This window comes from Pseudomonas sp. SA233, from assembly GCF_054792385.1.
In genome coordinates this window covers 4058624-4172291 of the sequence record NZ_CP096449.1, presented here as the reverse complement: position 1 = coordinate 4172291, position 113668 = coordinate 4058624, and the positions used below count along the sequence as shown (strand labels likewise).

Below are 113668 nucleotides of genomic sequence, written 5' to 3'. Positions count from 1 at the left end.
TGCGTTTGCGCGTGGCGTTGAAGGAAACGGAACTGGCAGCGGTCAACCAAGGCGTTATCATGACCGCCTCGCTGTACGACACCCTGTTGCAGTGGGTCGACAAGCATTACCGCGATCGCCTTGGCGAGGCGGACCTGGCCGACCCGCAATTGCTGGTGGAATGCCGTACGGCACTGGACGAATTGACCCAGATCCTGAAGTTGGGCTCGGTGTATCCGTTCCAACGCCAACCTTGAAGAGAGACTTTGCAATGACCGACGCCCTGCGCCTTATCCTGGAAGATGAAGACGGCACCCAGCTGGAAACTTCCTGCACCCGCTTTGCCGTGGTCTGGCAAGGCAAGGAAGTGTGGATTCAGCAGGATGGTCGTGGCCAGCTGCTGATCGGCGTGGATGTCGAGGAAGACGACACCGAGTACGCCAACCTGCTGCTGCGCCCGATGGCCACCAACCTGGTCAGCCTGCAGCTGGAAATGGAACCGGCGGAGGTCGGCGAAGACGACGATCACGTCCATGGCCCCGATTGCGGCCACCACCACTAAGGAAGTACCTATGCTCGCCCTTGGCAAATTGCTTGAGCTGACCCTCACCGATCACGAACCGGCCGAGAAGACCCAAGTGACACCCAAGGGCGCGCGTTTGCGCTGGCTGGGGGAGGGCGCGCTCGAAGTGCGCCCGGCCGAAAACGAGGATTGCGGGCTGGACCTGCTGCTGTCCGCCGGCATCCACGGCAACGAAACGGCGCCGATCGAGTTGCTCGAGCGGCTGTTGCATGGCGTGGCCAACGGCAAGATCAAACCCAAGGCCCGGGTGCTTTTCCTGTTTGGCAACCCCGCAGCGATCCGCAAGGGCGAGCGCTTCATCGAGCAGGACATCAACCGCCTGTTCAACGGCCGCCACGAGCTGTCCAGTGGCTTCGAGGCATTGCGTGCCGCCGAGCTGGAACAGTTCGCCCGGGTGTTCTTCAGCAAGGCGGGGCGCAGCCGCCTGCACTACGACTTGCATACCGCCATCCGCGGCTCGAAGATCGAGCAGTTCGCCTTGTACCCTTATAAAGAGGGGCGCAAGCATTCCCGTCGCGAGCTGGCACGCCTGGCGGCGGCGGGCATGGAGGCGGTGTTGTTGCAGAGCAAGTCTTCCATCACTTTCAGCGCCTTCACCTACGAGCAGTTGGAGGCCGAAGCCTTCACCCTGGAGTTGGGCAAGGCCCGCCCGTTCGGCCAGAACGAGGAGGTCAACCTCGACAAGCTGGAGGAGCGGCTGATCCGCATCATCGAAAACACCGAGCCCGAAGGCGAAGGCTCGCTGGATGGCCTGCAGCTGTTCAGCGTTTCCCGCGAGATCATCAAGCACAGCGACAGCTTCCACCTGCACCTGCCTGCAAACATCGAGAACTTCTCCGAGCTGAGCAAGGGCTATTTGCTGGCCGAGGACCTGGCCGAGACGCGTTGGGTGGTCGAGGAGGAGGGCGCGCGCATCATCTTCCCCAACCCCAAGGTCAAGAATGGCCTCAGGGCGGGGATTCTGATCGTTCCCGACTCCGGCCAGCGATTAGGCTGAGCTGGCCCCGATAGCCTGGGTTCACGGCTGTGTGCGCAGCTCCAGTTGCAACGCCTGACGCAGCCCGTTTTCAGTGAAGGCGGGTGGGTTGGTGTTCAGGGCGGTGCTGCCGCCGAATGTGAACCTGCAATCGGTGGGTAAGCCGATGCTCTGTAGCAGCAGGTTGTCCACCGGATAAGCGCCGTTTTTGCCTTGAACCTCGGTCTGGCCCGGAAAGACGGTGCCTGACATCGAGTTCCAGCCTTGGCACAGGCAACGATACAGGTCGAGTAGTGGCAGTTGCGCTGCGGTCGACCAGCCTGGGTTGTATGCCAGGGTGCCGCCGCTGTAGCCCCAGCTACTCTGGTTTTCGTCGATGATGAAGTGGCCTTCGTCTTCATCTTCTTCGTGGTCGCTGGGTGTATAGGTCGTGAATTGGTGTCTGGCTGCTTCGATCACGCTGATCGGGGCTCCGGACTGCCCGGCCTTTTTATCCAGGGCCGCCAGTAGCGCCTGACCGCAGGGTAGTTTGCGCAGCAGTTCCAGCGCATCCTCTGCCGCTTGGCTGAACTGGTCGCTACCCGTCACTCGCACGCCGATATTGCCCAGGGCCTGATGTTCGGCCATCACGGGCCGGGCCAGTCGTGCATCGTTTTCGGCATTGCGGTAGAGCTCGACCCTGGAGGACTCGCGGCCAAGCAGGCGGTGCCCCGTGACGTTGACAACCGCGTCGCCCTTGTCGATGAGTACCGGGCCGCTACCGACCACAATCTGGTGCGTGCCGGTATGGGCGTCGATGTGGACGATACCTGCGCCGGTCTCGATCCTGCTGCCGGTCCCTATCATGTCGATCAGCACCGTCTTCTTCACCTCCGGGGCTATGACCACGTGGTGATTGCCATCGGTGAGGCGAATGGCAATGGCTTGGGCGGTATGCGCGGGGACCATGAATACCGCATCGTTGATGGTCACTTCCAGCAGGCATTCGCGAGGGGCGATACGTACGCGCTTTTGCTGTTCATTCGCGCGCAGCGCACGCGGGGCCACGTTGAAGACCAGCAGCTCGCTGTTCTGGGTGCTGCGGCGATAGCGCCGCCCCACTGGATAGGCGCGCTCGAGGGTGATTCGCACATTTTCGTCGGCCTGGATGTACTTGACCTCGGTCTGCTGCCGAGGGTTGTCTTCGTTATTGTCGAAGGCGGTTTGCGAGTGGCCGGGTTCCCGGGCGTCGATGTAGTAGATCGGTCTCGGGTTGGCCTGCATGGTGCCGTGGGGTAGCGGATGCGGGTCCGAATGGAGTTTGGATATGTTCAGCTCAGGCATGGAGTGCTCCGGCAGCGAGGGTGGGTCGGCAGGATCCCGTTCCACTGCGCGGGTCAGGTGTTGCTTATGTACCGCATGGGTGGGCCCGCAGGTGTGCTTTTCCGCCCTGGCCGTGCTAATGAACGGCTTTTCATCCGCCGATTGCTGTTCTGGTGTACAAACACACTGTATCTCCCGTTCAGGCTGGATATAATGGCGCCCTTTGCCGTCGTTTCGTCGATTCGACGTATTAGCCCAAACGGCCGCCGTTTCCGTGGAAGAACCTATGAAAAGCGCAGAAATCCGTGAAGCCTTCCTTCGCTTCTTCGAAGAGCAGGGACATACCCGAGTCGCCTCCAGTTCGCTGATCCCGAACAACGACCCGACCCTGCTGTTCACCAATGCCGGCATGAACCAGTTCAAGGACTGCTTCCTCGGTGCGGAGAAGCGTGCCTACACGCGTGCCGTCAGTAGCCAGAAGTGCGTGCGCGCAGGTGGCAAGCACAACGACCTGGAAAACGTCGGTTACACCGCGCGTCACCACACTTTCTTCGAAATGCTGGGCAACTTCAGCTTCGGTGACTACTTCAAGCGCGACGCGATCACTTTCGCCTGGACCTTCCTGACTTCGGAAAAATGGCTGAACCTGCCCAAGGAAAAGCTCTGGGTCACCGTCTACGCCACTGACGACGAAGCCTACGATATCTGGACCAAGGAAGTCGGCGTGCCGGCCGAGCGCATGGTGCGCATCGGCGACAACAAGGGCGCCCCGTATGCTTCCGACAACTTCTGGACCATGGGCGACACCGGCCCATGCGGCCCGTGCACCGAGATCTTCTACGACCACGGCCCGGACATCTGGGGCGGCCCACCCGGCTCGCCGGAAGAAGACGGCGATCGCTACATCGAGATCTGGAACAACGTCTTCATGCAGTTCAACCGTACTGCCGACGGCGTGCTGCACCCGCTGCCAGCGCCGTCGGTGGACACCGGCATGGGCCTGGAGCGCGTCAGCGCCGTGCTGCAGCACGTGCACTCGAACTACGAGATCGACCTGTTCCAGAACCTGCTGTCGGCCGCGGCCAAGGCCATCGGTTGCAGCAATGAGGGCCAGGCCTCGCTGAAAGTGGTCGCCGACCACATCCGTTCGTGCGGCTTCCTGATCGCCGACGGCGTGCTGCCGTCCAACGAAGGCCGTGGCTACGTGCTGCGCCGCATCATTCGCCGCGCCTGCCGCCACGGTAACAAGCTGGGCGCCAAAGGCAGCTTCTTCTACCAGATCGTTGCCGCGCTGGTCGCTGAAATGGGCGAGGCCTTCCCGGAACTGAACAGCCAGCAGGCGCACATCGAGCGCGTGCTCAAGGCTGAAGAAGAACAGTTCGCCAAGACCCTGGAACAGGGCCTGCGCATCCTCGAGCAGGACCTGGCCCAGCTCGAGGGCGACGTGGTGCCGGGCGACGTGGTGTTCAAGCTGTACGACACCTACGGCTTCCCGATGGACCTGACCGCCGACATTGCCCGTGAGCGCGAGCTGACCATCGACGAAGCCGGTTTCGAGCGCGAGATGGACGCCCAGCGTGAACGTGCCCGTTCCGCCAGCGCCTTCGGCATGGACTACAACAGCCTGGTCAAGGTCGACAGCGCCACCGAGTTCCTCGGCTACGAGGCCACCGAAGGCCAGGGCAAGATCATCGCCCTGTACAAGGACGGCCAGGCCGTCGACCAGCTGGGTGAAGGCGAGCAGGGCGTTGTCGTGCTCGACCGCACGCCGTTCTACGCCGAATCCGGTGGCCAGGTGGGCGACACCGGCTACCTGCAGGCTGGCGCTGCGCGCTTTGACGTGCGCGACACCACCAAGACCGGTGGTGCCTTCCTGCACCACGGCGTGGTTGCCAGCGGTGCGCTGGTGATCGGCTCCCCGGTGGAGGCCAAGGTCGATGCCGACGTGCAGCACGCCACCTCGCTGAACCACTCCGCCACCCACCTGCTGCACGAAGCGCTGCGCCAGGTACTGGGCGAACACGTACAGCAGAAAGGCTCGCTGGTCGACAGCCAGCGCCTGCGTTTCGACTTCAGCCACTTCGAGGCGGTGAAACCGGAGCAGATCAAGGCCCTGGAAGACATCGTCAACCGTGAAGTGCGCAAGAACACTGCGGTGGAAACCGAACTGACCGACATCGAAACCGCCAAGGCCAAGGGTGCCATGGCGCTGTTCGGCGAGAAGTACGGCGACACCGTGCGTGTGCTGAGCATGGGCGGCGATTTCTCGGTAGAGCTGTGCGGCGGTATCCACGCCAAGCGCACCGGTGACATCAGCCTGTTCAAGATCATCAGCGAAGGCGGCGTGGCCTCTGGCGTGCGCCGTATCGAAGCGGTCACCGGGGCTGCTGCGCTGGCCTACCTGAACGCTGCCGAAGAGCAGGTCAAGGAAGCCGCGCAGCTGGTGAAGGGTAACCGCGACAACCTGATCGACAAGCTGTCGGCTGTGCTCGAGCGCAACCGCCAGCTGGAGAAGCAGCTGGAACAGCTGCAGGCCAAGGCCGCCAGCGCCGCCGGGGATGATCTCTCCAACGCGGCCGTTGAGGTCAAGGGCGCCAAGGTGCTCGCCGCCCGCCTGGATGGACAGGACGGCAAGGCACTGCTGGCGCTGGTCGATCAGCTGAAGAACAAGCTCGGCCACGCAGTGATCCTGCTGGGCAGCGAGCATGAGGGCAAGGTTGTGCTGGTGGCCGGCGTGACCAAGGACCTCTCCAGCCAACTCAAGGCTGGCGATCTGATGAAACAAGCCGCTGCGGCGGTGGGTGGCAAGGGCGGTGGTCGTCCGGACATGGCTCAGGGTGGCGGCGTCGACGTCGCCGCACTGGACCAGGCCTTGGCGCTGGCCGTGCCATTCGCAGAGCAGGGACTTTGAGATGAGGGGGCCGGCGGTCTAGTGGCCTGTACGGCTAATTCTTGCGCTCAAATTCGAGTGCCAGGGTTTGCCGCGCAAGGCGCCGCGACGAGTCGTAGCCGGGCTACGGCGAGGAGTGGCAACGCAGCGAGGCGAATCCTGGCACTCGAATTTGGGTGCAAGAATTAGCCACACAGGCCACTCCCATCCGGCCTCTTCATGTTGGATTGTTTTTTGGGGCCCTGTATGGGCTGAGGCACCATTGAAATGGCGTTGATCGTACAGAAATTTGGCGGCACCTCTGTCGGTTCCATCGAGCGGATCGAGCAGGTAGCCGATAAGGTCAAGAAACACCGTGAAGCGGGCGACGACCTGGTGGTTGTGCTGTCGGCAATGAGCGGTGAAACCAATCGCCTGATCGACCTGGCCAAGCAGATCACCGATCAGCCGGTTCCGCGTGAACTGGACGTGATCGTGTCGACCGGTGAGCAGGTCACCATTGCCTTGCTGACCATGGCCTTGATCAAGCGCGGTGTGCCAGCGGTGTCCTACACCGGCAACCAGGTGCGCATTCTCACCGACAGCGCACACAACAAGGCGCGCATCCTGCAGATCGACGACCAGAAGATTCGTGCCGACCTCAAGGAAGGCCGCGTGGTCGTGGTAGCAGGCTTCCAGGGCGTAGACGAGCACGGCAGCATCACCACGCTTGGCCGTGGCGGCTCCGACACCACGGGTGTGGCCCTGGCGGCTGCGCTGAAGGCTGACGAGTGCCAGATCTACACCGACGTCGATGGCGTCTACACCACCGACCCGCGTGTTGTGCCGCAGGCCCAGCGCCTGGAGAAGATCACCTTCGAAGAGATGCTGGAAATGGCCAGCCTCGGTTCCAAGGTGCTGCAGATCCGTTCGGTGGAATTCGCCGGCAAGTACAACGTTCCGCTGCGCGTGCTGCACAGCTTCAAGGAGGGTCCGGGTACCCTCATTACCATTGATGAAGAGGAATCCATGGAACAGCCGATCATTTCCGGTATCGCCTTCAACCGTGATGAAGCCAAGCTGACCATTCGCGGCGTGCCGGACACCCCGGGCGTGGCCTTCAAGATCCTCGGCCCGATCAGTGCCTCGAACATCGAGGTCGACATGATCGTGCAGAACGTTGCCCACGATAACACCACCGACTTCACCTTCACTGTGCACCGCAACGAGTACGAGAAGGCGCAGAGCGTGCTGGAAAACACTGCCCGCGAAATCGGTGCCCGTGAAGTGATCGGCGACACCAAGATCGCCAAGGTCTCGATCGTCGGCGTCGGCATGCGTTCGCACGCCGGTGTTGCCAGCCGCATGTTCGAAGCCCTGGCCAAGGAGAGCATCAACATCCAGATGATCTCCACCTCCGAGATCAAGGTTTCGGTCGTGATCGAAGAGAAGTACCTGGAGCTGGCCGTACGCGCGCTGCACACCGCGTTCGAGCTCGACGCCCCGGCACGACAGAGCGAGTAATACGCTGCCTGGAAGGGCGCGGCTTGCCGCGCCCTTCGCGTTTCTGCTCGCCACGCAGGCCCGTCCTGCCCTGTGTGGCGATCAACCAGGCCCAGGTCGTCGTCCACGACCAGGCCGCGACACCCAAGACTGTTACCCCTGAATGTTTTGCGTAAGGAGAAAGCTATGTTGATTCTGACTCGTCGGTGCGCCGAGAGCCTGATCATTGGAGACGGCGAGATCACCGTGACGGTGCTCGGCGTAAAAGGCAACCAGGTGCGTATTGGCGTCAGCGCCCCGAAAGAAGTGGCTGTGCACCGCGAGGAAATCTACCTGCGGATCAAGAAAGAGAAGGACGAGGAGCCAAGCCTTTAATTTTTTTGAAGTTTTTTTCAAAAAAAGGGTTGCAAACGAGGAAGAGCCTGTTTAATATTCGCCTCGTGTTGCGGTGAGGTGGCCGAGTGGCCGAAGGCGCTCCCCTGCTAAGGGAGTATACCTCATAAGGGTATCGGGGGTTCGAATCCCCCCTTCACCGCCATTATTCGCTTAGGGCGCTGTAAACGGTAAGAACGCTAAGTAGTTGATTTTAAACGAAAAAGTTCTTGCAAAAATGTTTCAGCGACCTATAATGCGCGGCAAGACACGGACTCATAGCTCAGCTGGATAGAGTACTCGGCTACGAACCGAGCGGTCGGAGGTTCGAATCCTCCTGAGTCCGCCACTTTTGAAGTGGCTTTGCTTGCAAGGCTGCTTCAATCAACCAGTGGTAATCTGGTCTAAAACTACCATCGCGGACTCATAGCTCAGCTGGATAGAGTACTCGGCTACGAACCGAGCGGTCGCAGGTTCGAATCCTGCTGAGTCCGCCACTTTTTGAAGTGGCTCTGCTTGCAAAGGCACTTCAACCAACCAGTGGTAATCTGGTCTAAAAATACCACCACGGACTCATAGCTCAGCTGGATAGAGTACTCGGCTACGAACCGAGCGGTCGGAGGTTCGAATCCTCCTGAGTCCGCCACACCAAATCAAGAAGCCCGCTCAATTGAGCGGGCTTTTTGTTTTTCTGCGCCAATGAATTGTTGCTGATGTCGATCTAAGCTCTTCTGTAATGATTGTGGTGCAGGTGCCGCGCTCTTCTGTGGGAGCGGCCTTGTGTCGCGATGGGGCGCGCAGCGGCCCCAAAATCGACCAGGCGCCACACTTCTGAAATGAATGTGCTTTCCCACCCATGACAACCGTCGCACTGATAGCTTCGAGCGTTGTCCCAGCTTTATCACGCAAACGATTGTTCTGGCCAAAAATTTTAAGCGATCTGACAGCTTTAGCAGTGTATGATTGCGCCCGTCAGCCCCGCCGGGGCTTGTGGAAAACCACCATGGACTTACCCAGTAGTTACTCGCTAACAAGATTCATACAGAAAGATCTGACCGATTGATTCTCCCGGCGTGCTCCGCTGCTGGGAGTGGAGTTCGCCTATGACTGAAGTAGAAGTAAAAAAAGCGCAGGAAAGCCTGCAGGACCGCCTGGCCCAGGTGGTCGAACTGCTGCAGCGCCAGCGCGTGGTAGAAGACCTGACCCATCGTCAGGAAGGCGCCCACCACGACCTGGTGGAAAACCTGGTCCACCGCCAGAACCTCGTCGAGCTGCAGCGCAAACTCGACGACCTGCACCCCGCCGACATCGCCTACATCCTCGAAGCCTTGCCCCTGGAAGACCGCCTGACGGTCTGGCAGCTGGTGCGCTCGGATCGCGATGGCGACATCCTGCTGGAAGTGTCCGACGCCGTGCGGCAATCGCTGATCGCCGACATGGACGATCACGAGCTGCTCGCCGCCGCCAAGGAAATGGACGCCGACGAGCTGGCGGACCTGGCTCCAGAGCTGCCGCGTGACGTTGTTCACGAGCTGATGGAAACCCTCGATGCCCAGCAACGCGAGCGCGTGCGTTCGGCGCTTAGCTACGACGAGGAGCAGGTTGGTGCGCTGATGGACTTCGAGATGGTCACCATCCGCGAAGACGTCAGCCTGGAAGTGGTGTTGCGCTACCTTCGCCGCCTGAAAGAGCTGCCGAACCACACCGACAAACTCTTCGTGGTCGACTATGACGGCATTCTCAAGGGCGTATTGCCGATCAAGCGCCTGCTGGTCAACGACCCGGAGAAGAAGGTGGCGGAGGTCATGGCGACCGATCCGGTCTCCTTCCACCCCGAGGAGGATGCCTATGATGCGGCGCAGGCCTTCGAGCGTTATGACCTGGTATCTGCGCCAGTTGTGGACAAGAACGAACGCCTGATCGGCCGCTTGACCATCGACGAGATGGTCGACCTGATTCGTGAGGAAAGCGAAAGCGAAGTGCTGAACATGGCCGGTTTGCGCGAGGAAGAAGACATCTTCGCCTCGGTCTGGCGTTCGCTGCGCAACCGCTGGGCCTGGTTGGCCATCAACCTGATTACCGCTTTCGTTGCCTCGCGAGTGATCGGCCTGTTCGAAGGTTCGATCGAGAAACTGGTGGCCCTGGCTGCGCTGATGCCGATCGTGGCTGGTATTGGTGGCAACTCCGGTAACCAGACCATCACCATGATCGTGCGCGCCATGGCGCTGGACCAGGTGTCGCCGGGCAACACCAGCCGCCTGATGCGCAAGGAGCTGGCGGTATCGCTGCTCAACGGCCTGATCTGGGGCGGGGTGATCGGTGCGGTGGCGTTCTGGCTGTATGGCAGCTGGTCGTTGGGCCTGGTGATGACTGCGGCGATGACCTTGAACCTGCTGTTGGCGGCCTTGATGGGGGTGTTGATCCCGATGACCCTGACACGCCTGGGGCGCGACCCGGCGATGGGCTCCAGCGTGATGATTACCGCGGTGACCGACAGTGGTGGGTTCTTCATCTTCCTCGGGCTGGCCACGCTGTTCCTGCTGTAGCCCACGCTCCTACAAACAAACGGATCGCGTCTCTTGCAGGATCACCATTCACAAAAAAGCCAGCTTACGCTGGCTTTTTTGTGTTCGGTTGCAAACCTCAGGAGGCGTCGGCAGCCATTTCCACATCGTGAGCGATGAGGGCCACCAGCGCGTTCTGCTGGCGGTGCGACAGTTGGCGGAAGCGTTGCAGCAACTCGCGTTCATGCAGGGACAGTTCGGGGCTGTCCAGGCGCATGCTCAAATCGTCACCCAGCGCACCTTCCTGGATAAGGCTCTGTTCCAGGCGCGCGATGATTTCGGAGTTCATGCTGCGGTGATGGTTGCGCGCTACCTCGGCAATGCGCTCACGCATCCCGTCGGGCAGGCGGACGACGAACTTGTCAGCGGTGCGGCTCGAATAAATAGCCTGTTTCATTGGGCGCATATAAATTGACCGGATTTTGGTTCAGGGGAAGCGGTTCTCAAATTGGCCGCACGGGGTGGTAGTACGACCGTGGCGACGACGAAATGTTCAACCGTCTGTGAAAAATGGATGCTCATCTTGCCTCATGGTCGCCGTTTCCTTGGCGTCAATTCTGTGACAAATAGTGAGCCGGATAAAGGCTTTTTGCCAGTACCAATTATCAGAAATGAGTACTGGTTTGAAAAGTTTTACATGTACCGGCTTGCCCAATCGTCAGACTTTTGCCGTCAAAAACGGGTAAAACGCACCAAAAGCCCGGGAAAGTCCCTAGAATGTGCGGGTTTTCCTCCATAGAGCATAGTGGCTATGCAACATGACGCAAGCGACCGCCAATCAGGCACAGGCCGGTTGATATATCTGGTAGGACCGTCGGGTTCCGGGAAAGATTCCCTGATTGACGCTTCCCGTGAGCGGCTTTCAGCCGCCGGGGTGGAAATCGCTCGTCGCGTCATTACCCGTTCGGCTGAAGCCAAGGGCGAAGCCGCCCATGGCGTAACGGCCGAACAGTTCGAAGTAATGCGCGCACAGGGCGCGTTCGCCATGCATTGGCGCGCCAATGGCCTGGATTACGGCATTCCACTGCAGGTGGATCAGTGGCTGTCGGCGGGCAGGTCGGTGCTGGTGAATGGTTCGCGGGCTTATCTCGCCGAGGCGCGCCGGCGCTACCCGAACCTGTTGGCAGTGCTGGTGGAGGTCAGGCACGGAGTGCTGCGCGAGCGCCTGTTGGCCCGCGGCCGGGAAAGCGCAGAAGAAATCGAGCAGCGCCTGGCACGTAATGCACGCTTGCAAGCGTTGGCTGATCCGTCGCTGCATGTGCTGGACAACTCCACCACCCTGGAAACCGCAGTCGCGGCATTGTTCACGCTGCTGCATGATGAAGGTGTGCTGCCGCAGGTGTAGCATTGGCAGAAAAGGATTACGCGAAAAAGCCCGCTTGAGGAATGACAAACGCCAGCATGCTGGTTAACATGCTGGCCGTCCCGCTATGCAGCGTTCGCTGCCGGCACTTGCGTCTCAGTAGCTCAATTGGATAGAGCATCCCCCTCCTAAGGGGAAGGTTGGCAGTTCGAACCTGCCCTGGGACGCCATATTTCTCAAGGCTCGTGGCGATTTCAGGATTTTTTCATTATGCACCCTGGGTGCAGGATGGGTGTAATCAGTGTTTTTTCTACCGATGCTACCCCTATCGAATGCTTTACTAGGATCACCCTGATAGCCACTTCGGTGCGGGGGAACAATGGATCTGAAGGTGGAAAATGCAGGAATTCCTGAGCAATAACTGGCTATCGATATTCTCCATCGTTATCGGTTTTTTCGTTGCCTACATTTTCTATCGATTGCAAAAAAAGGATTCCGCGTCTGCATCTGCCGAGCGAAAAAAGCATGCAAATGCGGAGCTCATCGATGTAGTCGAAAGCTACATTATCAACAAGCAAGAAATTTCGCGGAGTGTTATTAACAATCTGATAGACGCATCTGAGCGCTTTCATTCGGTTGTGCTGCGCCCGAACTGCACAGCGATCACGTTGCTCCAGGATGTGGCCTTGAGATTGCAGAGAAGTAGGCATCTCGACATACCGCAGAAGTCCGAGTACTCGGTGAAAATTGACGCGCTAATCCGGCAAGTAAAAATGGAAATGACGCCTCTGACGTGGGAAACAATGACTTCAGATGCTAAGGCCATTATTGAAGAGGTAGTTTCTCTGGTTCCGGAGGAAAAACGTCCGGAGGTTGAGGAAAAACTGGGTGTTTTAGCGTCGCTTAGTGAGCTTGTGAGCAATCACGGCGAACTCATAAAGCTAGTTGGCGAAAACTCAAAATTGAGTTGGTTTACCGCTGCCTTGGCCGGCGTTACTGCTGCGCTGCTTGCGTCGGCTGTCGGCAGGAAGGTGTTTGCCACGTTAGAAGAACCTACTTTTTTCATTGTCGCCAAGTCAGGCACTCTTTTTGTCTGGATTTCGGCTCTACTAATTCTCGGGGGGGTGGCGGTATATTTTCTTCGTGACAAGAAAAAAGCCGAAGTACCGGCGGGTGAAAATTAGAGGTTACCCCGTATACGCAGACTGTGGTGGTTGAGCAGTCAGCGTGTCTGGCCGTTGCTCGGATGCCTAGGCCGGCGTTCAGCAACTCCCTCACCCGCTTGTGTACTTCCTCGTCCACTGGGCTGTTTCCCCTCGGCCAGTTCTGGGTCACATCAGCCGCCGCACTGATTGCCCTGCGCTCGTGGCCGGTTTGTTGCCGGCCTGTAGCCCGGGGTTCGGCTGGCCTGGCAACTTCCCTGTCGCGTATCGGTGCCGCCATCGGCACCTACCTGGTGCCCATGTCGCTGGAGTCGCTCGGCATTGCCAACACCATGATCGTGGCGTTTGGCATTTCGATGGTCGGGCTGCTCTGCACCTGGCTGATGGCGCCGGAGACACGCTCGCTGGACCTGGCCAAGGCCAGCGCAGTCTGATACTGCAAGCAGTCGCCGAGCTGACGCTGGCCGTGTAAGAGCGGCCTTGTGTCGCGAAAGGGCTGCGCAGCAGCCCCGGCCATATCAGCTGTGAAGCCAAAATCCTGGGGCCGCCTTGCGGCCCTTTCGCGACACAAGGCCGCTCCTACAGGGGCCGTGTAGAGCAGGAATATCAGTTTACCGGCCAAGCGCTGACGCACCACGAAGTACCCCGCCACGTTCCGCCTTGAAGCTGCGTATTCCTACATCCCCAGATGCTTCAAGGCCCACAGCACTCCCATGCCTACAATTAGCGTCAGCATCGTGCTGCGCGTACGCCACGCCACCAGCGCGGCAAGTATCGCCGCTGGTATCTGTGGGTTCATCCAGTCGAACCCCGCCTGCCGGTCCGGGAATACCACGGCCGGCAGTACCAATGCGGCCAACACGCTGGCTGGCACATACGCCAGGGCGCGGCGAAACAGTGGGGGGATGCGCAATGCCGTGTGCAACTCGATGAACGACAGGCGGATGGCGAAGGTGCCCAGGCTGATCAGAATGAAGGTCATCCACTGGGTCGTTTCGCTCATGATGCTTCCTGCTCGGTATTGGCTTCTGCCGCAGTTTGCTGTTTTTGCCAGTTCTCGATGGCTAGCCCAGCGACGATGCCGCCCAGCGCGCCAGCCAGCAGGCCGAGGTTGTAGGGCAGGTCGACGGCCAGTACGGCGAGCACACCGCCGGTCAGCGCTGCGCCAAGCGTGGCTGCATTGCGAATGCCGGGTATCAACAGGGCCAGGAACGACAAGGGAATGGCAAAGCCGAGCGACCAGTCTTCAGGAATGCTCGCTCCCAGATACATGCCCGCCAGCACCGAGAGGTTCCAGCCGAAGAACATGGTGATTGCCGTACCGGCATAGTAGGGGTAGGCATACTGTCCCAGCCCGCCCGTGCCCATCTTCAGCATGCACAGGGCGAAGGACTGGTCCGACAGCATGTACGCCATCGGCCACTTGCGGCGGCGGGGCAACTGGCCCAGGTGCGGGGCCAGGCTGGCGCTGTACATCAGGAAGCGCAGGTTGATCACCAGCGCGGTGACTACCATGGTCACCGGCAGGGCGGCGCTTTGCATCAACTGCATCACCACCATCTGCGCCGAACCGGAGTAGAACAGCAAGGTCATGCCGATGGCATCGGTTGGCGACAGGCCCATGCCGATCGCCGTGACCCCGGTGATCAGGCCGAAGGGCACGATGCCGGAGGTCAATGGCAGGGCGCTGCGGGCACCTTGCCTGAACGCTTGGGGCGCGCTTGGATACGGCATTTGAAATCCTTGAAAGTGTGCAGGCGGTACAGGGGCGGCACGTTAATGCGCGCGACAGTTGGCCACAACGCCAGATTTCTGGAATAGTAGGCCTAAAAAAAATAGGCCTGAAACCGTGTACCTCGATACTTCTACCCGGCACTCGCTGCAGCTCAATGCCTTGCGTGCCTTCGAAGCGTCAGCCCGCCTGGGCGGTTTCGCCCGTGCTGCACTCGAACTGAAGGTGACACCGGGGGCCATCGCCGCCCTGGTCAAGACCCTGGAGAACGAATACGGCGCGGCCTTGTTCGAGCGCCATGCCAAAGGCGTACGGCTGACGCCCTTGGGCCAAAGCGTGAAAGGCCAGTTCACCGAGGCATTCGACGCCGTGGAAGCCGCTGCGCGCGCACTGCGCCGCCTGGCGGCACCACAGCGGGTGCATATCGTCACATCGCCTGCTCTGGCGCAGTTGTGGATCGGGCCACGCTTGCCGGAACTGACGCGCTTGCTGGCACCCATCGAGATCTCGGTGACTGCGGTGGATGAGCCGCCCAACCTGAAGCGCAGCCCGTTCGATCTGTGCCTGTTCTACACCGAAAAGCCCGAGCGCTGGCAACGCAGGATAGCCACGGAAGAAATCCTGCCCGTGTGCGTGCCGGCCCTGGCCACCAGCATCACCAAGCCCGAGGATCTTGCCGACGCCCGTTGCATCGCCGACGTGGGCTGGAACGACTGGGCGGTGTGGACGGGGGCGGTGATGCCCGGGCACAAGTTCGTTGCCCGTGGGCCGGGTTTTTCCCTGTACTCGATCGCCCTGCAGCAAGCCTTGCTGGCTGCAGGGGTGCTGATAGGGCGCAGAAGCCTGGTGCAGCGCTACCTGGACAGCGGTGAACTGGTCGCCCCCATCGACCGCGCTGTGCCACTGGGTGTGACCATCGCCGCATGGCGGCTGCCGGGTGCCAAGGGCAACCAGGTGGTTGCCGCGGTGGAGGAGGCGCTGTTGCATCTGGCTTGAGCGTCCTCGATCCATGCCTGCTCTCACAGCGCCGCAAAAACAGGGCGTCGGGGCTATTCTGTTCGGGTGCGCCAGCCGTCAGGGAGAGCGTCAATGAGTCAGGAAACCCGGCCGGTACCTGCCGGCTTCAGTGCGCAGCAGTTGCGTACGTTGTTCGATCTTATCAGCGATGGTATCTGGGACTGGAATGCCAATACCGGCTACGTCTATCGCAACCCGGGCTGGTACGCCATGCTTGGCTACCCCAGCCACTCCATGGCCAACTCGGTGCTCACCTGGGAAAGCGTGATCCACCCGGAGGACTACCCACGGGTGATGGCGCATTTCGAGGCGTACATCAACCAGCGTAACGAGCACTATCTGGTCGAATACCGCTGCCGTTGCCAGGATGGCAGCTATCTGTGGATAGAAGACAGCGGTTACATCATCGCCCATAACGAGGACGGCTCGGTGGCGCGCATGCTTGGTGCCCACCGCAACATTGACGCCAACAAGCGCCTTGTGGCGCAACTGCAGCAGAGGAACCAGTCGCTGGAAAGCCAGGTGGCCGAACGCACTCGCGAGCTGTCCTGGGTGAACCAGCAGTTGCAGCGGCAGTTGGACGAAAACCGCGAGCTGGCCGAGCGTGATGCGTTGACCCGCATTGCCAATCGCTATCGGCTGGAGAAGGCGCTACAACTGGAGTGCGAGCGTGCCCAGCGTTTTCGCCAGCCGTTGTCGCTGATAGCCATGGACCTGGATGACTTCAAGCCGATCAATGACCGCTATGGCCATGCCCATGGCGATGCGGCGCTGTTGCGGGTGGTCGACGTCCTGCGTGCCTGCCTGCGGGAGCAGGACCTGCTGGCGCGCTGGGGTGGGGACGAGTTCGTCATCGTATTGCCGCAGGCCTCGCTGGGCGAGGCGCTGGAGGTGGCTGCACGCTTGCGCCAGGCGATGGCGCAGATAGAGCCGGTGGGCGATTGCCGGCTGACCATGAGCTACGGTGTGGTGCAATGGGAGGAAGGGGAGGACCAGCATACACTGCTGGCGCGTGCCGACAAGGCGCTGTACCGGGCCAAGGGGAACGGCAAGAACGCCATAGCCGAGTAGCCTGTGCCGGCCTCTTCGCGGGTAAACCCGCTCTCATCAAACAAAATGCAACCCGCTGTTTTTTAAGCACCTTAGGCTGCCACCAATTGATATCCCAGCTTTCGGGCTTTGCGAAGCAAAGCCCGAAGCTGTCGGTCTTGGCTTTTGGCTTCGAATGCTTCGAGCCCCTGTTCAACATAAGTCTGTTTTTTTGTCAGCAGTGTGTAGACCAGTCGAGCCAGTTGGTGTGCAGTGGCTTTGATGGCGCAACTGGTGTCCATGCGAGTCAATCTGGCTCGATGCGATGCCCCGATGAAACCCTTGTCGTTGCGTGCATTTGAAGCGGCCTGCTTGAGCGCCTGTGCCGCTCGGTTAATGACCTTAGGACCGCCCCCTGATAGCTGGCGGCCGCCTGAGATACGAGTCGGCGGGGCCAACCCTAGCCAGGAGCAAAAGTGCTGGGATGATGGAAATCGTGAGAGATCAGAGCCGATCTCTCCCGCCAGCACCAGGGCGGTGTCCACGCCAATTGTTGGAATAGCGGTCAAATCGACCCCTAGCACCTGCCAGAGGGCTTGGTGTAGCGCTGCCTGTTGAGCGCTCGTCCGGTGTGGGCTTCGCAGCGCTTTCCTGGGTGGTTGTGGTTCATGCTCCAGTACGGGTAGTTGTTCCAATGCCTTTCCGATGACGGCATCGCATTCAGCGATCTGTTGCTCAAGAAAGTCATAGGCTGCGAGCTCCTGCGCCAATGCATGCAGGTGCTCTCGTCGCCAATTGCCATGCAGGCTACGCGCAATGGTGTCTTTACCTGCCTTGATGCGGCCATCGGTCAGCTCAGCCAATCGAGCAGGATCTCGCTCACCCGCGATGATTGCTCGCAAAATTCTCATGCCCGTCACGCCTGAAATATCACTGATGACATTGGCCAACTGGATGTTCATTTGGCTCAGTGCCTTCTGTATCCGGTTCAAGGTTTGAGCCTGGTCTTTCACTTTGAAAGCCCGTTGCCTGACCAGTGAGCGAACGCAGCATGTTGGGTCGCTTGGGCGAAAAGCGCCTCGCAAGAGACCATGAGTCATCAGTTGCCAGATCCATTGGCAATCCAGCACGTCAGACTTGCGTCCAGTTATTTGCCGGGTAGCTCGGGCATTAACAAGATAGACCTCGAATCCCCGTTCGCTGAGGATTTCGTAAATCGGAATCCAGTAAACGCCTGTGGACTCCATGGCTACGACCTTGATGGCCAAGCTATCGAGCCAATCGGCCAGCTTGTACAAGTCGTCGGTAAAGGACGTGAATGACTGAACGGCGTTCTCGTACTGGGGATCAACCGCGACAAAGTGTTCTCGACTACCTACATCAATCGCAGCGCAGTCGGGATGAACGATGGTGAAGCGTTGCTTGGAAGGCTTGCGCGCCATGGTGAATACTCGCAGGATAAAGGGCGCGCGGGGCACACGGTGGCGAAAGGGTTCACTCTCTCATACGTGGTCACAGCTGATTCAGCTGATGCCTACAGGGACTTCACGCCGATACCGTGCGGATCACTCTCCCACGCGGGTGTGCTGACACACACCAGTGCTGGCTACGATCTCTGTCCCGCGCGCTCAAACCCTAACAAAGCGAAAGGCGGCTGGCCCTAATAGGCCAGCCGCCTTTTCTTTTTCAAAATGTCAGCGCTGCCACAGATCTGAAGTCATGCGCCTCATGTTTGCTGCGCGACAGCGCAGCCCGGAAGGGCTGGGTGATCTCCCACAGGTGCGCCACTGCTCTCACGGGCAGTGATGTCCCTGTGGGAGCGGGTTTACCCGCGAAGAGGCTGGCACTGACTCGCCCATGAAAAAAGACCCGCAACGCCTGGGGCGCTGCGGGCCAAATCGGCCTCGGCCGCTTCAGTGTCAGATATGCAGGGCGTGGCCCAGCGCGCGCAGCGCCGCTTCCTGTACCGCCTCACCCAGTGTCGGGTGGGCATGGATGGTGCCGGCCACATCCTCCAGGCACGCGCCCATTTCCAGCGACTGGGCAAACGCCGTCGACAACTCGGAAACCGCCACGCCAACCGCCTGCCAACCCAGGATCAGGTGGTTGTCACGGCGCGCCACCACCCGCACGAAACCGCTTTTCGATTCCAGACTCATGGCCCGGCCATTGGCGGCGAACGGGAACTGCGCGACGATGCAGTCCAGCCCTTGCTGGCTGGCTTGCTCCGGGGTCTTGCCGACCACCACCACTTCCGGGTCGGTGAAACACACCGCGGCGATCGCGCTGGGTTCGAAACGGCGCGCCTTGCCGGCGATGATCTCGGCGACCATCTCGCCCTGGGCCATGGCCCGGTGCGCCAGCATCGGTTCGCCGGCCACGTCGCCGATGGCCCAGACGTTGCGCATGCTGGTCTGGCAGCGCTCGTCGATGGCGACGGCGGCGCCGTTCATCTTCAGGTCCAGGCACTCAAGGTTGAAACCTTGCGTGCGTGGCCGGCGGCCCACGGCCACCAGCACCTGGTCGGCTTCCAGGCGCAGTTGGCCGCCCTGGCCATCACGGGCCAGCAGGCAGCCGCCTTCGTAACCTTCGACGCTATGGCCCAGGTGCAGGGTGATGCCCAGCTTCTTCAGCGATTCGGCCACCGGGGCGGTCAGCTCGCTGTCGTAGGTTGGCAGGATGCGCTCGCGCGCCTCCACCACGCTGACCCGGGCGCCCAGCTTGCGGTAGGCGATGCCCAGCTCGAGGCCGATGTAGCCGCCGCCCACCACTACCAGGTGCTGCGGCAGGGTTTTCGGCGCCAGGGCTTCGGTCGAGGAAATGATCGGCCCACCCAGCGGCAGCATTGGCAGTTCGACGCTGCTGGAGCCTGTGGCCAGCAACAGGTGCTCGCACTGGATACGCTGGCCATCGACCTCGACCTGCTTGCCGTCGAGCACCTTCGCCCAGCCATGGATCACCTTGACCCCGTGCTTTTTCAGCAGCGCGGCGACGCCGGTGGTCAGGCGGTCGACAATGCCGTCCTTCCAGGCCACGCTCTGGCCGATGTCCAGGCGCGGCGAGGCGACGCTGATGCCCAGCTCCGACGGCCCGGCAAAGCGCGAGGTCTGGTGGAACTGCTCGGCCACGTGGATCAGCGCCTTGGACGGGATGCAGCCGATGTTCAGGCAGGTACCGCCCAGTGCCTGGCCTTCCACCAGCACGGTGGGGATGCCCAGTTGCCCGGCACGGATGGCAGCCACGTAGCCGCCAGGGCCGCCGCCGATGATCAACAGGGTAGTCTGGATAGTCTGTTGCATGCTCACTCCACGAACAGGCAGGCGGGTTGTTCGAGCAGGCCGCGCACGGCCTGGATGAACAGCGCGGCGTCCATGCCATCGACCACGCGGTGGTCGAACGAGCTGGACAGGTTCATCATCTTGCGCACGACGATCTGGCCGTCGATCACCACAGGCCGCTCGACCATGCGGTTGACGCCGACGATCGCCACTTCCGGGGTGTTGACCACCGGCGTGCTGACGATGCCGCCCAGTGCGCCCAGGCTGGTCAGGGTGATGGTCGAACCGGACAGCTCATCGCGGCTGGCCTTGTTGTTGCGAGCAGCGTTGGCCAGGCGCGAGATCTCGCCGGCATTGCTCCACAGGCTGCCAGCTTCGGCATGGCGCAGCACCGGCACCATCAGGCCGTTGTCACCCTGGGTGGCGATGCCCACATGCACCGCGCCATGGCGGGTGATGACCTGGGCTTCGTCGTCATAGGTGGCGTTGATCTGCGGGAAGTCGCGCAGTGCCACGACCAGGGCGCGCACCAGAAACGGCAGCAGGGTCAGCTTGCCGCGGCTGTCGCCGTGCTTGCTGTTGAGCTGCTGGCGCAAGGCTTCCAGGGCGGTGACGTCGATTTCTTCCACATAACTGAAGTGCGCGACCCGGCGCTTGGCGTCCTGCATGCGCTGGGCGATCTTGCGGCGCAGGCCGATCACCGGTACCTGCTCGCTGTCGGTGCGCTTGGCATAGCCGCTCGGCGCTTGCCCGCCAGCGCTGTGCGGCTTGCTCATGAAGGCGTCGAGGTCTTCGTGCAGGATACGCCCGGCCGGGCCGCTGCCATGCACGTAACGCAGTTCGATACCGGCATCCAGGGCGCGCTTGCGCACCGCCGGCGAGGCCAGCGGCTTGTCGCCTGGCTGGCGCGGCACGATCGGGGCTGCCTCGTGGTTGACGGCGGCCTGGCACGCGGCCGGTCTTGCTTCCTTCTGCGGCTCTGGCCTGGCTGCCACAGGGGCTGCGGGGGCTTGGACCTGTTCGGGCTTTGGCGCATCCTTGGTGGGAACATCCACATGGTTGCCGCTGCCTTCCACTTCGATGCGGATCAGCTCGCTGCCGACCGCCATCACTTCACCGGGCTGCCCACCCAGGGCCAGCACCTTGCCGCTGACCGGCGAAGGGATTTCCACGGTGGCCTTGTCGGTCATGACGTCGGCCACTACCTGGTCTTCGGCGATCATGTCGCCGACCTTGACGAACCACTCGACCAACTCGACCTGCGCGATGCCTTCGCCAATGTCCGGCATCTTGATGACGTGCGTGCCCATTCAGACCTCCATGACCTTTTTCAATGCCGCACCTACCCGCGAAGGCCCTGGGAAGTAAGCCCATTCCTGTGCGTGGGGGTAGGGGGTGTCCCAGCCGGTGACGCGCTCGATCGGCGCCTCCAGGTGGTGGAAGCAGTGTTCCTGCACCAGCGATACCAGTTCGGCGCCGAAGCCGCAGGTGCGGGTGGCCTCGTGTACCACCACGCAGCGGCCGGTCTTTTTAACCGACTCGACGATGGTCTCCAGGTCCAGCGGCCAAAGGCTGCGCAGGTCGATCACCTCGGCGTCGACGCCGGTTTCTTCGGCGGCCACCTGGGCCACGTACACCGTGGTGCCGTAGGTCAGCACGGTCACGTCATTGCCGGGGCGGGTAATGGCCGCCTTGTCCAGCGGCACGCTGTAGTAGCCATCGGGTACGGCGCTTTGCGGGTGCTTCGACCATGGGGTGACAGGGCGGTCGTGGTGGCCGTCGAACGGGCCGTTGTACAGGCGCTTGGGCTCCAGGAAGATCACCGGGTCATCGCATTCGATCGAGGCGATCAGCAGGCCCTTGGCGTCATACGGGTTGGACGGCATGACAGTGCGCAGGCCGCACACCTGGGTGAACATCGCTTCCGGGCTCTGGCTGTGGGTCTGGCCGCCATAGATCCCGCCACCGCAGGGCATGCGCAGGGTCAACGGGGCGATGAACTCGCCGGCCGAGCGGTAACGCAGGCGCGCCATCTCGGAAACGATCTGGTCGGAGGCAGGGTAGAAGTAATCGGCGAACTGGATTTCCACCACCGGGCGCAGGCCATAGGCACCCATGCCCACGGCGGTGCCGACGATGCCGCTCTCGGAGATCGGCGCGTCGAACACGCGGGACTTGCCGTACTTGTTCTGCAGGCCTTCGGTGCAGCGGAACACGCCGCCGAAGTAACCGACGTCCTGGCCGTAGATCACCACATTGTCGTCGCGCTCGAGCATGACATCCATGGCCGAGCGCAGGGCCTGGATCATGGTCATGGTAGTGGTGGCCATGGCGGTTTCCGGGTTGATGCTGTTGTTGTGGTCGTTCATCTCAAACCCCCAGTTCCTGGCGTTGACGGCGCAGGTGATCGGGCATTTCCTTGTACACGTCCTCGAACATCGAGGCAGCACTCGGGATGTGACCGTTGGCCAGCGTGCCGTACTGCTCGGCTTCCTTCTGCGCGGCTATCACCGCGGCTTCCAGTTCGGCAGTGGTGGCCTGGTGTTCTTCCTCGGACCAGTGGCCGATCTTGATCAGGTGCTGCTTCAGGCGGGCGATCGGGTCGCCGAGCGGGAAGTGGCTCCAGTCATCGGCCGGGCGGTACTTGGACGGGTCGTCCGAGGTCGAGTGCGGGCCTGCACGGTAGGTGACCCACTCGATCAGGCTCGGGCCCAGGCCACGGCGGGCGCGTTCGGCGGCCCAGCGCGAGGCAGCGTACACGGCGACGAAGTCGTTGCCATCGACCCGCAGCGAGGCAATGCCGCAACCCACGCCACGGCCGGCGAAGGTGGTCGACTCGCCACCGGCGATGGCCTGGAAGGTGGAGATCGCCCACTGGTTGTTGACCACGTTGAGGATCACCGGGGCGCGGTACACGTGGGCAAAGGTGAGGGCGGTGTGGAAGTCCGACTCGGCGGTTGCGCCGTCGCCGATCCACGCCGAGGCGATCTTGGTATCGCCCTTGATCGCCGAGGCCATGGCCCAGCCGACCGCCTGCACGAACTGGGTCGCCAGGTTACCGCTGATGGTGAAGAAACCGGCCTCGCGCACCGAATACATGATCGGCAACTGTCGGCCCTTGAGCGGGTCGCGCTCGTTGGACAGCAACTGGCAGATCATCTCGACCAGCGACACGTCGCGGGCCATCAGGATGCTTTGCTGGCGGTAGGTGGGGAAGCACATGTCGGTGCGGTTCAGCGCCAAAGCCTGGCCGCTGCCGATGGCTTCTTCACCCAGGCTCTGCATGTAGAAGGACATCTTCTTCTGGCGCTGGGCGACCACCATGCGGCTGTCGAAAATCCGCGTCTTGAGCATGGCGCGCATGCCCTGGCGGAGAACCTGCGGGTCGATGTCTTCGGCCCACGGGCCTTGTGCATCGCCTTGCTCGTCGAGCACGCGGATAAGGCTGTAGGACAGGTCGGCGGTGTCGGCAGCGTCGACATCGACTGGGGGTTTACGGGCTTGACCTGCATCGTTCAGGCGCAGGTAGGAGAAATCGGTCTGGCAGCCTGGCCGGCCGGTAGGCTCGGGCACATGCAAACGCAGGGGGGCGTACTCGTTCATGCTTTTTACGCTCGCTCGGGTATTTGTTTTTGTGAGCTCTGAAGCGGCCGCCGCTGAGTACCGGCTTGTGACTGGTAGGTCAGCGTCCCCTACATCTTAGTGGTCCGGCAGGAGAATTTTTCTCTCAAGTTGGTTGCCTTTGCCGAGCAGGGCAGATAAACATTCCGCATAAACACAAAAAACCGGTGATTTTGTCTCATGCGCAAACTCGATCGTACCGATATCGGCATTCTCAACAGCCTGCAGGAAAATGCCCGCATCACCAACGCCGAACTGGCCCGCTCGGTGAACCTGTCTCCCACGCCCTGCTTCAACCGGGTTCGGGCCATGGAGGAGCTGGGGGTGATCCGCCAGCAGGTGACCTTGCTGTCACCCGAGGCGTTGGGGTTGGATGTGAACGTTTTCATCCATGTGAGCCTGGAAAAACAGGTCGAGCAGTCGCTGCATCGATTCGAGGAAGAGATTGCCGAACGGCCCGAAGTGATGGAGTGCTACCTGATGACGGGCGATCCGGACTACCTGTTGCGGGTACTGCTGCCCAGCATCCAGGCGCTGGAACGGTTTCTGGATTATCTGACGCGGTTGCCGGGGGTGGCCAATATCCGTTCCAGTTTTGCCTTGAAGCAGGTGCGTTACAAGACGGCCTTACCGCTGCCGGCCAATGGCATGACCTTGCGGGAATGAGGGCGGCTTTGACGGGGGAAGCCGGTTATCAGGCCAGCCGGATATTACTCAAATAGAAGTTGAGTATTTCTCCCGGTATTGCGCTTGCATTCAAAAACCGTGAGAGCGAAACGCTTGAGTGCAGTCCGGTGCACGTGCATGAACACGACATGACCGACACTGGACGCGCTCTTGATTCACGAATTGTCAGGCAGGGGACTGCGCCGCAGCAATTTTGCTTTTATGCTTGGCTGCAACCCATCGCCACCTGACCCGGGAGCCGCAAGGGACCTATGCGAAATATATGGAAGCCGTTTCAGTCGTTGTATTTCGCCGCGCTGATGATGTTGATCGGCTCGGGCCTGCTCAGTACCTACCTGGCCCTGCGCCTGGCAGCCGATCATGTCGACAGCCTGTGGGTGGGTGCCTTGATGGCGGCCAACTACTTTGGCCTGGCGGTAGGTGGCAAGGTCGGCCACCGGTTGATTGGCCGGGTAGGGCACATTCGCGCCTACGCCACTTGCGCAGGCATCGTCGGTGCGGCGGTGCTCGGCCATGGTTTGACCAGCTGGTTGCCGGCCTGGGTCGGGCTGCGGATGATCGTGGGCCTGGGAATGATGTGCCAGTACATGGTCATCGAGAGCTGGCTGAACGAGCAGGCCGACGTCAAGCACCGCGGCGCGGTGTTCAGCGGCTACATGATCGCCTCTTACCTGGGCCTGGTGCTCGGCCAGCTGATCCTGGTGGTGCACCCACAGCTTGGCCTGGAGCTGCTGATGCTGGTGGCCATGTGTTTCACCCTGTGCCTGGTACCGGTCGCCATGACCCGGCGCATTCACCCCGCACCATTGCGCCCGGCACCGATGGAGCCGAAGTTCTTCATCAAGCGGGTGCCGCAGTCGCTCAGCACGGTGCTGGGTTCGGGGCTTATCGTCGGCTCGTTCTATGGCCTGGCGCCCTTGTATGCCTCCAGCCAAGGCATGACTACCGAACAGGTCGGTCTGTTCATGGGTAGCTGCATTTTTGCCGGCCTGCTGGTGCAGTGGCCGCTGGGCTGGTTGTCTGACCGCTACGATCGGGCGGTGCTGATCCGCAGCGTGGCGGTGGGGTTGGCGCTGGCCTCGGCGCCGCTGGCGATGCTGCCCAGCGTTCCGCTGGAGTTGCTGTTCGGCATAGGCTTCGTGATTTCGTTGCTGCAGTTCTGCCTGTACCCGCTGGCGGTGGCGTTTTCCAACGACCATGTGGAAAGCGAGCGGCGGGTGTCCCTGACCGCGATGCTGCTGGTGACCTACGGCGTGGGGGCGAGTATCGGGCCGCTGGCGGCAGGCGTGCTGATGAAGGTGCTGGGCCCGCAGATGCTGTATGCCTTCTTCGTGTTCTTTGCCCTGGTGCTGGTGTGGCGCATTCGGCCGAAAGCGGTTACCGGGCTGCACCAGGTGCAGGATGCGCCTTTGGGCCACGTTGCGATGCCGGCTGCCGGTTCGCCACTGTCGGCGGCGCTGGACCCACGGGTGGATGAGCAGACGGTGCAGGAGGTAATGCAGGCGCCGGTGGCGGCCGAGGATACCGAGGCGGAGGAGAAGGGGGCTGACAAGGAGCCTGAGCCGGAAGGTGAGGTCAGCAAGTCGGTGTAGGCCTGTGCCGGCCTCTTCGCGGGCGCGCCCGCTCCCACATGAAGTTGCGCCGGGCTCAAGGCTTGCGCTGTACCTGTGGGAGATCTGTCGCGTAGAGAACAGAATCCGCAAGCAGTACGCGTACCCTGTGGGAGCGGCTTTAGCCGCGAAGAATCCAACGCGGTGCATGGCACCGGCTGCGCCGGTGTTCGCGGCTAAAGCCGATCCCACAGAATCCCTGCTATTCAATGAGTTATGTGCAGCTCTATGAGAGCGGGCGTGCCCGCGAAGAGGCCGGCACAGGAGAATCACAAATGAAAACGCCACCTTGATAGGTGGCGTTTTTTTTCATTCAGCCGACGATCAATAGTCGTCCTTGTCGAACCGCCGCGCTTCACGCTGCAACTGGTACACAAAGCTCTCGACCTTGCGCTGCGCCTGCCCGGTAAGGTTATGGAAGCGCACGCCGGCAAAGGTGGTGTTGATCCGCTCTTCGTAATGCAGGTGGCGCAGCTCGACCATGGTGTCGACCAGGCCCAGCGGGTTCCCCGCCTTGAAACGCTCGTACACCTGGCCCAGTTGCAGGCGATCCTCGACATTGCCTTCGAAGCGCAGTTTGCAGCCGGTGGCGGAGATGTCCAGCAGCTTGCCACGCAGGGCGCCGTTGCCCTTGAGGTGGGTGCCATCGAGGATGATATCGACCAGCTGCGACAGCTTCAGCGCGGCGCGGAAGGCATTGCGGCGCTGGTGGTAGGTCATTTCCAGGGGCATGGCGCCGCGGTAGCAGCGGTGACCGTCGACTTCGCTGATCTTCAACTCGTGGTTGCAGTCCCAGGCGATGCGCACACCATCGTGGAAGCCTTCGACGCGGAAGTGTTCGCCGTTCTCGATGAACTTCTCACCGTCGCGCGGGATCATTTCGTCCAGCGCCAGGGTATTGCTTTCACGGTCCACGTGCACCACGTAGCTCTGGAAGCGCTGGCTGCGGTCGTGGAAGGTGATGATCAGGGGGTCGTGGCTTTCCTGCAGCTGCCGCAAGTTGGCCGCAATCTCCAAAGGGGTGTTCAGCACCTTTGGCGGCTGCGGGGCATCGGATTCATTGAACACGGCTTATCGTTCTCCAGGCAAAAGCGACACACGCAATTAACGGCATTTTGCCAGTATGTTCCGTGCCTTGATAGAAAAAATCACACTTGGCTGAGCGCCCGTGGCTTGGCCAGCGGCGAGGTGCTGCCGCGGCTGTCGTAGAGCGACGGAGAATCGCCACCCATGAGGATCCGGATCTGGTTGTTGGTGACGTGCTGCTGCACCTGGATGATCCGGCCATTGGTCTCGTTGAGCTGCTGGCAGGCTTGCATCAGCTGGCTGATCACATCGAGTTGCTGCAGCAGCAGTTCACCGTTCGGCGATTGTGCCGCCACGGCCTCCACTCCGGCGCGATCAGGGCTCAGGCCAAGGCTGGAAAGCAGGTTGTTGCGCCGCAGGCCTTGCTGCTCCAGCAGCACGATCAAAGACTGCTTGCGGGCCAGGATATTCTCCAGTGGCGCCATGTCGCGGCCGTGCAGGGCGATCGCTTCCTTTTGCAGAAGGTCCAGCAGTTCCTGCATAGGGGCAATGTCATCTTCGATCAGTTGCAGCAAGGTGGTGTCGTGCATGGCTAACTCTTGGCTTTTCTAGCGTCCGTGAAGTCAGCGCGCCGAACGGTCAGCGCTGGGCTTCGAAATCGAGCAGTTTGCTGGCGACCCGGCCGGCATCGACCTGGTAGCTGCCGTCGGCGATCGCCTGTTTCAACTGGGCCACACGGGCACTGTTGACCACCGGCTCGTCGCGCAGCTTGTCGCTGATCTTCTGCAACTGCTGGGCCTCTTGGCTGAGGTGTACCGCTTCTCCGCTGGCGCTGGTGGCGGTTGCCGCTTCCTGGCTGGCTGCCGGTTTTTCGGCGCTGCCGTTCGCGGTGTTGCCGCGCACGCCGCCCGTGACGGACGGAGAGTTATTCAAACGACTGAAGTCGATGACCATGATCAGAAACCTCTGGGTATTTGGACGCTTGCCTTGTTTTCGGCCAACCCGAAAGAAACTTTAGGCACAAATGCATAGCCGCCTGTCAGCAAGCTCGCGAACCCGTTTTCTGACACAGTTTAGGAAAAGCGGTTCCTCACCGCCAGCGCAAATCAGTGGGCTGGCTACATACTTACCTCGACCTGCCCAGGGCCGGTCACCCTGGCCTTGATCACCCGTTTGGAATTGAGGTTGCGCACCCGGATCTGTTCGCTCAGGCCACCCTTGCTCAGGGCTTCGCCGGGCATGCGTACACTCAGGCTGCCACTGCGGGCGATGATCACCACGTGGTCACCCTTGCGCACCACCTCGGCCTGTTCCAGGTGTTGCGGGGTGAGTACCTGGTCGATCACCGTGGGGCGCAGCATCTTCATGCCTACCGCCTGTTCCAGTTCGGTCAGGAAGCCTTGGCCCAGGGTGCCGACATCCCGCTCGCGCAGGGCCACATCGCCTTCGCCCACCACGTTGTCGCGCTTGAGCGGCCGGGTCACCACCACCACATCGCGGAACAGCCGCACGGTGGCCGGCACGAACACGGTCCAGGGCGCTGAGCCTTCGCAGCGTACCTTCACCGTGACGCGGCCCAGCGGCTGAGCCGGGCTTTCCAGCGAGGCGTCCAGCTGCTGGCTGCACAGCGGCATACGCAGGCGCGGATCCAGCGGGTTGACCTGGATCTCGTAACGGCCGGCGGTCTGGGTGGTGGCCAGATAATCTTCGACGCTGAATTCAAGAAACCCTTGAGTGACACCGATAAGCTGTTCAGGCAAGGTAAACGCGTCTGCTACCGTGCGAACGCCGGGCACCAGAAGGCACAGCATGGCCAGCGAGCCAGTCAGCAGGCGCGTCAATCGTCGGAAAAATGTCGTTTTCGTGTACATGGCGCTCAAAAAAGCAAAGCCCGTGCCGACTCGCTACCTGAGTTGCAACGAAAGGCTGAAACATAAAGGAGTCTGGCATGGCAGGTGTTATGGATTCGGTCAACCAGCGCACGCAGCTGGTGGGGCAGAATCGCCTGGAATTGCTGCTGTTCCGCCTCAATGGCGAGCAGCTTTACGGCATCAACGTATTCAAGGTCAGGGAAGTGCTGCAATGCCCTGCGCTGACCCTGCTGCCCAAGGCGCACCCGGTGGTGCGCGGTGTTGCCAATATTCGCGGGGCGACCATCCCGATCCTCGACCTGTCGATGGCCACCGGGTTGCGGCCGCTGCAGGAAGACACGCGCAACAGTTTCGTGATCATCACCGAGTACAACACCAAGACCCAAGGCTTCCTGGTGCACTCGGTGGAGCGCATCGTCAACATGAACTGGGAAGAGATCCATCCGCCACCCAAGGGCACCGGCCGCGACCACTACCTGACCGCGGTCACCCGGGTGGACAACCGCATGGTCGAGATCATCGATGTGGAGAAGGTGCTGGCCGAAGTGGCGCCGTCGTCCGAGTCGGTGTCGGCCGGGGTGATCGATGCCGAGGTGCAGGACAAGGCCGTGCTGCTGCGGGTGCTCACCGTCGACGATTCGTCGGTGGCGCGCAAGCAGGTCAGCCGCTGCCTGCAGACGGTGGGGGTCGAGGTGGTGGCGCTCAATGACGGCCGTCAGGCCCTGAACTACCTGCGCCAGCTGGTGGATGAGGGCAAGAAGCCGGAAGAAGAGTTCCTGATGATGATCTCGGACATTGAAATGCCGGAAATGGACGGCTATACGCTAACGGCAGAGATCCGCAGCGATCCGCGCATGCAAAAATTGCACATCTGCCTGCATACTTCGCTTTCCGGGGTGTTCAACCAGGCGATGGTCAAGAAGGTCGGTGCCGATGACTTCCTGGCCAAGTTCAAGCCGGACGACCTGGCCCAGCGGGTGGTCGACCGGATCAAGGCAACGCATTGAAGCAGCCGGGGGCAGGCCCCCCGGCACCAGTGATTTAAAAGAGGCGGCAGTAGTGTCTACGGGTAATTTGGATTTCGAACAGTTCCGGGTCTTCCTGGAGAAAGCCTGTGGCATCCTGCTGGGCGAGAATAAGCAGTACCTGGTCTCCAGCCGTCTCAACAAGCTGATGGAGCAACAGGGCATCAAGAGCCTGGGCGAGCTGGTGCAGCGCATCCAGGCCCAGCCGCGCGGCGGTTTGCGCGAGCAGGTGGTCGATGCCATGACCACCAACGAGACCCTGTGGTTTCGCGATACCTACCCGTTCGAGGTGCTGAAGAACAAGGTCATCCCAGAGTTCATCCGCAACAACCCCGGCCAGCGCCTGCGCATGTGGTCGGCGGCCTGTTCGTCGGGGCAGGAACCGTATTCCATCTCGATGGCCATCGACGAGTTCGAGCGTAGCAACCTCGGCCAGTTGAAGATGGGCGCGCAGATCGTTGCCACCGACCTGTCCGGCACCATGCTGACCAACTGCAAGACCGGCGAGTACGACAGCCTGGCGATTGCCCGAGGCTTGTCCCAGGAGCGCCTGCAGCGCTACTTCGACACCAAGGGGCCGGGGCGCTGGGCGGTCAAGCCGGCGATTCGCAGCCGCGTCGAGTTCCGCTCGTTCAACCTGCTCGACAGCTATGCCAGCCTGGGCAAGTTCGATGTGGTGTTCTGCCGTAACGTGCTGATCTATTTTTCGGCGCAGGTGAAGAAGGACATTCTGTTGCGTATCCACAGTACCTTGAAGCCGGGTGGGTATCTGTTCCTCGGGGCTTCCGAGGCGCTGAACGGGTTGCCGGACCATTATCAGATGGTGCAGTGCAGCCCGGGGATCATTTACCAGGCGAAGTAACCAAGAGGGCCGGCAGCGAAAGTTGCCGGCCTTTTTGTTTGCCTGTGCCGGCCTCTTCGCGGGTAAACCCGCTCCCACAGGTACCGCGCCGACCTTGAAAGCTGTGCAGAACCCGGTGGGAGCGGGTTTACCCGCGAAGAGGCCGGCGCAGGAGAAATGCTGACGTCAATTTTTTGTTTTGCCGCTTCTGCCGCCCGGCAATTGCCGCTTTCGCGCCCGAAGGCGGAAGGCCTTTGCCGCTTTTCTGGCATCACTCTGACAGCACCTTGCCCTGCAAGCCCGTATTTCCGGGCTTTCTGTTGGTTGGCACAGCCCTTGCTAAACCTTGCCCAACGATATTCCGGTCAACCTCCGAAGGTTTCCCCGACATGAGCATCAGCTTCGACAAGGCGCTTGGTATTCACGAAAAGGCCCTGGGCTTCCGCGCCCAGCGCGCCGAAGTGCTGGCCAACAACATCGCCAACGCCGACACGCCCAACTACAAGGCGCGCGACATGGACTTCGCCTCGGTGCTCGCTGCCGAAAGCGACAAGCAGCAGAGTGGCGGCCGTTTCAGCCTCGATCGTACCAACAGCCGCCATATCGAGGCCGAGGGCTTGGCCATGGCCGACGATACCCTCAAGTACCGCACGCCAACGCAGCCGTCGATCGACCAGAACACCGTGGACGCGCAGATCGAGCAATCGAACTACACCGAAAACGCCGTCGGCTTCCAGGCCAGCTTCACCTTGCTCAACAGTAAATTCAAAGGGCTGGTTTCGGCCCTGCGGGGAGAATGATCATGTCCCTTTCCAGTGTCTTCAACATTGCCGGTAGCGGCATGAGTGCGCAGAACACGCGCCTGAACACCGTTGCTTCCAACATCGCCAACGCCGAGACCGTGTCCTCGAGCATCGACCAGACCTACCGCGCTCGCCACCCGGTGTTCGCCACCACCTTCCAGGACGCACAGGCCGGCGGCAGCCAGTCGCTGTTCGAAGACCAGGGCGAGGCAGGGCAGGGCGTGCAGGTAAAAGGCATCGTCGAGGACCAGAGCAATCTGGAGGCCCGTTACGAGCCCAACCACCCGGCGGCGAACAAAGACGGCTACGTCTACTACCCGAACGTCAACGTGGTTGAAGAGATGGCTGACATGATCTCCGCCAGCCGCGCGTTCCAGACCAACGCCGAGCTGATGAATACGGCCAAGGCCATGATGCAGAAGGTCCTGACCCTCGGTCAGTGATAAGGAAACCAGACCATGGCAATCGATACCAACGGTGTGAACCTCAACGACGTGCTCGCGGCGTCGGGTGTAGGCACCAGCACCAAGAAGACCACGGACACCGCATCCAAGACCGGCAACGACTCGCTCGGCAAGGACGCGTTCCTGCAATTGCTGGTCACCCAGATGCAGCACCAGAACCCGCTGGACCCACAGGACAACGGTGAGTTCGTTGCCCAGTTGGCGCAGTTCAGCAGCCTGGAAGGCATTACCTCGCTGAACGAATCGGTCAACTCCATCACCAGCGCAATGGCCTCGTCCCAGGCCCTGCAGGCGTCCTCGCTGGTCGGGCGTTCGGTGGTAGTGCAGAACGACAAGGCCGTGGTCGACACCGCAGAAAGCTTCAATGCGCAGTTCGTCGTGCCGCAAGCCATCGGCGAAGCGAAGATCACCATCAAGGACAAGGACGGCAATACCGTCAAGACCATCGAGGTGGGCGAGCAGAAAGCCGGTTACGCCGATTTCATCTGGGACGGTACCAACAGCAGTGGCGAGAAAGTCGACCCTGGTACTTACACCTTCACTGCTACCACCACGGTGGATGGCAAGTCGGTGCAGATGAACACGCTGTTGCCAGCCAAGGTGACCAGCGTCAGTTTCAGTGCCGCCGGCGAAATGGTGCTCAACCTCGCCGGTGTTGGCAAAGTGTCCCTCTCCGACGTGCAAACCATCGGTATCTAAGGCCCGCTAGAGCGGCAAAAGGAGCGAATTCATGTCTTTCAATATCGGCCTTAGCGGTCTGTACGCAGCAAACAAGCAACTGGATGTCACCGGCAACAACATCGCCAACGTCAACACCAATGGCTTCAAGTCGTCGCGTGCCGAGTTCGCCGATGTCTATGCAGGTTCCAACCGCCTGGGTGTTGGCAAGAACCAGGTGGGTAACGGCGTGCGCCTGGCAGCGGTTTCCCAGCAGTTCACCCAGGGTGACGTCAACACCACCGGCAACGTGCTGGATATGGGGATCCAGGGGCAGGGCTTCTTCGTGCTGTCCGATAACGGCTCGCGCGTGTACACCCGTGCGGGTGCTTTCCAGGCCAGCAAGGACAATTTCGTGGTTACCTCGGACGGCCTGCGCCTGCAGGGCTATGCCGCCGACTCGACTGGCAAGATCCAGAAGGGCGTGCTGACCGATCTGCAGATCGATACGTCGGCGCTGCAGCCAAAGGCAACATCGCTGATCGACCAGGGCATCAACCTGAATTCTTCGGCCGCCGACATCCCGCTGGAAGTGGACGATGGCACTGGCGTGATGGTGCCGAACCTGCCGTTCGATCCTTCCGATCAGACGACTTACACCAAGTCTTTCCCGACCAAGGTGTACGACAGCCAGGGTAACGAGCACACCATGGAGCAGTTCTATCGCAAGACTGGCACCAATGAGTGGACCATGTACACCCTGGTCGATGGGCGCAACCCGTTTTCCCCATCCTCCACTGTGCCGCTGACTGGCACCATCAGCTTCAACAGCGATGGCTCGGTCAAGAGCATGACTGCGGACAATACCGGCCACCCGGCGGGCTCGTCGTTCACCGTGACCAACAACACCTTCACCATGACCGGCTGGGTGCCGGCGGTGGAAGATTCTGCGGGTAACTGGATCTCCAACGGCGCGGTGGGCAATGCCGATGGCATGCGCCTGGCGATGAACAGCACTACCTCCTACAACACCGAGACCGCGCGGATGTCGCAGTCCCAGGACGGCTACGCGACCGGTATCCTGTCGAGCCTGAGCATCGACTCGACGGGTGTGCTGTTCGCCAGCTTCAGCAACCAGCAATCCCGCGCCATCGGCCAGGTGGCCCTGGCCAGCTTCGCCAACGAGCAGGGCCTGCAGCAGATTGGTGGTACCCGCTGGACCGAAACCTACACGTCCGGCATCCCGGGCATCGATGCGCCGAAGACAGGTACCCTGGGCAGCGTCGAGTCCAACGCGCTGGAAGGCTCGAACGTGAACCTGACTCAGGAATTGGTCGAGCTGATCAAGGCGCAGAGCAACTACCAGGCGAACGCCAAGACTATCTCCACTGAAAGCACCATCATGCAGACCGTCATCCAGATGGCTTGATGCTTGCTGGCTGAGTGCATGTGGGCGAACCCCTTTGTCATGAAGGGGTTCGTCGTCTTTGCCGGAGGGGTCATGAAAAGGCTGGTTGTCACGTTGGTCGCTGCGTTCTGCCTGTACCAGGCCCAGGCCGGTACCGCGCCCTGGTGGCGCTGGGAAAGCCAGGTGGATGGGCGCCTGGTCTGCTCGCAATGGCCGCCGGGGGATGGCTGGAAGAAATTCGCCGGGCCCTACAGCAATGGCGCTTGTCGCGAGCCTTGATGAAGCCGGTACCGGCCCTTTGTTCATGACCGATTGATTTGGCAAGGCCGCTCAGTGGGACCGTTGCTCCCGAGGTTGGCGCTGTACCTGTAGGAGCGGCCTTGTGTCGCGAAAGGGCTGCAAAGCAGCCCCAGCAATCTATGCGGCGAAGCTGAAATCCTGGGGGCGCTTCGCACCCCTTTCGCGACACAAGGCCGCTCCTACAGATACAGCGCCAAGACAGTTGCTCCCGCAGAGGCCGGTACAAGTTTGCCGCCATCGGCAACCCGGCGCCGGATAACCGGCGTTCGCGACTTGAGCAAGGCCTCCAAAAGCCCGTATCCACGGGCTTTTTCATGATTTCGCAAAGTTGGTTCGGAACTTGCTTTCTAGCTCGCATAGCAACGGCGAGCGGCAAACGACCGCCAGTGCAATGGAGGATGACTGTGGACAAGATGCTTTACGTGGCCATGACCGGCGCGAGCCAGAATGCGCTGGCTCAGAAGGCGCACGCCAACAACCTGGCGAACATTTCCACCAACGGTTTCCAGCGAGATCTGGAGCAGGCCCGCTCGATGCCGGTGTTCGGTGACAGCTTTCCGTCGCGCGCCTTTGCCATGACCGAGCGCCCGGCCACCGACTTCAGCGAAGGTCCGATGGTTGAAACCGGCCGCGATCTGGATGTGACGGTGACCGGCAAGGGTTTCATTGCCGTGCAGGCACCCGATGGCAGTGAAGCCTACGTACGCACCGGTAGCCTGAACATCGATGCCCTCGGTGTGCTGCGTGCCGGCAACGGCATGCCGGTAATCGGCAACGGCGGCCCGATTGCGATTCCGCCAGAGCAGAAGGTCGAAGTCGGCGCCGACGGCACCATCAGCATCCGCTCCATGGGGGAAGACCCGCGCGTGATGGCCGAAGTCGACCGCATCAAGCTGGTCAACCCCGATACCAAAGGCCTGACCAAGGGCCTGGATGGCCTGATCCATACCCGCGACGGCCAGCCGGCAGACGCCGACGTCAACGTGCGGGTGGTGTCGGGCTTCCTGGAAGGCAGCAATGTCAACGCCGTGGAAGAAATGACCTCGGTGCTGGCGCTGTCCCGTCAATTCGAACTGCACGTGAAGATGATGAACGCGGCCAAGGAAGGCGACGAAGCCATGGCGCGTGTTTTGCAAATCGGCTAATCACTTTTGAACGAGTGCCGTAAAACAGGCGCACGAGGAGAACTTACATGCTTCCGGCTCTTTGGGTCGCTAAAACCGGCCTGTCCGCCCAGGACACCAACCTGACGGTCATCTCCAACAACCTGGCCAACGTCTCGACCACCGGCTTCAAGCGTGATCGCGCCGAGTTCCAGGACTTGCTGTACCAGATCAAACGCCAGCCGGGCGCGCAGTCCACCCAGGACAGCGAGCTGCCTTCCGGCCTGCAGGTCGGTACTGGTGTGCGCATTGTCGGCACCCAGAAGAACTTCCAGACCGGCAGCCTGCAAACCACGGAAAACCCGCTGGACATGGCGGTCAACGGCCGCGGTTTCTTCCAGGTATTGCAGCCGGACGGCACCGTTTCGTATACCCGTGACGGTACCTTCCACCTGAACTCCGACGGCCAGATCGTCACCGCCAACGGTTTCGCCCTGGAACCTGCCATCGTCGTGCCGAACGACGCGCAGACCTTCACCGTCGGCCAGGACGGCACCGTGTCGATCACCACCGCCGGCAACCCGGCTGCGCAGGTGATCGGCAACATCCAGACCGCCGACTTCATCAACCCGGCCGGCCTGCAGGCGATTGGCGACAACCTGTTCCTCGAAACCGCCGCCAGTGGCGCGCCGCAAGTCGGCACCCCGGGCCTGAACGGTTTTGGCACCACCCTGCAGCAGACCCTGGAAAACTCCAACGTCAGCACCGTGGAAGAGCTGGTGAACATGATCACCACCCAGCGTGCCTACGAGATGAACTCCAAGGTCATTTCCACTGCTGACCAGATGCTGTCGTTCGTTACTCAACAGCTCTGAAGCAGGCAGCTCTAACCCCGTCACTCCGTTGCACCCGTGAGGTAAGCGTCATGAATCGTCTGTTGTCCGTTTTTGCCCTGGGGGGGGCGGTGTTGCTGGCAGGTTGCGTCGCGCCGACGCCCAAGCCCAACGACCCGTACTACGCGCCGGTACTGCCGCGCACCCCGCTGCCGGCAGCGGCCAACAACGGTTCGATCTACCAGGCCGGCTTCGAGCAGAACCTGTACAGCGACCGCAAGGCGTTCCGGGTGGGTGACATCATCACCATCACCCTCAACGAGCGCACATCGGCCAGCAAGAACGCCGGTTCGCAGATCCAGAAAAACAGCAACGCCAACATCGGCCTGACATCGTTGTTCGGCACTACGCCGAACACCAACAACCCGTTCGGCAGTGGTGACCTGTCGCTGGAGGCCGGCTACAGCGGCGAGCGCGCCACCAAGGGCGACAGCAAGGCCACTCAGGGCAACACCCTGACCGGTTCCATCACCGTGACCGTAGCCGAAGTGCTGCCCAACGGCATCATCGCCGTGCGTGGCGAGAAGTGGCTGACCCTGAACACCGGCGAAGAGCTGGTGCGCATTGCCGGCATGATCCGCGCCGACGACATCGCCACCGACAACACCGTGCCGTCCACTCGCGTGGCCGACGCGCGCATCACCTATTCCGGTACCGGCTCGTTCGCCGATGCCAGCCAGCCCGGATGGCTGGACCGCTTCTTCATCAGCCCGCTTTGGCCTTTCTGAGTACGGATGACCATGTTCAACGTGAGGCAGCTGATTGCCGCAACCCTGCTCCTGTCCTGTGCCTTCGGCGCCCAGGCCGAGCGCCTGAAGGACATCGCCAGCATTTCTGGCGTGCGCTCCAACCAGCTGATCGGTTACGGCCTGGTGGTGGGGCTCAATGGCACGGGTGACCAGACCACCCAGACGCCGTTCACCCTGCAGACCTTCAACAACATGCTGTCGCAGTTCGGCATCAAGGTGCCGGCCGGCTCCGGCAACGTGCAGCTGAAAAACGTTGCGGCAGTGTCGGTGCATGCCGACCTGCCGGCGTTCGCCAAGCCAGGCCAGGTGGTGGACATTACCGTGTCCTCGATCGGCAACTCCAAGAGCCTGCGCGGCGGCAGCCTGCTGATGACCCCGCTCAAGGGTATCGATGGCAACGTCTATGCCGTGGCCCAGGGCAACCTGGTGGTGGGCGGCTTCGATGCCGAGGGCCGTGACGGTTCGAAGATCACCGTCAACGTTCCGTCGGCCGGTCGTATCCCTGGCGGTGCTACCGTCGAGCGTGCAGTGCCGAGCGGCTTCAACCAGGGCAACAGCCTGACCCTGAACCTCAACCGCCCCGACTTCACCACTGCCAAGCGCATCGTCGACAAGGTCAACGACCTGCTCGGTCCGGGCGTGGCCCAGGCCGTGGACGGCGGTTCGGTACGGGTCACTGCGCCGATGGACCCGAGCCAGCGCGTGGACTACCTGTCGATCCTCGAGAACCTCGAGATCGACCCGGGCCAGGCGGTCGCCAAGGTCATCATCAACTCGCGCACCGGCACCATCGTCATCGGCCAGAACGTCAAGGTGTCGCCGGCCGCGGTGACCCACGGTAGCCTGACCGTGACCATTACCGAAGACCCGATCGTCAGCCAGCCGGGGCCGTTCTCCAATGGGCAGACCGCCGTGGTGCCGCGCTCGCGGGTCAACGCCGAGCAGGAAGCCAAGCCGATGTTCAAGTTCGGCCCGGGCACCACGCTGGATGAAATCGTCCGTGCGGTGAACCAGGTGGGCGCAGCGCCCAGCGACCTGATGGCCATCCTCGAAGCCCTGAAACAGGCCGGCGCCTTGCAGGCCGACCTGATCGTGATCTGAGGACGGCGCGGATGAACAGCAAAAGCCTGGTTTCCGGCAGCGCCGACAGCGGCGCCTACACCGACCTCAACCGCCTGAGCTCGCTCAAGCATGGCGATCGCGACAGCGACGCCAACGTGCGCAAGGTGGCCCAGGAGTTCGAGTCGCTGTTCATCAGCGAAATGCTCAAGGCCTCGCGCAAGGCCAGCGACGTGCTGGCCGACGACAACCCGATGAACACCGAAACGGTGAAGCAGTACCGCGACATGTACGACCAGCAGCTGGCCGTGAGCATGTCCCGCGAAGGCGGCGGTATCGGGCTGCAGGACGTACTGGTGCGCCAGCTGTCGAAGAACAAGGGCACGCCGGCCAACACCAGCCCGTTTCCGCGCATCGAGGGCAATGCCCCGACGCTGTGGGGCAACAAGGTGGCCGAGCCCGTGCATGCCGCCCAGTCGACCGCCACCCGCAACGACGTCGCCGCGCTCAATTCGCGACGCCTGGCGCTGCCGAGCAAGCTCACCGACCGCCTGATGGCCGGCATCGTGCCGTCGGCGGCCAGCACCAATACCGCAGCCGTGCCGGCCCGTGACGGCCAGCAGGTGGCCAAGGCCTTTGCCGTGCCGGACAACGGCCTACGCATCCTCGGACGCGCCGTGGCTCAGCCGCCGCTGGCACCGAAAAAGGCCTTTGCCGACAGTGACGAGTTCGTCGCCACCATGCTGCCGATGGCCGAGCAGGCGGCCAAGCGCATCGGTATCGACCCACGCTACCTGGTGGCACAGGCCGCCCTGGAAACCGGCTGGGGCAAGTCGGTCATGCGCAACACCGATGGCAGCAGCAGCCACAACCTGTTCGGCATCAAGGCAACCGGCAACTGGGAAGGTGGCGAGGCGCGGGCGATCACCAGCGAGTTCCGCGATGGCCAGTTCGTCAAGGAGACGGCGGCGTTCCGCTCCTACGATTCCTACCAGGACAGCTTCCACGACCTGGTCAGCCTGCTGCAGAACAATTCGCGCTATCAAGATGCAGTGAAGGCCGCCGATAAACCAGAACAGTTCGTGCAAGAGTTGCAAAAGGCCGGGTACGCCACCGACCCGAATTACGCCAGCAAGATCTCGCAGATCGCAAGACAGATGAAGTCGTACGAGCACTACGCGATGCTCGGTACCGCAACGAAACTTTAAGGGCATGGAACCATGGCGAGTCTGATCAACATTGGTATGTCGGGGCTTGGCGCCGCGCAATCGGGGATGTACACCCTCGGTAACAACATCGCCAACGCCGATGTCGAAAGCTACTCGCGCCAGCAGAACGTGCAGAAGACCAAGGGCGGGCAACAAGTCGGCCAGGTGTTCATCGGCAGCGGTACTACCCTGGCGGATGTGCGCCGGGTCTATAACGCGTTCCTCGAGAACCAGCTGCGCAGCACCACCTCGCTGAGCAGCGATGCCACCTCGTACCTGAACCAGATCACGCCGCTGGATACCGCCCTGTCGAGTAGCGACACCGGTATCACTGCTGCACTGAAAAGCTTCTTCAGCGCCATGCAGGATGCTGCGGCCAAGCCGAGCGAGGACGCCTCGCGCCAACTGCTGCTGACCAGCGCGCAGTCCCTGGCCAAGCGCTTCAATACCCTGTCGGCGCAGCTCAACCAGCAGAACAGCGACATCAATGCCAACATGGCGTCGATCGCTGACAAGGTCAACGCCCTGACCCAGTCCATTGCCGACCTCAATGGCCAGATCTCCAAGATGACGGCCGTCAATGGCCAGCCCAACGACCTGCTCGACCAGCGCGACGGTGCGGTGCGCGAGTTGTCGGCGCTGATCGGTGCCGACGTTGTAGAGCAGAAGAACGGCAACTACGACATCTACCTGAAGAACGGCCAGGCCCTGGTGCTGGGCAACACCACCCAGACCATCGGCGTGCAGCCGAGCGCCACCGACCCGACCCGCATGAGCCTGATCCTCAATCGCGGCTCGACCAAGATGGACATCACCAGCACCACTACCGGTGGTGAACTTGGCGGCCTGATCCGCTACCGCAAGGATACCCTCGACCCGGCGCTCAACGAGCTCGGTCGCGTGGCCCTGGTAGTAGCCGATGCGATTAACAGTCAGCTGGCCCAGGGCATCGACAAGAACGGTGACTTCGGTGCCACCCTGTTCGGCGATATCAACAGCGCCGCTGCCATCAGCCAGCGCAGTGTCGCCAAGACCGGCAACAGCGCCGGTTCCGGCAACCTCGATGTGACCATCAAGGACACCGGCAAGCTCAGCACCAGCGATTACCAGGTGACCTTCACCAGCGCCACTGGCTACAGCGTCCGCAAGTTGCCGGAAGGCACCGACATGGGCAGTTTCGACCTAACCGACACGCCGCCTCCGGTGATCGACGGGTTCACCCTGTCGCTCAATGGTGGTGGCCTGAGTGCTGGCGACAGCTTCAAGATCACCCCGACCCGCAATGCCGCCGCAGGCATCGACACTGTCCTGACCGACCCGAAGCGCCTGGCCTTGGCTTCGCCGCTGACCGCCACCAGTGGATCGGGCAACAAAGGTACCGGCGTCATCACCCAGCCGACGCTGACCTCGGAGATGGACATCTACGATGCCGCCCAGCGTTCGCAATTGCAGGCTGGCCTGAAGTATTCGACCCCGGTCAAGCTGGTGTTCGGCGATGACACCAGTTCGCCCCAGGCCTACAAGATGTACGACGCCAAGGGCACCGAAATCGGCAGTGGCACCATCGTGCCGGGGCAGGAGAACAAGTTGCAGCTGTCGGTGCCGATGGTCGATGGCAGCGGCAATTCGCTGGGTGGCAATTTCACCTTCGAGATGAGCGTTTCCGGCGCGCCGAAGAACGGCGACAGCTATACCGTGGCGCTGAGCGGCGCAGGTTCGGCAGACAACCGCAACGCCTTGTCGGTGATCGACCTGCAGACCAAGTCCACGGTCGAGGTTGGCGCCAACGGCAAGGGCATCAGCTTCACCGATGCCTACGCCAAGCTGGTGTCCAATGTTGGCGGCAAGGCCGGCCAGGCGCAGATGGACAGCGATGCCACCACTGCCCTGCATGCCTCGGCAGTGGAAAGCCGTAACGGCCTTTCGGGTGTGTCGATCGATGAAGAGACCGGCAACCTGGTCAAGTTCCAGCAGTACTACACCGCGTCGTCGCAGATCATCAAGGCGGCCCAGGAAACCTTCGCCACCCTGATCAACAGTCTTTAAGGAGCCGTAGATCGTGAGCGTACGCATCTCTACTTCGCAGTTCTACAACACCAACCAGGCCAACTACCAGAGCAACTTTGCCAAGACGGTGAAGAGCCAGCAGGAGGCAAGCGATGGCATTCGCGTGCGTTCGGCCAAGGATGACCCGGTGGGGGCGGCGCGTCTGCTGCAACTGGAACAACAGCAGAACATGCTGAAGCAGTACAGCGGCAACATCGTCAACGTACGTAACGCCCTGGGCACTGCCGAAAGCACCCTGAACTCCATCGGCACCATCCTGCAGCGGGTCAACGAGCTGGCGGTGAGCTCTGGCAACGGTACGTTCACCGATGCCGACCGCAAGGCCAACGCCGACGAACTGGCGTCGCTGGAAGACCAGCTGTTCTCGTTGATGAACAGCAAGGACGAGAACGGCAAGTACATCTTCTCCGGCTCCAAGGGCGATACCCCGCCTTACGCGCGCAATGCCGATGGCACCTACAGCTACCAGGGCGACCAGGGCAAGCTCAACCTGCAGGTGGGTGACATGCTCAGCCTGGCGGCCAATGAAACCGGCTACGACGCCTTCGAGCAGGCGCTCAACACCAGCCGTAGCCAGACCAGCCTGACCGCGCCGGCCACCGACGATGGCCGCGTCAGCCTGTCCAACGGCCAGGTATCCGGCAACAGCCTGTACAACGATCGCTTCCGCAGTGGCGAGCCGTACACCATCGAATTCCTCAGCAGCACCGAATACAAGATCACCGATGTCGACGGCAATGACGTCACGCTCGAGGCCAGCCAGGGCGGCAAGTTCGACCCCAATGGCGACAACACCAGCATCAGCTTCCGCGGTGTCGATCTGCGCCTGGACATCACCTTCAAGGACGGCGACAAGGGTAATGAAGATGCCGCTATCGCAGGGCATACGTTCAACCTGAGTTCCAAGGCCGATGAGGTTTCCGGCACCCGCAGCCCTGGCAATACCTCCTCCGAGCAGGTGACGGGCGCGACCATCACCGATCAGGCTGCCTACAAGGCCGCTTTCCCGGGCGGTGGCGCGGTGCTCAAGTTCACCGGCAGCAGCACCTTCGAGCTGTATGCAACTCCGGTTACTGCCAATAGCCGCCCTATAGCGTCTGGGGCGCTCGGCGGGGCGAGTGGCACTACCGCGACAGCGGCTGGCGTCAGTTTCGAATTGTCGGGCGCGCCAAGTGCGGGCGATTCGTTTGCGGTCAAGGTCGATACCCACCAGACCCAGAACCCGCTGGACACCATCAGCAAGCTGCGTACCGCATTGACCACGCCGATGGATAATGATCCGGTTGCTCGACAGAACTTCCTGGCTTCGCTGGATTCGGCCGTGGGTAACATTACCAGCGCTATCAATCAGGTTTCGTCGTCCGTCAGCGCCATCGGTGGCCGTGGACAGGCGCTGGACGTTCAGTCGGAGACCAACGAGGCGCTGAGTACCGAGAACACCAAGACTCAGAGCTCGATCCGTGAAAGCGACCCGGCAGAAGTGATGCTGCGCCTGCAGATGCAGACCAACATGCTGCAAGCTTCGCTGCAAGCGTATGCGAAAGTCGCCGGGCTTTCGCTGGTCAATTACATCTGATTCTTTCCCCTCCTGTTTCAACTTCGCTGTGTCAGTGTGCCCGCTCTGACGCAGCCCCTTTTTTCAAGGCTCCAACGTGAACGAACAACCCCTCGTCAGCATCGTCATTCCTGCCTACAGCGCGCGCTTTTTCGCCGTGGCGTTGCAGAGCGCGGTGGGGCAATCCTACGAGAACCTCGAGGTCCTGGTCTGTGATGACAGTGAAGGGGATGAGATCGAAACGATCGTGCGTTGCGTTGAAGAGCAGAGCGGTAGGACGGTGCGTTATGTTCGTAACGAGCGCCGTCTTGGGTTTGTCGGCAATCTGGTCCAAGCTGTGCAGATGGCATCTGGCGAGCTGGTCAAGGTGTTGTGTGACGATGACCGGCTGATGCCGCTATGCGTGGCGCGCCAGGCAAAGTGTCTGGCAGATGATAGCGAGGTCAGCCTGGTTCTCGCTCAGCGCATGTTCGTCGACGAGAACAGCTATGTGCTGCCGATGCGCTTGGCCAATGCCCGGTTTGTTGACACCGACAGCCTGTTCAATGGCAACGACATATTGTCGATCCTGAACGATAGCCCGGCTAATTTCCTCGGCAACTTCTCCTCAGCGATGATGCGGCGTGAGCAGGTCTTGAGCTTCTTGTGCGCATTGACGCAGGATGATCAGGGGTTCGTGGCATTGCTGGATATGGTGCTCTTCTGCTGTTTGATGCGCACCGGGCAGTTGATGCTGGTCGGCGATGTCCTGGTGATTGAACGCCTGCATGCCCAGCGCTTGAGCAAACAGTCAGCGGTGAGGGCATCGCTCGTGCGCGAATGGGGCTGGCTGCGTCAGATGCTGGAGCAGCGTGGTGGCGAGCAAGCGCCGGCGCAAGGGTGGGTACGTTATCGGGCACTGTCGGACACCTCGCTCATGCCGGGTCAATGGCGCGAGATGAATCTGGTGTTGCTGTTGGGCAACTGGCAGCAGACCATGCGTTGCCGTATCGGTAGTGACAGTGAAAGTTACGCCGAGCTTTATCAGGCCTGGGTGGATGAGCGTCAACTGAGTGCTGCACAGCTCAAGCGGCTGCCCCGTACCTTCGAGTCCTGGCCCCGCAAACCCCGAGTTGCCGTAGTGATACTGGATCTGGCCGGTAGCCTGGATGAGCTCAGTCAGACTGTGTACAGCGTTCAGGCGCAGTGCTACGCAGCCCAGGATTGCGTTGTGTTATCTGATGTCAAAGGCTGTGTGTGGTCGGGGGTTGCCCAGCATGCGCTGGAGGGGGACTGGGTCGGCCAGATCAATCGAGTCGTAGCCGCTTTGCCTGAAAGCGATTGGGTCTACCTGTTGCATGCGGGTGACAGGCTTGTCGACGCCGCGTTGCTGTTGCTGGCGGAGCGCATCGCCGTCATGCCGGGGTTGGGCTGTATCTACAGCGATGAAGATAATTGGGTGGATGGCGCGCTCTGCGAGCCGATTTTCAAACCTGCTTTCAACATCGACCTGATGCGTAGCTATCCGTACGTCGGGCGTACTCTAGCTTTCGATCGAGCAGCGTTCGCTACGCTGGGCGGCCTAGATTCACGTTTTGCAGACCTGGCGGCGCATGATCTGCTCTGGCGGTTGGTGGAGGCCAAAGGCCCTCAGGCAGTTGAGCATATTGCCGAGATTCAGGTGCATTCGACCCTCGGATTCGCGCAGTGGCTGTCGCAAGATTCGGTAATTGCCCAGAGCGAGCCCGTGCTTCACGAGCACTTGAATCGTCTGGGTGTCGCTCACCAGATACGCCACGATGAAGTGCCTGTACTTAACCGAGTCGACTATCTGCACACCGAGCAGCCACTCGTCACGCTTGTGCTGCCCTGTAACCAGCCGTTTCAGATAGTTCAGCGCTGCGTCATGTCGGTGCTGGAGCAGACCACGTATTCGCGCTATGAATTGGTACTGGTCGCGGCTGATGATATCGAGCCCGCTGCAGGCAACTGGCTTCATGCAATGGCCGAGGTGGGCGGCGCGATACTTCGGGTATTGCGTTTGAGTGGGGCTGCCGATGTCGGGCGGATGATCAACGAAGCCGCTAAGACAGCGCGCGGCGATTACCTGCTGATGCTTTCATCGGGGCTGCAAGTTCGCGAGGGCCAATGGCTAGGTGAGTTGCTCAACCATGCTCAGCGTCCAGAGGTGGCAATCGTGGGCGCCAAATTGGTGGATGTGCATGACAGGGTCGTTCACGCAGGCCTGGTTCTAGGCGGCAGTGGTGGCGTAGGGCTGGTATGTGCGGGTGAAGAAGGACAAAGTCGAGGCTATTTGCAACGTCTGCAGGTCACTCAGAACTGGAGTGCGGTGGCAGGTGACTGTCTGATTGTGCGCAAGTCAGTTTTTGACGCATTAGATGGTCTGGATCTCACCCAGTTTTCCGCGGGGTTGGGTGAAGTCGATCTGTGCCTGCGCGCGAGAAGCCTGGGTTATCTGGTCGTCTGGACGCCCTATGCGTGTTTGTATGCGATTGGAGCAGCCTCTGGCGAGCCTCACGCAAACGCGACGTTCGAGCAGCAGTCGGTCTTTTTCGAGCGTTGGCGTTCGTTGGTCGTGCGCGATCCCGCATATAATCCTAACCTGGGGCTGGGGCGTGTCAATTTCGACCTGGATGCCAGCCAGCAAGGCAGTTGGGACCCGTTCTGCGCGCGGACGCTGCCTTCGGTGCTCGCTTTACCTGTGAACGCCTCGGCAGTTGGCGCGTATAGGGTCACCGAACCGTTCGCCCGGCTGGAGGCTGGCGGGCGTATTGTCGGACGGGTTTCGTACGAGTCCCCGGATACCGTCCAACTCGCCCGCATGAATCCCGATATCATCGTGGTGCAGTTGCGGCATAACGAAAACTCGGTCAGCGACCTTGAACGGCTGGCCAGGTTTTCCAGTGCGCGGCGTATCTACGAGATCGACGACTATGTGCTCAAGGCGCCGAAGAAGAACAAGCATGCCCGTAACAAGCCGGCAGATATCGAGCAGCACCTGCGCCGCGCAATCGGGTTGTGTGATCGTGTCGTCGTTACCACCCAGGCGCTGGCAGATGCGCTGGGCTCGATGCACAGTGATTTCCGCGTAGTCCCGAACATGCTCGACCCGGAGGTCTGGGGCGCTTTCAAGTGCGAGAGGGCAACGGCCTCGAAACCACGTGTGGGTTGGGGTGGCGGCACCAGTCATTCGGGAGACCTGGAAATCATTGCTGAAACAGTTCGGCTTTTGGCGGATGAGGTTCATTGGGTGTTCTTCGGCATGTGCCCAGATGAGCTTCGCCCGTACGTGCATGAGTTTCATCCGCCGGTAGCCTTGGCCAACTATCCGGCCAAGCTTGCCAGCCTGAATCTGGATCTGGCCCTGGCCCCGCTGGAGTTCCATATCTTCAACGACTGCAAGAGCAACCTGCGCTTGCTGGAATACGGCGCCTGTGGTTACCCGGTTATCTGTACCGATACCGAGGCGTACCGCGGTTATTTGCCTTGCACGCGGGTGTATGGCAACAGCACCAAGGAATGGGTCGAAGCGATTCGCTCGCATCTCGCAGACCCGGCCTCCAGTTATCGCATGGGGGATGAGTTGCGCGAGGCGGTGATGCGTGATTTCGTTTTGCGCGATGACAACCTGCGCCATTGGGAGTGGGGCTGGTTGGCGGATTGATACGGCTTTCTGGTCACCGTGATAGCGCTCTGTGTATTGTGATAAGGCTGCCTTATGGCCCTTTCGGTTTGCTGCTCTGTTAAACGTCAGTGTGTCGTTGCGGGCAGTCATCTTTCATGGCCGGCGCCGCTGCCGGAAAGGCCTGCGTTGTCTACCACATCGGATTAAAAAACTGTTGGCCCTTTAAGCGGGTTGGCGCATTTCCTGCAAATACCCATCGATATCGCCATAAATCCTTCACCCGGGCGGACCTGGGGCGCGAAGCACATGAGGAAATCGATGAAGGCAGTCATTCTGGCGGGTGGGCTCGGCACGCGTATCAGCGAAGAGTCACACCTCAAGCCCAAACCGATGATCGAGATCGGTGGCAAGCCAATTCTTTGGCACATCATGAAGCAGTATTCGGCGCACGGCATCCACGACTTCGTGATCTGCCTCGGCTACAAGGGGTACGCGATCAAGGACTTCTTCGCCAACTACTTCCTGCATACCTCCGACGTCACATTCGACATGCGTGCCAACCGTATGGATGTGCATCAGAACTACAGCGAGCCATGGCGTGTGACGTTGGTGGATACTGGTGACGATACCATGACCGGTGGCCGCTTGCGTCGTGTTGCCAGATACCTGGAAGACGAGGAGTCCTTTTGCTTCACCTATGGTGATGGCGTCTCTGATCTGAACATCGGTGCGTTGGTTGACTTCCATCTCGGTCACGGCAAACTCGCCACTGTCACAGCGGTACAGCCACCAGGTCGATACGGAGCACTGGAGCGCGAGGGCGACCGGGTGCGAGGTTTCAGCGAGAAACCGCGCGGTGATGGAGGTTGGATCAATGGCGGCTTCTTCGTGCTCTCTCCCAAGGTCATCCCCTATATTGTCGGTGATGCGATGCCGTGGGAGGCCGAACCGTTGGCCACCCTGGCCCAGCAAGGCCAGCTGATGTCGTTCGAGCACGACGGCTTCTGGCACCCCATGGATACCTTGCGCGACAAGAACCACCTCGAACAGTTGTGGAGCAGCGGGGAGGCGCCATGGAAACAGTGGGCTTGAGTCCCGCGTTCTGGGCCGGTAAGCGCGTCCTGGTCACTGGTCACACTGGTTTCAAGGGCAGCTGGCTGGTGCTCTGGCTGCAGAGCCTGGGCGCTCAGGTCACCGGTTTCGCCCTCGACCCATCGACCGAGCCGAACCTGTTCGATCTGGCACGGGTTGGCGAGGGCATCGATGATCGCCGTGGTGATGTGCGTGATCTTGGCGTTCTGCTGGAACTGGTCGCCGAAGTGCAGCCGGAAATTGTCTTGCACCTGGCAGCCCAGCCGCTGGTGCGTGAAGGGTACCGCGACCCGTTGGGCACCTATTCGAGCAATGTCATGGGGACCCTCAATCTGCTAGAGGCCGTGCGGCAGGTAGGCGGCGTGCGCGCCTGCGTGGTGGTCACCACCGACAAGGTCTACGCCAACCAGGAGTGGGTCTGGTCCTACCGCGAGAACGAAGCGCTCGGTGGTCATGATCCGTACAGCAGCAGCAAGGCCTGCTGCGAAATTCTTGCACAGTCCTACGCGGCGTCATTCTTCCCGGCCGAGCGGTACGCCGAGCATGGCCTGAGCCTGGCAACCGCACGCGCCGGCAATGTGCTGGGCGGAGGAGACTTCTCGCCCGATCGGCTGATCCCCGACGTGCTCAAGGCGTGGTCTGCTGACGAGCAGGTGACGCTGCGTTTTCCCCAGGCGGTGCGCCCTTGGCAGCATGCCCTGGAGCCGCTGGCCGGATACCTGCTGCTGGCCGCCAGTCTATACGAGCAGGGCCAGCGCTATGCAGGTGCATGGAACTTCGGCCCGGGTGACGACGACATGCGCAGTGTCGGTGAGGTGGTCCAGTTGCTGGCTGGGCAGTGGCCTCTGGCCCCAGGGGTCAAGGTCGAGACGAGCGACCTGCACGAAGCCGGGCTGCTACGCCTGGACAGCTCTCGAGCCCGCCAGCTGCTTGGCTGGCGACCACGCTGGACGCTCAACGAATGCCTGGAGCGAACCCTGGGCTGGCACCTGGCCTGGCGTAAGGGTATGGACATGCGTGCAGTCTGTCTGACCCAGTTGAGCTTGTATCAGGAGTCGTTGTGAGCGAGTACACCTTGCACCCCTTGCCATTGCAGGGCCTAGCCCGCGTCGATCATCGCCGCCATGAGGATGCCCGTGGTGCATTCTCGCGGCTTTACTGTGAAGGTAGCCTGGAGCGTTTCGGAGCGCCGTTCCACATCCGCCAGATCAACCGCTCGCTGACTCGCGGGCGCGGTAGCGTGCGTGGTTTACATTATCAGGTCGGGCCGCAGCCGGAGAGCAAGTACATCACCTGCCTGCAGGGTGAAGTGTGGGACGTGGTGGTTGACCTGCGTGCCGATTCGCCGACTTTCCTGCAATGGCATGCCGAGCACCTCAAGGCCGGTGAGGGCAACAGCTTGCTGGTACCGGCCGGTTTCGCCCACGGTTTCCAGGCACTGAGCGACGATGCCGAGCTGCTTTACCTGCACAGCGCCGACTATGCCCCGGAGCATGAGGGGGGGCTGTCGGTGCTGGACCCGCGCTTGGCCATCGCCTGGCCGTTGCCCGTGATCAACCTCTCGGCCCGGGATGAAATGCATCCTTGGCTGGACAGCCGCTTTACCGGAGTGACCGTATGAATTGCCGTGGTTGTGGCAGCGCCCTGCACCTGCCGTTGATCGATCTGGGCACAGCGCCGCCTTCCAACGCCTACCTGCGTGCCGAGCAACTGGCCGGGGCTGAACAGTGGGTACCGCTGAAGGTGTCAGTGTGCGAGCAATGCTGGCTGGTACAGACCGAGGATTATACCCGCGCCGAGCAGCTGTTCGATGCGGACTATGCCTACTTCAGTTCCTATTCCAGTTCCTGGCTGGGCCATGCCGAAGCCTATGTGGCTGGCATGGCCGAGCGCTTCGCGCTGAGCGCCGACAGCCGTGTGGTGGAGATCGCTGCCAACGATGGCTACTTGTTGCAGTACGTTGCCCGGCGCGGTATTCCCTGCCTCGGGGTCGAGCCGACCCGCAGCACTGCCGATGCGGCGCGTGCCAAAGGGCTGGAGATACGCGAGGTGTTCTTCGGTCGCGACGTGGCGACGCAACTGGTGGCCGAAGGCTGGAGTGCCGACCTGATGGCGGCCAACAACGTGCTCGCCCATGTGCCGGACATCAATGACTTCCTCGGTGGCTTCGCCACCTTGCTTAAGCCGACCGGCGTGGCCACGTTCGAATTCCCGCATTTGCTGTCGCTGATCGCCGAGCACCAGTTCGATACGCTTTATCACGAGCACTATTCCTATTTGTCGCTCACGGCGGTGCAGATCCTCTGCCAGCGCAACGGCCTGGAAATATTTGACGTGCAGGAGCTGCCGACTCACGGTGGTTCACTGCGGGTGTTCGTGCAACGCACTGATGGCCAGCGCCGTACGGTGGAGCCGGCCGTCACCGGCCTGCTGGCGCTGGAGAACGACGTGGGCGTGCGCAGCGCTGGCTTCTACTCCACCTTGGCGCCTGCCGCCGAGCGTATCAAGCTGCAGTTGCTGCGTTTCCTGCTCGACGCCAAGGCTGCTGGCAAGCGCGTGGTGGGTTACGGCGCTGCCGCCAAGGGCAACACCTTACTCAACTATGCCGGGGTCAAGGCTGACCTGTTGGCCTGGGTGGCCGACGCCAGCCCGCACAAGCAGGGCAAGTTCCTGCCTGGTAGCCGCATTCCGATAGTGGCGCCCGAGCGTCTGGCCGAGGAACAGCCGGACTATGTGCTGGTGCTGCCGTGGAATCTGCTGCACGAAATCAGCGAGCAGCAGGCCGGCATCCGTGAGTGGGGCGGGCAGTTCGTCATCGCCGTCCCCGAGTTGACCGTGCTATGACCGCATTGCATGTACTGGTAACCGGCGCCACAGGTTTCGTTGGCCGCCATCTGGTGGCCGAACTGCTGGCACGCGGTTGTCGCGTGCGCGCCTTGGCGCGTGACGTCGAGCGCGCGCGGGGGATGGCGTGGTTCGACCAAGTGGAGTTCGTTGCCGGTGACCTGCAGTTGGCCGACGCCGCAGCGGTGGCCAGTTGGGTCGATGGTATCGATGCCCTTGCTCACCTGGCCTGGCCGGGACTGCCCAACTACCAGGCGCTGTTCCATCTGGAGCAGAACCTGATGGCCGACTACCGCTTCATCAAGCACGCGGTCGAGGCTGGTGTACGACAGGTGCTGGTCACCGGCACCTGCTTCGAGTACGGGATGCAGAGCGGCCCGCTGGACGAACAATGTCCGGCGCGCCCGGCCAACCCCTATGGCTTGGCCAAGCACAGCCTGCACCAGTTCCTCCAGGCATTGCAGTTGCATCGGCCATTCACTCTGCAATGGGCGCGACTGTTCTACCTGTATGGTCAGGGGCAGAACCCCAAAAGCCTGCTGGCAGGGCTCGATCGAGCCATTGATAGCGGCGAGGCATCGTTTGCCATGTCCGGTGGCGAGCAGTTGCGCGACTTTCAGCCGATTACCGATGCTGCCCGCCAGTTGGCTGGTGTGTTGCACTGTCGCGAATTCTCAGGGGTGGTCAATTGCGCCAGTGGTCAGCCGGTTGCAGTGCGCAGTCTGGTCGAGCAGCGTCTGCGTGAGCGAGGTGCCAGCCTGAGCCTGAATCTTGGTTATTACCCTTATCCAACCCATGAGCCGATGGCGTTCTGGGCGGTGACCGATCGTTTGCAGCGCATGCTGCAATCCACTATCGAGCCCTTGCACCGCTGACGCTGTCGGGCCAACACTTTTCAAGAGGCTGCAAATGAGCGACAAAACGCCACTACAGGTATTCGCCGAAGAATGCCAGGCCGAGATCCGTGCCCAAGGCAACGATGCGGCGCTGGGCGAACTGGCCCAGGTCTTCTACAACGAATCGGCCAAGCACAAATACACCTACCACTTCAGCTGGATGGGCCGCCCGATCATCCAGCTGCCCCAGGACATGGTTGCCATGCAGGAGCTGATCTGGAAACTCAAGCCTGACTTGATCATCGAATGTGGCATCGCTCATGGCGGTTCGATCATCTATTACGCGTCGATGATGGAGTTGGTGGGGCATGGTGAGGTCCTTGGCATCGATCGCGATATCCGTCCACATAATCGCGAAGCCATCGAAAGTCACCCAATGTTCAAGCGTATCAGCATGATCGAAGGCTCCAGCATCGACCCGGCCGTTGTCGAGCGGGTGCGGATGCTGGCTGAGGGCAAGAAGGTCATCGTCGTGCTCGATTCCAACCACACCCACGACCACGTGCTGGCAGAACTGCGCGCCTACGCGCCGTTGGTGTCGCAAGACTGCTACTGCGTGGTGATGGATACGGTGGTCGAGGACATGCCTGCCGATGCCTTCCCTGATCGGCCATGGGGTGTTGGCGACAACCCGCGCACTGCTGTGTGGGCTTACCTGAAGGAAACCGAGGACTTCGTCATTGATGCCGAAATCCATGACAAGCTGCTGATCACCGTGGCGCGTGATGGCTACCTGCGCCGAGTGCGCTGAACCAACCAACAGGCAGAAGCAGATATGCAAGCACATGTACAGCACCGGGGCGACGCATCGCTCAAGGATCGCCTCACATTGGTGTTGCTTACCCACAACCGCCCAGATTTTTTGCGCCGGGCCTTGTGCTACTACCGCAACTACCCGGCCAGCATCCTGGTGCTGGATTCGTCGCTGAAGGCTGACGATGAAATTGCTCGCGATTACCCAGATGTCGATTACCGCCATCTACCGCAGTTTTCTTACACTGCATTGCTGGAAAAGCTGGCTTTCGGGGTCAAGCAGGTCGTCACGCCGTTCATGCTCTTCATTGCGGTCGACGACTTCCTGCTGCATGACAGCATAACCCGCTCCGTGGAGTTCCTTGAGCAGCACTCTGATTATGGTCTTTGCCATGGTTACGGGATGATGTATGTGCCCGGTGGCGCGCAGGTCGAGTACTACAAACGTGATAATCGGGTGCAGGAAGACTACTGTTCGCAAGATCCAGAGCAGCGCTTGCTGGAGTTCATGGGCCAGTTCCTCCCGCCTTTTTACGCCGTTACCCGCACTGACCTGTTGCAGCAGTGGTATGAGCTGCTGCCGTTGGGCACCAGCTTCGAATGGCAGGAAATCGGCCACGCTTTCTACCTGCTGGCCAATGCCAAGGCTCGAATTCTGCCGATTCCCTTTGCGGTTCGAGAGGGCAACTATGGCGGTTCTGAGCATGGCACCAACGTACTCACGGTGCTTGCCTTGCAGGACGAGAAGTCACGCCAGGGGCGTGAAGTCTTTGCAGAGTTTCTTGCATCGATTCCTACCGAGTTGAGCAGCAGGGGCGCCGCTGCGGTCAAGCAGATCGCCCTCGAAAGCTTCAAGAGCATGGCCGACGGGTTGCTGACGGGGCGTGCGCTACAAGCTTGCCCGATTGTTCGCTCCGAATGGCAGCGACCGATGTACGAACCTAAACGAATCTTTGGCGAGCAGCAGTTCGTGGAACTTCCGTTCTACAACAAGGCGTTCTTCGACTTGCTGACCGAGATCGAATTCCATATCCATGCCATGCCGGCCGGGCGTCATCAGCTCACCGAACTGGAATCGATCCTGCAAAGGCAATGGCGTTTGCTCCAGGCGCGTGCCAGTGATGATACCACTGCCCTGCGCACTCGCCTCTGGGAGGCGCTTGTCATCAACCCGTTCAACCGGACGGTGGTCGAGCGCCTGTTGATGCAACTGGAGCAGGACGACCAAGCCCAGGCCGAAGCGGAGCAATTACGTGACTGGTTGTGCCGGTTGGACTCGCTTCCTGGCTTCGACAACGAGGTGTTGTTAAGCAGTATGTCCTCGGGGCGGCTGCTTAATTGGCTCAAGGCTCGTGAGCCAGGCGACGAGTTGGTACGCCAGGCTGCCAAGCGTCTGGACAAGCATCATGGCGGTCCAAGCTTTGGCATTTTATTGCTCGATCTGGAAGCCGACATCGTCAAGCTCCAGGCTACCTTCGACAGTCTCATGAACGGCTACTCGCGCGCCTTCAAGGTGGTTGTATTGACCACTGGAGAGCTGCCGTCGGTGACAAAGCCGCAGCAGACTGTGCATTTCATCAAGGTTACCGAGCAGGATCATGTTCAGCGCATGAACGAGGCGGCCAGGCAACTGGGCACTGACTGGATCATGCTGGCCGAAAGTGGTGATCAGTTCACCGCCGGCGGCCTGATGCGTGCTGGGCTCGAGTTGCTAGGCGTCGAAGGGGTGCGTGCCGTGGCGATGGACGAATTGCAGGAACAGGCCAACGGCTTGCTGAGCGATGTCATGCGTCCAGGCATCAACTTGGATATGCTGCAGAGCGTGCCTGGGCTGATGGCTCGGCACTGGCTGGTGCGTCGCGACCTGTGGTTGGAGGCAGGTGGGTTCGACGCGCGTTACCCGCAGGCGCTGGAGTTCGATCTGTTACTGCGCTTGATCGGCAAAGGAGGTATGGCGGGCCTTGCCCACCTGGCGGAGCCACTGTTGCTCTGCTCTGCGCCTGACAATAGCCGGCACGATCAAGAGCGTGCCGTGCTGGTACAGCATGTGGCCCAGCGGGGGTATGCGGTGTCGGTCGGGTCGGTCCGTCCGGGAACGTTGGCCGTTGACTATCGGCATGAGGCGCGGCCGATGGTTTCGATCATCGTGCACTGCCAGGACAACTTCACAGCGTTGCAAGCATGCCTGCTCAGCCTGTTGCAGCGCACCCGCTATCAGCAGCATGAAATTCTCGTTGCTGACAATGCCAGCCAGTCGCCCGAGCTGTGCGATTGGCTGGCTAGCTTGCAGGTAGGAGGGAGCCGGTTGCGGGTGGTCCGTAGCGAGCGCGCCCTGGCGCCGGTTGCGATGCTCAATCTGGCCATTCAGCAGGCGCAGGGCGAGTATCTGGTGCTGCTGGACAGCGAGCTCGAGGTGCTTAACGCCAACTGGCTGGAAGGTATGCTCAATCACGCCCAGCGTCCGGAAGTGGGTGTGGTGGGTGGCAAGTTGCTGAACCCCGAGGGACGGGTGGTCGAGGCTGGGCTTGTGCTGGCAGGGCAGGCGGGTGTACGTGCCGCGTTCGTCGGCGAATCCAGGGATGCGCCTGGTTACATGCAGCGCCTTCAGGTGGAACACGGTGTTTCGGCGGTGTCGGGTTGTATCATGCTACGTGCGGAACTGTTGCACGCTGTCGGTGGGCTCGAAGAGCAGTCACCGAATCTGCGCGCCGCGCACGTCGACCTGTGCCTGCAAGCAGTGGCGGCGGGCCTATTGATAGTGTGGACACCACAGGCCCAGGCCGTACGGCATGTTCTGGTGGGCGACGATGCGATGGCCTGCCCACACATGCGTGAGCGCTGGGCGCACGCATTGGCTCAGGACACTTGCTATAACGCCAACCATAGTCTGGACGGCAAGCTGTTCAGTCTTGATCTGGAAGGCCGGGTTGATTGGCAGGCGTTGATCGCCTGACATCTGTTGCGGAACTACGCCAGGCCATGACCGCCTCGCGGCGGTTATGGCTTTTTTGTGGGCGCAGCCGCACCGGTTTGTCGATTCGACAAAAAGAGCGTGACTTGAGAGTCAGAACGCGCATCTTCACTGTATATTGTCGAAACCGGGAACCGCCGCGCCGCTCCGAACAAATTGTCAGGGATCGGAAACCACCGCATCGCCTGGCGTTTTGCCGTTTGGTTCCGTGGCGGGTATTTCGCTGTTACTGAATTGGGAAGCCATATGATTGGCATTAAAAGTATCGCCAGTTACGTGCCGACTGACGGCGTGGACAACTACGCCCAGGGCGCGAAATTCGGCAAGGACCAGGATTTTATCTTCGGCAAGATCGGTTCGACCTTTTTGCCACGCAAGGATGCTGCCCAGGAAACGTCCGACCTCTGCGTAGAGGCCGCGAAAAACCTGTTCGCTGTCAATCCATCCCTGGACCCGGCATCCATCGATGTGGTGATCGTGGTCACTCAGAACGGTGATGCCGAAGGTTTGCCGCATACGGCGGCGATCGTCCAGCACAAGCTCGGCCTGTCGACAGCGGTTGCCGCTTTTGACATCTCGCTGGGCTGTTCGGGTTATGTCTACGGCCTTTATGCGATGAAAGGCTTCATGGAGGCCGCAGGCCTGAGAAACGGCTTGTTGATCACCGCCGACCCCTATTCGAAGATCGTCGACCCGGAGGATCGCAACACCACCATGTTGTTTGGTGATGCCGCCACGGCCACTTGGATGGGTGAGGGTGCCGCCTGGCAGTTGGGCAGGTCGTTGTTCGGCAGCGATGGTGCCGGTGCCGAGCACCTACGTACCACCGACGGCAAGTTCTTCATGAATGGTCGCCAGGTTTACAACTTCGCCTTGGTCAAGGTGCCTGCACACCTGCAGCAGTTGCTCGAAGCCAGCAAGTTGCAGGCTGACGATATCGATCTGTACTGCTTGCATCAGGGGAGCGCCGCGATCGTCGACGCGGTGTCGTCGCGCTTTGTCGAGGGCGAATATAAGCAGAAGTTCGTCAAGGATATGGTGGAAACCGGCAACACGGTGTCGTCAAGCATTCCACTACTGCTCGAAAAGCACGTGCTCGGTTCGCAGCACAGGCGCGTGGCGCTCAGCGGCTTTGGTGTGGGGCTGTCTTGGGGGTCGGCGATCCTCGAAAGGGCGCCTGAGTAAGATTGTGCCGATGGATCGTCCGATGCCACTGCAAGGCATCGGACGATTGTTGCGGTATCAGACGCGGAAATAGCCCACGGTTGAATCGAACGGGAGACGCTTGAGTTCGATTTTGTTCAGATCCAGCACGTCGCGCAATGCAGCGGTCTCGCCGGGGAAGTTACGGTAGGCGACTTCGTCGAGTACAACGATCGCACCTTTTGGCATGTAAGGCAGGAAGGTTTCCAAGGCTACTTTGGTCGAAGAATACAGGTCGGTGTCAAGAATCAGCATCGCCACCACAAGGTCGGGGCGGGTCTTGACGAAGGCAGGTACGGTCTCGAGGATGTCGCCTTTGATGATCTCGCAGCGCGGAATGCGATTGACCGGGCGCACCAGGTCATTAGTGTCGATCATTTCCTGAAGAATCGAGTCATCGGTGTCGGAGAACATCGTTTCGTTGATGTCCGTCGGATCATTCTCTTTGTCGATGCTGGCAAATCCTTGGAAAGTATCGAAACCAATGATCGAGCGATTGATTGCATATGGTTCCAGAATCATTGACAGGTGCATGTAGAGCATCAATGAGTTGCCCTTGTAGACGCCGCATTCGACGATTGCGCCGGGTACGTCCTGCACCATCTTGAACAGCTCCATGCGCGATAGCGCGGCTGTCACGGTGATTCGGTTGGCAAACACGAACGGTGCATCGGCAACGTACTGCGCGTCTACCTTGCTCAGCACGGTGGCGCGTTTTTCGTTGTACTCAACTTCCGCAGCAGTCAGGCGGCGCTTTGTCATGGGTTGACTCCCTGGAATCTGGAAAAATCTTTGGCGTGGAAAAGGTCTTTAAAACCGGCGTGGGCGTCGACGCAGCCATTGTCTACGTTGGGTGCGCCGCGCTTGTTGATCAGATCTTGCAAGTGAATCAGGCGGAAATCGACACTGAAACGCACTTGATCGGTGGTGTTGGCCACGGTGCCATGCAAGTGGGAGCCACTGAATATCAGCATCTCGCCGCTGTTGCTGGCAATGCGCAGTTCTGAGCGGTCATCAATTTCTTCCAAGGGAACCGGGTGCACGCGGTTTTCCTGCGTGATGTTTTCCTTGGCTTTGAAGCGTTGTTCGGTGATCCAGTGCTCCAGGCTCCAGCCGTCGGATGAGTTGTTCACCGGGCGGTTGAAGTAGGCAGGGTTGATCATCATGGTTTGTTCGGGCTTGAGCGAGTACAGCGGCATCCAGGTATTGATCTGGCAGTCGACATTGCCGTACCAGGTGTCCCGGTGGGGTTTGTAGGCATAACTGACGCCTGCATGCAGGTAATCGTAATGTGGCACTACCCGTACGCGTGGCACATCGAACAAGTATTCGCCTGGATCGGCCCCGATTTCCAGAATGAACGCCTGGATCAGCGCCTTGGCTTCTCCGCCATTGGTGAAATGGCGTTTGAGGGCGGTTACCCGCTCAACGAAACTTTCCACCGGCATCATTTTATGCAGCGATTGGTGATCGGTTTCTCCATCGAACGCTTGAGTGATAGAGGCCCGGGCAAGGGCGCACAGGTCGTATGCACTGCGCAGGGATGTGTCGAGAAAAATGTCGCCCTGGTAAATGTCATCTCGCAGCGCCGGCCTGCTCTTCGTCTGGTTTACGTATAAATTCATGGCTGATCAGCTCTTGGAGGGTTCCAGAAGGTATCGAGCCTTTATTGCGCGGCTCTATTTGGGTCCTGGCTGCCAGGCGCGGGCTTTCGCGTGCTGACAGCGGAGAGTGAAATTGGGATCGGCCGCGTGGCGGGCAACTTTAGAGTATGTTGACCATTTTCACAGGGAGGTGGAGTGAGGCGTCATTTGTCACGGCTGATGCTATCTCTGAGGTGATGCTTCACGCGTGCGAAGATTTTTTGGCGTCAACGTATTGATTTTCTTGGGCTGGCAGGTGGCCAGTAAATTTTTTTAAAAAAAACCTCAAGCAACGCGCCCTGACGACGATAACCATGACGAAGGTTCTCTGTGCCACACCCGGCGAATTGCCAAGGCCGGAAGCCGTAGTACCCAATCCAACGAGGAATTCGTCATGGCTTTGACCGTTAACACCAACACCACCTCTCTGGGTGTTCAGAAAAACCTGAACCGTGCTACCGATGCACTGAGCACCTCGATGACCCGCCTGTCTTCCGGCCTGAAAATCAACAGCGCCAAGGACGACGCCGCCGGCCTGCAAATTGCCACTCGTATGACCTCGCAGATTCGCGGTCAGACCATGGCTATCAAGAACGCCAACGACGGTATCTCCATCGCCCAGACCGCTGAAGGTGCGATGCAAGAGCAGACCAACATCCTGCAGCGCATGCGTGAACTGGCCATCCAGGCCAACAACGCTTCGAACAGCGACAAGGACCGTGATGCTCTGAACACTGAGTTCGCCTCGATGTCCGACGAGCTGACTCGTATCGCCAACAGCACCCAGCTGAACGGCAAGAACCTGCTCAACACCACTGCCACCTTGAGCTTCCAGGTTGGTTCCAACACTGGTACTGAAAACCAGATCTCCATCAAGCTGGCTAACCTGACTGCTTCCGCCCTGGGTGTTAACTCGGGTGCTATCGCGATTTCTGGTGCTGACAGCACCATCAGCGCTAACTTCAGCGCTGCTGTGAACGCTATCGACTCCGCTCTGCAAACCATCAACAGCACCCGTGCTGATCTGGGTGCTGCTCAGAACCGTCTGACCAGCACCATCAACAACCTGCAGAACATCAACGAGAACGCTGAAGCCGCTCGTGGCCGTGTACAGGACACCGACTTTGCTGCTGAAACTGCCCAGCTGACCAAGCAGCAGACTCTGCAGCAAGCTTCGACCTCGGTTCTGGCTCAGGCCAACCAGCTGCCGTCGGCAGTACTGAAGCTGCTGGGCTAATCTGCCTAGTCGCTGGCGGGGAAGCGCATGCGTGGCGCTTCTCCGCCTTTTCATCGTGAGGTGGTGGGCATGGACATGAGTGCCAAGCTGAACCTGAGTTACCCGGTCGCACGTTCGGTTGAGCAGGTTGCCGAAAAGCCGGTTACCCGGGCAGTTGAAGCTGCAGTACCCAGTGAAGACGACAAGAAAGACTCGCTGGCGGCGAAGGATGCCGATAAGGTCAAGAATGCCGTCTCTGAAATCGAAAAATTTTTGAAAGCGTCACAGCGCAATCTGGAGTTCTCCACGGACGAAGAATCCGGCAAGATCGTCGTCAAAGTCATCGCCAGCGACAGTGGTGAGTTGATTCGCCAATTGCCCTCGGAAGAGGCGTTGCGAATTGCCCGCAGCCTGAGTGATGCCAACAGTGTTCTGTTCGACGCCAAGGTTTGACTGGCGGCGAGCACCAATGAAGTAAAGCATGTCGGCCCCGCAGGAGTGGGCTGGCGGTTAACGAGAGGGAGAACAGCATGGCAAGCCCAATCGCCTCCAGTACTGGCCTCGGGTCCGGTCTGGACATCGGTTCGATCGTCAAGGTCCTGGTCCAGTCCGACACTGCCGCCAAGCAGGCGCAGATTACCCGGCAGACCAGTAACAACAGTGCGATGATCTCCGGAATCGGGTCGCTGCGTAGTGCCCTCACGGCCTTCCAGACTGCCATGACCAAGCTCAACGACAAGACCGCGCCGTCGTTCAATGCCTATGCGGCTACTTCGGCCAATGACAAGGTCGTCAAGGTCACCTCGGGCAACACCGCAGTCGCCGGTAGTTACGACATTCAGGTAGCAAAGCTGGCAACAGGTTCGAAAGTGGCTAGCCAGGCGTTTGTCGAAGGTGCCTCCAAAGCGATTGCCGCGGGAACCCTGACGATCGAACAAGGTGATCCCGCAGATGGCGGCACGGCCTACACGATCGAGGTCGGTGCTGGCGCCACGCTGCAAAGCGTGCGCGACCAGATCAACAAGGAAATGAGTACCAACGGCATCAGTGCCAACATCATTACGGGTGAGGATGGCGCTCGTCTGGTGTTGACGTCCTCAAAGACTGGCGCGGGCAATGATCTCTCATTGAAGGGGGATGTCGATCAGACTGAGCTGAATATTGTCGGCACCCAGAAGATGGTAGGGACGGGGGCAGGCTATATTACCGATATAGCTCAGGACGCCGAGCTGACGATCGATGGCCTGAAGATCACCAGCACCACCAATACCATCAGTGATTCGATCAGTGGTTTGAGCCTGGAGTTGATCAGTGAGAGCGCGGCGGCCACCAAGGTCACCGTAGCGGCCAACAATGATGGCCTGAAGACCTCCATCCAAAGTTTTGTCGATGCCTACAACACGCTGCAGAAGGCTATTACGTCGCTGACTTCGACCAGCCGTGATGACGATGACAACCTGGTGCTGGGGCCGCTGACCAACGACCCTACCACCCGGTCGCTGTTGGGTGATATTCGTAAGGTGCTTTCCGAAGTGGGGGCAGGCGATCAGCTGACCACTCTGAGTCAGTTGGGTATCAACACACAAAAAGACGGCACTCTGGAGTTCAACAGCACCAAATTCGCCGCAGCGATGAATGACAAGAAGTTGGGGGCGGAAGTGCAGGAGTTGTTCACCGGCACGAATGGCATTTTCGAGCGGATGAACAAGGCCATTGACCCGTACAATGCCACTGATGGTAGTTTGGCTAGCCGTAATAGCGCATTGAGCAACGTTGCAAAGAACTTGAGTGAGCAGCAGGCTGCCCTCGATCGGCGCACCGACTCGTTGACCGAATCACTGACCAAGAAATACGTGGCCTTGGACACTGCCCTAGGCAAGATGAAAGCCCAGGCCGACCAGATCACGTCGATCTTCGAGGCGATCAACGCGCAGGCCAAGAAGTCCTGATTCTTTCCGTGTGACAAAAGCCCGGCAGCGTTTGCCATACGCGCCGGGCTTTTCGTTTTAACCCTAAAGTTTTTTGACGTGGCGGCGATACACAGGGTAGACGCAACCTTTTTCGCAGCAACGAGGCAGATCCATGAACCCGATGTTGGCCCTTCGGCAATACCAGAAAGTCAACGGCGTGGCACAGACATCCGAAGCCAGTCCGCACCGCCTGGTGCAGATGCTCATGCAGGGCGGCCTTGATCGCATGGCGCAGGCGAAGGGCGCGATCGCGCGCAATGATATCGCCCAGAAGGGTATCCTCATCGGCAAGGCCATCGACATCATCGGCGGCCTGCGTGAAGGCCTGGATCTGGAAAACCATGCCGACACCCTGGCCGATCTGGACAACCTGTATACCTACATGAGTCGTCGCTTGATCGAAGCCAATGCAAAAAATGACCCGGAGATCATCGACGAAGTGGCGCGCCTGCTGATCACCATCAAGGAAGGTTGGGACGCGATCGGCGATCCGTCGGCGGCTTCCTAAGCCAGGAGGATGACATGAGCGAGGTTATCGCCCGTATAGAGCACACCCGAGAAGCCTTGCTGGCGGCGCTGGCTGATCGCGACTGGGGTACAGTTGGCGAGCTCGACCTGGAATGCCGGCTGTGTGTCGACGATGTGCTTGCCGAGGCTCATGAAAACGAAGCGGAAGTACGTGGTAGCCTAGAGCAGTTGATGGCTGTCTACCGCCAACTAATCGCAGTTGCAAGTGGCGAACGTCAATCCCTGGTCGATGAAATGACGAAAATCCGTCAGGCGAAGAACGCGGCAAAGGTATACCATTTGTTTACCTGACCACAGATGTTGCCAAAAGCCATGCGCCATTAATTTGACTGGCTGGTGTTTTTTGACTTTACTAGTGGCTGTTTTCGAATTTCAGACGTCCGAACACTGACCATTCAGTCGGAATGATGTCGAGCACGCCCTCGGGCGCCGATATGACTAGGGAAGTTGCTATTGCATGTGGCGTGAAACCAAGATTCTGCTGATCGACGACGACAGCGCACGCCGCCGCGACCTGGCGGTGGTGCTTAACTTCCTCGGCGAAGAAAACCTCGCTTGCTCCAGCCAGGACTGGCAGCAAGTGGTCGAGCCGTTGTCTTCGAGTCGCGAAGTGTTGTGCGTGCTTATCGGCACTGTAAATGCCCCGGGCAGTGTGCTTGGGCTCGTTAAGACAGTGACTGGGTGGGATGAGTTCCTTCCGGTTCTGCTTTTAGGTGAAATTTCTTCTGCGGAGTTCCCGGAAGACCTTCGCCGCCGGGTGCTTTCCAACCTGGAAATGCCGCCAAGCTACAGCCAGCTGCTGGATTCGCTGCACCGTGCCCAGGTCTATCGCGAGATGTACGACCAGGCGCGCGAGCGTGGTCGCCAGCGCGAACCCAACCTGTTCCGCAGCCTGGTCGGCACCAGCCGTGCCATTCAGCACGTGCGGCAGATGATGCAGCAGGTGGCCGACACCGATGCCAGCGTGCTGATTTTGGGTGAGTCCGGCACCGGCAAGGAAGTAGTCGCGCGCAACCTGCACTACCATTCCAAACGCCGCGAAGCGCCGTTCGTGCCGGTCAACTGTGGCGCGATCCCGGCCGAGTTGCTGGAAAGCGAACTGTTCGGTCACGAGAAGGGTGCCTTCACCGGGGCGATCACCAGCCGTGCCGGGCGTTTCGAGCTGGCCAACGGCGGTACCCTGTTCCTCGACGAAATCGGCGACATGCCGTTGCCGATGCAGGTCAAGCTGTTGCGCGTGCTGCAGGAGCGTACCTTCGAGCGCGTGGGCAGCAACAAGACCCAGAGCATCGATGTGCGCATCATTGCCGCGACCCACAAGAACCTCGAGACCATGATCGAGGAGGGCACGTTCCGCGAAGACCTGTACTACCGCCTGAACGTGTTCCCTATCGAGATGGCGCCGCTGCGTGAGCGGGTGGAAGACATCCCGCTGCTGATGAACGAGCTGATCTCGCGCATGGAGCATGAGAAGCGCGGGTCCATCCGCTTCAACTCCGCGTCGATCATGTCGCTGTGTCGCCACGGCTGGCCGGGTAACGTGCGCGAGCTGGCCAATCTGGTCGAGCGTATGGCGATCATGCACCCGTACGGGGTGATTGGCGTTTCCGAGCTGCCGAAGAAATTCCGTTACGTCGATGACGAAGACGAGCAGATGGTCGACAGCCTGCGCAGCGACCTGGAAGAGCGCGTCGCAATCAACGGCCATACGCCGAACTTCAGCAACCACGCCATGCTGCCACCTGAAGGCCTGGACCTGAAGGACTACCTGGGTAGCCTGGAGCAGGGCCTGATCCAGCAGGCGCTGGACGATGCCAACGGTATCGTTGCACGTGCAGCTGAACGTTTGCGCATTCGCCGTACCACTCTGGTAGAGAAAATGCGCAAGTACGGCATGAGCCGTCAGGGGGGCGAGGACCAGGCGGAGGATTGACGGCCGCGGCGGGGTGTCCGGTTTGGTCTTGATGGTGTCCGTCAGATCGCCAGCGCGGCCTCACTCGCCTCCTCAGGTCATTTTTGAACTTGAACGCTCAACTTCCCCGGGTAGCACAGCGGCCCGCTCAAAAGGGGAGCAGGCGTGCTTAAGGGGGCATCACCGTCTGGTTTGTTCTGCCTCATGTATTGGTACCTCTGACAGTGGTTCGTCGAATCAATGTACCCAAGGTCTGTACGGGTGTAGTCATTTGAGTTGCTTGGGCCGGTATGTTTGGTGGGTTTACCTGGGGCGCAGGAACGTTTTCGTATTCGGTCAGAAGCAGGGCAATCCGGGTTCGAGCCAATCTTTCGGCTTCGCTCGTAAGAGAGAGGTTATGTGTCCAGTGATTCACGCTGCTGGCAAGTAAACTCGATCGTTGTTGATGATTCATATCCGCAACGCTACTAAAAATTTCTCGGTGAATCGGATTGTTCGTGTTGTTCATCTCCGCCCTGGAATGTGCCTCGCGCTCTGCTGCGGCTTGGGCTTCTCGAGTTTCTCGTCTTGCGTTCGCACGGGCTTGTCCAGCTTGGGCCCTGAGGGATCTCTCACGCTGACGCAAACGCGAGGATTCGCGGAGAGTGGGATTGCCTCCATAGCGACGTTGGGGGGTGTTGACAGGTCTGAGCGGGGTGCGCATTTGTCCACTTGGGTCTGAAAAATTGATCGGGTCGCCGTTGCAATAGCAGTAGCTGTTGAGCCCTCCCAGTAAAAAAGGGCTCTGTGAGTCAGATGTGTTGAATCTCATCAATCGACTGCTGTAGGGGCGATGGCCGTTTCCCAGGAGATAGAGCCTGGAAAACGGGTCGTGATGCTCACCGTTGTAGGCAAGTGCTGGAGCCGCTGAGCCGCAGTCGGTATGTAGGCCGTAGGCGCTGTAATTCATCGTTGTGTGATGACTCTTCTGTTTCATTTCCAGGGGGACTTTCTGGTCGGGCGGTTGGGTATGCATGATCAATGGCTCCGTTGTTGGACACACCGGGTTCAAAGTAGATTTACAACGTGGGGCGTCACAACTAGCAGTTTTGTCAGGCCCGGAAACGGTGACGGAAGCCGGTGAAGGGGCCGCAAGCGATTGACCAGGCTGTCTTGATGCAGAGGCGGCTGGGCAGGCCTGTGGCGAGTTTGAAAGCGGGCACCGGGGCAAATACCACGTCTCTCCCATGGGCATGGCCATCCGCGAGGGGCTGCGCGATCTGCTCCTGACTCCAAAGCGCAAGCCCTGTACAAAACCCCATCTCCGGCACGGCTATTGCTACACCGCTGGCAAACACCGTTTTTATGACGGTCAGCCATGCGAGAGAGCAAGATGCCCCAGGCCGCCCACGTAATCCGAGCCCCTGATCCGCAGGGGCAAACCCCGGTCGAGCAGGACAGCCGCCAGGGTGTCGAGCAGGCGTTCGCCCTGTTCAATCAGGTGTCCAGCCAACTCAGTCAGTCCTACAGCCTGCTCGAAGCCCGGGTCAGCGAACTTAAGGGCGAGCTGGCGGTGGTCAGTGCCCAGCGTATCGCTGAGCTCAGTGAAAAAGAGCGCCTCGCCAACCGCCTGCAGAACCTGCTGGACCTGCTGCCCGGCGGGGTGATCGTGATCGATGGCCAGGGCCTGGTGCGCGAAGCCAACCCGGCCGCCTGCGAACTGCTCGGCGAGCCGCTGGTCGGCCAGCTGTGGCGCCAGGTGATCGCCCGCAGCTTTGCCCCGCGCAAGGATGACGGTCACGAAGTCTCGCTGCGCGACGGCCGCCGTCTGTCCATTGCCACTCGCTCGCTGGATGCCGAGCCTGGCCAGTTGGTGTTGCTCAACGACCTGACCGAAACCCGTCGCCTGCAGGACCAGCTGGCTCGCCACGAGCGCCTGTCTTCGCTGGGGCGCATGGTCGCCTCGCTGGCGCACCAGATCCGCACGCCACTGTCGGCGGCGATGCTCTACGCCAGCCACCTGGCTGATCCCGAACAAGAGCTGAGCGCGGAAACCCGCCAGCGCTTTGCCGGTACCCTGAAGGAACGCTTGCACGAGCTGGAACACCAAGTGCGCGACATGCTGGTATTCGCCCGTGGCGAGCTGCCGCTGAATGATCGAGTCACGCCAAAAGCCTTGTTCCAGGCCCTGCAGCAGGCTGCCCAGGCGCATGTGCAAGGGCACGCCGTGCGCTGGCAGTGCGACAGCCACCTGGGTGAGCTACTGTGCAACCGCGACACCCTGGTTGGTGCATTGCTCAACCTGATCGAAAATGCGCTGCAAGCCAGCGACGGCCCGGCGCGACTGAAGGTGCACCTGTTCCGCCGCGAGTGCAGCCTGCACCTGTGTGTAAGCGACGCCGGCAGTGGGATCGATGGCGACCTGCTCGGCCGCCTGGGCGAGCCGTTCCTGACCACCAAGGCCACTGGCACCGGCCTGGGCCTGGCCGTGGTCAAGGCCGTGGTGCGCGCGCACCAAGGTACGCTGCGCCTGCGCTCCAGGGTTGGCCGTGGCACCTGTGTGCGGGTGGAACTGCCGTTGATCGACGGGCAGCTGGCGGAGGGCATGTAATGACGATCAAGGTGCTGCTGGTCGAGGACGACCGCGTATTGCGCCAGGCGCTGGGCGATACCCTGGAAATCGGCGGCTTCGCCTACCAGGCGGTGGGCAGTGCCGAAGAAGCGCTGGAAGCGGTGCTGGAGGAGGCCTTCAGCCTGGTAGTCAGCGATGTGAACATGCCAGGCATGGATGGGCACCAACTGCTGGCCCAGCTGCGCCGCCAGCAACCGCAACTGCCCGTGTTGCTGATGACTGCGCATGCCGCGGTGGAGCGTGCCGTCGAGGCGATGCGCCAAGGCGCCGCCGACTATCTGGTCAAGCCGTTCGAGCCCAAGGCGTTGCTCAGCCTGGTCGAGCGGCATGCCGCCGGGCGCGTGGCTGAAGAAGAAGGCCCGGTGGCCTGCGAACCAGCCAGTCGACAGTTGCTGGAGCTGGCCGCGCGGGTGGCGCGCAGTGACTCGACCGTGCTGATTTCGGGCGAGTCCGGCACCGGCAAGGAAGTGCTGGCGCGCTTCATTCATCAGCAATCGTCGCGGGCAGCGCAGCCCTTCGTGGCGATCAATTGTGCTGCCATCCCCGACAACATGCTCGAGGCCACGCTGTTCGGCCACGAAAAGGGTGCCTTCACTGGCGCCATCGCTGCCCAGGCCGGCAAGTTCGAGCAGGCCGAAGGCGGCACCTTGCTGCTTGATGAGATCTCGGAGATGCCGATGGCCTTGCAGGCCAAGCTGCTGCGCGTGCTGCAGGAGCGCGAGGTGGAGCGGGTAGGCGGGCGCAAGCCGATTAGCCTGGATATCCGTGTGCTGGCCACCACCAACCGTGACCTGGCTGGCGAAGTGGCGGCCGGGCGTTTCCGTGAAGACCTCTACTACCGCCTTTCGGTGTTCCCCCTGGCCTGGCGCCCGCTGCGCGAACGCCCGGGTGACATCCTGCAACTGGCCGAGCGCCTGTTGGCGCGTCACGTGGCCAAGATGAAGCACGCCCCGGTGCACCTGTCGCCCCAGGCCCGGGCCTGCCTGCAGGCGTATGCCTGGCCGGGCAACGTACGCGAACTGGACAACGCCCTGCAGCGGGCGCTGATCCTGCAGCAGGGCGGGGTGATCGAGGCGGCGGATTTTTGTCTGGCAGGCGCCATTCCATTGTCAGCTGGCATCGAGCCATCACCTGAAGTGGTGGCCGAGCCTGGCGGGCTGGGCGATGACATGCGTCGCCATGAGTACCAGATGATCATCGACACCCTGCGAGCCGAGCGCGGCCGCCGCAAGGAGGCGGCCGAACGCCTGGGGATAAGCCCGCGTACCTTGCGCTACAAGCTGGCGCAGATGCGCGATGCCGGGTTTGACGTCGAGGCCAGCCTGTTCGGCTGACAAAAACCTCAGAGCTTGCGCAGCCTTTGTAGGAGCAGCCTTGTGCTGCGAAGAGGCCAGCAAGGCAGAAGGTGGTCTGTTGCATCAAACGCCCCTTTCGCTGCACAAGGCTGCTCCTACAGTGAACCGAGGTGCGCGTGCCAAGGCTGGCACCTTTGTTGCTTTACGTTGGCTATCCGCCGCATCACTGTCAAAAAAATGCGGCCGCAGGAGAGAGAAGGGTCATGAGCCAAGGTGTTGAATTCAATCGTCTGATGTTGGACATGCGGGCCATGCAGGCCGATGCCATGTCGCTGCCCAAGGTGGCCGCCGCTCCCGAGCTGGCACCGGGGCAGAGTACCTTTGCCGACATGCTCGGCCAGGCCATCGGCAAGGTGCATGAGACTCAGCAGGCTTCGACCCAGCTGGCCAACGCCTTCGAGATCGGCAAGAGTGGCGTCGACCTGACCGATGTGATGATCGCTTCGCAAAAGGCCAGCGTGTCGATGCAGGCCCTGACCCAGGTACGCAACAAGCTGGTCCAGGCGTATCAGGACATCATGCAGATGCCGGTTTGAGGACGGACGTAAACCATGGCTGAAGCAGTCGTCGACAACGCCCCTGCCAAGAGCGGCCCGCCCGCGGCCAAGCCGCCGCTGTTCGGCATGGCGTTTCTGGAAAATATCGCGCAGATGCCCATGCTGCGTCAGATCGGCCTTCTGGTCGGTCTGGCCGCCAGCGTGGCGATCGGCTTTGCCGTGGTACTGTGGTCGCAACAACCTGATTACCGTCCGCTGTACGGCAGCCTGGCGGGCATGGACACCAAGCAGGTCATGGATACCCTGGCCGCTGCCGACATCCCCTACAACGTCGAGCCCAACTCCGGGGCTCTGCTGGTCAAGGCCGACGACCTCTCCCGTGCGCGCCTGAAACTGGCGGCCGCCGGCGTGGCGCCAAGCGATGGCAACGTCGGTTTCGAATTGCTCGACAAGGAACAGGGCCTGGGCACCAGCCAGTTCATGGAAGCCACCCGTTACCGTCGCAGCCTGGAAGGCGAGCTGGCGCGTACCGTGTCCAGCCTGAACAACGTCAAGGGCGCGCGCGTGCACCTGGCCATCCCGAAAAGCTCGGTGTTCGTGCGTGACGAACGCAAGCCCAGCGCCTCGGTACTGGTCGAGCTGTACCCGGGCCGTGCCCTGGAAGCCGGGCAAGTGATGGCCATCGTCAACCTGGTCGCCACCAGCGTGCCGGAACTGGACAAGTCCCAGGTCACCGTGGTCGACCAGAAGGGCAACCTGCTGTCCGAGCAGATCCAGGACACCGCCCTGACCCAGGCAGGCAAACAGTTCGACTACAGCCGCCGGGTAGAAAGCATGCTCACCCAGCGGGTGCACAACATCCTGCAGCCGGTGCTGGGGAATGACCGCTACAAGGCCGAAGTGTCTGCCGACCTCGACTTCAGCGCGGTCGAATCCACCTCCGAGCAGTTCAACCCCGACCAGCCGGCACTGCGCAGCGAGCAGTCGGTCGACGAACAGCGTGCCAGCAGCCAGGGCCCGCAAGGTGTCCCCGGCGCACTGAGCAACCAGCCGCCAGGCCCGGCCTCGGCACCGCAGACCACCGGTGGTGCCGCTACCCCGGCCGCGGCCATCCAGCCTGGCCAGCCGCTGGTGGATGCCAACGGCCAGCAGATCATGGACCCGGCCACCGGCCAGCCGATGCTCGCGCCGTACCCGTCGGACAAGCGCCAGCAAAGCACCAAGAACTTCGAGCTGGACCGCTCCATCAGCCACACCCGCCAGCAGCAGGGGCGCATGACCCGCCTGTCGGTGGCGGTGGTGGTGGACGACCAGGTCAAGATTGACCCGGCCACCGGCGACACCACCCGTGCGCCATGGGGCGCCGAGGACCTGGCACGCTTCACTCGCCTGGTACAGGACGCGGTCGGCTTCGATGCCAGCCGTGGCGACAGTGTGACGGTGATCAACGTGCCGTTCGCCGCCGACCGTGGCGAAGAGATCGCCGATATCGCCTTCTACCAGCAGCCGTGGTTCTGGGACATCGTCAAGCAAGTGCTGGGCGTGGTGTTCATCCTGGTGCTGGTGTTCGGTGTGCTGCGCCCGGTGCTGAACAACATTACAGGGGGCGGCAAGCAGGCTGCCTCGGATAGCGACATGGAGCTGGGCGGCATGATGGGTCTGGATGGCGAACTGGCCAACGACCGCGTCACTCTGGGTGGCCCGACAAGCATTCTGCTGCCTAGCCCGAACGAGGGTTACGAGGCACAGCTCAACGCAATCAAAGGCCTGGTGGCCGAAGACCCGGGCCGCGTTGCCCAGGTCGTGAAAGAGTGGATCAACGCCGATGAGTGATAACCGAGCCGTTACCGCCAAGCTGAGCCGCGTCGACAAGGCGGCGATCCTCCTGCTTTCGCTGGGCGAGACCGATGCCGCCCAGGTGCTGCGGCACATGGGGCCCAAGGAAGTGCAGCGTGTGGGTGTGGCCATGGCGCAGATGGGCAATGTGCACCGTGAACAGGTCGAGCAGGTGATGAGCGAGTTCGTCGAAATCGTCGGCGACCAGACCAGCCTGGGCGTGGGCTCCGATGCCTATATCCGCAAAATGCTCAACCAGGCCCTGGGCGAGGACAAGGCCAATGGCCTGGTCGACCGCATCCTGCTCGGTGGCAACACCAGCGGCCTGGACAGCCTGAAGTGGATGGAGCCGCGCGCCGTTGCCGACGTGATCCGCTACGAGCACCCGCAGATCCAGGCCATCGTGGTCGCCTACCTCGACCCCGACCAGGCCGGCGAAGTGCTGAGCAACTTCGACCACAAGGTGCGCCTGGACATCGTCCTGCGCGTGTCGTCGCTGAACACCGTGCAGCCGGCGGCGCTGAAGGAGCTGAACCAGATCCTCGAGAAGCAGTTCTCGGGCAACTCCAACGCGGCGCGTACCACCTTGGGTGGCATCAAGCGCGCCGCCGACATCATGAACTTCCTCGACAGCTCGGTGGAAGGTGCACTGATGGACGCGATCCGCGAAATCGACAGCGACCTGTCGGAGCAGATCGAAGACCTGATGTTCGTCTTCAACAACCTGGCCGACGTCGACGACCGAGGCATCCAGGCGCTGCTGCGCGAAGTCTCGTCCGACGTGCTGGTGGTGTCGCTCAAGGGCGCCGACGAGCGGGTCAAGGACAAGATCTTCAAGAACATGTCCAAACGTGCCTCGGAACTGTTGCGCGACGACCTGGAGGCCAAGGGGCCGGTGCGGGTCAGCGATGTGGAAACGGCGCAGAAGGAAATCCTCACCATCGCCCGCCGCATGGCCGAGGCCGGCGAGATCGTGCTCGGCGGCAAGGGCGCCGAGGAAATGATCTAAGGTCTTCGCGATCTGAAAGCCGACGCCGCCCCTTGTGGGAGCGGGTTTACCCGCGAAGGCGTCGGACCTGGCGATAGAGGTTGTCGCTGCCGACGCATTCGCGGGTGAACCCGCTCCCACAGGGACCGTGTCGGCTGAACATGGTTTGAGAACATGACAGCATGCCCACCAAAGAACATCACCCCAGCGACCTGATCCGCGCCCGCGACCTCGAGGGCGTGGACGTATGGGCGCTGCCCAGCTTCGACCCGGAACCCGAGCCTGAGCCCGAACCGGAGCCGGAGCCCGAGGTAGTCGAGGAAGAAGTCGAGGAAGTGCCGCTGGAAGAAGTCCAGCCGCTGACCCTGGAAGAACTCGAGGCCATCCGCCAGGAAGCCTACAACGAAGGCTTTGCCACCGGTGAGCGCGAGGGCTTCCATAGCACCCAGCTCAAGGTCCGCCAGGAAGCCGAAGAGGCCCTGAAGACCAAGCTGGAGAGCCTCGACCGGCTGATGACCAACCTGATGGAGCCGATCGCCGAGCAGGACACGCAGATCGAGAAAGCCCTGGTCCACCTGGTGGCTCACATGACCCGCCAGGTGATCGGTCGCGAACTGCGGGGCGATTCCAGCCAGATCACCCAGGTACTGCGCGAAGCGCTCAAGCTGCTGCCCATGGGCGCGGACAATATCCGCATCCATCTCAACCCGCAGGATTTCGAGCTGGCCAAGGCCCTGCGCGAGCGCCATGAGGAAAGCTGGCGGCTGCTAGAAGACAGCGCGCTGCTGCCGGGCGGCTGCCGTATCGAGACCGCGCACAGCCGCATCGACGCGACCATGGAAACCCGCATCGAGAAAGCCGTGGCGCAACTGTTCGATCAGTTGCACGACCATTCGCTGCACCCGGCAGCGCCGGACATGTCGGTAGACCTGGACAGCCTGCCAGAGCGTGCCATGGGTAGCCCGGATGCATCTTGAACGCACCAGCTTCGGCAAACGCCTGGGCAGTTACGCCGAGGCCATCGAACTGCCGGCCCAGCCCATCGTCGAAGGCCGCCTGCTACGCATGGTCGGCCTCACCCTGGAAGCCGAAGGCCTGCGCGCTGCAGTCGGCAGCCGCTGCCTGGTAATCAACGACGACAGTTACCACCCGGTGCAGGTGGAGGCCGAAGTCATGGGCTTTGCCGGGCCCAAGGTATTCCTCATGCCGGTCGGCAGCATTGTCGGCATCGCCCCCGGCGCGCGGGTGGTGCCGCTGGATGACAGCGGCCGCCTGCCCATGGGCATGAGCATGCTCGGCAGGGTGCTCGACGGCGCCGGTCGCGCGCTGGATGGCAAGGGCGGGATGAAGGCCGAGGACTGGGTGCCGATGGATGGCCCGGTGATCAACCCGTTGAACCGCGACCCCATCAGCAAGCCGCTGGACGTGGGAATTCGCAGCATCAATGGCCTGCTCACGGTCGGTCGCGGCCAGCGCTTGGGCCTGTTCGCCGGTACCGGTGTGGGCAAGTCGGTGTTGCTGGGCATGATGACCCGCTTCACCGAAGCCGAAATCATCGTCGTCGGCCTGATCGGCGAGCGGGGTCGCGAGGTCAAGGAATTCATCGAGCATATCCTGGGTGAGGAAGGCCTCAAGCGCTCGGTGGTGGTCGCTTCGCCCGCCGACGATGCGCCGCTGATGCGTCTGCGCGCCGCCATGTACTGCACACGTATTGCCGAGTACTTCCGCGACAAGGGCAAGAACGTGCTGTTGCTGATGGACTCGCTGACCCGTTTCGCCCAGGCCCAGCGTGAAATCGCCCTGGCCATCGGCGAGCCGCCGGCCACCCGGGGTTACCCGCCGTCGGTGTTCGCCAAGCTGCCCAAGCTGGTGGAGCGGGCCGGCAACGGCGAGCCAGGTGGTGGTTCGATCACCGCGTTCTATACCGTGTTGTCCGAGGGCGACGACCAGCAGGACCCGATTGCCGACGCGGCGCGCGGTGTGCTCGATGGCCACTTCGTGCTGTCGCGGCGGCTGGCCGAGGAAGGCCATTACCCGGCCATCGACATCGAAGCCTCGATCAGCCGGGTCATGCCCCAGGTGGTCGATGCCGACCATTTGCGCCAGGCGCAAAAGTTCAAGCAGTTGTGGTCGCGCCTGTCGCAGAGCCGCGACCTGATCAGCGTGGGTGCCTACGTGGCGGGTGGCGACCCGGAAACCGACCTGGCCATCGCCCTGCAATCGAAGCTGGTGGAGTTTCTGCGCCAGGGCCTGCGCGAGAGCGTGGGCATGGCGCAAAGCCGCGAACAGCTGGGGGCTATCTTTGCGCCCCCGGCGGGCGGTTGATAGGCCATGGCGCTGCCCGGACGTGCCGCGCGCCTGGCGCCGGTGGTGGACATGGCCGAAGAGGCCGAGCGCCAGGCGGCCCAGCGCCTTGGGCAGTTCCAGCAGCAGGTGGCCACGGCCCAGGCCAAACTGGCCGAGCTCGAGCGGTTTCGCGAGGATTACCAGCTGCAGTGGATCAATCGTGGCGGGCAGGGGGTGAACGGTAGCTGGCTGGTCAATTACCAGCGCTTCCTCGGGCAGCTGGAAACGGCCATGACCCAGCAGCGCCAGAGCCTGGTCTGGCACCAGAACAACCTCAACAATGCCCGAGGCACCTGGCAGCAGGCCTATGCCCGGGTGGAAGGCCTGCGCAAGCTGGTGCAGCGCTATCTGGAGGAAGCCCGGCGGGCCGAAGACAAGCGCGAGCAGCGCCTGCTCGACGAGCTGTCACAACGCCTGCCGCGGCAGAACCACCTATAGCCTGTACTGGCCTCTTCGCGGGTAAACCTGCTTCCACAGGCACGGCGCAGGATTCGAATTTGTGGAGATCCTGTGGGAGCGGGTTCACCCGCGAAGAGGCCGGGACAGGCAGCCCACATGCTTGCCACCCCCGCCATCGCCTGCTAAACCTTTATGGAGTTGCATCCGCCATCATCGAAGGAATCGCTAGCATGGCAGTCGAGACTGATTTTTCGCAGGACGGGAAAAAGCTGACGATAAAGATCAAGGGGCGCTTCGATTTCGGCAAGCACCAGGAATTTCGCGACGCCTACGAACGCCAGCCCAGCCGGCCAGATTCGGTGGTCGTCGACCTGAAGGACACTACCTACCTCGACAGTTCCGCGCTCGGCATGCTGCTGTTGCTACGTGACCATGCGGGCGGCGATGAGTCGGATGTGCGTGTGGTGCATGCCAGCTCCGACGTGCGCAAGATCCTCGCCATCTCCAATTTCGAAAAACTCTTCGATATCAGTTGAGCGCCGACATGCCGGCCGAACAGGCGTTGACCGTGCTGGTGGCTGAAGACGGTGCCGCCGACCGCCTGCTCCTGGCGCAGATCGTGCGCCGTCAAGGTCATCAGGTACTTACCGCGGAAAACGGCGAGCAGGCGGTGGCGTTGTTCGTCGAGCGTCGCCCGCAACTGGTGCTGCTGGATGCGCTGATGCCGGTGATGGACGGCTTCGAGGCGGCGCGGCAGATCAAGGCCCTGGCCGGCGAAGCGCTGGTGCCGATCATTTTCCTGACTTCATTGAACGAGGAGGAAGGCCTGGTGCGCTGCCTGGAGGCAGGGGGCGACGACTTCATGGCCAAGCCCTACAGTGCGGTGATTCTCGGCGCCAAGATCCGCGCCATGGACCGCCTGCGCCGGCTGCAGGCCACCGTGATGGAGCAGCGTGACCAGATTGCCCGGCACCACCACCACCTGCTCAACGAGCAGCGGGTTGCCAAGGCGGTGTTCGACAAGGTGGCCCATTCCGGCTGCCTTGCCGCGCCCAACATCCGCTACCTGCAATCGCCGTATGCGCTGTTCAATGGCGACCTGATGCTGGCCGCGTTCACTCCGTCCGGCGACATGCGAGTGCTTCTCGGCGATTTTACCGGCCACGGCCTGCCAGCGGCGGTAGGGGCGATGCCGCTGGCTGAAGTGTTCTACGGCATGACTGCCAAGGGCTACGGCATGGCGCAGGTCCTGCGCGAGATGAACGCCAAGCTCAAGCGCATCCTGCCGGTGGACATGTTCTGTTGTGCGCTGCTGCTCAACCTGAGCATGCAGCGCGGTTCGGTGGAAGTGTGGAATGGCGGCATGCCTGATGGCTATCGCCTGGCAGTAGATGGCCAGGTGCTGTCGGCGCTGGGTTCGCGGCACCTGCCGCTGGGCATCCTGAACGCCGAGCGTTTCGATGACAGTACCGAAGTGTTGCCGCTGGCGCCGGGTGAACGCCTGCTGCTGCTATCGGACGGCGTGCTCGACACGGCCGACGACCAGGAGCGCCTGTTCGGTGTGCAGCGCCTCCACACGGTGCTGGCCGACAACCGTGACCCGGCGCGGCTGTTCGACGAAGTGATGCAGGCCCTGGAGCGCTTTGGCGGGCGCCCGCGCGATGACATCAGCCTGTGCGACATTCGTATGTTCAGTGCCGAGGAGCGGGTACCGGCGCCGATGATCTACTCTGATAGCGGTCGTTCCAGCCCGCTGGACTGGTCGCTGGGGTTCGAGGTGCGTGGCGAGAGCCTCAAGCGCTTCAACCCGGTGCCGTATCTGGTGCAGTTGTTGCAAGAGATTCATGGCCTGCGTGCGCGCACCGGCAACCTGCACAGTGTGCTCAGCGAGCTGTATTCAAACGCCCTGGAGCATGGCGTGCTGGGTCTGAACTCGCAGCTCAAGCGCGATGGACAAGGCTTTGCCGACTATTATCAGGAACGCGCCCGGCGCCTTGGGGTGCTGACCGACGGTTACGTGCGCATCGATTTCAAGGTTGAACCGCATGCCGACGGCGGGCGTCTGATGATCGAGGTCCGTGACAGTGGTGCCGGGTTCGATGTGCAGCGCGTGCTGTCGCGGCCCACGCTGGAGCAGGGGCTGAGTGGGCGTGGCCTGAATTTGGTAAGGCGGCTGGCCAGCAGCGCTTGCTGGAGTGAGGGCGGGCGTTGCGCGCATGTGGAGTTCGTCTGGTGAGCCACGGGTTGGCTCGGGCATAATCTGGCTTGATCAAGGAGTGAACAAGTGACTGACATGCATATTGACCATAAGGTACTCAGCGACCTGCGTGAGGTCATGGAAGATGGCTACCTGCAGTTGGTGCAAACCTTTCTTGACGACTCCGAGCGGCGCCTGGGCCAGCTGCATGCGGCCAAAAGTGCCGAAGAGCTCGGTTCTGCGGCCCACAGTTTCAAGGGCAGCAGCAGCAACATGGGCGCGGTTGCACTGGCCAGCCTGTGCCAGCAACTGGAGGAGCGCGCGCGGCGGCCTCCGCTGTATGGCATCGAGGACCTGATCAACCGCATCGACCTGGAGTTCGTCGAGGTGCAGCGCTTCTACCGAGGTGAGCAGCAACGCATTTCGGCGGGTTGATACACGACTTGGCGCGAGTCTTGCCTGTCTCTGGCTGGATGATTTTTTTGTTTCTGGCGCGGAGACCGCTCGATGCCTGTCGCACCCAACCCATTGTTGCAAGGCAACGCCATTGCCAATACCTCGCGTTCGGCCACCGCACAGGCCGACAAGCCGCTGCAGGCGCTGGGCGACAAGGGCGACGGCTTCGGCCAGGTGATGGCCAGGCAGGGCCGCGACAAGGCCGCAGGGCAGGACGACAAGGTCGCCCAGGCCAAGCCCAAGGACAAGCCCGAGTCGGCGCAGGGCGGCAAGAAAGCCGCTGCCGACAAACCCGCGGTTGCCGATGACGGCAAACAATTGCCAGCCGATGACCAGGCCCAGGCTGACACCGGCTTGCGCGATGCCAGCCTGGTGGCCGGCCAGGTAACCGACGCCCAGCCTGGCGCTCAGCTGATCCAGGCGCAGGCCGAGGCGGTGGCGCCGGTGTTGCAGGCCGCCGCGGCGCAGGTCACCGCCGAGCTGCCCGAGGAGCCGGCCGCCGAGGAAGCCTTCGATCCCGACGCCGATCCTCTGGCCAACCTGCCGACCTTGCGCCTGGCGCTGGAGCAAAGTGCCCAGGCCAAGGGAGCGACCTCGGCGCATGCCCTGGATCCTTCGCAGGCTCAGGGCGAGGAGGGGCAGGCCGCCGTCAATACCTTGGCGAATCTGGTCGAGAATGCCGAGGGTGAAGCGGGCGAGCCCGGCGACAAGGCCTTTGCTGCCTTGCTCGAAGATGGCCTGAAGGACACCAAGAGCGCTGGCAGCGATACACGCGTAGACGATTTCGCCAACCGCCTGGCCAACCTGACCCAGGCCGCCACGGCCAAGACCGCCAATGCCGTGCCGGCCAGTGCCAGCCCATTGCACCAACCGCTGCCGATGAACCAGAACGCCTGGGCCGAGGGCCTGGTCAACCGGGTCATGTACCTGTCCAGCCAGAACCTCAAGTCGGCGGATATCCAGCTGGAACCGGCTGAACTGGGCCGCCTGGACATTCGCGTCAATGTTGCGACGGACCAGTCGACCCAGGTCACCTTCATCAGCGGCCACGCCGGCGTGCGTGACGCCCTCGACAGCCAGGTGCACCGCCTGCGCGAGCTGTTCGCCCAGCAGGGTCTGGCACAGCCGGATGTCAACGTGGCCGACCAGTCGCGCGGGCAGCAGCAACAGCAGCAGGGTCAGGCGCAGGGCAGCAACCTGTCCGGGGTGGCGGCGCGCCGGGCCGAGCAGGGCGGGGCCGAGGCAGTCGATAGCGCCCGGCCTGTGGAGCAGCAGGTGGTTGTTGGTGACAGTGCGGTCGATTATTACGCCTGATATTTCTTTTTTTTCCGAACCGGCCTCTTCGCAGCACAAGGCTGCTCCTACAAGGGAATGCGTTCCCTGTAGGAGCAGCCTTGTGCTGCGAAGAGGTCGGTTCAGGCTTTCCAGTTCCATTCTGGCATAACACTTGCTCAAGCCAAGCCATCCTCCCTTGAACCCCCGATGGACGACGGATTATTGGCATGGCGAAGAGCGAAGCAGTCAAAGACCCCGCCACTAAAGGCAAACTCAAGCTGATCCTGCTGGCAGTAGTGGGCCTGTTGCTGGCGATCGGCCTTTCGGTGGGCGCTACCTGGTTCATCATGCACAAGAGCGAGCCAGCCCCGGCCGCCGACCCTGCAGCCAGCAACGTCAAGCCAGCGGCCATCTACGAAGCATTGGCCCCGGCCTTCGTGGTCAACTTCAACCAGAACGGCCGCCAGCGCTACATGCAGGTGAGCATCACCCTGCAAGCGCGCAGCCAGGCTGACCTGGACGCCCTCAAGGTGCACATGCCGGTAATCCGCAACAACCTGGTGATGATGTTCTCCGGGCAAGGCTTCGACACCCTGGCCGGTAGCCCGGTGGGACAGGAAATGCTGCGCCAGAAGGCCACCGCAGTGGTCCAGGAAGTGGCGCAGAAGGAAGTCGGCAAGCCGGTCGTCGACCAGTTGCTGTTCACCAATTTCGTATTGCAGTAGGAGTCCGCAATGGCCGTACAGGACCTGCTGTCCCAGGATGAAATCGATGCCCTGTTGCATGGCGTCGACGACGGGCTGGTGCAGACCGAGAGTGCATCCGAGCCTGGCAGCATCAAAAGCTACGACCTGACCAGTCAGGACCGTATCGTGCGGGGTCGCATGCCGACCCTGGAAATGATCAACGAGCGCTTCGCCCGTTACACCCGTATCAGCATGTTCAACCTGCTGCGCCGCTCCGCCGACGTGGCGGTGGGTGGCGTGCAGGTGATGAAGTTCGGTGAATACGTGCACTCGCTGTACGTGCCGACCAGCCTCAACCTGGTCAAGATCAAGCCGCTGCGCGGTACCTCGCTGTTCATCCTCGACGCCAAGCTGGTGTTCAAGCTGGTGGACAACTTCTTCGGCGGCGACGGCCGCCACGCCAAGATCGAAGGCCGCGAGTTCACCCCCACCGAGTTGCGCGTGGTGCGCATGGTGCTGGACCAGTGCTTCGTCGACCTCAAGGAAGCCTGGCAGGCAATCATGCCGGTCACCTTCGAGTACATGAACTCCGAGGTAAACCCGGCCATGGCCAACATTGTCGGCCCCAGCGAGGCGGTGGTGGTGTCCACCTTCCACATCGAACTGGACGGCGGTGGCGGCGACCTGCACGTGACCATGCCGTACTCGATGATCGAGCCGGTGCGGGAAATGCTCGACGCCGGTTTCCAGTCCGACCTGGACGACCAGGACGAGCGCTGGGTCAAGGCCCTGCGCGAGGATGTGCTGGACGTGGCCGTGCCGCTGACCGCCACCGTAGCCCGGCGCCAGCTGAAGCTGCGCGACATCCTGCATATGCAGCCTGGCGACGTGATCCCGGTGGAGCTGCCCGAGCACCTGGTGCTGCGTGCCAACGGTGTGCCGTCGTTCAAGGCGCGCCTGGGTTCGCACAAGGGCAACCTGGCGCTGCAGATCATCGACCCGATCGAACGCCGCTGACGGCGTGCCGGTCGCACATAACGAATTGAATGCCTGTCGAGGAAACCATGGCTAACGAAAACGAGATCACCTCCGCAGAGGACCAGGCACTGGCCGATGAATGGGCTGCGGCACTGGAAGAAACCGGTGCAGCCGGCCAGGCCGATATCGATGCACTGCTGGGTGGTGACACCGGTAGCAGCACCGGCGGCGCGGGCCGCCTGCCGATGGAGGAGTTCGCCAGCTCGCCGAAGCCGAACGAAAACGTCAGCCTCGAAGGCCCTAACCTGGATGTGATCCTGGATATCCCGGTGAACATTTCCATGGAAGTGGGCAGCACCGAGATCAACATCCGCAACCTGCTGCAGCTCAACCAGGGCTCGGTGATCGAGCTCGACCGCCTCGCCGGCGAGCCGCTCGACGTGCTGGTCAACGGCACGCTGATCGCCCATGGCGAGGTAGTGGTGGTCAACGAGAAGTTCGGCATCCGCCTGACCGACGTGATCAGCCCCAGCGAACGTATCAAGAAGCTGCGCTGAGTGAAGGGCACGATGCGCGCCATCGCGGCGGCTGCCGCGCTGCTCGCCAGCCAGGCTTGCCTGGCCGCGGCCACACCGGCGGCAACCCCGGCAACCGCGCCTGGCAGCCTCGGTGGGCAGCTGGCGCAGATGGTCTTCGGCCTGCTGCTGGTGGTCGGCCTGATCTTCTTCCTGGCCTGGTTGCTGCGGCGCATGCAAAGCACGGCGGTAAAGGGCGGGCAGGTGATCGAGATCGTCGGCAGCCGGGCCATCGGCCCGCGTGATCGGCTGCTGCTGGTGCAGGTGGGCAAGGAGCAGATCCTGATCGGCCATACCCCTGGCAGCATCGAGGCCCTGCATGTGCTGGCCGAACCCGTGGAAGTGCCGGAAAACGCCCGCCAGGCGACGCCGGAGTTTGCCCAGCGGCTGATGGAGCTGATGGGCAAGGACCCTAAGGACAAGAAGTGATGAGTGGCGCGCTGCGTGTGTTGTTGACTCTGGCGCTGCTGCTGGCTGCGCCGCTGGCCCTGGGTGCCGACCCGCTGTCGATCCCGGCCATTACCCTGTCCAATACCGCGGACGGGCAGCAGGAGTATTCGGTCAGCCTGCAGATTCTGCTGATCATGACGGCGCTCAGCTTCATCCCGGCGTTCGTCATTCTGATGACCAGCTTCACCCGCATCATCATCGTGTTCTCGATCCTGCGTCAGGCCCTGGGCCTGCAGCAGACGCCGTCGAACCAGCTGCTGACCGGCATGGCGCTGTTCCTGACCATGTTCATCATGGCGCCGGTGTTCGACCGGGTGAACCAGGACGCCCTGCAGCCGTACCTGAAGGAGCAGATGACCGCCCAGCAGGCCATCGACAAGGCCCAAGGGCCGCTCAAGGACTTCATGCTGGCACAAACCCGGCAAAGCGACCTCGACCTGTTCATGCGCCTGTCCAAGCGTACCGACATCGCCGGCCCGGACCAGGTGCCGCTGACGATCCTGGTGCCGGCGTTCGTGACATCCGAGCTGAAGACCGCGTTCCAGATCGGTTTCATGATCTTCATCCCGTTCCTGATCATCGACATGGTGGTAGCCAGCGTGCTGATGGCCATGGGTATGATGATGCTGTCGCCGCTGATCATCTCGCTGCCGTTCAAGATCATGCTGTTCGTGCTGGTCGATGGCTGGGCGCTGATCATGGGTACCCTGGCCAGCAGTTTCGGCGGCGTCTGACGCCGTCAAGGAGAGCCGCCGATGACACCTGAAGTCGCTGTCGACCTGTTCCGTGATGCCTTGTGGCTGACCACCCTGATGGTCGCCATACTGGTGGTGCCCAGCCTGCTGGTGGGCCTGGTGGTGGCCATGTTCCAGGCCGCCACCCAGATCAACGAACAGACCTTGAGTTTCCTGCCGCGCCTGCTTGTGATGCTGGTCACGCTGATCATCGCCGGGCCGTGGCTGGTGCAGAAGTTCATGGAGTACTTCACCAGTCTCTATACCAACATTCCTCAGCTGATCGGTTGACGCGCCGATGCTGGAGCTGACCGACACGCAGATCGGCACCTGGGTCGCGACCTTCATCCTGCCGTTGTTCCGGGTGACGGCGGTGCTGATGACCATGCCGATCTTCGGCACCCGTATGCTGCCGGCGCGGGTGCGCCTGTACGTGGCGGTGGCCATCACGGTGGTGATCGTCCCGGCCCTGCCACCCTTGCCCGAGTTCGACCCGTTGAGCCTGCGCGGCCTGCTGCTGTGTGCCGAGCAGGTCATCGTCGGGGCGTTGTTCGGGTTGTCGTTGCAGTTGCTGTTCCAGGCTTTCGTGATCGCAGGCCAGATCGTCGCGGTGCAGATGGGCATGGCCTTCGCATCGATGGTCGACCCGGCCAACGGCGTCAACGTCGCGGTGATCAGCCAGTTCATGACCATGCTGGTGAGTGTGCTGTTCCTGCTGATGAACGGCCATCTGGTGGCGTTCGAGGTACTGACCGAAAGCTTCACCACCTTGCCGGTAGGCAACGCGCTGGTGGTCAATCAGTTCTGGGAACTGGCGGGGCGCCTGGGTTGGGTGTTCGGTGCCGGCCTGCTGCTGATCCTGCCGGCTATCGCCGCGCTGCTGGTGGTGAACATCGCTTTTGGCGTGATGACGCGTGCCGCGCCGCAGTTGAACATTTTCTCCATCGGTTTTCCGCTGACCCTGGTCATGGGCATGTTCATTTTCTGGGTCGGCCTGGCCGACATACTTTCCCATTACCACGCATTGGCCAGCGAAGCGCTGCAATGGCTGCGTGATCTGGCAAGGGCGCGCTGAGCATGGCGGAAAGCGAAAGCGGTCAGGACAAGACAGAAGAACCCACCGACAAGCGCAAGCGCGATGCCCGCGAGAAAGGCGAGATCGCGCGTTCCAAGGAGCTGAACACGGTGGCGGTGACCTTGGCCGGCGCTGGTGGCCTGCTGGCGTTCGGCGGCCACCTGGCCGAGACACTGCTGGCGATCATGCGCATGAACTTCAGCCTGACCCGCGACTTCATCGTCGATGAGCGCGCCATGGGCGCCTTCCTGTTGGCCTCGGGCAAGATGGCCATCTGGGCGGTGCAGCCGATCTTGATCCTGTTGTTCGTGATTTCCTTCGTCGCGCCGATAGTCTTGGGCGGTTTCCTGTTTTCCGGCAGCCTGCTGCAGCCGAAATTCAGCCGCATGAATCCCTTGTCGGGGATCAAGCGCATGTTCTCGATGAACGCCTTGACCGAGCTATTGAAGGCGCTCGCCAAGTTTTTCGTGATCCTGGTCGTGGCGGTAGTGGTGCTGGTCAACGACCGCCAGGCGCTGCTCGCCATCGCCAATGAGCCGTTGGAGCAGGCGATCATCCATAGCCTGCAGGTGGTGGGCTGGAGCGCGTTGTGGATGTCGGCCGGGCTGCTGTTGATTGCGGCGGCGGACGTGCCGTTCCAGCTGTGGCAGACGCACAACAAACTGAAGATGACCAAGCAGGAAATCAAGGACGAGTACAAGGACAGCGAAGGCAAGCCCGAGGTCAAGCAGCGTATCCGCCAGCTTCAGCGTGAGGCTTCGCAGCGGCGCATGATGGCGGCTGTCCCGGAAGCCGACGTGATCATTACCAACCCGACGCATTATGCGGTGGCCTTGCAATACGACCCTGAGAAAGGCGGGGCGGCGCCGTTGCTGCTGGCCAAGGGGACGGATTTCATTGCCTTGAAGATTCGCGAGATCGGCGTGGAGCACAAGGTCCAGATCCTCGAATCGCCGGCGTTGGCGCGGGCGATCTACTACTCCACCGAACTCGAGCAGGAAATCCCTGCCGGGCTTTACCTGGCGGTGGCGCAGGTGCTGGCCTACGTGTTCCAGATCCGCCAGTACCGGGCTGGCAAGGGCAAGCGGCCAGAGCCGCTGAAGGACGACCTGCCGATTCCACCGGACCTGCGCCGCGACAGTTGACCTTGTGTCAGGGCTTCTGGCCCTTTCGCGGGTGAACCCGCGAAGAGGCCGGAACAGGCAACATAAATCACCCATCGAGCAAAGTTGGAAAGCTTCTTGCAAAGCCAGCGCCAGGCGCCCCCTGTGCGTCAAAGTTTTGCATCAAGAGGACTCGCGGTGGATCGCACTCAGTTAATCAGCAACGCCCGTAACAACCTGGCCGGGCTCGGCCGGGGCAACCTGGGTGTGCCGCTGTTGCTGCTGGTGATGTTGGCAATGATGATGTTGCCGATACCGCCGTTCCTGCTCGACGTGTTCTTCACTTTCAACATCGCCCTGTCGATCGTGGTCCTGCTGGTCTGCGTCTACGCCCTGCGCCCGCTCGACTTCGCCGCATTCCCCACCATCCTGCTGGTGGCCACGCTGTTGCGCCTGGCCCTGAACGTGGCCTCCACCCGGGTTGTGATGCTGCATGGCCAGGAGGGCCACGGCGCCGCCGGCAAGGTGATCCAGGCCTTCGGCGAGGTAGTGATCGGCGGTAACTACGTGGTCGGTGCCGTGGTGTTCGCCATCCTCATGATCATCAACTTCGTGGTGGTGACCAAGGGTGCCGGGCGTATTTCGGAAGTGAGCGCGCGTTTCACCCTCGACGCCATGCCCGGCAAGCAGATGGCCATCGACGCCGACCTCAACGCCGGCCTGATCGACCAGGCCCAGGCCAAGCACCGTCGTGCCGAAGTGGCGCAGGAAGCCGAGTTCTACGGTTCGATGGACGGTGCCAGCAAGTTCGTTCGCGGTGACGCCATCGCCGGTTTGCTGATCCTGTTCATCAACCTGATCGGCGGCATGCTGATCGGCATGCTGCAGCACGGCATGAGCTTTGGCGATGCCGGCAAGGTGTACGCCTTGCTGACCATCGGTGACGGTTTGGTGGCGCAATTGCCATCACTGTTGCTGTCCACCGCTGCCGCGATCATGGTTACCCGTGCTTCGGGCTCCGAGGACATGGGCAAGCTGATCAACCGGCAGATGTTCGATTCGCCCAAGGCCCTGGCGGTGTCCGGCGCGCTGATGATCGTCATGGGCCTGGTGCCGGGCATGCCGCACGTGGCCTTCCTCAGCCTTGGCCTGCTGGCCGGTGGTGGCGCGTACCTGGTGTGGAAGAAGCAGCAGAAGGCCAAGGCGCAGGCGCTGCAGGAAGCGCAGCGCCAGCAGGACCTGCTGCCATCGCCACAACGCGCGCTGGAAACCAAGGAGCTGGGTTGGGACGACGTCACACCGATCGACATGATTGGTCTGGAGGTCGGCTACCGGCTGATCCCGCTGGTCGATCGCAACCAGGGTGGCCAGTTGCTGGCGCGGATCAAGGGCGTGCGCAAGAAGCTGTCGCAGGACCTGGGCTTCCTCATGCCCACCGTGCACATCCGCGACAACCTTGACCTGCAGCCCAGCGCCTATCGCCTGACCCTGATGGGGGTGATCCTGGCCGAAGCCGAGATCTACCCGGATCGCGAACTGGCAATCAACCCGGGGCAGGTGTTCGGTACCCTCAACGGCATTGCCGCGCGTGACCCGGCGTTTGGCCTTGAAGCCGTGTGGATCGATGTCGGCCAGCGCTCCCAGGCGCAGTCGCTGGGCTACACCGTGGTCGACGCCAGTACCGTGGTGGCCACCCACCTGAACCAGATTCTGCAGAAGCACTGCCACGAGCTGATCGGCCATGAAGAGGTCCAGCAACTGCTGCAGGTGTTGGCCAAGGCATCGCCTAAACTTGCAGAAGAGCTGGTGCCGGGTGTCATTTCGTTGTCGGGCCTGCTCAAGGTGCTGCAAGCGCTGTTGTCGGAACAGGTGCCAGTGCGCGATATCCGCAGTATCGCCGAGGCGATCGCGAACAACGCCGGCAAGAGTCAAGATACCGCCGCGCTGGTGGCGGCGGTGCGCGTCGGATTGTGTCGCGCCATCGTGCAAAGCATTGTCGGCGTTGAGTCGGAGCTGCCAGTGATTACCCTGGAGCCAAGGTTGGAACAGATTTTGCTCAATAGTCTGCAAAGGGCCGGGCAAGGTCAGGAAGACGGTGTTCTTCTGGAGCCGAGCATGGCCGAGAAGCTGCAGCGTTCGCTGATCGAGGCGGCCCAGCGCCAGGAAATGCAGGGCCAGCCGGCCATCCTCCTGGTCGCCGGCCCGATCCGCGCCATGCTGTCGCGTTTCGGCCGCCTGGCTGTACCGAATTTGCATGTTCTGGCGTATCAGGAAATACCGGACAACAAGCAAGTCACCATCGTTGCCACCGTGGGCCCTAACGGCTGAGGTAGGGGATAATGCAAGTTAAGCGATTTTTCGCCGCCGATATGCGTCAGGCCATGAAGCTGGTCCGTGATGAGCTGGGCGCCGATGCCGCCATCATCGGCAACCGTCGCATCGCCGGCGGTGTCGAGCTGACGGCCGCGCTGGACTACAAGCTGTCCGCCCTGGCTCCACGTGTGCCCAACGCCGAACTGGAAGAAGAGCTGCGCAAGACGCATACGCGCATCGCCACTGCCCAGGCCGAGCTGGGCCACCGCCAGGACAGCAGCGACAACAACCGCCAATTGTTCGCCGGGCAGTCGCTGACCGCCGCCGAGCCGTTGATCGAACCGCATGTCGATGTTCCCGAGGCTGCTGCAGCGCCTGCGTCGGCGCCGGTCGACCCGCGCCTGTTCGATGCCATGCGCTCCGAGCTGTCGGGCCTGCGCGAGCTGCTGGAAGTGCAGCTCGGCTCGCTGGCCTGGAACCAGCTGCAGGGCAGCAAGCCGCAGCAGGCCACCGTCTGGCGCCGGCTGCAGCGTATCGGCCTGTCCGGGCCGATCGCCCGTGAACTTTTGGACCTGACTGCCGAGATCGACGAGCCACGCCAGGCCTGGCGCATGTTGCTTGCGCACCTGGCGCGGATGATCGAAATCCCCGAGGTCGAGCCGATCGAAGAGGGTGGGGTGATTGCCATGGTCGGCCCGGCCGGCATGGGCAAGACCACCACCCTGGCCAAGCTGGCCGCCCGCTACGTGCTCAAGTACGGCGCGCAGAACCTGGCGCTGGTGAGTATGGACAGCTTCCGAATTGGCGCCCAGGAGCAGCTCAAGACCCTGGGCCGCATCCTCAACGTGCCGGTGACCTACGTCGACCCGGGCCAGTCGCTTGCTGCGGCGCTGGAGCCGCTGCTGCGCAAGCGCGTGGTGCTGATCGATACCGCCGGCCTGCAGGCCAGCGACCCGGCCCTGCGCATGCAACTGGATACCCTGGCCGGGCGTGGCATTGCCGCGAAGAACTACCTGGTGCTGGCCACCACCAGCCAGAAGCAGGTGCTGACCGCCGCCTACCACAGCTACAAGCGCTGCGGCCTGGCTGGTTGCATCCTGACCAAACTCGATGAAACGGCGAGCCTTGGCGACGTGCTGAGCCTTGCCATCAGTCATGAACTGCCAGTGGCCTACCTGACCGACGGGCCGCGCATTCCTGACGACCTGCACCTGCCTCGGGGGCACCAGTTGGTCACCCGCGCGGTCAATGTGCAGCAGCAGGACGAGCCCAGCGAAGAGGCCATGGCCGACATGTTCGCTGATCTCTATCACAACCCACGGCGAGCGGGTTGATGATGAAGTGTGTGCAAGGTAGCTATGCCAAAGGGTACGCAGAATTGCCCTACGTGTGGCCTGAGTCCCAGCGAGACAAGGTAAAGAACAGACATGGGTAGCATGCATCCCGTACAGGTGATCGCCGTGACCGGTGGCAAAGGTGGCGTCGGCAAGACTAACGTTTCAGTGAACCTGTCCCTGGCGCTGGCCGAGCTTGGCCGCAGGGTCATGCTGCTCGACGCCGACCTGGGCCTGGCCAATGTCGACGTACTGCTGGGCCTTACCCCCAAGCGGACCCTTGCCGATGTCATCGAAGGGCGCTGCGAACTGCGCGACGTGATGTTGCAGGGCCCTGGTGGAGTGCGCATCGTGCCGGCTGCCTCGGGCACGCAGAGCATGGTGCACCTGGCCCCGGCCCAGCATGCCGGGCTGATCCAGGCGTTCAGCGAAGTCGGCGACAACCTCGACGTGCTGGTGATCGACACCGCGGCCGGTATCGGTGATTCGGTGGTCAGCTTCGTCCGCGCCGCCCAGGAAGTGCTGCTGGTGGTATGCGATGAACCCACCTCGATCACCGATGCCTACGCCCTGATCAAGCTGCTCAATCGCGACTACGGCATGAACCGTTTCCGCGTGCTGGCCAACATGGCGCAGAGCCCGCAGGAAGGCCGCAACCTGTTCGCCAAGCTGACCAAGGTCACCGACCGCTTCCTCGACGTTGCCCTGCAGTACGTGGGCGCCGTGCCGTATGACGAGTGCGTGCGCAAGGCGGTGCAGAAGCAGCGTGCCGTGTACGAAGCCTTCCCACGCTCCAAATGCGCGCTGGCCTTCAAGGCGATAGCCCAGAAGGTCGACAGCTGGCCGCTGCCTGCCAACCCGCGTGGCCATCTGGAGTTCTTTGTCGAGCGTCTGGTGCAACCCACCAGCGCGGGTCCAGTGCTATGAACGCCAGCGGTTTCAAGATGTACAGCCGAGCGTCGAAAGACGCCCAGTACGAGCTGATCGAACGCTACGCCCCGCTGGTCAAGCGCATCGCCTACCACCTGCTGGCGCGGCTGCCGGCCAACGTGCAGGTCGAGGACCTGATCCAGGCCGGCATGATCGGCCTGCTGGAAGTGGCCAACAAGTACGACGCCAGCAAGGGCGCCAGCTTTGAAACCTACGCCGGCATCCGCATCCGCGGGGCCATGCTGGACGAAGTGCGCAAGGGCGACTGGGCACCGCGTTCGGTGCACCGCAACACCCGCATGGTCAGCGACGCGATGCGTGCGGTTGAAGCCAGAACCGGCCGTGACGCTAAAGATCATGAAGTTGCTGCCGAACTCCAATTGAGTCTCGATGATTACTACGGGATCTTGAACGATACCCTGGGCAGCCGCCTGTTCAGCTTCGACGACCTGTTGCAGGACGGTGAGCACGAAGGGCTGCATGAGGATGGCGCCAGTGGCCAGGTAGAACCTGCGCGCGGCCTGGAGGACGAGCGCTTCCAGGCCGCCCTGACCGAGGCCATCTCCAACCTGCCGGAGCGTGAGCGCCTGGTGCTGGCGCTGTACTACGACGAAGAGCTGAACCTCAAGGAAATCGGTGAGGTGCTGGGGGTCAGCGAGTCGCGGGTCAGCCAGTTGCACAGCCAGTGTGCCGCGCGCCTGCGCAGCCGCCTGGGGGAATGGCGGGCGCGTTGAGCCCGTTGTCGTTGCAGTCGTTTTCTACGTTGTACCGAATTGTGAATGCGCGCTCGGGGCCGAGCGCGTTTGAGACTGCTTGGAGGTCTACTTGAACAAAGACATGAAAATCCTCATCGTTGACGACTTTTCGACGATGCGGCGGATCATCAAGAACCTGTTGCGTGACCTGGGCTTCACCAACACCGAAGAAGCCGATGACGGCACTACGGCGCTGCCGATGCTGGAGAACGGCCACTACGACTTCCTGGTGACCGACTGGAACATGCCTGGGATGTCCGGCATCGACCTGCTGCGCAAGGTGCGTGCCCACGATCGCCTGAAAACCATGCCGGTGCTGATGGTGACCGCCGAAGCCAAGCGCGACCAGATCATCGAAGCGGCACAGGCCGGCGTCAATGGCTACGTGGTCAAGCCGTTCACCGCCCAGGTGCTCAAAGAAAAGATCGAGAAGATCTTCGAACGCGTCAACGGCTGAGTCACGTCAGGGGGGCGCGCCATGGATTCATCACAAACGTCTTTGGGCGAGTTCGAATCGACCCTGAAGAAGCATGCCCAGGAGCTGGTCGAAAGCCTGGAGCGGGGCCGTTTCGGCGAGGCGGTGCAGCTGATTCACGAGTTGAACCAGACCCGCGACCGCGGCCTGTACCAGGAAGTCGGCAAGCTGACCCGCGAGCTGCACAGTGCCATTGTCAGTTTCCAGATCGACCCGACCATGCCGCAGGCCGAGGAGGTGTCGCAGATAACCGACGCCACCGAGCGCCTGTCGTACGTGGTCAGGCTCACCGAGGGCGCGGCCAATCGCACCATGGACCTGGTCGAGGAAAGCACCCCGGTGCTCAACGACCTGGCCAGCGAGGCCCAGGCACTGAGCACCGACTGGCAGCGTTTCATGCGCCGCGAAGTGGCTGCGCCGGAGTTCCGTGAACTGGTCAAGCGCGTCGACAGTTTCCTGACGCACAGCGCCGAAGGTAACCGCAAGGTCGCCGGCCACCTCAACGACATTCTGCTGGCCCAGGACTATCAGGACCTGACCGGCCAGGTGATCAAGCGCGTCACCACGTTGGTCACCGAGGTGGAAAGCAACCTGCTCAAACTGGTGCTGATGGCCAGCCAGGTCGACCGCTTTGCGGGCATCCAGCATGACCACGATCAACTGCGCGCAGAAAAAGATCGAGAAAAACATCCGACTCGGGGTGAAGGTCCGCAGATTCATGCCGATAAGCGTGAAGACGTCGTGTCCGGTCAGGACGATGTCGATGATCTGCTGTCCAGCCTGGGTTTTTAAGGAGCACGTTTGATGAGCTTCGGCGCCGATGAAGAAATCCTCCAGGATTTCCTGGTAGAAGCCGGCGAAATTCTTGAGCAACTGTCCGAGCAACTGGTCGAGCTGGAAAGCCGGCCCGACGATGCCGACCTGCTCAATGCGATCTTTCGCGGTTTCCACACTGTAAAAGGGGGCGCCGGCTTCCTTCAGCTGAACGAGCTGGTGGAGTGCTGCCATATCGCCGAGAACGTGTTCGACGTTCTGCGCAAAGGTGAGCGCCGGGTCGACGCGGAACTGATGGATGTGGTGCTCGAGGCACTGGACACGGTCAACAGCATGTTTGGCCAGGTGCGCGAGCGCGCCGAAGTGACCCCGGCTACCCCCGAGCTTTTGGCGGCGCTGTCGCGCCTGGCCGAGCCGGGGGGCGCCGTGGCCGTTGAAGCGCCTGCCGCCGCGGCACCGGCACCGGTTGCCGAAGCGCCTGCCGAGGAGCAGGACATCACCGACAGCGAGTTCGAACAGCTGCTCGATTCGCTCGATGCGGTCAAGGCGCAAGCTGCGGCCGACGAGCAGATGCAGGGCGAGACCGTGAGCGGTGAAGGTGACGAAATCACCGACGCCGAGTTCGAGTCGCTGCTCGACCAGTTGCACGGCAAAGGCCAGTTCAGCGCCGAAGTTGCCGCGCAGCCGGTTGCCAGCGCGCCGGAAGCGGCCAGCGACGAAATTACCGACGCCGAATTCGAATCGCTGCTGGACCAGTTGCATGGCAAGGGCACCTTCCAGGCCGATGCCTTGCCCGCTGCCAAGGCGCCGGCGCCTGCTGCAACTGACACCAGTGCAGCCAGCGATGAAATCAGCGAGCACGAGTTCGAGGCGCTGCTGGACCAGTTGCACGGCAAAGGCAAGTTCGGCGGCGACGTGGCCGCCGTCGAAGCCCCGGCTGCAACCAAGGTGCAAGTGCCGGCAGCGGCCAAGGCCGACAGCCCGCCCGTGGCCAAGCCAGCAGCAGCTGCCCCGGCTCCTGCGCCGGCGCCTGCCAGCAAACCTGCCGCAGCACCCCGCGCCCCGGCCCCGGCCGCCGACAAGCATGGCGCCAGCGAAGCGGAAACCACCGTGCGGGTCGATACCGCGCGCCTGGACGAGATCATGAACATGGTCGGCGAACTGGTCCTGGTGCGTAACCGTCTGGTGCGCCTGGGCCTTAACAGCGGTGACGAGGCCATGTCCAAGGCCGTGTCCAACCTCGACGTGGTCACCGCCGACCTGCAGACCGCGGTGATGAAAACCCGCATGCAGCCGATCAAGAAAGTCTTCGGCCGCTTCCCGCGCCTGGTGCGTGATCTGGCCCGCCAGCTCAAGAAAGAAATCAACCTGGAGCTGGTCGGCGAAGAGACCGACCTCGACAAGAATCTGGTCGAGGCCCTGGCCGACCCGTTGGTGCACCTGGTGCGCAACGCTGTCGACCATGGCGTGGAAATGCCCGAAGAGCGTGAAGCCTCCGGCAAGGCGCGCACCGGCCGCGTAGTGCTGTCGGCCGAGCAGGAAGGCGACCACATCCTGCTGTCGATCTCCGACGACGGTAAGGGCATGGACCCCAACATCCTGCGCGCCAAGGCCGTGGAAAAGGGCCTGATGGACAAGGATGCCGCCGATCGCCTGAGCGAGTCGGACTGCTACAACCTGATCTTCGCCCCGGGCTTCTCGACCAAGACCGAGATTTCCGACGTGTCCGGCCGCGGTGTGGGCATGGACGTGGTGAAGACCAAGATCTCCCAGCTCAACGGCTCGATCAACATCTTCTCGGCCAAGGGCCAGGGCTCGAAGATCGTCATCAAGGTGCCGCTGACCCTGGCGATCATGCCCACCCTGATGGTGATGCTGGGCAACCAGGCGTTTGCCTTCCCGCTGGTCAACGTCAACGAGATCTTCCACCTCGACCTGTCGCGCACCAATGTGGTCGACGGCCAGGAAGTGGTGATCGTACGCGACAAGGCGCTGCCGCTGTTCTACCTCAAGCGCTGGCTGGTCCAGGGCCAGGTGCACGAAGAGCAGCACGAGGGCCACGTGGTGATCCTGTCGGTCGGCACCCAGCGCATCGGCTTTGTCGTCGATCAACTGGTTGGCCAGGAAGAAGTGGTAATCAAGCCGCTGGGCAAGATGCTGCAGGGCACCCCGGGCATGTCCGGGGCCACCATCACCGGCGACGGTCGCATCGCGTTGATTCTCGACGTACCGAGCATGCTCAAGCGTTACGCCGCGCGGCGTATTTGATTTCGGTGGCGCACCCTGGCGGGTAGCGCCGCCTAATGGAGTGTTTATGGCAGTCAAGGTCCTGGTGGTGGATGATTCCGGTTTCTTCCGCCGCCGCGTCTCGGAAATCCTCTCGGCGGATCCGACGATCCAGGTAGTGGGTACCGCGACCAACGGCAAGGAAGCAATCGACCAGGCGCTGGCGCTGAAGCCCGATGTCATCACCATGGACTACGAAATGCCCATGATGGACGGCATCACCGCGGTGCGGCACATCATGCAGCGCTGCCCGACGCCGGTGTTGATGTTCTCGTCGCTGACCCATGAAGGCGCCCGTGTCACCCTCGATGCGCTGGATGCCGGTGCGGTGGATTACCTGCCGAAGAACTTCGAGGACATCTCGCGCAACCCCGACAAGGTCAAGCAACTGCTGTGCGAGAAGGTGCATACCATTTCCCGCAGCAACCGCCGTTTTGGCAGCTACGCCAGCCATGCGCCGGTTGCCGCACCCGTACCCGCGCCAGCAGGCAGCGGTCACGCAGCTGCCAGCAGTTTCGCCAGCCCGGCAGCGGCGCGCACGCCTGCGCCTGCCCGTGCAGCGGCCCCGGCTGCGGCGCCAGCACACTCGCCGGCACCCAAGCGCAAGCCTTACAAGCTGGTGGCCATCGGTACCTCCACGGGTGGCCCGGTCGCGCTGCAGCGGGTGCTGACCCAGCTTCCGGCCAACTTCCCGGCGCCGATCGTGCTGATCCAGCACATGCCGGCGGCGTTCACCAAGGCCTTTGCCGAGCGCCTGGACAAGCTGTGCCGCATCAGCGTCAAGGAAGCCGAGGACGGCGACATGCTGCGCCCGGGCCTGGCCCTGCTGGCCCCAGGTGGCAAGCAGATGATGATCGACGGCCGTGGGACGGTGAAGATCCTGCCCGGTGACGAGCGTCTGAACTACAAACCGTGCGTGGACATCACCTTCGGCTCGGCGGCCAAGTCGTATGGCGACAAGGTGCTGTCGGTGGTGCTTACCGGCATGGGTGCCGATGGTCGTGAAGGGGCGCGCCTGCTCAAGCAGGGCGGCAGCACGGTCTGGGCCCAGGATGAAGCCAGCTGCGTGATCTATGGCATGCCCATGGCCATCGTCAAGGCCAACCTTGCCGACGCGGTGTACAGCCTGGACGAAATCGGCAAGCACCTGGTGGAGGCGTGCGTCTGATGGACGTGCTCAGCCTGATCGGACTGATCCTCGCGTTTGTCGCCATCGTCGGTGGCAACTTCCTCGAAGGCGGCCATGTCGGCGCCCTGATCAATGGCCCGGCGGCACTGATCGTGCTGGGCGGCACCCTGGCGGCGGCCTTGCTGCAGTCGCCGCTGTCGTCGTTCAAGCGTGCCTTGCAGATTCTGCGCTGGATCCTGTTTCCGCCACGGGTAGACCTGGCGGGCGGGATCGACCGCGTCGTCAACTGGAGCCTGACCGCGCGCAAGGAAGGCCTGCTGGGCCTGGAAGGGGTGGCCGACAGCGAGCCTGACCCTTATGCGCGCAAGGGCCTGCAGTTGCTGGTGGATGGTGCCGAGCCGGAGGCCATCCGCAGCATCCTCGAAGTCGACTTCCTGACCCAGGAAAGCCGTGATATCCAAGCCGCCAAGGTGTTCGAGAGCATGGGCGGCTACGCGCCAACCATCGGCATCATCGGTGCGGTGATGGGCCTGATTCACGTGATGGGCAACCTGGCCGACCCGTCGCAGTTGGGCAACGGCATTGCCGTGGCCTTTGTCGCGACCATCTACGGCGTGGCCAGCGCCAACCTGGTGCTGCTGCCGATCGCCAGCAAGCTCAAGGCCATCGTCATGCGCCAGTCGCGCTACCGCGAGATGCTGCTCGAGGGCCTGCTGTCGATTGCCGAGGGTGAGAACCCGCGCTCGATCGAGCTGAAGCTGCAAGGCTTCATGGAGTAACCCATGCGTCGCCGTCGTCATACCGAGGAACACGAAAACCACGAACGCTGGCTGGTGTCCTACGCCGACTTCATCACCTTGCTGTTCGCCTTTTTCGTGGTGATGTATTCGATTTCCTCGATCAACGAGGGCAAGTACAAGGTCATTTCCCAGGCCTTGCTCGGGGTGTTCAACGACCCCGAGCGCAGCATGAAGCCGATCCCCATCGGTGAAGAGAGGCCGCTGAGCGTGCGCCCGGCCGAGCCGTTGGTGAAGGACAGCGAGCAGACCGATGCGGGCCTTGGGGCGACCAGTATCGACCCGCTGAAAACCATCAGCGATGACGTGCGCGATGCCTTTGGCGACCTGATCAAGAGCGACCAGATGACTGTGCGCGGCAATGAACTGTGGATCGAGATCGAGCTCAATTCCTCGTTGCTGTTCGGCAGCGGCGATGCCATGCCCAGCGACAAGGCATTTGCGATCATCGAGAAAGTGGCCGGCATTCTCAAGCCGTTCGCCAACCCGGTGCACGTCGAAGGCTTTACCGATAACCTGCCGATCCGCACTGCGCAGTACCCGACCAACTGGGAGTTGTCTTCGGCTCGGGCGGCAAGCATCGTGCGCCTGCTGGCGATGGAAGGTGTCAACCCGGCACGCATGGCCTCGGTCGGCTATGGCGAGTACCAGCCCGTGGCCAGCAACGACACTGCCGAAGGCCGTGCGCGCAATCGCCGCGTGGTGCTGGTGATTTCGCGCAACCTCGAAGTACGCCGCAGCCTGACTGGCTCGGGCAGTGCCAATGCCACGCCGGATGCTGCATTGCGCCGGGCTGGCACACAAAGTGCACCGGCAACGCCAGCAACGGTGGCGGGGCAGTGATCCGTCAATTCCCCGACGTTGCCACGAACACAAATTTGAAGGCAGTACTGTCCCCTGTGGGAGCGGGCGAGCCCGCGAATCAGGCGATGCGGTGAATGGCACCGGCTGCGCCGGTGTTCGCGGGCGCGCCCGCTCCCACAGGGATCGCGCCAGCTTTCCGATGTTGAGCAAGACAGTTGCCCCAGCAGTGTCCCTGCCAAATCAATAGATAGAGTTTGCTTGATGAGAGTCTGGGCAGTAGCCAATCAAAAAGGTGGCGTCGGCAAGACCACCACTACCATCGCCCTGGCCGGCCTGCTGGCCGAGGCCGGCAAGCGCGTGGTCGTCGTCGACCTCGACCCGCACGGCTCGATGACCAGCTATTTCGGGCACAACCCCGATGCCCTGGAGCACAGCTGCTACGACCTGTTCCTGCACAAGGGCGCGGTGCCCGAGGGCCTGCCCGGGCAACTGCTGCTGCCTACCAGTGACGAACGCATCTCGCTGTTGCCGTCGAGTACCGCGCTGGCGGTGCTGGAGCGCCAGTCACCGGGGCAGAACGGCCTGGGCCTGGTGATCGCCAAGAGTCTGGCGCAGCTGTGGCAGGATTTCGACTATGCCCTGATCGACAGCCCACCCTTGCTCGGTGTGCTGATGGTCAATGCCCTGGCAGCCAGCCAGCAGCTGGTGATTCCGGTGCAAACCGAATTTCTCGCGGTAAAGGGCCTGGAGCGCATGGTCGGGACCCTGGCCATGGTCAACCGCTCGCGCAAGCAGGCGCTGCCGTACCAGATCGTGCCGACCTTGTTCGACCGCCGCACCCAGGCCTCGCTGGCCACGCTCAAGCTGCTGCGTGACACCTACGGCCAGCATGTGTGGCAGGGCTATATCCCGGTGGATACGCGCCTGCGCGATGCCAGCCGCAAGGGCGTCACGCCCTCGCAATTCGACAGCAAGAGCCGCGGGCTGGTTGCCTACAGGGCGCTGCTCAAGCACCTGCTGACCTACAAGACTGCGGCGCAGGTGGCCTGATGACCCAGACCCGGCAAACCAGTACCCGGCCACAGATGGCCCTGCAGTCGTACCTCGACGGCCTGCTGCAGGACGCCACCGAAGCCGAAGACTTGTTCGAGGCGCCAGCGGCGGCGGACGAGTTCGCCGAAGCGGTGCGCGAAGAGCAGGCGCGTGATGCCTTGCAGCAAGCCAGGCCGGCGTCAGCCGAAGCAACTGTCAGCCCCGCACCACGGCCGTTCGCCGAGCCCAGGCTGGCGGTGCTGCCACAGGTGATGCCGGTGGAGGCACCGGTAGTGACGGTAGTCGAGCGCGAGGTGGTGGCCGAGGCCAGCATCCCGGTGCTGGTCGAGGAGCAGACCGTGGAGCCGGCAGTGCCGCTGGTGGACGTACACCTGCCGGCGCCGCAGGTACCCGTGCCCCCGGCCACGGTCGATGGCCGCCCGGCCTGGGCCGCCGAGCCGTTCGAATGCCTGCTGTTCGACGTGGCGGGCCTGACCCTGGCGGTGCCGCTGGTGTGCCTGGGCTCGATCTACACCCTGGCCGGCCAGGAACTGACACCACTATTCGGCCAGCCGGATTGGTTTCTCGGCATTCTGACCTGCCAGGCCGGCAACCTGAAGGTGCTGGACACCGCGCGCTGGGTGATGCCCGATCGCTACCGCGATGATTTCCGCCAGGGCCTGCAGTACGTGATTTCCGTGCAGGGCTATGAATGGGGGCTGGCCGTACACCAGGTCAGCCGCTCGCTGCGCCTGGACCCGTCCGAGATCAAGTGGCGCAGCCAGCGTGGCCAGCGCCCGTGGCTGGCCGGCACGGTTATTGAACACATGTGTGCGCTGCTCGACGTCGCTGCACTGGCCGAGCTGATCGCCAGTGGTGCGGTCAAGCAGATGCACGCCAAACAGAAATGACACCGAACACACCGCCTGTGGCGGATTTTGAGGGTAGGGGAATGAAAAAGTCGTCTGCACAAGGTTCCGAAGATCCGATCCTGCAATGGGTTACCTTCCGTCTGGACAATGAGTCCTACGGCATCAACGTGATGCAGGTGCAGGAAGTGTTGCGCTACACCGAGATCGCCCCGGTGCCGGGTGCACCAAGCTACGTGCTGGGCATCATCAACCTGCGCGGCAACGTGGTGACCGTGATCGACACCCGCCAGCGTTTTGGCCTTATGCCGACTGAAGTCACCGACAACACCCGTATCGTCATCATCGAGGCCGACAAGCAAGTGGTCGGTATCCTGGTCGACAGCGTGGCCGAGGTGGTCTACCTGCGCCAGTCCGAGATCGAGACCGCGCCGAACGTGGGTAACGAAGAGTCGGCCAAATTCATCCAGGGCGTGTGCAACAAGAACGGCGAACTGCTGATCCTGGTCGAACTGGACAAGATGATGACCGAGGAAGAGTGGTCCGAGCTGGAGAACATCTGAGTTGATCCTAGAGGTTGCTGTCATCTTCCTGGCGCTGGTCTGGGCGCTGAGCCTGTGGTTTTTCCTCAACTACAGCAAGCGCCAGCGCGAGCTGGCTGCGCAGCAGGCAGCGGGTGACGCGCTGCGTGACCAGCGCATCAAGGACCTGGCCAAGCGCCTGGATGATTACCAGAACGGTACCGTGCGCATGGGCGAGGCGCTGCATGACTTGCGCGTGGCGGTTGCGCCGCTGCCCGACAAGATCCAGCAACTGGAACAGCGCGACCCGCACAACGTCACCTTCACCCAGGCGGCCAAGCTGGTGGGCATGGGCGCCAGCGTGGCCGAGCTGACCGAAAGCTGCGGCCTGACCCAGGCCGAGGCAGAGCTGATGAGCAAGCTGCATCGCGGCAACTGATTGCCATGAGTCTTGTGCGGCCCCAGGCACAGCGGCCGCGCAAGCCCGTCCGGCCGTCAGTAACCCTGAGCGTTTCCGGCCATTGCGACCTCTTCCAGGGGTAGCAACCGCAGCTCCGCACGCCGTTGTGCTGCTTCATCCAGCAGCGCGTCGTAGTTCAGGGTGTGCATGTTTGCCAGGTCCGCCACCTGCCTGAATGTGTACAGCTCAGGTAGACGTTGGTCGATCACATGGTTGAGCACCGCAGGCCCGGTTAGTCTGTTGAGCCTTTCGGTATAGGCCTGGAATGCCGCCGCATGCTGTCGCGGAGGTTTGGGGGCCTCGTAGAACGCCTGGCCCTCCGGGGTGAGGTAACGGCCCAGGATTTCGTCGGAAATGGCGTTCAGCACTGGATTACCAGCACGGCTGCCAATCATGCTGGTGTTGTAGCTGGTATACATGCCCAATTGCGCATTGCACACCGGGCTCCTCAACAGCAGCCCGTCGAGGGGCGTGGTGAGCGGTACGCTGTCGATCTTTGCCCGCAGCTGCCCGGTTGCGTCCGGCTCGACCAGCAGATGGTCGTCAATATCCAGGTAGATGCCGCCTTCGCTGTGCAGGACGCGGTAGCGCAAGATGTCCGAGGCCGAGGAGAAGTTGCTCGCCACACCGCCATTCCCTTCCAGCGCAGCCTGGTACTGGTCGAAGTATTCACTTGCCGCGAATTGATGATAGAAAGTCTGCTGCTCCAGTACTGCAACCTTCAACCCCCCGTCGATGCGGGGCTGCAGCAGGGTCATGTTGCGTTCGAATGCCCGAGGGTTGGCGTTGGAGAGGTAGAGCTTGAGCGTGAAATCGCCGTTGCGCAGTGCCTGCACGTTGTTGTCGAGCGCAGTCAGGTAATCACCGGCGATCGTCCTGTCACCCAGCCAGATGTGTAATACCTGTCTGGGGACGGGTATGCCCGGTGCAGTCCCCAGTGCATCGAGGTCGACGGGCAGCTGCAGATCGATACCCAGTGCCCGCAGTGTGCGCGAGCGCGATGCCGGGCTGATTTCCCGCAACGGGTCCGTATCGGGCAGCAGTCGGCTGATCGAGGGCTGCAGCGGATCGGCACTGGCCACATAGTGTTGGGCGCCGCGTGTGCCGTTGGGGTACTTGAGCACGAAGCTGTCCCGTCGGGCGTCGTAGTAGAGCGGGTGCGGGCCATTGCCCACATCGCCGATCAGTTCGTCACCCGTGCCGAATGCCCTGCGCCGCGTTACGCAGCGGGCAATGTGTGAATCGGCGCCGGACCAGCTGGCGGCTACCTGGTCGCCCGCTACTGCCAGGTCCTGGAAATAAGGTGTCATCGCAGGCCCGGGCCAGCGTGGCGGCGAGACCGGGCTCAGCGGGTAGCCTATACGGCCATTGAGCCTCTCCGGTTTGATGAAGCCAATGGGGCGTTGGCCGAACAGCGCCTTGCTCGCCTTGACTCCGCGCGCCAGCCCCGGGGCTGCGTTCAGCAGGCCGAACACGGCCTGCTCCGCGCCTTCGAGCTGTTGGTTCACATCCTTGCCGTGCAGCGCCTGGTCCAGGCCCACTGTAAATTGTGCCACCCCGGCCACGGCAGCCAGGGGTAGCAGTCCGGGAACCACCAGCAGAAACGGTGTGGCCAGGTTCATGGTCAGGTAGAAATACCTGCGCCATGCGGCCTTGGTTACTTCACTGTCGCGCGTGATCAGGAAGTCGGCGTCGGATTGGCTGCGTTGACGTTGAGCCACCGTCAATGCCTCGAACAGGTTGTATTCGATGCGCGGGCTGTAAGTGTCCGCCTTGTAGTTGATCAAGGTGTGCGGGTTCCACACCCTGGACAGGCGATACACGCTGGTTGCAGGCAGGATGATCCGGCGGGGCGGGAAATCGCCCATGCCCTGAATTACCCGACGCAACCCCGACCGGCCAATCCTGTCCGGAATATCGCAGGCCCTGAAGTGGGCAAGCAGGGCCGCCCGTTTGTCGGCGTCGCGGCACTGCCTGGCAAGCCACGCACGCATGGCACCCGGGTTGGCGAACTCATGCAACGGCGCCGCATTGCCCGGTAGGTACAGCAAGGTCAGGCGGCTGCACATATCGCTCAGGCAAAGGATGTCGCTTGATGGGTAGCCATTGATGTTCAGCAGCCTGGCGTCTACCCCGTTGGCACTGAGGCTGGCGCCGTGGTGCCAGCGTTCCACGCCTGCCGCCCGCCATGCCAGGCTGCGCCCCTGTTCACTGAGGTTGCCCCGCAATGCCTGCCGGTTGCAGGCAGCGAGGAATGCGATGCACGCGCTGACGCTGTGCTGGCTGGCGGCATGGGCCCAGAAGTCATCGAGCTGGCGTTTGAATACGCCTTGGAAGTCGAGTTGCCAGATGTAGGACTGGAAGGTCGTGGCATCGAATTGCACATAAGTGCTGGCGTCGTAGCGCATGGGTGCGCTCTGGCGGAAAAGGCCATGGAATTCGGTGTGCACATCGATGTCATGGGCCAGGCCGCTTCCTGGCAATTCATCGACGATCGTCACCTGACCATGACTGAAGGCCTCGGCCCAGGGCGCTCGACCGTGTGGCAGGGACAGCTCCGGCAGTACATCGAGCAGGTCGACGCTGGCCGTCCCGCCTCTTAGCAGTAGCTGCGCGGTTTGCTCGGCAACCTTGGAATAGCCGCTTTGCTGCCAGTTTCCAAGCAGCGCTTCGGTCATGCTCATTTGTTGGACAACTTTGGCCAGCCAGCCCCGCTTGGGAACGAATTTGCAATGCAAGGTCACTGCAAGCGTGTTGTCGGGTTCCAGATCAAGCCGCTGCTTGCGTGCCCATTCGCGGATGGCTGCACTGGCACTGCGGTCAGGGCGAGGCACGGAACCCAACATTGCCTTGACGTAGTCTTGGCCGGCTGCGCCGACCACAGCTTGGCGCTGGTTCATGTTCGGCTCCAGGAATGGTTGCCACCCACGCTGGCGATCCGGTTCAGGGGCAGGAGCGTACGCACCGAATCGCGCATGCGTGGCAGGTCGACGAACTGGTAGGCGTTGATGCGCGGCATGCCATAGAGATTGGTGAGCTGTCGCAGGATGCGCAGGCTCGGCAGTTGCCGATCTACAACGTCGCTGAGCAGGGCAGGGCCGGTGAGGTAGCTCAGGCGGCTGGCATATTGATAGAAACTTTCCGGATCATCCTCCAGGCTGGGCTTGCTGTCGTAAAATTCCCGATTGAGCTGGTAGCGTGCGAGCATCTCTTCGGAAATGGCCTCCAGGGTTGGGTTGCCGGGGTGGCTGCCGATAAGGCTGGAATTGTAGAGGCTGTTCATGCTCATCTTTTCATTGGACATGGGCGGTACCAGCAGCAGCCCTGTGGCGTCCGTGCTCAGTTCGACCTGATCGATGGGTTCACCGGCGGGCCCTACCGGCTGCCCGTCGATGATCAATGAGTACTCGCCTGGCGCGAGCAAGGTGTCATCGACATCCATGTACAAGCCACCTTCGTGGTGCAGCATTGGGTAGCGCAGCACATCGCATGCCGATGCATAGTTGCTGGCAACGCCGCCGTTGCCATCCAGGGCAGCGTCGTACTGCGCGTAGTATCTGCTTTGTCGAAAAGCCCTGAAGAAGGCCTGCTCCTCCAGCGGCAGCACCTGCAAGCCCGGAGCATGACTGGCCAGCAGATCCAGGTTTTCGGCATAGGCGTGCCGGGCAGTGCTGGAAAGGAACAACCGTATGCTGTATTCGCTGTCTTGCAACTGTGCTGCGTTCTGGCCCAGGTTGGCCAGCAGCTCCGGGCCGATGACCCGGTCACCGACCCAGAGGCAGGAGATGCGCTTGGGTATTGGCCAGCTGCCCGGCGCTCTGGCAGGCACCTGTAGCGGCAGTGGCAGGTCCACGCCCAGCGCCCGCAGGGTGCGAATGCGCGTTGCATGGGTAACCACACGCCCTTGTGGCGCGGGGTGCAGGTTCCTGCTGCCAGGTACCGCCACGAAGCCGACAGGGTCGACCCGGTTCAGGTCTTCGGCCCGAATGAATACGTCCCGCGCCATGTCATAGATGACCCTGGTGTTGTAGCCATCGATGGTCGCTGCGAGGGTGTCCGGCTCACCGTCGTACTGGGGGGTTCGGACAACGGAGTCGGCAACCGCCTGGTCACCGTCGGCCAGTGGCTCAATCGGGTCGGTGATATGGAAGTAGCATGCACCCTCGGGCTCGGGGAAGCGCGGTGGCGACAGCGGACTCAAGGGGTAGCCGATTTGCTCATGTAGCCGCGTCGGCGGTGCGAAACCCTCGATCTTGAATTCGAATAGTGCCTTGGCCCTTGCGGCAGCGCCTGCCGCCAGGGGCAAGGCGTTGAACAGGCCCCAGGTGATGTTGCCGATGCCTTCCTGACGCTGCTGCAGTGACTTGCCGTTGATTGCCTGGTCGAGCCCCAGGCCAAGCTGGGCGATACCGCCGACGGCCAGCAGTGGCCCCAGGCCGGGTACCACCAGGCACAGTGGCGCCAGCAGATTGAGCGTTGTGGCCAGGTAGCCACGCCAACTGGCCTTGATGATTTCGCTGTCAGCCGTGATCAGAAACGCGGCATCGTCGTAGCTGCGCTGACGCTGGCGCTCGGCCAATGCCTGGAACAGGTCGCCCTTGATCTTTGGGTTGTACCTGGCAGGTCGATAATTGACATAGGTCTGCGGCGGCCAGGTGCCGTCGTCGTTGAAATAGCCGTGTTCTGGCGGCAGCAGGTGACGCTCAGGGTAGGCGCCCAGCCCCTCCATGGCAGTGTCCAGGCCGCTGAAATCAGGGCCTTGCGGGCAATCGGCCAAGCGAAAGTGCTGTTTCAGGGCCTGGCGCCTGGACGGGTCTTTGCATTGTTCGCCGACCCACGCCTTCAATTCTCGTTCGCTGTTGAACGTCAGCAGAGGTGAGCTGTTGCCAGGTACATACAGCACTGTCAGGTCGGTGGCGGGGTCGTTCAGGTACAGCAGGTCGGTAGCGGCATAGCCATAAATGCTCAAGGTGCTGCGTCGCAGCCTGTTGCGCCTAGGCATCAGCCCGGCCGCTTGCCAGACCAGTTGCCGTGCGGGCTCGCTGAGGCTGCCCTCGCTGACCTGTCTGTTGCAGGCTGCGATGAAGTTGAGCTTGAGTGCCAACCTGTGGCTGTGCAGATGGTCACGCCAGTAGGCATCGAGCGACGCCTTGAAAGGCTGCTGGAAATCCAGGTTGGTAATGAACTGCTGGAAGGCTTCGGCGCTTACCGGCAAATGGGTGGAAGCGTCGTAGCGTTGCGGGGTAGTACGCCGGAACAGGCCGTTGAATACTTCGAAGGGTGCCCCGTAGTGATTGAAGACGGGTTGCGGGAGGGTTCCCACCAACCGTATCGGGCCTGCGGGTAACGCACCGGCCCACGGTGCTTGCAGCAGCTTGCCGAACATGTCGCTGGCAGACTCGCCCTGCCAGTTGCCCAGTAGTGCCTGGGTCAGGCTGGTGCGCTGGCTGATTGCGGCCAGCTGGCCACCTGCGCCATCCGAACAGTAGTGGAGGGTAACGACGTCGAGCTGGTCCGGGTCCAGGTCATGGCCTTGCTGCGCAAGCCATTGGCGGATGGCGCGGTTGGCTTCACGATCGGGGCGAGGCACATGGCCAAGGTGGTCTATAACGTAATGCGTGCCCATCACGTTGATGCGGGTCGAATGCATGGGGGGTAATACCTTGCGCTGAGATGAGGTCGGCAAGGTTGAAACAGGGGCGCGGGAAAACGGTGGTAGATATTTCGGTACAGGACCTGACCGGTCTCATCGCACCTGGCCTTGGTCGCTGATGGCATTTTGCATGTATGTCACTATCCTTCCGTTTCCTGTCCGGTTCCCTTCTTACCCGGGGTCTTACTTAAACGTTTAAATCCCTGCCTGTACGCACAAGGGATTTACGCAATGAACACCCTCTCTTCAAAGCAGTTGGCCCCCGGCGAACCACAGTTGCAGTGGTTGCGCCAGGCTGACAGCGATACCGCGCCAGCCATCATGCAACTCATCAACAGCACGGTTGGCGATGGCGGTGTTCTGGGTTACGAGCACGAGATGTCTGCCGGGCAGAGCGTCGAATTCACGGCCTCGCTGCAAGAGCGCATCCGTGGCGGCGATACCCACGTCCTGCTCGGCCAGGCAATGGCAGGGCCGGCATGCCTGGTCATCCTTTCGCGCAGCAGCATGCCGAACTGCCGGCATATTGCCGACCTTAGCAAGGGCGTGGTGCATCCGTCCTATCGCGGGTCCGGCCTGGTGGCACGGGCTTTCAGCGAAGTCGTGCGCTTGTGCCAGGCCCAAGGTATCGAGCTGTTGACCCTGGATGTGCGCGAGGGCACTCGTGCACACCGGTTATGGCAATCCTTCGGGTTCCAGACCTACGGCGTGCTTGACGACTACGCGCGGGTCGATGGCGTGAAGCATCGCGGCCATTACATGGCCCAGACCGTGGAAAGCCTTGCGCTGCGACTCAACCTGCACTGAATTGCCCTTCATTGACCCCGCCTGCGGTCATCCCCGTCAACGGCAACTGCTCATTCACCAAGGAACGCCCCAATGGCCTTATCTACCGCAGATTTTCGCGATCAGTTGGAGCAGAAGCTGCACCACCATCTGACCTTGTCCCACCCCATATTCGAGGAATTGCTTGCGCCTGAGGGCAACCGGCTGCTGCTGCGCAAGGTCGCGCTGCAAGGCTACCAGCTCACCAAGTATTTCCTGACTTATGTCGAGCACCTGTTCTTTCATTGCCCGCTGCCCGCCCACAAGCGGGCATTGATCACCAATTGCTTCGAAGAAGAAACCGGCCGGCTTTCGCGCACCGATAACCATGTCGTGCTCATGCAGAACTTCCTGAGGGCGCTCGGTATCACCGATACCGAGCGTGATGCCGAGCAACCGCTGCCAGCCACCCGGGAGTTGATCGATTTCCGCCTGCAGGCGGTACGGGACCCGGCGCGTTATCACATTGGTGCAGCAGCAGTGATGATCGCCAGCGAGGGGCAGAACCTCGAGACCGTCGCTGGAGATGCACGGCACGTGTTGCTGGGGCGAGCGTATGGCCTGACCGAACAGGACCTTCTGTTCTTCTCGGTGCACCAGAAGGAAGACGTGGGCCACGTCAATGAAGGCTTGGACCTTGTCTCGCAGTTGTGCACCACCGCGCAGATGCAGGAAGAGGCGTTGCAGGCGGTAGACCACACCTGCCGGCTGTTCTACGCAATGTACGAAAACATGTACCAGGCCTATTGCCGAGCTCCGCAAGCCGAGGCGGTGTAATGCCCACACGATAAGGATTGGCCATGAAACAGAAATTCAGCTCTACCTTGATCGTCTCGGTGCTGGTAGTCGGCTTCGTGGTGATGTTTCTGTCCAGCGCATTGAAAGGGTTGTACCAAGTCTACTTCGTCGACCTGGCCTCGCACTTTGGCGAGGGGCGCGCAGCCTTGGCCACCGCTGGATCGCTGTTCGTCCTGACCATTGGCCTGGTGTCGCCCGTGGTGGGGTGGCTGAGCGACCGGGTTGGCCCCTTGAGCACGGTGGCCCTTGGCAGTCTCAGCGGCGGGGTGGTGCTGCTGGGCGTGACTTTCGCCGGCACGCACCTGCTGGTGTTCACCCTGGTGTATGGCCTGCTTGGAGCCTTTGCCCTTGCGGCGATGACCTATGTACCCATGGGTATTCTGGTCGATCGCCTGGTTGCCGAACGGTTCAAGGCCTTCGCTTTCGCATTCGTCACCAACGGCACGTCCATCGGCTTCATCGTGCTGTCGCCGTTGTGGATCATGCTGCAGCAGAGCGTGCCCTGGCAGTCGGTGTTCTCTTGGGTTGGTCTGATCTTCCTGGTGCCTTTGAGCCTGGCGCTGTATTGGGTATCCCGCACCGTGCCGCTGAAGCCCGACCCGCAGGCAGCAAAGGTCAGGCATCCGGTGATGTTTCTGCTGCGTGACCCGCGCTTCTTCGTGCTGGCGCTCAGTTTCGCCAGTTGTGGTGCCACCATGGCGTTCATCGATGTTCATCTGGTGTCGTTCTGGCAGGGTGAGGCGCTGCCCAGTTCGGTGCAGGCCAGCGGCCTGAGCCTGCTGGGTGTGCTGGAACTGGTCAGCGGCCTGCTCGCGGGTTGGTTGGCCACCCGCTACAACAAGGGCCTGCTGCTGATGATGTTCTACCTGCTGCGAACCGCTGCTGTCATCGTGCTGCTGACCACGCCCGGGCCCCTCGGAACGTACGTGTTCGCTGTGCTGTTTGGCGCCAGTTACCTCGGAACGGTGGTGCTCACATCTGCCTTCTGCTTCGCGCTGTATGGCGCCGAAATCAAAGGCAAGGTGTTTGGGATGCTGTTCCTGGTACACCAACTTGGCGCTTTGGTAGCCACGCAGCTGGGCGCACTGGATTTCGACCGGCATCAAAGCTACCAGCTGACCTTGGCCGGCCTGGCCACGGCCACGGCGGTGGCTGCCCTGGCATCCTTGTGGCTGGTAGCGGTTCGCCCATCAAGCGAAACCCTGGCCACTCAACTCGCCGAACCTGAATAGTCCACCGATCAATTGCGCATTGTTCAATGCAAACAAGGAGGCGCAAAACCATGCAATCGACCGTGATTGGCCTGGATGATTTCAACGCAACTGATTTCAATGCAACTGGGGCACTGCATGCTCACCGGGTCAGCGACCTGTCCGATGTGTTCTGTGAGCCGTTGGCCATGACGTCCGCCTATACCTTCGCTTCAGCCAAAGAGGCATGCGAGCGCTTCAGCGGCCAGCAGCAAGGCAATGTATACAGCCGGTTCACCAACCCGACTGTCCAAGCGTTTGAAAGCCGTGTGGCAGCGCTCGAACGCGCTGAAAGCGCAGTGGCGTTCGCTTCTGGTATGGGCGCTTTCACCGCGCTTTGTCACGCCTTTCTCCAGCAAGGCGACAACATCGTCTGCAGCCGGGACGTGTTCGGCACTACGGTCAATGCCTTCAGCTACTACATGGCCCGCTTCGGGATCGAGGCCCGATTCGTCGATTTGACAGACCTGGCGCAGTGGAAGTCAGCAATCGACGGCAGGACCCGCCTGGTGGTGTTGGAGTCGCCCTCCAATCCGCTGCTGAAAATTGGTGATATCCGCGCCATAAGCATGCTGGCACATGAAAAAGGGGCATTGCTGGTGGTGGACAACACCTTGCTGACCCCGGTTTTTCAGCGGCCACACACGCAGGGAGCGGACCTGGTCATCCACTCCGCTGGCAAGTACATGGATGGCCAGGGGCGTGCATTGGCGGGCGTCGTGACCGGTTCGCAAAGCCTCCTGCAGGTGTTGCGGGGTGTTCTGCGTACCTTGGGCATTTCTTGCAGCCCGTTCAACGCCTGGCTGCTGCTCAAAAGCCTGGAAACCCTCGAAGTCAGGATGATGCGGGCGCAGGAGAGTGCCTTTGAGCTGGCACGCTGGCTTATGGATCAGGACCTGGTGACTGCAGTCCATTACACCGGCCTTGAACACCACCCCCAGCATGCATTGGCGTGCCGCCAGCAGGACGGCCATGGCGGGCTATTGGCTTTCGAGATCGTCGGGGGCCAGGCCGCAGCCTGGCAATGGATTGACCAACTGCGTTGTGTGGCGCGCTGTACCAACATCGGCGACACCCGCAGCATGGTCACGCATCCGGCCACAACCACACACGGGCGGTTGGACGCACAGGCACGCCAACAGGCGGGTATCTCGGATGGTTTGATCAGGTTGTGTGTCGGCCTGGAGCGTGTTGACGATATCAAGGCCGACCTGCAACAGGCCTTCCAGGCCGTGTCCTCGCAAAGGTCCATGGTACCGACGGCCGGCCGTGCCCAAAACGCGGTGTTCAATGGCTGAACTGCTCGCTTCAGGATTCGGCATCGGCGTGTTCGCCGTGGGGGTGCAGATCCTTGCATTGATCGCGGTTTATGGCACGGCCTGCGCGAAGGAGGTGCGTTTTTATGCCGTGGCTTTTGTGCTGGCGAGTTGCGTGATGACAGGTATGGCGATGCTCGACCCGTTGGCATTCACCCAATGGCATGTTGATGGCCTGGCACTAATGACGATGTGCGGCTGATGCCGGGCGCCGTCAATTTTCGATAACGGGTGCCGGTTCAACACCCGCTCATGACGTTCAGGGGTAACCAGATGTTCAAAGTAATGGCCATCAGCTTGGTGCTGGGCTGTGCCCTTCAGTTCGCAACGGCCCGGGCTGAGGTCGCCGCCACCGATAGCGGTACCGTTGCCACTGTCAGCAAACGGTTGGTCTCTTTCTATAGTCAGCCACTGCCATCCGCCGGCAAGGCGATACCGATTCGGGTTCCGGCTGTATTGTCGCTGCCGGCCAACGCTGCGGGCCCGGTACCGGCGGTGATCATCCTGCATGGCTCGGCGGGCATGGATTCGCGCGGCCCGTTGCATGGCGGCGACCTCAATGCCCGCGGCATCGCTACGCTGGAGTTGGATATGTGGGGCGCGCGCAGGCTTGCGGGCGGTGCACAAGGGCGGCCACCACGCGTGCACGATACCCTGCCGGACCTGGCAGGCGCCCTGGCTTACCTGGCCAAGCAACCCGGTGTCGATGACAAACGCGTTGGCGTGCTCGGGTTTTCCTGGGGTGGCGTACAGGCCGTGCTCGCCGCCTCTGCTCCCATCAATGACGAACTGGAGAAAGCCTCAGGCGTACGCCCCATCTCGATGGCCGCGTTCTACCCCGTGTGCTGGGGTTACAACCGTGTGCCAGGTTATACCTTCAAGCATCTGGCCCCGGCGCGCTTGCTGGTGCTGGTGGGCGAAAACGACCAGTACGACGATGACCCGCGTGCCTGTTCGTCGCTGATTTCAAACCTGCCCAGCGAAGACCAGGCGCGTGCGCAGGTGCTGGTATACCCTGGCGCAGAGCACGGATTCAATGGGCTGGAGGCCGCCCAGGAGTACCAGGACCCGTTTCTGCACCGTGGCCAGGGAGGCGTGGGGCGTTCGGCACCTGACCCGGCAGCGCGCGACGCTTCGCGCCGGGCCGTGGTGGAGTTCTTCACCGAAAGCTTCGCCCCGACTGCGATAAGCGAGCGGTAGCAGCGCAAAGATCTAGGCGCCCTCGTGAGCCAGAGCATGGCGAAACTGCAGTGGTGGCTGCGGCATTTCCTGGCGCCATGCCAGGCGAAAGGCATGGCTGCTGCCGTAGCCGCAACGCTCGGCGATCTGTTCCACGTTGAGATGGCTGCCACGCAAAAGCTCACGGGCCAGGTCGATGCGTTGGGCGCGCAGGTAGTTCTGCAGTGTCTGGCCGGTATTATCGCGAAACAGCCGCGCCAGGTGCCGGTAGCTCACATTGAACTGGCTGGCCAGTTGTTCGAAGCTGAAGTTGGTACCCAGGTGTGCATCGATGTAGTCCTGGGCTGCATGCACCAACGGGTGGATGTGGTTGCGCGCCAGGTCTGCCGCGCGCAGTTGCACATCTTCGCCGGCGCGGCGACGGTAGATGACCAGTTCCTGCGCCACCTGGTTGGCTACTACCTTGCCAAATTGCAGGCTGACGATGTGCAGCGCCAAGTCGGTTCCGCTGGACACGCCTGCCGAGGTGAACACGCCATCATCCTCGACGAACAGGCGGTTTTCCAGCACCTTGGCTGCTGGGTAGCGCGTTCGAAGCAAGTCGACGTAACGATGGTGCGTGGTGCATTGCCGGCCATCCAGCAAGCCAGCTTCGCCCAGCAGAAACGCACCGGTGCATATGGAGCACAGCTTTATATCCGGCGTTTGCCTGACCACCTTCGCCAGCCACCGGGCTGTGGCGGTCAATATCGCGGTATCGGCGGGTGTCGCAGAGAGCTTGTTGCCCACCACGAACAGCAAGTCCTGCGGTGCCAGCCGGTCAGGCAACTGGTGCAGGCCACTCAGTGTCACGCCCTGAAAACTGCTGACCTGTTGTCTGGCGGCTATGCAACGTACGTTGACCGGTGCCAGCTGGAGTTCTTCGAGGCTCGCCATGATTTGTAACGGGCCGCCGAGATCAAGGATGTGGGTGCCCGGGAGCAGCAAGAACCAGATGGTACGCATTACAGTATTCCTTACATCGCCAAGCGCCTGACCTTGAACGGCACGTTACCAATATGGCGCAAAAAGGCAATTTGCATGAATACCAGGGTGGTCAGGTGCCTTCGCCTCCTGGCAGCAGCCTTCCCAGGAGCGGTGGAACAGGCCCTGGGGCGGCAGGTTCGTCATCGAAGCCCGCGGGCACCTTGCCCCGCAGGTGCCAGGCAAAGGCGATGATTTCGGCGATGGTCAGGTACAGCGCCTCCGGTATCTGGTCCCCCAGCTCCAGGCGCGCCAGCAGACGCACCAGCTCGGCATTTTCGTAGATCGGCACCTCGTGTTCCCGGGCCAATGCCAGGATGGCCTCGGCCAGTGCATCGTCACCCTTGGCGGTGAGTGTCGGGGCTTGCTGCCCGTCGTAGAACAGGGCAATCGCCTGGCGTGCAGGTTGGTGCGTCATGCGTTCTCATCCACCCAGCGTTGTTCTACCCGCGTACGCGGGCCTTGTGGCGGGATACCAGGATGGCATTCCAGATCACCCACATCCAGGCCCCGCGCCAACAGGCGTTCGCGCAAGCTGCCGAGCTGGCTGTCGATCAGCCGGGCTGTCGCCTCGCGTTCCGCCCAAAGCTGGCCACCCAGGCGGCCTTGGCTCAGTTGTGCCTGGACTTGCACCGGGCCAAGGGGCGAGAGGTCGAAAGCCAGCTCGATACGCCACAGGGCTTGCAGCGGGTCGGCTGCTTCCTGCTGGCGGTCGGCCTGCTGTTGTGGCGTTTCCTCGCGTTGCAGCTTGACCTGCAACGGGATGAACTCCTGGCCGTGACGGATCGGCACTTCGGTTTGCCAGGTGGTCTGCAGGTTGCCGTTTTCCAGGGTACCGGTTTGTTGCAGGCTGCTCATGGCATGGCTTTGCAGGCGCGATACAGCAGCGGCGGCCAGGCGTAGCAATTGTTGCAGGTCGCCTTCGTCCTCCATGGCCTTGAGCAGGCGCGACGGCAGCGGGAATGCGCCCGGCTGCGGCTTGGGGCTGACCCGTTCGAGCATGCCCAGTGCGCTGCGGGCCAGGGCCGGCATGGTAACGGCCAGGCTGGCGGGCGCCAGGTTGGGCGCCCCGGGTACGCTTGCCGGCGTGATGGTGATCAGTCGCAGCAAGTGGGCCTTGAGGTCGGTGGCGACGCTGGCCGGGAAACCGCCCAGCAGTTTGGCTTCGAGAAAGGCACCGCTGTTGTTCAGGGCCTGCGCCACTGCCTTGGCATCACCCAGTTGCCGGGCTTCTGGCAGGCCAGCCAGCAGGCGTTCGGCGCTGGCTCGCAATTCGCCATCGGCGCCCGGGTCGCGGGCCACCTGTTGCAGGGCATTGAGCAGGCCGGGCAGCGAAGCCTGGCGGTTTTGCTGGGTCAGCAGCTGCTGGGCAATGCTGAGCTGGTCCTGGCGGCCGCTGAGCGGTACGAAACGCAACGACTGGTCGCCCTGCACCAGCGCGCTGAGCAGGCTGCCGACGGCCAGCGGTCGCGGGCTGTCCACGCTCAGGGTAGCGCCGGCCTGGGCGCTGTTGAGCAGGCTGATCAGCGCCCGGTAGACGGCCGGCTGGCCGGGCGCCTGGGCCAGCGCCTGGTTGGTCAGGACCTTGCCCTGCAGCAGGGTGCCGACCGGCACTTTGCTGGTGTCCAGGTGGGTGAGGGTGGCGACCTGGCTGGCGCTGGCCTGCTGCAGCATGATCGCCAGGCGGTTGCTTTCGGTCTGGCTGACCGTGACCTGGCTGCCCTGGGGCAGGGGCTGGCTGGCGCTGGCTTGCAGCTGGGTCTGGGTGCCGTTGGCCTGCATCAGCCGCAGCACCAGCTGAAAATCCTGGCCCACCTGGCGCAACGACATGACTTCGGCCTGGGCGGTCTCGCCGGGGGCCATCAAGCCGGGTTGCGGTTGTGTCAGGCGCAGCAGTTCGCCGGTCATGCCCGCCTTGATGGCCTGGGGGCTGATTGCGGTTTGTGCGCCGAGACTATTGATTTCAGTCATGATTGTATACAACCTGTCGAACCCGCCCTCTTGGCAGCGCGGCGGCGCGTGTAATAATGCCGACCGTCCGTCGTTGCCAGTATAACGGCAGCGAGGGGGGCGACTTGAGATACAGGGCTAGAGGTCGGCGTCGCCTGCTTCGCGGGTGAACCCGCTCCTACAAGGGTTTGCGCAGCTTGCAAACCCTGCGTTGAACCTGTGGGAGCGGGTTTACCCGCGAAGCAGGCGACGCCGACCTCTAGCCCTACAAAGATAAGGCGAAACCGTGACCCTTCACCTCCAAGCCGCGGGCCTGGCCTGCGAGCGCGACTGGCGCCTGCTGTTCGAGCACCTCGCTTTCGAGCTGCGGCCCGGCGACATGCTGCAGATCAGCGGCCCCAACGGCAGCGGCAAGACCAGCCTGCTGCGCTTGCTGGCCGGTCTGATGCAGCCGACGGCCGGGCAGATCCTGCTGGGTGGCAAGCCACTGGCCGAGCAGCGCCACGCCCTGGCCAGCATCCTGTTGTGGATCGGCCACGCCGCCGGCATCAAGGACCTGCTCACCGCCGAGGAGAACCTCACCTGGCTATGCGCCCTGCACCAGCCGGCCAGCCGCGAGGCGATCTGGGCGGCACTGGCGGCCGTCGGCCTGCGTGGTTTCGAAGACGTGCCCTGCCACACCCTGTCTGCCGGACAGCAGCGCCGCGTGGCCCTGGCCCGGCTGTACCTGGCCAGCCCGCCGCTGTGGATCCTCGACGAACCCTTCACCGCCCTCGACAAGCAGGGCGTGGCGCAGCTCGAGGCGCACCTGGCGGCCCACTGCGAGCAGGGCGGCACCGTAGTGCTGACCACCCACCACACGCTGGAACGCAAGCCCTCCGGTTACCGTGAACTGAACCTGGGGCAATGGGCGGCATGAGCGTATTCATCCTGTTGTTGCGCCGCGAAGCGCGCCTGCTGTTCCGCCGCCCGGCCGAGCTGGCCAACCCGTTGGTATTCTTCGCCATCGTGGTTGCGCTGTTCCCGCTGGCAGTCGGCCCGGAAAGCCAATTGTTGCAAACCTTGTCGCCAGGCTTGGTCTGGGTGGCGGCACTGTTGGCGGTGCTGTTGTCGCTGGATGGCCTGTTCCGCAGCGATTTCGAGGATGGCTCGCTGGAACAGTGGGTGCTGTCGCCGCACCCGTTGGCGCTGCTGGTGCTGGCCAAGGTGCTGGCACACTGGATCTTTTCCGGGCTGGCGCTGGTATTGTTGGCGCCGCTGCTGGCGCTGATGCTGGGCCTGCCGAGCCATTGCCTGCCGGTGCTGCTCGGTTCGCTGCTGCTGGGTACGCCCGTGCTGAGCCTTTTGGGCGCGGTGGGCGCGGCGCTGACAGTCGGTCTGAAACGCGGCGGTTTGCTGCTGGCATTGCTGATTCTGCCGTTGTATATCCCTGTATTGATCCTGGGCAGTGGTGCGTTGCAAGCGGCGTTGCAGAATATGCCGGCAACCGGCCACCTGCTCTGGCTCGCCAGCCTGACGGCCCTGGCCGTGACCCTGGCACCCTTTGCGATAGCGGCCGGCCTGAAGATCAGCGTCGGCGAATAACGAGTCCCGGGCTTTCAAGCCCGGCCAATACCCTGGATGTACCCTGATGAAAATAAGCTGGACGTGGTTCCACAAGCTGGGCTCCCCCAAATGGTTCTATGCCATCAGCGGCCGCATGCTGCCGTGGCTTGCCGGCGCTGCCGTGCTCCTGCTGCTGGTCGGCATCACCTGGGGCCTGGCATTCGCCCCCCAGGACTACCAGCAAGGCAACAGCTTCCGCATCATCTACATCCACGTGCCGGCGGCGATGCTGGCGCAGTCCTGCTACGTGCTGCTGGCAGTGGCCGGGGTGGTGGGGCTGGTATGGAAGATGAAACTGGCCGACGTCGCCTTGCAATGCGCCGCCCCCATTGGCGCCTGGATGACCGCCGTGGCGCTGGTCACCGGGGCTATCTGGGGCAAGCCCACCTGGGGAAGCTGGTGGGTCTGGGATGCCCGGCTGACGTCCATGCTCATCCTGTTGTTCCTGTACTTCGGCATTATTGCGCTGGGCCAGGCAATCAGTAATCGTGACAGTGCAGCCAAGGCCTGTGCGGTACTGGCGATCGTCGGCGTGGTGAACATCCCGATCATCAAATACTCGGTGGAGTGGTGGAACACCCTGCACCAGGGCGCCACCTTCACCCTCACCGAAAAGCCGGCGATGCCCGCAGAAATGTGGTTGCCGCTGCTGTGCACGGCGCTGGGCTTCTACTGCTTCTTTGGCGCGGTGCTGTTGCTGCGCATGCGCCTTGAAGTACTCAAGCGCGAAGCGCGCGCCAGTTGGGTCAAGGATGAAGT

107 protein-coding genes, 5 tRNA genes and 1 pseudogene (2 of these 113 cut by a window edge) are annotated in these 113668 nt (G+C 61.9%); 91 read left to right on the top strand and 22 right to left on the bottom strand.

The features are described from left to right. The 3 genes in view from astB to astE are tightly spaced (at most 14 nt apart) and all read left to right on the top strand, a layout consistent with a single transcriptional unit that may run on beyond the window. Positions 1 to 236 carry the 3' portion of an N-succinylarginine dihydrolase gene (astB, locus tag M1D87_RS19260; RefSeq protein WP_123083755.1) on the top strand. Its footprint begins 1114 nt before the window's first position, so 236 of the gene's 1350 nt are visible here — the last part of the coding sequence; its start codon lies beyond the left edge, outside the window; its stop codon occupies positions 234 to 236. Positions 237 to 250: 14 nt separating this feature from the next. Then, positions 251 to 541: a topoisomerase II gene (locus M1D87_RS19255; RefSeq protein WP_003256592.1), complete on the top strand. Its 291-nt coding sequence runs from the start codon at positions 251 to 253 to the stop codon at positions 539 to 541. A 10-nt stretch (positions 542 to 551) separates the two neighbouring features. Next, positions 552 to 1559, top strand: a complete 1008-nt coding sequence (gene astE, locus M1D87_RS19250) for a succinylglutamate desuccinylase (RefSeq protein ID WP_123083754.1) — start codon at positions 552 to 554, stop codon at positions 1557 to 1559. A 21-nt stretch (positions 1560 to 1580) separates the two neighbouring features. Here the strand turns inward: astE and M1D87_RS19245 are convergent, their stop codons facing one another. Further along, on the bottom strand, positions 1581 to 2861 hold the full coding sequence (locus M1D87_RS19245; protein WP_123083753.1) for a M91 family zinc metallopeptidase: 1281 nt from the start codon (positions 2859 to 2861) through the stop codon (positions 1581 to 1583). 265 nt (positions 2862 to 3126) lie between these two features. On the opposite strand from M1D87_RS19245, the gene alaS reads away from it, so the two are divergent. From alaS to mgtE, 8 genes are all read left to right on the top strand, one after another. Then, positions 3127 to 5751: an alanine--tRNA ligase gene (gene alaS / locus M1D87_RS19240; RefSeq protein WP_015271263.1), complete on the top strand. Its 2625-nt coding sequence runs from the start codon at positions 3127 to 3129 to the stop codon at positions 5749 to 5751. A 246-nt stretch (positions 5752 to 5997) separates the two neighbouring features. Beyond that, the gene (locus M1D87_RS19235) at positions 5998 to 7233 is read left to right on the top strand and encodes an aspartate kinase (RefSeq protein WP_013973645.1); all 1236 of its coding nucleotides are present in this window, start codon (positions 5998 to 6000) and stop codon (positions 7231 to 7233) included. Positions 7234 to 7398: 165 nt separating this feature from the next. Further along, a complete protein-coding gene (gene csrA / locus M1D87_RS19230; protein ID WP_003254503.1) occupies positions 7399 to 7587 on the top strand; it encodes a carbon storage regulator CsrA in 189 nt (62 codons plus the stop codon). Between the two features lie 72 nt (positions 7588 to 7659). After that, positions 7660 to 7750 (top strand) — tRNA-Ser (locus M1D87_RS19225). A gap of 106 nt (positions 7751 to 7856) precedes the next feature. Further along, positions 7857 to 7933: transfer RNA gene (locus M1D87_RS19220), tRNA-Arg, on the top strand. A gap of 71 nt (positions 7934 to 8004) precedes the next feature. Further along, positions 8005 to 8081 (top strand) — tRNA-Arg (locus M1D87_RS19215). Between the two features lie 72 nt (positions 8082 to 8153). Continuing rightward, positions 8154 to 8230 (top strand) — tRNA-Arg (locus M1D87_RS19210). Positions 8231 to 8687: 457 nt separating this feature from the next. Continuing rightward, positions 8688 to 10130: a magnesium transporter gene (mgtE, locus tag M1D87_RS19205; protein WP_039612614.1), complete on the top strand. Its 1443-nt coding sequence runs from the start codon at positions 8688 to 8690 to the stop codon at positions 10128 to 10130. Positions 10131 to 10227: 97 nt separating this feature from the next. Here mgtE and M1D87_RS19200 read toward each other — a convergent pair whose 3' ends face one another. Continuing rightward, entirely contained in the window at positions 10228 to 10554 is a 327-nt protein-coding gene (locus M1D87_RS19200) for an Arc family DNA-binding protein (RefSeq protein ID WP_015271261.1), read from the bottom strand. Positions 10555 to 10899: 345 nt separating this feature from the next. Here M1D87_RS19200 and phnN point away from each other — a divergent pair, with 345 nt between their 5' ends. The 3 genes from phnN to M1D87_RS19185 all read left to right on the top strand — a co-directional run bounded on the left by phnN (position 10900) and on the right by M1D87_RS19185 (position 12635). Then, complete coding sequence (gene phnN / locus M1D87_RS19195; protein WP_123083751.1) at positions 10900 to 11493, top strand: phosphonate metabolism protein/1,5-bisphosphokinase (PRPP-forming) PhnN; 594 nt, start codon at positions 10900 to 10902, stop codon at positions 11491 to 11493. A 111-nt stretch (positions 11494 to 11604) separates the two neighbouring features. Continuing rightward, positions 11605 to 11681, top strand: a tRNA-Arg gene (locus tag M1D87_RS19190). A 168-nt stretch (positions 11682 to 11849) separates the two neighbouring features. Beyond that, a complete protein-coding gene (locus M1D87_RS19185; RefSeq protein ID WP_061551271.1) occupies positions 11850 to 12635 on the top strand; it encodes a hypothetical protein in 786 nt (261 codons plus the stop codon). A gap of 19 nt (positions 12636 to 12654) precedes the next feature. Here the strand turns inward: M1D87_RS19185 and M1D87_RS19180 are convergent. Beyond that, positions 12655 to 12756: pseudogene (locus tag M1D87_RS19180) on the bottom strand (recombinase family protein); the annotation flags it as partial. A 157-nt stretch (positions 12757 to 12913) separates the two neighbouring features. On the opposite strand from M1D87_RS19180, the gene M1D87_RS19175 reads away from it, so the two are divergent. Then, complete coding sequence (locus M1D87_RS19175; protein WP_311133369.1) at positions 12914 to 13048, top strand: hypothetical protein; 135 nt, start codon at positions 12914 to 12916, stop codon at positions 13046 to 13048. A 242-nt stretch (positions 13049 to 13290) separates the two neighbouring features. Here M1D87_RS19175 and M1D87_RS19170 read toward each other — a convergent pair whose 3' ends face one another. After that, the gene (locus M1D87_RS19170) at positions 13291 to 13617 is read right to left on the bottom strand and encodes an AzlD domain-containing protein (RefSeq protein ID WP_123083750.1); all 327 of its coding nucleotides are present in this window, start codon (positions 13615 to 13617) and stop codon (positions 13291 to 13293) included. Beyond that, positions 13614 to 14348 (bottom strand): AzlC family ABC transporter permease, encoded by a 735-nt coding sequence (locus M1D87_RS19165; protein WP_322491666.1) that lies wholly within the window; start codon positions 14346 to 14348, stop codon positions 13614 to 13616. Before M1D87_RS19165 ends, M1D87_RS19170 begins: the two co-directional genes overlap by 4 nt. Positions 14349 to 14463: 115 nt before the next feature. On the opposite strand from M1D87_RS19165, the gene M1D87_RS19160 reads away from it, so the two are divergent. Both M1D87_RS19160 and M1D87_RS19155 read left to right on the top strand, forming a co-directional pair. Further along, on the top strand, positions 14464 to 15342 hold the full coding sequence (locus M1D87_RS19160; protein ID WP_123083748.1) for a LysR family transcriptional regulator: 879 nt from the start codon (positions 14464 to 14466) through the stop codon (positions 15340 to 15342). 93 nt (positions 15343 to 15435) lie between these two features. Further along, complete coding sequence (locus tag M1D87_RS19155) at positions 15436 to 16434, top strand: sensor domain-containing diguanylate cyclase (RefSeq protein WP_123083747.1); 999 nt, start codon at positions 15436 to 15438, stop codon at positions 16432 to 16434. Positions 16435 to 16505: 71 nt separating this feature from the next. Here the strand turns inward: M1D87_RS19155 and M1D87_RS19150 are convergent, their stop codons facing one another. The 5 genes from M1D87_RS19150 to M1D87_RS19130 form a co-directional block, all read right to left on the bottom strand. Next, positions 16506 to 17834, bottom strand: coding sequence for an IS110 family RNA-guided transposase (locus M1D87_RS19150; protein ID WP_061305574.1), 1329 nt, complete (start codon positions 17832 to 17834; stop codon positions 16506 to 16508). A gap of 477 nt (positions 17835 to 18311) precedes the next feature. Continuing rightward, positions 18312 to 19691 carry a dihydrolipoyl dehydrogenase gene (gene lpdA / locus M1D87_RS19145; protein WP_038410063.1) on the bottom strand — a complete coding sequence of 460 codons (1380 nt, stop codon included), beginning with the start codon at positions 19689 to 19691 and terminating at the stop codon, positions 18312 to 18314. Between the two features lie 2 nt (positions 19692 to 19693). After that, positions 19694 to 20980, bottom strand: a complete 1287-nt coding sequence (locus tag M1D87_RS19140; protein ID WP_123083746.1) for a dihydrolipoamide acetyltransferase family protein — start codon at positions 20978 to 20980, stop codon at positions 19694 to 19696. Further along, a complete protein-coding gene (locus M1D87_RS19135) occupies positions 20981 to 22039 on the bottom strand; it encodes an alpha-ketoacid dehydrogenase subunit beta (RefSeq protein ID WP_015271253.1) in 1059 nt (352 codons plus the stop codon). 1 nt (position 22040) lies between these two features. Continuing rightward, positions 22041 to 23273, bottom strand: a complete 1233-nt coding sequence (locus M1D87_RS19130) for a 3-methyl-2-oxobutanoate dehydrogenase (2-methylpropanoyl-transferring) subunit alpha (RefSeq protein ID WP_013973636.1) — start codon at positions 23271 to 23273, stop codon at positions 22041 to 22043. 198 nt (positions 23274 to 23471) lie between these two features. On the opposite strand from M1D87_RS19130, the gene bkdR reads away from it, so the two are divergent. Continuing rightward, entirely contained in the window at positions 23472 to 23957 is a 486-nt protein-coding gene (gene bkdR / locus M1D87_RS19125; RefSeq protein ID WP_012273540.1) for a Bkd operon transcriptional regulator BkdR, read from the top strand. Positions 23958 to 24229: 272 nt separating this feature from the next. Next, positions 24230 to 25570 carry an MFS transporter gene (locus M1D87_RS19120; protein WP_123083744.1) on the top strand — a complete coding sequence of 447 codons (1341 nt, stop codon included), beginning with the start codon at positions 24230 to 24232 and terminating at the stop codon, positions 25568 to 25570. Between the two features lie 342 nt (positions 25571 to 25912). Here the strand turns inward: M1D87_RS19120 and M1D87_RS19115 are convergent, their stop codons facing one another. The 4 genes from M1D87_RS19115 to flgA form a co-directional block, all read right to left on the bottom strand. Beyond that, positions 25913 to 26656 (bottom strand): flagellar brake protein, encoded by a 744-nt coding sequence (locus tag M1D87_RS19115; protein ID WP_003257255.1) that lies wholly within the window; start codon positions 26654 to 26656, stop codon positions 25913 to 25915. Positions 26657 to 26736: 80 nt separating this feature from the next. Further along, positions 26737 to 27204, bottom strand: coding sequence for a flagella synthesis protein FlgN (locus M1D87_RS19110; protein ID WP_003257256.1), 468 nt, complete (start codon positions 27202 to 27204; stop codon positions 26737 to 26739). A gap of 49 nt (positions 27205 to 27253) precedes the next feature. Further along, positions 27254 to 27568 (bottom strand): flagellar biosynthesis anti-sigma factor FlgM, encoded by a 315-nt coding sequence (gene flgM / locus M1D87_RS19105; protein WP_025340104.1) that lies wholly within the window; start codon positions 27566 to 27568, stop codon positions 27254 to 27256. A gap of 164 nt (positions 27569 to 27732) precedes the next feature. Then, a complete protein-coding gene (gene flgA, locus M1D87_RS19100) occupies positions 27733 to 28485 on the bottom strand; it encodes a flagellar basal body P-ring formation chaperone FlgA (protein ID WP_015271246.1) in 753 nt (250 codons plus the stop codon). Between the two features lie 77 nt (positions 28486 to 28562). Here flgA and M1D87_RS19095 point away from each other — a divergent pair, with 77 nt between their 5' ends. From M1D87_RS19095 to M1D87_RS18985, 23 genes are all read left to right on the top strand, one after another. Continuing rightward, positions 28563 to 29492 (top strand): chemotaxis protein CheV, encoded by a 930-nt coding sequence (locus M1D87_RS19095; RefSeq protein ID WP_039612677.1) that lies wholly within the window; start codon positions 28563 to 28565, stop codon positions 29490 to 29492. 52 nt (positions 29493 to 29544) lie between these two features. Further along, on the top strand, positions 29545 to 30372 hold the full coding sequence (cheR, locus tag M1D87_RS19090; RefSeq protein ID WP_015271244.1) for a protein-glutamate O-methyltransferase CheR: 828 nt from the start codon (positions 29545 to 29547) through the stop codon (positions 30370 to 30372). Positions 30373 to 30740: 368 nt separating this feature from the next. Further along, positions 30741 to 31151 carry a flagellar basal body rod protein FlgB gene (gene flgB, locus M1D87_RS19085; protein WP_015271243.1) on the top strand — a complete coding sequence of 137 codons (411 nt, stop codon included), beginning with the start codon at positions 30741 to 30743 and terminating at the stop codon, positions 31149 to 31151. Between the two features lie 2 nt (positions 31152 to 31153). Continuing rightward, positions 31154 to 31597 (top strand): flagellar basal body rod protein FlgC, encoded by a 444-nt coding sequence (gene flgC, locus M1D87_RS19080; RefSeq protein WP_003257260.1) that lies wholly within the window; start codon positions 31154 to 31156, stop codon positions 31595 to 31597. A 15-nt stretch (positions 31598 to 31612) separates the two neighbouring features. Then, positions 31613 to 32317, top strand: coding sequence for a flagellar hook assembly protein FlgD (gene flgD / locus M1D87_RS19075; protein WP_123083743.1), 705 nt, complete (start codon positions 31613 to 31615; stop codon positions 32315 to 32317). Between the two features lie 31 nt (positions 32318 to 32348). Continuing rightward, the gene (gene flgE / locus M1D87_RS19070; RefSeq protein WP_015271242.1) at positions 32349 to 33704 is read left to right on the top strand and encodes a flagellar hook protein FlgE; all 1356 of its coding nucleotides are present in this window, start codon (positions 32349 to 32351) and stop codon (positions 33702 to 33704) included. A 72-nt stretch (positions 33705 to 33776) separates the two neighbouring features. Then, complete coding sequence (locus tag M1D87_RS19065; RefSeq protein ID WP_015271241.1) at positions 33777 to 33962, top strand: hypothetical protein; 186 nt, start codon at positions 33777 to 33779, stop codon at positions 33960 to 33962. A 425-nt stretch (positions 33963 to 34387) separates the two neighbouring features. Continuing rightward, on the top strand, positions 34388 to 35128 hold the full coding sequence (locus M1D87_RS19060) for a flagellar basal body rod protein FlgF (RefSeq protein ID WP_015271240.1): 741 nt from the start codon (positions 34388 to 34390) through the stop codon (positions 35126 to 35128). Between the two features lie 47 nt (positions 35129 to 35175). Beyond that, on the top strand, positions 35176 to 35961 hold the full coding sequence (gene flgG, locus M1D87_RS19055; protein ID WP_015271239.1) for a flagellar basal-body rod protein FlgG: 786 nt from the start codon (positions 35176 to 35178) through the stop codon (positions 35959 to 35961). Positions 35962 to 36011: 50 nt separating this feature from the next. After that, positions 36012 to 36707: a flagellar basal body L-ring protein FlgH gene (gene flgH / locus M1D87_RS19050; protein WP_015271238.1), complete on the top strand. Its 696-nt coding sequence runs from the start codon at positions 36012 to 36014 to the stop codon at positions 36705 to 36707. A gap of 12 nt (positions 36708 to 36719) precedes the next feature. Then, positions 36720 to 37829, top strand: a complete 1110-nt coding sequence (locus M1D87_RS19045) for a flagellar basal body P-ring protein FlgI (RefSeq protein WP_015271237.1) — start codon at positions 36720 to 36722, stop codon at positions 37827 to 37829. Positions 37830 to 37840: 11 nt separating this feature from the next. Beyond that, positions 37841 to 38995, top strand: coding sequence for a flagellar assembly peptidoglycan hydrolase FlgJ (gene flgJ, locus M1D87_RS19040; protein WP_039612680.1), 1155 nt, complete (start codon positions 37841 to 37843; stop codon positions 38993 to 38995). A 12-nt stretch (positions 38996 to 39007) separates the two neighbouring features. Beyond that, positions 39008 to 41041, top strand: a complete 2034-nt coding sequence (gene flgK / locus M1D87_RS19035; protein ID WP_123083742.1) for a flagellar hook-associated protein FlgK — start codon at positions 39008 to 39010, stop codon at positions 41039 to 41041. A gap of 13 nt (positions 41042 to 41054) precedes the next feature. Next, a complete protein-coding gene (locus M1D87_RS19030) occupies positions 41055 to 42638 on the top strand; it encodes a flagellar hook-associated protein 3 (protein WP_123083741.1) in 1584 nt (527 codons plus the stop codon). Positions 42639 to 42714: 76 nt separating this feature from the next. Beyond that, the gene (locus tag M1D87_RS19025; protein WP_123083740.1) at positions 42715 to 46281 is read left to right on the top strand and encodes a glycosyltransferase; all 3567 of its coding nucleotides are present in this window, start codon (positions 42715 to 42717) and stop codon (positions 46279 to 46281) included. A 279-nt stretch (positions 46282 to 46560) separates the two neighbouring features. Then, positions 46561 to 47334, top strand: coding sequence for a glucose-1-phosphate cytidylyltransferase (gene rfbF, locus M1D87_RS19020; protein ID WP_054573095.1), 774 nt, complete (start codon positions 46561 to 46563; stop codon positions 47332 to 47334). Then, positions 47316 to 48398: a CDP-glucose 4,6-dehydratase gene (rfbG, locus tag M1D87_RS19015; protein WP_061551257.1), complete on the top strand. Its 1083-nt coding sequence runs from the start codon at positions 47316 to 47318 to the stop codon at positions 48396 to 48398. Before rfbF ends, rfbG begins: the two co-directional genes overlap by 19 nt. Continuing rightward, a complete protein-coding gene (locus M1D87_RS19010; RefSeq protein WP_061551256.1) occupies positions 48395 to 48955 on the top strand; it encodes a dTDP-4-dehydrorhamnose 3,5-epimerase family protein in 561 nt (186 codons plus the stop codon). The genes rfbG and M1D87_RS19010 overlap by 4 nt, the downstream gene beginning before the upstream one ends. Beyond that, entirely contained in the window at positions 48952 to 50178 is a 1227-nt protein-coding gene (locus tag M1D87_RS19005; RefSeq protein WP_123083739.1) for a class I SAM-dependent methyltransferase, read from the top strand. The genes M1D87_RS19010 and M1D87_RS19005 overlap by 4 nt, the downstream gene beginning before the upstream one ends. Next, entirely contained in the window at positions 50175 to 51053 is an 879-nt protein-coding gene (locus tag M1D87_RS19000) for an NAD-dependent epimerase/dehydratase family protein (protein ID WP_061551254.1), read from the top strand. Before M1D87_RS19005 ends, M1D87_RS19000 begins: the two co-directional genes overlap by 4 nt. Before the next feature lie 34 nt (positions 51054 to 51087). Next, on the top strand, positions 51088 to 51825 hold the full coding sequence (locus M1D87_RS18995) for a cephalosporin hydroxylase family protein (RefSeq protein ID WP_054573100.1): 738 nt from the start codon (positions 51088 to 51090) through the stop codon (positions 51823 to 51825). Positions 51826 to 51849: 24 nt separating this feature from the next. Continuing rightward, positions 51850 to 54780, top strand: a complete 2931-nt coding sequence (locus M1D87_RS18990) for a glycosyltransferase family 2 protein (protein WP_182330057.1) — start codon at positions 51850 to 51852, stop codon at positions 54778 to 54780. Positions 54781 to 55044: 264 nt separating this feature from the next. Then, the gene (locus M1D87_RS18985; RefSeq protein WP_054573102.1) at positions 55045 to 55983 is read left to right on the top strand and encodes a ketoacyl-ACP synthase III; all 939 of its coding nucleotides are present in this window, start codon (positions 55045 to 55047) and stop codon (positions 55981 to 55983) included. A gap of 57 nt (positions 55984 to 56040) precedes the next feature. Here the strand turns inward: M1D87_RS18985 and M1D87_RS18980 are convergent, their stop codons facing one another. Both M1D87_RS18980 and M1D87_RS18975 read right to left on the bottom strand, forming a co-directional pair. Beyond that, positions 56041 to 56763, bottom strand: a complete 723-nt coding sequence (locus M1D87_RS18980; RefSeq protein ID WP_061305655.1) for a TylF/MycF/NovP-related O-methyltransferase — start codon at positions 56761 to 56763, stop codon at positions 56041 to 56043. After that, a complete protein-coding gene (locus tag M1D87_RS18975) occupies positions 56760 to 57626 on the bottom strand; it encodes a 2OG-Fe(II) oxygenase family protein (protein ID WP_182330055.1) in 867 nt (288 codons plus the stop codon). Before M1D87_RS18975 ends, M1D87_RS18980 begins: the two co-directional genes overlap by 4 nt. A 412-nt stretch (positions 57627 to 58038) precedes the next feature. On the opposite strand from M1D87_RS18975, the gene M1D87_RS18970 reads away from it, so the two are divergent. The 6 genes from M1D87_RS18970 to fleQ all read left to right on the top strand — a co-directional run bounded on the left by M1D87_RS18970 (position 58039) and on the right by fleQ (position 63291). Continuing rightward, a complete protein-coding gene (locus tag M1D87_RS18970) occupies positions 58039 to 58881 on the top strand; it encodes a flagellin domain-containing protein (RefSeq protein ID WP_054573105.1) in 843 nt (280 codons plus the stop codon). 69 nt (positions 58882 to 58950) lie between these two features. Next, entirely contained in the window at positions 58951 to 59313 is a 363-nt protein-coding gene (locus M1D87_RS18965) for a flagellar protein FlaG (RefSeq protein ID WP_061551810.1), read from the top strand. Between the two features lie 77 nt (positions 59314 to 59390). Then, positions 59391 to 60809 carry a flagellar filament capping protein FliD gene (gene fliD / locus M1D87_RS18960; protein WP_123083736.1) on the top strand — a complete coding sequence of 473 codons (1419 nt, stop codon included), beginning with the start codon at positions 59391 to 59393 and terminating at the stop codon, positions 60807 to 60809. A gap of 133 nt (positions 60810 to 60942) precedes the next feature. Continuing rightward, positions 60943 to 61338, top strand: a complete 396-nt coding sequence (gene fliS / locus M1D87_RS18955; RefSeq protein WP_054573108.1) for a flagellar export chaperone FliS — start codon at positions 60943 to 60945, stop codon at positions 61336 to 61338. Positions 61339 to 61352: 14 nt separating this feature from the next. Further along, entirely contained in the window at positions 61353 to 61649 is a 297-nt protein-coding gene (locus M1D87_RS18950; protein ID WP_061305947.1) for a flagellar protein FliT, read from the top strand. Between the two features lie 166 nt (positions 61650 to 61815). Next, positions 61816 to 63291: a transcriptional regulator FleQ gene (gene fleQ, locus M1D87_RS18945; RefSeq protein ID WP_123083735.1), complete on the top strand. Its 1476-nt coding sequence runs from the start codon at positions 61816 to 61818 to the stop codon at positions 63289 to 63291. A 181-nt stretch (positions 63292 to 63472) separates the two neighbouring features. Here the strand turns inward: fleQ and M1D87_RS18940 are convergent, their stop codons facing one another. Next, complete coding sequence (locus M1D87_RS18940; protein ID WP_232881489.1) at positions 63473 to 64285, bottom strand: RHS repeat-associated core domain-containing protein; 813 nt, start codon at positions 64283 to 64285, stop codon at positions 63473 to 63475. A 357-nt stretch (positions 64286 to 64642) separates the two neighbouring features. Between M1D87_RS18940 and M1D87_RS18935 the strand changes: the two genes are divergently transcribed. From M1D87_RS18935 to M1D87_RS18770, 34 genes are all read left to right on the top strand, one after another. Next, positions 64643 to 65860, top strand: coding sequence for a sensor histidine kinase (locus M1D87_RS18935; RefSeq protein ID WP_123083853.1), 1218 nt, complete (start codon positions 64643 to 64645; stop codon positions 65858 to 65860). After that, on the top strand, positions 65860 to 67215 hold the full coding sequence (locus M1D87_RS18930) for a sigma-54-dependent transcriptional regulator (protein ID WP_047595711.1): 1356 nt from the start codon (positions 65860 to 65862) through the stop codon (positions 67213 to 67215). The genes M1D87_RS18935 and M1D87_RS18930 overlap by 1 nt, the downstream gene beginning before the upstream one ends. 224 nt (positions 67216 to 67439) lie before the next feature. Continuing rightward, complete coding sequence (gene fliE / locus M1D87_RS18925) at positions 67440 to 67772, top strand: flagellar hook-basal body complex protein FliE (RefSeq protein WP_013973606.1); 333 nt, start codon at positions 67440 to 67442, stop codon at positions 67770 to 67772. A 15-nt stretch (positions 67773 to 67787) separates the two neighbouring features. After that, positions 67788 to 69566 (top strand): flagellar basal-body MS-ring/collar protein FliF, encoded by a 1779-nt coding sequence (gene fliF / locus M1D87_RS18920; protein WP_123083734.1) that lies wholly within the window; start codon positions 67788 to 67790, stop codon positions 69564 to 69566. Then, on the top strand, positions 69559 to 70578 hold the full coding sequence (gene fliG / locus M1D87_RS18915) for a flagellar motor switch protein FliG (protein ID WP_003257289.1): 1020 nt from the start codon (positions 69559 to 69561) through the stop codon (positions 70576 to 70578). The genes fliF and fliG overlap by 8 nt, the downstream gene beginning before the upstream one ends. 161 nt (positions 70579 to 70739) lie before the next feature. After that, positions 70740 to 71534: a flagellar assembly protein FliH gene (fliH, locus tag M1D87_RS18910; protein WP_039612693.1), complete on the top strand. Its 795-nt coding sequence runs from the start codon at positions 70740 to 70742 to the stop codon at positions 71532 to 71534. After that, positions 71524 to 72882 carry a flagellar protein export ATPase FliI gene (gene fliI, locus M1D87_RS18905; RefSeq protein WP_015271217.1) on the top strand — a complete coding sequence of 453 codons (1359 nt, stop codon included), beginning with the start codon at positions 71524 to 71526 and terminating at the stop codon, positions 72880 to 72882. Before fliH ends, fliI begins: the two co-directional genes overlap by 11 nt. Before the next feature lie 6 nt (positions 72883 to 72888). Continuing rightward, positions 72889 to 73341, top strand: a complete 453-nt coding sequence (gene fliJ / locus M1D87_RS18900) for a flagellar export protein FliJ (protein WP_039612694.1) — start codon at positions 72889 to 72891, stop codon at positions 73339 to 73341. Between the two features lie 191 nt (positions 73342 to 73532). After that, on the top strand, positions 73533 to 73838 hold the full coding sequence (locus M1D87_RS18895) for an STAS domain-containing protein (RefSeq protein ID WP_013973600.1): 306 nt from the start codon (positions 73533 to 73535) through the stop codon (positions 73836 to 73838). Between the two features lie 8 nt (positions 73839 to 73846). Next, a complete protein-coding gene (locus M1D87_RS18890) occupies positions 73847 to 75538 on the top strand; it encodes a fused response regulator/phosphatase (RefSeq protein WP_421091806.1) in 1692 nt (563 codons plus the stop codon). 48 nt (positions 75539 to 75586) lie between these two features. Further along, entirely contained in the window at positions 75587 to 75934 is a 348-nt protein-coding gene (locus tag M1D87_RS18885; RefSeq protein ID WP_025340080.1) for an Hpt domain-containing protein, read from the top strand. Positions 75935 to 76006: 72 nt separating this feature from the next. Further along, the gene (locus M1D87_RS18880; protein ID WP_123083732.1) at positions 76007 to 77269 is read left to right on the top strand and encodes a flagellar hook-length control protein FliK; all 1263 of its coding nucleotides are present in this window, start codon (positions 76007 to 76009) and stop codon (positions 77267 to 77269) included. A 188-nt stretch (positions 77270 to 77457) separates the two neighbouring features. Then, on the top strand, positions 77458 to 77955 hold the full coding sequence (fliL, locus tag M1D87_RS18875; RefSeq protein WP_025340078.1) for a flagellar basal body-associated protein FliL: 498 nt from the start codon (positions 77458 to 77460) through the stop codon (positions 77953 to 77955). A 9-nt stretch (positions 77956 to 77964) separates the two neighbouring features. Then, positions 77965 to 78933: a flagellar motor switch protein FliM gene (gene fliM, locus M1D87_RS18870; RefSeq protein ID WP_013973595.1), complete on the top strand. Its 969-nt coding sequence runs from the start codon at positions 77965 to 77967 to the stop codon at positions 78931 to 78933. Between the two features lie 47 nt (positions 78934 to 78980). Then, positions 78981 to 79451, top strand: coding sequence for a flagellar motor switch protein FliN (gene fliN / locus M1D87_RS18865; RefSeq protein ID WP_003257291.1), 471 nt, complete (start codon positions 78981 to 78983; stop codon positions 79449 to 79451). 12 nt (positions 79452 to 79463) lie between these two features. Then, positions 79464 to 79898: a flagellar biosynthetic protein FliO gene (gene fliO, locus M1D87_RS18860; RefSeq protein ID WP_043936227.1), complete on the top strand. Its 435-nt coding sequence runs from the start codon at positions 79464 to 79466 to the stop codon at positions 79896 to 79898. After that, entirely contained in the window at positions 79898 to 80653 is a 756-nt protein-coding gene (fliP, locus tag M1D87_RS18855; protein WP_003257293.1) for a flagellar type III secretion system pore protein FliP, read from the top strand. The genes fliO and fliP overlap by 1 nt, the downstream gene beginning before the upstream one ends. Before the next feature lie 21 nt (positions 80654 to 80674). Continuing rightward, positions 80675 to 80944: a flagellar biosynthesis protein FliQ gene (gene fliQ / locus M1D87_RS18850; protein WP_003257294.1), complete on the top strand. Its 270-nt coding sequence runs from the start codon at positions 80675 to 80677 to the stop codon at positions 80942 to 80944. Between the two features lie 7 nt (positions 80945 to 80951). Beyond that, positions 80952 to 81728 (top strand): flagellar biosynthetic protein FliR, encoded by a 777-nt coding sequence (fliR, locus tag M1D87_RS18845; protein ID WP_123083731.1) that lies wholly within the window; start codon positions 80952 to 80954, stop codon positions 81726 to 81728. Positions 81729 to 81730: 2 nt separating this feature from the next. Continuing rightward, complete coding sequence (gene flhB / locus M1D87_RS18840) at positions 81731 to 82873, top strand: flagellar biosynthesis protein FlhB (RefSeq protein WP_015271208.1); 1143 nt, start codon at positions 81731 to 81733, stop codon at positions 82871 to 82873. A gap of 156 nt (positions 82874 to 83029) precedes the next feature. Further along, a complete protein-coding gene (gene flhA / locus M1D87_RS18835) occupies positions 83030 to 85159 on the top strand; it encodes a flagellar biosynthesis protein FlhA (RefSeq protein WP_013973588.1) in 2130 nt (709 codons plus the stop codon). A gap of 11 nt (positions 85160 to 85170) precedes the next feature. Beyond that, positions 85171 to 86478, top strand: coding sequence for a flagellar biosynthesis protein FlhF (gene flhF / locus M1D87_RS18830; RefSeq protein ID WP_123083730.1), 1308 nt, complete (start codon positions 85171 to 85173; stop codon positions 86476 to 86478). Between the two features lie 93 nt (positions 86479 to 86571). Then, positions 86572 to 87405 carry a flagellar synthesis regulator FleN gene (gene fleN, locus M1D87_RS18825; protein WP_039612698.1) on the top strand — a complete coding sequence of 278 codons (834 nt, stop codon included), beginning with the start codon at positions 86572 to 86574 and terminating at the stop codon, positions 87403 to 87405. Further along, on the top strand, positions 87402 to 88142 hold the full coding sequence (gene fliA, locus M1D87_RS18820) for an RNA polymerase sigma factor FliA (protein ID WP_003257298.1): 741 nt from the start codon (positions 87402 to 87404) through the stop codon (positions 88140 to 88142). Before fleN ends, fliA begins: the two co-directional genes overlap by 4 nt. 103 nt (positions 88143 to 88245) lie before the next feature. Next, entirely contained in the window at positions 88246 to 88620 is a 375-nt protein-coding gene (locus M1D87_RS18815; RefSeq protein WP_161551427.1) for a chemotaxis response regulator CheY, read from the top strand. 21 nt (positions 88621 to 88641) lie between these two features. Beyond that, a complete protein-coding gene (locus M1D87_RS18810) occupies positions 88642 to 89430 on the top strand; it encodes a protein phosphatase CheZ (RefSeq protein WP_025340071.1) in 789 nt (262 codons plus the stop codon). A gap of 12 nt (positions 89431 to 89442) precedes the next feature. Beyond that, positions 89443 to 91680, top strand: coding sequence for a chemotaxis protein CheA (locus M1D87_RS18805; protein ID WP_047595702.1), 2238 nt, complete (start codon positions 89443 to 89445; stop codon positions 91678 to 91680). A gap of 46 nt (positions 91681 to 91726) precedes the next feature. Beyond that, a complete protein-coding gene (locus M1D87_RS18800; RefSeq protein WP_123083729.1) occupies positions 91727 to 92866 on the top strand; it encodes a protein-glutamate methylesterase/protein-glutamine glutaminase in 1140 nt (379 codons plus the stop codon). Further along, positions 92866 to 93606, top strand: a complete 741-nt coding sequence (locus tag M1D87_RS18795) for a flagellar motor protein (RefSeq protein ID WP_013973580.1) — start codon at positions 92866 to 92868, stop codon at positions 93604 to 93606. Before M1D87_RS18800 ends, M1D87_RS18795 begins: the two co-directional genes overlap by 1 nt. 3 nt (positions 93607 to 93609) lie before the next feature. Further along, positions 93610 to 94467, top strand: a complete 858-nt coding sequence (gene motD, locus M1D87_RS18790; protein WP_013973579.1) for a flagellar motor protein MotD — start codon at positions 93610 to 93612, stop codon at positions 94465 to 94467. A 222-nt stretch (positions 94468 to 94689) separates the two neighbouring features. Further along, entirely contained in the window at positions 94690 to 95478 is a 789-nt protein-coding gene (locus tag M1D87_RS18785; protein ID WP_013973578.1) for a ParA family protein, read from the top strand. Beyond that, positions 95478 to 96371 carry a CheW domain-containing protein gene (locus M1D87_RS18780; RefSeq protein WP_061551796.1) on the top strand — a complete coding sequence of 298 codons (894 nt, stop codon included), beginning with the start codon at positions 95478 to 95480 and terminating at the stop codon, positions 96369 to 96371. Before M1D87_RS18785 ends, M1D87_RS18780 begins: the two co-directional genes overlap by 1 nt. Before the next feature lie 41 nt (positions 96372 to 96412). Then, complete coding sequence (locus tag M1D87_RS18775) at positions 96413 to 96892, top strand: chemotaxis protein CheW (RefSeq protein ID WP_003254393.1); 480 nt, start codon at positions 96413 to 96415, stop codon at positions 96890 to 96892. Between the two features lies 1 nt (position 96893). Continuing rightward, complete coding sequence (locus tag M1D87_RS18770) at positions 96894 to 97289, top strand: DUF2802 domain-containing protein (RefSeq protein ID WP_015271199.1); 396 nt, start codon at positions 96894 to 96896, stop codon at positions 97287 to 97289. Positions 97290 to 97345: 56 nt separating this feature from the next. Here M1D87_RS18770 and M1D87_RS18765 read toward each other — a convergent pair whose 3' ends face one another. Beyond that, entirely contained in the window at positions 97346 to 100210 is a 2865-nt protein-coding gene (locus M1D87_RS18765; RefSeq protein WP_123083728.1) for a dermonecrotic toxin domain-containing protein, read from the bottom strand. After that, complete coding sequence (locus M1D87_RS18760) at positions 100207 to 102960, bottom strand: dermonecrotic toxin domain-containing protein (protein ID WP_123083727.1); 2754 nt, start codon at positions 102958 to 102960, stop codon at positions 100207 to 100209. Before M1D87_RS18760 ends, M1D87_RS18765 begins: the two co-directional genes overlap by 4 nt. A gap of 234 nt (positions 102961 to 103194) precedes the next feature. Between M1D87_RS18760 and M1D87_RS18755 the strand changes: the two genes are divergently transcribed. The 6 genes from M1D87_RS18755 (at position 103195) to M1D87_RS18730 (ending at position 108352) form a co-directional block, all read left to right on the top strand. Beyond that, positions 103195 to 103770 carry a GNAT family N-acetyltransferase gene (locus tag M1D87_RS18755; RefSeq protein WP_123083726.1) on the top strand — a complete coding sequence of 192 codons (576 nt, stop codon included), beginning with the start codon at positions 103195 to 103197 and terminating at the stop codon, positions 103768 to 103770. 72 nt (positions 103771 to 103842) lie between these two features. Then, positions 103843 to 104565 (top strand): TenA family transcriptional regulator, encoded by a 723-nt coding sequence (locus tag M1D87_RS18750; protein ID WP_123083725.1) that lies wholly within the window; start codon positions 103843 to 103845, stop codon positions 104563 to 104565. 23 nt (positions 104566 to 104588) lie between these two features. After that, positions 104589 to 105818: an MFS transporter gene (locus M1D87_RS18745; protein WP_003257315.1), complete on the top strand. Its 1230-nt coding sequence runs from the start codon at positions 104589 to 104591 to the stop codon at positions 105816 to 105818. 50 nt (positions 105819 to 105868) lie between these two features. Beyond that, positions 105869 to 107134, top strand: a complete 1266-nt coding sequence (locus M1D87_RS18740) for an aminotransferase class I/II-fold pyridoxal phosphate-dependent enzyme (RefSeq protein ID WP_123083724.1) — start codon at positions 105869 to 105871, stop codon at positions 107132 to 107134. Beyond that, on the top strand, positions 107127 to 107354 hold the full coding sequence (locus tag M1D87_RS18735; protein ID WP_003257320.1) for a hypothetical protein: 228 nt from the start codon (positions 107127 to 107129) through the stop codon (positions 107352 to 107354). The genes M1D87_RS18740 and M1D87_RS18735 overlap by 8 nt, the downstream gene beginning before the upstream one ends. Before the next feature lie 71 nt (positions 107355 to 107425). Further along, positions 107426 to 108352 carry a dienelactone hydrolase family protein gene (locus M1D87_RS18730; protein WP_123083723.1) on the top strand — a complete coding sequence of 309 codons (927 nt, stop codon included), beginning with the start codon at positions 107426 to 107428 and terminating at the stop codon, positions 108350 to 108352. Between the two features lie 12 nt (positions 108353 to 108364). Here M1D87_RS18730 and M1D87_RS18725 read toward each other — a convergent pair whose 3' ends face one another. The 3 genes from M1D87_RS18725 to fliK all read right to left on the bottom strand — a co-directional run bounded on the left by M1D87_RS18725 (position 108365) and on the right by fliK (position 111325). Continuing rightward, entirely contained in the window at positions 108365 to 109336 is a 972-nt protein-coding gene (locus M1D87_RS18725) for a GlxA family transcriptional regulator (protein ID WP_123083722.1), read from the bottom strand. 91 nt (positions 109337 to 109427) lie between these two features. Then, positions 109428 to 109772, bottom strand: coding sequence for an EscU/YscU/HrcU family type III secretion system export apparatus switch protein (locus M1D87_RS18720; protein ID WP_123083721.1), 345 nt, complete (start codon positions 109770 to 109772; stop codon positions 109428 to 109430). Then, positions 109769 to 111325: a flagellar hook-length control protein FliK gene (gene fliK, locus M1D87_RS18715; protein ID WP_123083720.1), complete on the bottom strand. Its 1557-nt coding sequence runs from the start codon at positions 111323 to 111325 to the stop codon at positions 109769 to 109771. Before fliK ends, M1D87_RS18720 begins: the two co-directional genes overlap by 4 nt. Before the next feature lie 265 nt (positions 111326 to 111590). Here fliK and ccmA point away from each other — a divergent pair, with 265 nt between their 5' ends. The 3 genes in view from ccmA to M1D87_RS18700 are tightly spaced (at most 46 nt apart) and all read left to right on the top strand, a layout consistent with a single transcriptional unit that may run on beyond the window. Beyond that, a complete protein-coding gene (ccmA, locus tag M1D87_RS18710; protein ID WP_013973564.1) occupies positions 111591 to 112223 on the top strand; it encodes a cytochrome c biogenesis heme-transporting ATPase CcmA in 633 nt (210 codons plus the stop codon). Next, positions 112211 to 112888: a heme exporter protein CcmB gene (ccmB, locus tag M1D87_RS18705; protein ID WP_013973563.1), complete on the top strand. Its 678-nt coding sequence runs from the start codon at positions 112211 to 112213 to the stop codon at positions 112886 to 112888. Before ccmA ends, ccmB begins: the two co-directional genes overlap by 13 nt. A gap of 46 nt (positions 112889 to 112934) precedes the next feature. Continuing rightward, positions 112935 to 113668 carry the 5' portion of a heme ABC transporter permease gene (locus M1D87_RS18700; protein ID WP_012273476.1) on the top strand. The gene runs 34 nt beyond the window's last position, so 734 of the gene's 768 nt are visible here — the first part of the coding sequence; it begins with the start codon at positions 112935 to 112937; its stop codon lies off the right edge, out of view.

Coding starts and splice junctions, on each gene's coding strand:
- M1D87_RS19255 (WP_003256592.1), top strand. CDS start 251: ATGACCGACGCCCTGCGCCTTATCCTGGAAGATGAAGACGGCACCCAG.
- astE (WP_123083754.1), top strand. CDS start 552: ATGCTCGCCCTTGGCAAATTGCTTGAGCTGACCCTCACCGATCACGAA.
- M1D87_RS19245 (WP_123083753.1), bottom strand. CDS start 2,861: ATGCCTGAGCTGAACATATCCAAACTCCATTCGGACCCGCATCCGCTA.
- alaS (WP_015271263.1), top strand. CDS start 3,127: ATGAAAAGCGCAGAAATCCGTGAAGCCTTCCTTCGCTTCTTCGAAGAG.
- M1D87_RS19235 (WP_013973645.1), top strand. CDS start 5,998: ATGGCGTTGATCGTACAGAAATTTGGCGGCACCTCTGTCGGTTCCATC.
- csrA (WP_003254503.1), top strand. CDS start 7,399: ATGTTGATTCTGACTCGTCGGTGCGCCGAGAGCCTGATCATTGGAGAC.
- mgtE (WP_039612614.1), top strand. CDS start 8,688: ATGACTGAAGTAGAAGTAAAAAAAGCGCAGGAAAGCCTGCAGGACCGC.
- M1D87_RS19200 (WP_015271261.1), bottom strand. CDS start 10,554: ATGCGCCCAATGAAACAGGCTATTTATTCGAGCCGCACCGCTGACAAG.
- phnN (WP_123083751.1), top strand. CDS start 10,900: ATGCAACATGACGCAAGCGACCGCCAATCAGGCACAGGCCGGTTGATA.
- M1D87_RS19185 (WP_061551271.1), top strand. CDS start 11,850: ATGCAGGAATTCCTGAGCAATAACTGGCTATCGATATTCTCCATCGTT.
- M1D87_RS19175 (WP_311133369.1), top strand. CDS start 12,914: ATGTCGCTGGAGTCGCTCGGCATTGCCAACACCATGATCGTGGCGTTT.
- M1D87_RS19170 (WP_123083750.1), bottom strand. CDS start 13,617: ATGAGCGAAACGACCCAGTGGATGACCTTCATTCTGATCAGCCTGGGC.
- M1D87_RS19165 (WP_322491666.1), bottom strand. CDS start 14,348: ATGCCGTATCCAAGCGCGCCCCAAGCGTTCAGGCAAGGTGCCCGCAGC.
- M1D87_RS19155 (WP_123083747.1), top strand. CDS start 15,436: ATGAGTCAGGAAACCCGGCCGGTACCTGCCGGCTTCAGTGCGCAGCAG.
- M1D87_RS19150 (WP_061305574.1), bottom strand. CDS start 17,834: ATGGCGCGCAAGCCTTCCAAGCAACGCTTCACCATCGTTCATCCCGAC.
- lpdA (WP_038410063.1), bottom strand. CDS start 19,691: ATGCAACAGACTATCCAGACTACCCTGTTGATCATCGGCGGCGGCCCT.
- M1D87_RS19140 (WP_123083746.1), bottom strand. CDS start 20,980: ATGGGCACGCACGTCATCAAGATGCCGGACATTGGCGAAGGCATCGCG.
- M1D87_RS19135 (WP_015271253.1), bottom strand. CDS start 22,039: ATGAACGACCACAACAACAGCATCAACCCGGAAACCGCCATGGCCACC.
- M1D87_RS19130 (WP_013973636.1), bottom strand. CDS start 23,273: ATGAACGAGTACGCCCCCCTGCGTTTGCATGTGCCCGAGCCTACCGGC.
- bkdR (WP_012273540.1), top strand. CDS start 23,472: ATGCGCAAACTCGATCGTACCGATATCGGCATTCTCAACAGCCTGCAG.
- M1D87_RS19120 (WP_123083744.1), top strand. CDS start 24,230: ATGCGAAATATATGGAAGCCGTTTCAGTCGTTGTATTTCGCCGCGCTG.
- M1D87_RS19110 (WP_003257256.1), bottom strand. CDS start 27,204: ATGCACGACACCACCTTGCTGCAACTGATCGAAGATGACATTGCCCCT.
- flgM (WP_025340104.1), bottom strand. CDS start 27,568: ATGGTCATCGACTTCAGTCGTTTGAATAACTCTCCGTCCGTCACGGGC.
- flgA (WP_015271246.1), bottom strand. CDS start 28,485: ATGTACACGAAAACGACATTTTTCCGACGATTGACGCGCCTGCTGACT.
- M1D87_RS19095 (WP_039612677.1), top strand. CDS start 28,563: ATGGCAGGTGTTATGGATTCGGTCAACCAGCGCACGCAGCTGGTGGGG.
- flgB (WP_015271243.1), top strand. CDS start 30,741: ATGAGCATCAGCTTCGACAAGGCGCTTGGTATTCACGAAAAGGCCCTG.
- flgC (WP_003257260.1), top strand. CDS start 31,154: ATGTCCCTTTCCAGTGTCTTCAACATTGCCGGTAGCGGCATGAGTGCG.
- flgD (WP_123083743.1), top strand. CDS start 31,613: ATGGCAATCGATACCAACGGTGTGAACCTCAACGACGTGCTCGCGGCG.
- flgE (WP_015271242.1), top strand. CDS start 32,349: ATGTCTTTCAATATCGGCCTTAGCGGTCTGTACGCAGCAAACAAGCAA.
- M1D87_RS19065 (WP_015271241.1), top strand. CDS start 33,777: ATGAAAAGGCTGGTTGTCACGTTGGTCGCTGCGTTCTGCCTGTACCAG.
- flgG (WP_015271239.1), top strand. CDS start 35,176: ATGCTTCCGGCTCTTTGGGTCGCTAAAACCGGCCTGTCCGCCCAGGAC.
- flgH (WP_015271238.1), top strand. CDS start 36,012: ATGAATCGTCTGTTGTCCGTTTTTGCCCTGGGGGGGGCGGTGTTGCTG.
- M1D87_RS19045 (WP_015271237.1), top strand. CDS start 36,720: ATGTTCAACGTGAGGCAGCTGATTGCCGCAACCCTGCTCCTGTCCTGT.
- flgJ (WP_039612680.1), top strand. CDS start 37,841: ATGAACAGCAAAAGCCTGGTTTCCGGCAGCGCCGACAGCGGCGCCTAC.
- flgK (WP_123083742.1), top strand. CDS start 39,008: ATGGCGAGTCTGATCAACATTGGTATGTCGGGGCTTGGCGCCGCGCAA.
- rfbF (WP_054573095.1), top strand. CDS start 46,561: ATGAAGGCAGTCATTCTGGCGGGTGGGCTCGGCACGCGTATCAGCGAA.
- rfbG (WP_061551257.1), top strand. CDS start 47,316: ATGGAAACAGTGGGCTTGAGTCCCGCGTTCTGGGCCGGTAAGCGCGTC.
- M1D87_RS19005 (WP_123083739.1), top strand. CDS start 48,952: ATGAATTGCCGTGGTTGTGGCAGCGCCCTGCACCTGCCGTTGATCGAT.
- M1D87_RS19000 (WP_061551254.1), top strand. CDS start 50,175: ATGACCGCATTGCATGTACTGGTAACCGGCGCCACAGGTTTCGTTGGC.
- M1D87_RS18995 (WP_054573100.1), top strand. CDS start 51,088: ATGAGCGACAAAACGCCACTACAGGTATTCGCCGAAGAATGCCAGGCC.
- M1D87_RS18990 (WP_182330057.1), top strand. CDS start 51,850: ATGCAAGCACATGTACAGCACCGGGGCGACGCATCGCTCAAGGATCGC.
- M1D87_RS18985 (WP_054573102.1), top strand. CDS start 55,045: ATGATTGGCATTAAAAGTATCGCCAGTTACGTGCCGACTGACGGCGTG.
- M1D87_RS18980 (WP_061305655.1), bottom strand. CDS start 56,763: ATGACAAAGCGCCGCCTGACTGCTGCGGAAGTTGAGTACAACGAAAAA.
- M1D87_RS18975 (WP_182330055.1), bottom strand. CDS start 57,626: ATGAATTTATACGTAAACCAGACGAAGAGCAGGCCGGCGCTGCGAGAT.
- M1D87_RS18970 (WP_054573105.1), top strand. CDS start 58,039: ATGGCTTTGACCGTTAACACCAACACCACCTCTCTGGGTGTTCAGAAA.
- M1D87_RS18965 (WP_061551810.1), top strand. CDS start 58,951: ATGGACATGAGTGCCAAGCTGAACCTGAGTTACCCGGTCGCACGTTCG.
- fliD (WP_123083736.1), top strand. CDS start 59,391: ATGGCAAGCCCAATCGCCTCCAGTACTGGCCTCGGGTCCGGTCTGGAC.
- fliS (WP_054573108.1), top strand. CDS start 60,943: ATGAACCCGATGTTGGCCCTTCGGCAATACCAGAAAGTCAACGGCGTG.
- M1D87_RS18950 (WP_061305947.1), top strand. CDS start 61,353: ATGAGCGAGGTTATCGCCCGTATAGAGCACACCCGAGAAGCCTTGCTG.
- fleQ (WP_123083735.1), top strand. CDS start 61,816: ATGTGGCGTGAAACCAAGATTCTGCTGATCGACGACGACAGCGCACGC.
- M1D87_RS18940 (WP_232881489.1), bottom strand. CDS start 64,285: ATGCATACCCAACCGCCCGACCAGAAAGTCCCCCTGGAAATGAAACAG.
- M1D87_RS18935 (WP_123083853.1), top strand. CDS start 64,643: ATGCCCCAGGCCGCCCACGTAATCCGAGCCCCTGATCCGCAGGGGCAA.
- M1D87_RS18930 (WP_047595711.1), top strand. CDS start 65,860: ATGACGATCAAGGTGCTGCTGGTCGAGGACGACCGCGTATTGCGCCAG.
- fliE (WP_013973606.1), top strand. CDS start 67,440: ATGAGCCAAGGTGTTGAATTCAATCGTCTGATGTTGGACATGCGGGCC.
- fliF (WP_123083734.1), top strand. CDS start 67,788: ATGGCTGAAGCAGTCGTCGACAACGCCCCTGCCAAGAGCGGCCCGCCC.
- fliG (WP_003257289.1), top strand. CDS start 69,559: ATGAGTGATAACCGAGCCGTTACCGCCAAGCTGAGCCGCGTCGACAAG.
- fliH (WP_039612693.1), top strand. CDS start 70,740: ATGCCCACCAAAGAACATCACCCCAGCGACCTGATCCGCGCCCGCGAC.
- fliI (WP_015271217.1), top strand. CDS start 71,524: ATGCATCTTGAACGCACCAGCTTCGGCAAACGCCTGGGCAGTTACGCC.
- fliJ (WP_039612694.1), top strand. CDS start 72,889: ATGGCGCTGCCCGGACGTGCCGCGCGCCTGGCGCCGGTGGTGGACATG.
- M1D87_RS18895 (WP_013973600.1), top strand. CDS start 73,533: ATGGCAGTCGAGACTGATTTTTCGCAGGACGGGAAAAAGCTGACGATA.
- M1D87_RS18890 (WP_421091806.1), top strand. CDS start 73,847: ATGCCGGCCGAACAGGCGTTGACCGTGCTGGTGGCTGAAGACGGTGCC.
- M1D87_RS18880 (WP_123083732.1), top strand. CDS start 76,007: ATGCCTGTCGCACCCAACCCATTGTTGCAAGGCAACGCCATTGCCAAT.
- fliL (WP_025340078.1), top strand. CDS start 77,458: ATGGCGAAGAGCGAAGCAGTCAAAGACCCCGCCACTAAAGGCAAACTC.
- fliM (WP_013973595.1), top strand. CDS start 77,965: ATGGCCGTACAGGACCTGCTGTCCCAGGATGAAATCGATGCCCTGTTG.
- fliN (WP_003257291.1), top strand. CDS start 78,981: ATGGCTAACGAAAACGAGATCACCTCCGCAGAGGACCAGGCACTGGCC.
- fliO (WP_043936227.1), top strand. CDS start 79,464: ATGCGCGCCATCGCGGCGGCTGCCGCGCTGCTCGCCAGCCAGGCTTGC.
- fliP (WP_003257293.1), top strand. CDS start 79,898: ATGAGTGGCGCGCTGCGTGTGTTGTTGACTCTGGCGCTGCTGCTGGCT.
- fliQ (WP_003257294.1), top strand. CDS start 80,675: ATGACACCTGAAGTCGCTGTCGACCTGTTCCGTGATGCCTTGTGGCTG.
- fliR (WP_123083731.1), top strand. CDS start 80,952: ATGCTGGAGCTGACCGACACGCAGATCGGCACCTGGGTCGCGACCTTC.
- flhB (WP_015271208.1), top strand. CDS start 81,731: ATGGCGGAAAGCGAAAGCGGTCAGGACAAGACAGAAGAACCCACCGAC.
- flhF (WP_123083730.1), top strand. CDS start 85,171: ATGCAAGTTAAGCGATTTTTCGCCGCCGATATGCGTCAGGCCATGAAG.
- fleN (WP_039612698.1), top strand. CDS start 86,572: ATGGGTAGCATGCATCCCGTACAGGTGATCGCCGTGACCGGTGGCAAA.
- fliA (WP_003257298.1), top strand. CDS start 87,402: ATGAACGCCAGCGGTTTCAAGATGTACAGCCGAGCGTCGAAAGACGCC.
- M1D87_RS18815 (WP_161551427.1), top strand. CDS start 88,246: ATGAAAATCCTCATCGTTGACGACTTTTCGACGATGCGGCGGATCATC.
- M1D87_RS18810 (WP_025340071.1), top strand. CDS start 88,642: ATGGATTCATCACAAACGTCTTTGGGCGAGTTCGAATCGACCCTGAAG.
- M1D87_RS18805 (WP_047595702.1), top strand. CDS start 89,443: ATGAGCTTCGGCGCCGATGAAGAAATCCTCCAGGATTTCCTGGTAGAA.
- M1D87_RS18800 (WP_123083729.1), top strand. CDS start 91,727: ATGGCAGTCAAGGTCCTGGTGGTGGATGATTCCGGTTTCTTCCGCCGC.
- M1D87_RS18795 (WP_013973580.1), top strand. CDS start 92,866: ATGGACGTGCTCAGCCTGATCGGACTGATCCTCGCGTTTGTCGCCATC.
- motD (WP_013973579.1), top strand. CDS start 93,610: ATGCGTCGCCGTCGTCATACCGAGGAACACGAAAACCACGAACGCTGG.
- M1D87_RS18785 (WP_013973578.1), top strand. CDS start 94,690: ATGAGAGTCTGGGCAGTAGCCAATCAAAAAGGTGGCGTCGGCAAGACC.
- M1D87_RS18780 (WP_061551796.1), top strand. CDS start 95,478: ATGACCCAGACCCGGCAAACCAGTACCCGGCCACAGATGGCCCTGCAG.
- M1D87_RS18775 (WP_003254393.1), top strand. CDS start 96,413: ATGAAAAAGTCGTCTGCACAAGGTTCCGAAGATCCGATCCTGCAATGG.
- M1D87_RS18765 (WP_123083728.1), bottom strand. CDS start 100,210: ATGAACCAGCGCCAAGCTGTGGTCGGCGCAGCCGGCCAAGACTACGTC.
- M1D87_RS18760 (WP_123083727.1), bottom strand. CDS start 102,960: ATGCATTCGACCCGCATCAACGTGATGGGCACGCATTACGTTATAGAC.
- M1D87_RS18755 (WP_123083726.1), top strand. CDS start 103,195: ATGAACACCCTCTCTTCAAAGCAGTTGGCCCCCGGCGAACCACAGTTG.
- M1D87_RS18750 (WP_123083725.1), top strand. CDS start 103,843: ATGGCCTTATCTACCGCAGATTTTCGCGATCAGTTGGAGCAGAAGCTG.
- M1D87_RS18745 (WP_003257315.1), top strand. CDS start 104,589: ATGAAACAGAAATTCAGCTCTACCTTGATCGTCTCGGTGCTGGTAGTC.
- M1D87_RS18740 (WP_123083724.1), top strand. CDS start 105,869: ATGCAATCGACCGTGATTGGCCTGGATGATTTCAACGCAACTGATTTC.
- M1D87_RS18735 (WP_003257320.1), top strand. CDS start 107,127: ATGGCTGAACTGCTCGCTTCAGGATTCGGCATCGGCGTGTTCGCCGTG.
- M1D87_RS18730 (WP_123083723.1), top strand. CDS start 107,426: ATGTTCAAAGTAATGGCCATCAGCTTGGTGCTGGGCTGTGCCCTTCAG.
- M1D87_RS18725 (WP_123083722.1), bottom strand. CDS start 109,336: ATGCGTACCATCTGGTTCTTGCTGCTCCCGGGCACCCACATCCTTGAT.
- M1D87_RS18720 (WP_123083721.1), bottom strand. CDS start 109,772: ATGACGCACCAACCTGCACGCCAGGCGATTGCCCTGTTCTACGACGGG.
- fliK (WP_123083720.1), bottom strand. CDS start 111,325: ATGACTGAAATCAATAGTCTCGGCGCACAAACCGCAATCAGCCCCCAG.
- ccmB (WP_013973563.1), top strand. CDS start 112,211: ATGGGCGGCATGAGCGTATTCATCCTGTTGTTGCGCCGCGAAGCGCGC.